This is a genomic window from Vibrio sp. CDRSL-10 TSBA, assembly GCA_039696685.1.
GTDB lineage: Bacteria > Pseudomonadota > Gammaproteobacteria > Enterobacterales > Vibrionaceae > Vibrio.
Window position 1 is genome coordinate 3,171,933 of record CP155566.1, and the last position, 115,343, is coordinate 3,287,275.

Sequence of the window (115,343 nt, forward strand, 5' to 3'; positions counted from 1 at the left end):
GGCGTGTAAAGAGTTCGAGAAGTACACCTTCCACCAGCCAGATGTCGAGCACAAGTTGAGTAGCTTCGTGCTACTGCAAGCGGATGTGACCCGCAACCAGCCACAGGATATCGAACTGCTGCGTCAGTTGCAGGTACTCGGCCTGCCAACCATCGCGTTTCTGGGATACGCAGGGGCAGGCACTGGACTCGGCGCGTATCACCGGCTTCCTGCCCGCAGACGAGTTCCTCACCCATCTGCAGCAGCATAAGCTGTAACCAAGATCTAAGCTGTCGTCTCTGCAACCAGATATTTTAGCCGGCAAACTAAGCGGCTGAAATATCTGGTGTCCGTTGCCGCTTGCGCCGCTAATACCACCAGACTGCCCGCTCTTACGATACTCAACCCGCGCATAGTGTGCGCTGGATAGCTCACTCTCCGGTACTCATCCCTGCCTCTCAACCTTCAATATGTGCCAGAACTCACTACAACTCATCCCACACTTCGTGATTTTTGCTCCAGGTTAAGATTTTTTCTGGCACCAAATTATCTTTGCCAAACTGACTCACACTTTGTAGACCCCGACAGCTTCTAGCATGACGACTGAATAAATCCCGGGATGCACCGGATAAATCATAATAATCAGGAGTCAACCACGTGAACAAACCTACTCTGCCTCATTCGTTAATCTGGCAGGCGATGCTGCCGGTTATCGCCGCCGGGGTTCTGGCCGGCTGTAATTCTTCATCTGACCCACAAGCGGAGAGCAGTCCCCAAACGGTCACCGTGTATTACAAAGCCAGCGATGCAGTGACGACTTTCAGCTCTGACAGCAATGCCTACCAGAACGCCAGTCTGTATGTCTGGAACGATGACAACTGTAATGCCTTTGCCGGCGATACCAGCAGCGCATCTGACTGGAATCAGGGTTTAGCCCCTGATGGTATCGACGGTGAATTCGGTGCGTACTGGCAGCTCACTGTCAATCAGGATGCAACCCAGTGTGTCAACTTCATTCCTCGCGTGGACGGCAATAAAGTCCTTGGCGAATATGATGCCAAAATCGATCTGACCCAACTCGGCGCAGACAACCAGGTTTATACCCAGCAAGGTGTCGCAGCTGTCTATCCGGAGTTAATCCCGCTGGCTGACCTGCCCGCCGATACCACCCGCATTTATCTGCACAGTGAAGACGGCGACAGCTCCAACTTTACCCTGCATGTCTGGAATGAAGGCGAATGTACCAGCTATGCTGACAGTAATACGACCTGGCCGGGTTTAACCCCCACCGGCTTCAGCCCGACCTATGGAGCCTATTGGGATTTGCCGACTAACAGCGACAACAACTGCATCAATATCATCCCCAACAGTCATAGCAACGGCGATTACCAGACGGCCAACCTGAGTTTCGATTTCGCTCAGCAGGGTGCGATAGGTCCGATCGGATTTGTGTTTAAGGGCACCGACAAAGTTTATTATCAGCCTCTCGCCCGGTTACCGCAGACCCAGGTCGAATTAAGCGGCGCCAGTGCCATTTTTGCCGACGCAAATACCTTGCTGATAGCGTCAGCTGAGGCAACCTCTGTGGCCTTGTATTACTCAGCAGACGCCAGTATGAGCTTTGACGGCAACAGTAAAACGGTGAGTGGTTTTGATGCCGTGGTCAGCTCTGCTCAGGCAGCCAGTGACGGCTGGCAGAGCCGCAAACCCCACCTGGCCGGAGAGTTTCACGCCTTTCGCTTTGACTTTGCTGATGCCTCGCTCGATCTGAAAACCCTGCTTAAGGGGCAGCTATGGCTGGTGGCCAGCGACAGCAGCGGTGTGATAGCCGCAACCGAAGTGCAGCCGGCCAGTGCCCTGGATGCACTCTATGCCGATGCAGCCAGTCAGCTTGAGTACGGTGCTGTCGTCAACGGCAATACCACCAGCTTCCGCCTCTGGGCCCCAACCGCCCAATCGGTAGAGCTGATGGCCTATGATGACGATAAACAGCTGCAGGCGACGCTGGCGATGAACTGGGATCAGGGCTCAGGCAGCTGGTTTATTAACGATACCAGTCTGAGCCATGGTGATTTCTATCGGTACCGGGTCAAGGTCTACCATCCGGTGACCGATCAAGTCGAAGAGTACGAGGTGACCGATCCGTACTCACACAGCCTGGCGCTCAACTCGCAATACAGCCAGGTGGTTAACTTAGACAGTGCCGATGTCACTCCCAGCGGCTGGACAACGCTCACTGCACCTCACGCACAAAGTAATCCGGCCCAATTTGTGTTGTATGAAGCGCACGTACGTGACTTTTCCGCTTCAGATACCAGCATGCCCGCCCAATATCGCGGCAAGTTCAGCGCGTTCAGTCAGAGTGATTCTGCATCCGTGAGCCACCTAAAAGCACTGGCGGACTCAGGCGTCACCCATCTGCATCTGCTGCCGGTCTTTGATATTGCGACCATCAATGAAAACCCGGATCAAGTGGCCGATATCGACCAGCCATTCAGTAAGCTGTGCCAACTGCAGTCAAGTGTCAGCGCCGACAGCGAGTTTGGCGCTTACTGCGCCGGGAATGACACTCTGGCCGAGGTGTTCAGCGCTTTGCAAAGCGATGATCAACAGACTCAGGCCGTGCAGCGCCTGAATGCCCTGGTGCGTGATGTTGACAGTTTTAACTGGGGCTACGACCCATACCACTACACCGTACCGGAAGGCTCATATTCCAGCGATCCTGACGGACTGACCCGCATCCGCGAATTCCGCTCGATGATCATGGCGATCAAACAGGACATCGGCCTGAATGTGGTGATGGATGTGGTTTATAACCATACCAATGAAGCGGGCGTGTCCTCCAAATCGGTGCTCGACCGGATCGTACCCTGGTATTATCAGCGTCTGAATGAGTTCTCAGGCCAGGTGGAAAACTCGACCTGCTGCTCCAACACCGCGCCGGAAAACCGCATGTTTGCCAAACTGATTGATGACTCGATCAGTACCTGGGTGCGCGACTACAAAATTGACGCTTTCCGCTGGGATTTGATGGGCCACCATCCTCTGGCGCAAATCCAGCATACGCTGCAAGCCGCCCAGACGATTAATCCGGATGTCTACTTCTATGGTGAAGGCTGGAACTTTGGTGAAGTGGCCGATGACCGCATGTTTGTCCAGGCCAGTCAGGCTCATCTGGGCGGCACAGGTATCGGCTCATTTTCGGATCGCCTGCGTGACGCCGTGCGTGGTGGTGGTCCGTTCGACAGCCAGCAAGCGCTGCGCGCCAATCAGGGCTTTGGTAACGGTATCTACGTACAGCCAAATGAACTGGCCGCGAGCGATAATTTAGCCACCGCCTTACATCTTGCCGATTTGGTCCGGCTTGGCATGGCAGGTAACCTGAAAGCATTCACCTTTACCGACAGCCAGGATCACACGATCACGGGTGCCGAGCTGGACTATAACGGTCAGGCCGCCGGTTATGCCGAAGATGCATGGGAGATTCAGAACTATGTCTCCAAACACGACAACCAGACCTTATGGGATAACAACCAATACAAAATCGACTATGCCGCGTCTGCTGACATCCGGGTAAGAATGCAGGCTGTCAGCCTCTCTTCAGCCATGCTTGGCCAGGGAGTACCGTTTATCCACATGGGCAGTGAGCTGCTGCGTTCCAAGTCGATGCAACGCGACTCGTACGATTCCGGTGACTGGTTCAACCGGGTTGATTTCAGTATGCAAGACAATAACTGGGATGTCGGTCTGCCGCGCGCCGATAAAGACGGTGACAACTGGACTGTCATCCAGCAAGTGATCAACGGTGCCGGAGCAGCGGCCAAACCGGGCAACGCACAAATCAGTACCATGAACCAGTACTTCACCGAGCTGGCGCAATTACGCGCTTCTTCGGGATTACTGACGCTGGGTAAAGGCAGTGAAATCCTGCGCCGGGTGACATTCCATAATACCGGCAGTACACAGATCCCCGGCCTTATCGTGATGAAGATCGATAACAGTGCCTCGCTGTACGATGCCAATATCGATGCCGGACGTCAGGGCCTGATCGTCGTACTGAATGCGTCGCCGGATGCAGTGACTGATTTTGCCGGCGTGGAGGCCAGTGGCTACCAGCTGCACAGTATCCAGCAACAAGCGGGCAGCGCCTCGCTGGGTTTTGGCGCCAGCATCAACGCAGGCAAGTTGTCAGTACCGGCCTGGTCAGTCGCGGTTTTTGAAGCGCCGCTCAGCAACTGATGGTATCTGACGGACTAGCGTAAATCAGCGCCGGACGTAATACTCGACGTCCGGCGCTTTTTTGTTGCATTCGTCTGACCCAAAATAGGGATATAGTTCAGACTTTTAGTGTGTGAAGATTGTCCATATTTTCAAAGCAGACAATAATTTATTCAACTTGTTTGTTAAAAGTGCGCACACTCATGGACTCAACCTACACCATCATCATCGCCGATGATCATCCGTTATTTCGTAATGCCCTGTTCCAGTCGGTTCATATGGCGGTCAGCGGGGCCAACCTGCTGGAAGCGGATTCTCATGATGCGCTGCTGACGCTGCTGGAAAAAGAGCCGGAACCGGATTTGCTGCTGCTGGATCTGAAAATGCCCGGAGCCAATGGTATGTCCGGCCTTATCCATCTGCGTGCGGAATACCCGGAGCTGCCGATTGTCGTGGTGTCCGCCAGTGAAGACGCATCTGTGGTTTCGCAGGCTAAATCACACGGTGCGTTTGGTTTTATTCCTAAATCGAGTGATATGCGCACGCTGATCAGTGCCATTAACCAGGTACTGGGCGGTGAACCCTATTTTCCGGAAGGTCTGGTGACCGACGGCAGCAGCTACAATGATTTAGCAGAAAAGATTGCCACTCTGACACCGCAGCAGTACAAGGTACTGGGCATGCTGTCCGATGGCCTGCTCAATAAGCAGATCGCCTATGAACTCAATGTCTCGGAAGCGACCATCAAAGCGCATATGACGGCCATCTTCCGTAAACTCGGGGTGAAAAACCGCACTCAGGCGGTGATTTTGCTCAACGAATTGAACGAGTAATCTTACTCACCCGGCTCAGTTTGCTCATCATCCGGCGGCAGACGTAAGCCGACTTTGGTCACTTTCCAGTCCACCACATCGGCCACGACCCAGTACAACCCCTGCCATTCAAAATGGTCACCAAGTACCGGGGTGGCACCAAGGTGCTCACCAACCAGATCGCGTAGTGTTTTGCCTTCAATCCCCTCACCCAGATCCAGACCGTACAGCATGGCGACATCCGACAGTCTTGCCTCGATGTCGAGGAAGAAATCACCGAAGAAACGCGCCAGAGATTCTTTGTGCGGCGCTTCACTGAACAGACGGCTGAGCGCTTCCAGATCTTTATCCTGCGCCAGAACACACAAGGTGTCACCTTCCTGCAGCTTGGTACTCCCGGACGGGTGGAACAGCTGTTTATCGCGAAATACAGCGGCAATCCGCGTCCCTTCCGGCATAAACAAATTACGCAGCGGTTCGCCGATACACCATTTGTCCTCTTTCAGGGTATAAACCAGCAGCTCCCATTCGCTGGTCGGAAACACCTCAACTCCGGTACGTGAAATCGGCTCAGGTTTGGGTGGCAGCTCCACTTTGGCCAGTGCCATCGCTTTGGTCAGCGTGCCGCCCTGCACTATCAGCGAGACCATCACCACGAAGAATGCCAGATTAAAATAGAGCTGGGCTCCGGGCAGGCCCGCCATCATAGGGAAGACCGCCAGAATGATAGGCACCGCGCCACGCAGGCCGACCCAGGAGATAAACCATTTTTCCCGGGCAGTAAAACTGCGAAACGGCAGTAAACCAATCCAGACCGAAATCGGCCGCGCAAACAGAATCATGCCAAACGCCAGTGCCAGACCCGGCAAGGCAATCGTGACCAGATTGGATGGCGTGACCAGCAGGCCAAGGACCAGGAAACATACCGATTTGCGCCAGCCAGGTCATGCCGTCGAGCACGTTAAGAATCGAATGACGACTGCGGGTCGGACGGTTACCGATCAGCAGGCCGACCAGATAAATCGACAAAATACCGCTGCCGCCGAGCGCATTGGACAACGCAAAAATGATCAGACCGCCGCTGACGGTTAAAATCGAGTACAGGCCTTCCGGCAGTTGATTACGGTTAATCAGCTTCCACAGTAACCAGCCGCCAATCAACCCCAGCGCCGCACCGATACCAAATTGCTGAATAAAGCTCAGCGCGAGGAAACCGATACTGAGCTCACTGCCGCTGCTGGACAGCACCGCAATCATGGTGACGGTCAGAAAAACCGCCATCGGGTCGTTGGTACCGGACTCAATTTCCAGTGTCGAGCCGACCCGTTCATTGAGGCTGCGCCCTTTGAGCAGAGAAAATACCGCCGCCGCATCAGTCGAACCAACAATCGCGCCGACCAGAATGCCCTGCAGTAAATCAAGGTCAAACAACCAGGTCGCCATCAGCCCGGTCAGTGCGGTCGTAATAGCCACCCCGATGGTCGCCAGGGAGACCGACGGCCAGAAAGCGACCCGGAAACTGGCCACCCGGGTGCGCATCCCGCCATCGAGCAGGATCACCGCCAGGGCCAGGTTACTGACCAGATACGCGATCGGATAATTATCAAACAGAATACCACCGACACCGTCTTCACCGGCCAGCATGCCCACGGCGAGAAACACCAGCAGAATGGGAATGCCCAGTTTGGATGAAACCGGACTCAGCAGCACACTAAGAGCGATCAGCAGTGCACCGACCAAAAAAAAACTGTTGATGGTAATTGCGTCCACTCTCACTCCTTCTGCTTACTGAAACATAACAACGCACCGCGGTCACGGCTTATCTATTGTGCACGAAAACCGCCGCTTGTGACGAAAAGTTTGTGTAAACAAATACCTCGCGGCCATATCGGCTGCGAGCAAGATGCGACACCCGGCATTTTAAACAGACTGGTCTAACCACAAACCGTATTCTCTGCCGGGTTAGACCTTTGGCTAATTTAACACAACGTTAACAATGCACCATCCCAGTGCTACTGAGCTAAACCACTCATTTAACACCACAAGCTCTGCTTTTAGTCACGACTAAAGTTGCACAGATCCCTTGCCTTTTCGCTGCTACATTACAAAGAGTAACATTACGTTAACACTACATCTACTCAGACAGCTACGGAAGGAGAAGGCTATGTCGTTCGAGTCCACAGAAACACGCTCAAGCCTACTGGAAGGAAAACTTGAGAATAATGGGATCGCTGCTGGCGATCTGGTTCATTGTTTCTTACGGTGCCGGCGTTTTATTCGTCGATGCACTCAACACAATCCATCTTGGCGGCTTCAAACTGGGATTCTGGTTTGCTCAACAAGGTTCGATCTACACCTTTGTCGCACTGATTTTCATCTATGTCGCACGCATGAACGCGTTAGACAAGAAGTATAACGTACAGGAAGACTAAGAGGTTTCGCACATGGATATTCAAACTTGGACGTTTTTATTGGTTGGCCTGTCATTCGCCCTGTATATCGGTATCGCGATTTGGGCCCGTGCCGGATCAACCAGTGAGTTTTATGTGGCGGGCGGCGGTGTCCACCCGGTAGCGAACGGCATGGCGACCGCGGCGGACTGGATGTCGGCAGCATCGTTTATTTCTATGGCGGGTATCATCTCTTTCATTGGTTACGATGGTGCCGTTTATCTGATGGGCTGGACCGGTGGTTACGTGCTGCTGGCACTATGTCTGGCACCTTACCTGCGTAAATTCGGTCAGTTCACGGTTCCGGATTTCATCGGCGAACGTTACTACTCCAAAACAGCGCGTATGGTTGCGGTGTTCTGTGCCATCTTCGTCTCATTCACTTACGTGGCGGGTCAGATGCGTGGTGTAGGCGTAGTGTTCTCGCGCTTTTTGGAAGTCGACATCAACATCGGTATCGTGATTGGTATGGCCATCGTGTTCTTTTACGCTGTACTTGGCGGCATGAAAGGCATCACTTACACCCAGGTGGCACAGTTCTGTGTACTCATTTTCGCCTTCCTGGTTCCGGCTATCTTTACCTCTATCATGATGACAGGTAACCCGCTGCCACAAATCGGTATGGGTTCAACCTCCGTCGGCTCTGACGTTTATCTGCTTGATAAACTGGACGGTCTGACGCAGGAACTCGGCTTTACCGCGTATACCGAAGGCAATAAGAGCATGGTCGACGTGTTCTTTATCTGTGCTGCACTGATGGTCGGTACTGCGGGTCTGCCACACGTTATCATCCGCTTCTTTACCGTACCAAAAGTACGTGACGCACGTATCTCTGCCGGTTGGGCACTGCTGTTTATCTCACTGCTGTACACCACAGCACCTGCGGTCGCTGCGTTTGCCCGCGTCAACATGATCGACACCATTAACGGTCCGGATATGCAGGGTGTCCCTGCGGCGCAAGCTCCAAGCTGGTATAAGAACTGGGAAAGCACTGGCCTGGTCAGCTGGGAAGATAAGAACGGCGATGGCAAAATGTTCTACTCTGGCGATGAACGCAACGAGATGAACATCAACCGCGACATCATCGTACTGGCCTCACCTGAGCTGGCTAAACTGCCAAACTGGGTTGTGGGTCTGCTGGCCGCCGGCGGCCTGGCAGCAGCACTATCAACCGCAGCGGGCCTGCTGCTGGTGATCTCAACCTCCATTTCGCATGACTTGCTGAAAAAAGGCTTTAAACCGAATATGACCGACAAGCAGGAACTGCTGGCAGCGCGTGGCGCGGCGGTCGTGGCGATTGTTGCCGCCGGTTATCTCGGTATCAACCCTCCGGGCTTCGTGGCTCAGGTGGTGGCCTTCGCCTTCGGTCTGGCAGCGGCTTCCTTCTTCCCGGCCATTATCCTCGGCATCTTCTACAAGCGGATGAACAAAGAGGGGGCAATTGCGGGCATGGTAGCGGGTATTGCCTTTACCGCGGCGTACATCATCTACTTCAAGTTCATCAACCCGGCAGCCAGCACTCCGGACAACTGGTTCTTCGGTATCAGCCCTGAAGGTATCGGTACTCTGGGTATGTGTCTGAACTTTGTGGTCTCTATTGTAGTGAATAAATTCACCGCTGAAGTACCGACCGAAGTACAGGACATGGTGGAATCTATCCGCTTCCCTAAAGGTGCTGGCGAGGCACACTCGCACTAAGCTGGGCTCAGCAAAGCCAAATAATTGCTGTAAACAAAAAGCCCGGGTCTGAACTGACCCGGGCTTTTTCATTTGACTCGTTTTATTGACGCGCCGCTTTATTTGCTACCAGTTTGTCTGGCAACCGCTTCGATTACGGGCACTGCTGCAGAGCCGAGGTTTGCGGCTGCTGCAACGTGGTCAGCTTCGCGACCAGGTAGTTGAGCAGTACACCGTACATCGGCACAAACAGGCCCAGGCTGATGATGAGCTTAAAGCTGTAATCAACCAGGGCAATTTCACTCCAGTGTTCAGCCATAAACGGATCCGGACTGTGATAAAACGCAATCGCGAAAAACGCCAGCGTATCCAGCGCGTTACCAAACAAGGTAGAGGCCGTCGGCGCGACCCACCACTGCTTCATCTGACGCAGGCGGTTAAACACCTGCACATCCAGCATCTGGCCGAGCAGGTAGGCCATAAAGCTGGCAATCGCAATCCGGGCCACAAACAGGTTAAATTCGCCCAGCGGCGCCAGGCCCTGAAACTGACCCTGATAAAAAATCACCGACAACAGGTAGGAAACCACCAGCGACGGCACCATGACCAGAAAGATGATACGCCTTGCCAGCGCCGGACCATAAATCCGCACGGTCAGGTCGGTAGCGAGAAAAATAAACGGAAACGTGAACGCGCCCCAGGTGGTATGAAAACCAAACAGGGTGAACGGGATCTGGACCAGATAATTACTGGACGCAATGATGATTAAATGGAACAGGACCAGAAACGGTCAGGGCTTTGCGCTGTTGCGCAGACGAAAACGGACTCATATTGTACCTTTTTGGTTTGGTTTGGGGGCGAGGGAACCCAAATGGAAACCGCAGTTTCCCGGCAAATTATTCGGTCGCACGGCGAAAATTCAGCCAATCGCGACGGGGCGGCGATTATACCGCAATCTATTTAGCCTGCAACAACCCGTTTGTCCTGTAATAATCCGTTTGACCTGCAAGCGGCTGGCTGGTGATAAAGATACCTGACCGGGGGAACGATCTGTACTCCGGCGATCGGCGCAGTTTGGATCAAGGCGGATGACCTTTTGCTTGAGAAGATCCTGAAGATCGTGCTAATCTTCGCCTCCATTTTTCTGACCTAAATGCCCTCTCTGAATCAGGCGAACACGGTCAGAACTGCTTTCAGGCTGCCCAACCGCCAGGTTGAGCACACGATCCCAACCAAAGTGGAACCGAACTAATGGGCAAAGGTACTCTATATATTGTCTCTGCACCGAGCGGCGCAGGAAAATCGAGCTTGATCTCAGCATTGTTGGAACGTAACCCGACCTATGCGATGAAAGTCTCGGTCTCGCACACCACGCGTGGCATGCGCCCGGGTGAACAAGATGGCGTCCATTACCATTTCGTCCAGAAAGAACACTTTGAAGAGCTGATCGGCAAAGGCGAATTTCTTGAGTACGCCGAAGTATTCGGTAACTATTACGGTACCTCACGGGTATGGATTGAAGAAACCCTGAATAAAGGCATCGATGTGTTCCTTGACATCGACTGGCAGGGTGCTCGTCAGATCCGTACCCAGATGCCCCACAGCAAAAGTATCTTTATTCTGCCGCCGTCCAAAGAAGAGCTGGAGCGTCGTCTCAACGCTCGTGGCCAGGACAGCGAAGCGGTGATTGCCAAGCGCATGAGCGAAGCACAGTCGGAAATCTCCCACTACGGCGAGTACGACTACGTGATCATCAACGATGATTTCGACGTCGCGCTGATCGACTTTAAAGCCATCATCCGTGCAGAAAGATTGAAGCAGGATAAGCAAGCTGCTAAATATAGCACTATGCTGTCTGAGCTTCTGGCGGAGTAAGCCCGCCCCGCCTTACTCTGCGGTGGTTGCACCGCAGATAAGGATTAATGAATTTGCCAGCCTGTCGCTAGTATCTCACCGCGTTAGGCTGTATACTTTCTCGTCATTCAACATTTTAGTTAACTATTTGGAGTTCTCATGGCACGCGTAACTGTTCAAGACGCTGTTGAAAAAGTTGGTAACCGTTTCGACTTGGTTCTGATTGCGGCTCGCCGCGCTCGTCAAATGCAAACTGGCGGTAAAGACTCTCTGGTGCCGGAAGAGAACGATAAGCCAACGGTTATCGCTCTGCGCGAAATCGAAGAAGGTCTTATCACTAAAGATGTGCTAGACGCGCGTGAACGCCAAGAGCAGCAAGAGCAAGAAGCGGCAGAATTGGCAGCGGTAAGCAGCATCGTGCACAACCGTTAATTCTGCCTCAGGAATTAATCAACACTCGGGCCTGAAATTTGTATCTATTCGATAGCCTCAAAGATGTTGCCCAGGAATATCTCACAGAGCCTCAAATTGAGGCTCTGCGCCAATCTTATGTGGTGGCAAGAGATGCCCATGAAGGGCAAACCCGCTCCAGCGGTGAACCTTACATTATCCACCCCGTTGCCGTTGCCCGCATCCTGGCCGAAATGCGCCTGGATCTGGAAACCCTGCAAGCCGCTCTCCTGCATGATGTAATCGAAGACTGTGATGTCACCAAAGAAGATTTGGAACAGCAGTTTGGTCAGGCAGTCGCAGAACTGGTCGATGGCGTATCCAAACTGGATAAACTCAAATTCCGCGATCGCAAAGAGGCCCAGGCCGAAAACTTCCGCAAAATGGTTCTCGCCATGGTGCAGGACATCCGCGTTATTCTGATCAAGCTTTCTGACCGCACCCACAACATGCGCACCTTAGGTGCCCTGCGTCCGGATAAGAAACGCCGTATCGCGCGCGAAACGCTGGAAATTTACGCCCCGCTCGCCCACCGTCTTGGTATCCACAACATCAAGAGTGAGCTTGAAGAGCTCGGCTTTGAAGCCTTATATCCTAACCGCTATCGCGTGTTAAAAGAGGTGGTTAAAGCGGCGCGCGGTAACCGTAAAGAGATGATTCAGCGCATCCACAACGAAATCGAAGATCGTCTGCAGGAAGTCGGTCTGCCGGCACGCGTGCTCGGGCGCGAGAAAAACCTGTTCTCCATCTACAACAAGATGAAAACCAAAGAACAGCGTTTTCACACCATCATGGATATTTACGCCTTCCGCGTGATTGTCGATACCGCCGATACCTGTTATCGCGTCCTCGGTCAGGTACACGGCCTGTACAAGCCACGTCCGGGGCGAATGAAAGATTACATCGCAGTCCCCAAAGCCAACGGCTATCAGTCTATCCACACGTCCATGGTCGGCCCGCACGGCGTGCCGGTCGAGGTACAGATCCGTACTGAAGACATGGACCAGATGGCGGATAAAGGTGTTGCGGCCCACTGGTCTTACAAAGCCAATGGCGAACGTGGCGGGACCACGGCACAAATTAAAGCGCAGCGCTGGATGCAAAGCCTGCTTGAGCTGCAGCAAAGTGCCGGCAACTCCTTTGAATTCATTGAAAACGTTAAATCGGATCTGTTCCCGGACGAGATTTACGTCTTCACACCAAAAGGCCGGATTGTCGAACTGCCGGTCGGCGCGACCGCAGTCGATTTTGCCTACGCAGTGCATACCGATGTGGGTAACACCTGTGTCGGTGCCCGTGTTGATCGCACGCCTTACCCGCTGAGTAAACCACTCAAGAAACGGCCAGACGGTAGAGATCATCAGTGCGCCGGGCGCGCGCCCGAATGCAGCCTGGCTCAACTATGTCGTCACCTCACGCGCACGTACCAAGATTCGTCAGGTACTGAAAACCATGCGCCGTGAAGAATCGATTTCACTCGGTCGTCGTCTGCTCAACCATGCGCTGGGTGGCCCGTCACTGAGCGACATCGGCCAGGAAAGCCTCAATCAGGTCCTGAGCGATCTCAAGATCGCCAGTGAGAACGATCTGCTGGCAGCGATTGGTCTGGGTGAGCTGATGAGCATCGTCATCGCGCGTCGTCTGCTGGGCGATGCAGAAGCTCTGACCGCGACCAGCAGCAATGACGGTAAGCCGAAGAAGAAACTGCCAATCCGCGGTGCGGAAGGCATTCTGCTGACCTTTGCCAACTGTTGTCATCCGATCCCGGATGATTCAATCATTGCCCATGTGTCACCGGGGCGTGGTCTGGTTGTACACCGTGAAACCTGTCCGAACGTACGTGGTTACCAACGTGAGCCGGACAAGTACATGGCGGTGGAATGGACCCGTGACTACGATCAGGAGTTCATTGCCGAACTGAAAGTCGACATGCAGAACCGTCAGGGCGCTCTGGCCGAACTGACCAATGTGATCTCGAAGACCGGCTCAAACATTCATGGTCTGTCGACCGAAGAACGCGATGGCCGTCTCTACACAGTGACTGTGTTGCTGACCACCAAAGACCGTGTTCATCTGGCCGGCATCATGCGTAAGATCCGCACTATGCCGTACACCCTCAAGGTGCGCCGCAGAAAACACTAGATCCCGCTGATTGACAATGCCCGCGCATCTGCTTGCGGAGCTTGCAGCAAGGGAAATCATGCCCTTGATAGGCCAACCTATCAGGGGCATTTTTATTCATATGGCCCGCCCGGAGGAAACGGCCATACTATTAACTTAAGAATCCGAACATGAACTCAGAGCGTTACTCCCGCATTCAGCAAGTGCTGAAAGCACGCCAGACCGATTTGACGGTCTGCCTGGAAGAAGTCCACAAACCGAACAATGTCTCCGCCGTGATCCGCACCGCAGACGCGGTCGGCCTGCATAAAATTCATGCGGTGTGGCCCAATGAGCAGATGCGCACCCTCGGCCACACCTCGGCAGGTGCACGCAACTGGGTCGAAGTGGAACCCCACGACACCACCCTGGAAGCGATTCAACATCTTAAAGCACAAGGTATGCAGGTGCTGGTTACCAATCTGTCGGATGACGCGGTCGATTTTCGCACTATCGATTACACCAAGCCGACCGCTATCATCCTGGGCAGTGAAAAAGTCGGTATTTCCAAACAGGCCCTGGCGTTAGCGGATCAGGATATCGTCATCCCTATGGTCGGCATGGTGCAGTCACTCAATGTCTCAGTGGCCGGAGCCCTGATCCTGTATGAGGCACAGCGCCAGCGTCAGGACGCCGGCATGTATCAGCGCGATGAAAGCCCGCTGCCGGATGAGACGATTCAGCGCATCCTGTTCGAACGTGGTCATCCGGTGCTGGCTAAAGTTGCCAAACGTAAAGGTCTGGCCTACCCGCAACTGGATGATGAGGGGCAAATCGTTGCAGACCAAGACTGGTGGAAGGCGATGCAGAGTGCGTAATTGCGCGCTGTTCACCAATTGCCCCTGTACAAATAGACAGTCCGATGGTTGAATAGTTAACTCGTCAATGGGTATCTGGTTGAATTTATGTCGCAGCTTCTTTCCGCAATTCCGTTAAACTCGCTCTCCGGAGTGGGCGCCAAAGTGGCCGAAAAACTGGAAAAAATCGGGCTGAGCAGTGTGCAGGATCTGCTGTTCCATCTGCCGCTGCGCTATGAAGACCGCACCCGAGTCTATCCGATCGTCAAACTGCACCCCGGCTTGTGGGCTGCGGTGCAGGGTAAAGTGATGGCGGTCGATACGCTGTTCGGACGGCGTAAAATGCTGACGGTCAAAATCAGCGACGGCAACGGCTCACTGACGCTGCGTTTTTTCAACTTCACTGCCGGGATGAAAAACAATTTCGCCGAAGGTAAGTTAGTGCATGCTTACGGGGAAATTAAACGTGGCAATGGCGGATTGGAAATTATCCACCCCGATTACAAATTCTTTGCCCCGGCACAAAGCCCCGACAGCGAGCCCAATCTGACCCCGGTTTACCCGGCGACAGACGGCCTGCGCCAGCTTACGTTACGTAATCTGACCGACCAGGCTCTGGCCCTGCTCGACAAAGCCGCCGTACAGGAATTACTGCCTGCCGGACTGTATGACCATCAAACCACATTAGCCGAAGCGCTGCATACCATTCACCGTCCGCCGGCCGATATTGATCTCAGCCTGTTTGATGAAGGCCGCCATCCGGCTCAGATCCGCCTGGTGATGGAAGAGCTGCTGGCACAGAACCTGTCGATGCTGGCGGTGCGCAGTAAAGGCCAGCAGGATATCGCTCTGCCGCTGCCAGCCGCTGATACACTCAAACAGCAACTGCTCGCCCAGTTACCCTTCTCCCCGACCAACGCCCAGGCCCGGGTGGTGGGCGAAATCGAAGCCGATCTGGCCAAACCCCACCCGATGATGCGCCTGGTACAGGGCGATGTCGGCTCAGGCAAAACCCTGGTTGCGGCTCTGGCTGCGGTGCGGGCGATTGAGCACGGCTATCAGGTCGCCCTGATGGCCCCGACCGAGCTGCTGGCCGAGCAGCACGCGCTCAACTTTGCTAGCTGGTTTGAAAGCATGGGCATCAAGGTCGGCTGGCTGGCGGGCAAACTGAAAGGTAAAGCCAAACAGGCCGAACTGGAGCGCATTGCCAGCGGTGAAGTCAAAATGGTAGTGGGTACTCACGCTCTGTTTCAGGAACATGTGGTGTTCGATAACCTGGCTCTGGTGATCATCGATGAGCAGCACCGTTTCGGGGTCCACCAGCGCCTCGAGCTGCGGGAAAAAGGCGCCCGTCAGGGCAGCTATCCGCATCAGCTGATCATGACTGCGACCCCGATCCCACGCACCCTGGCCATGACCGCCTACGCCGATCTGGAAACCTCGGTTATCGATGAACTGCCGCCGGGTCGCACGCCGATTCAGACCGTCGCCATTCCCGATACCAAGCGTGATGACATCATCGAACGGGTGCGCCATGCCTGCCTGACCGAAGGCAAGCAGGCCTACTGGGTATGTACCCTGATTGACGAGTCGGAAGTGCTGGAAGCCCAGGCTGCAGCGGATACCGCCGAAGATCTGCAGCGCAAGCTGCCGGACGTCAAAATCGGCCTGGTGCACGGGCGGATGAAACCGGCTGAGAAGCAGGCAGTCATGCAGGCATTTAAAGATAACCAGCTGCATCTGCTGGTTGCGACCACAGTGATTGAAGTCGGGGTGGATGTGCCTAACTCCAGCCTGATGATCATCGAAAACCCGGAGCGGCTTGGCCTGGCACAACTGCACCAGTTACGCGGCCGGGTCGGGCGCGGCTCTGTCGCCAGTCACTGTGTCCTGCTCTATCACGCTCCGCTCTCCAAGACCGCACAAAAGCGCCTTGGCGTACTGCGCGAAAGTAATGACGGCTTTGTGATTGCCCAGCGCGATCTAGAAATTCGTGGTCCGGGTGAACTGCTCGGTACCAAGCAGACCGGCATGGCTGATTTCAAAATTGCCGATCTGGTCCGCGATCAACGCCTTATTCCCGAAGTTCAGCGCATTGCGCGCCACATTCACGACCAATACCCCGATCACGCCAGCGCCATCATCGAACGCTGGCTCGGCGAACGGGACGTCTACGCCAAGGCATAAACGGCGCCGAACAGGCGTCGTTTGAGCGTGATCAACAGGCCCTCCTCTCCTTCCGGCAATCGTTTGCTTTCATGGTTAAACGTTCTATAATCGCCGCCCATAACGAGTAAACGCAAACGTTTACCTTTATACCCGGTGCGCCAAGCGGCTCAGCCGCTGTTCGCGTAGCGGGTAGAACTCCAGAACCGGACCTGATTAACAGCAATCACAGAGATGTTCCGTGTTCCGCTTTACATGCCCATTCAGCGCATACACAAAGTGCATTACAATTTAGGAAACTGCCATGACAACCCAACACGCTGCGCGTCAATCCGAGCTGGTTTATCAGCTCAATGATCGCCCACCTTTGCCGCATACGATTTTTGCTGCCCTGCAACACCTGCTGGCCATGTTCGTTGCCGTGATCACCCCATCACTGATCATCTGCCAGTCTCTCGGCGTGCCTGCCGATCAGACCAACACCATCATCAGCATGTCGCTGTTCGCGTCCGGCTTATCCTCTTTTATCCAAATTCGTACGTTTGGTCCGATTGGTTCCGGCCTGCTGTCTATTCAGGGCACCAGTTTTAACTTTTTAGGTCCGATTATCGGTGCCGGACTGGCACTTAAAGCCGGCGGTGCTGATGTACCGACCATGATGGCGGCGATTTTCGGCACCATCTTACTGGCATCGTTTGCTGAAATTCTGCTGTCGCGGGTACTGGATTACGCGCAGCGTATTATTACTCCGCTGGTATCCGGCATTGTAGTAACGCTGATTGGCCTGACCCTGGTTCAGGTTGGCCTGGTTTCGATGGGTGGCGGCTACGCAGCACTGGGTGACGGCACCTTCGGCAGCCTTGACAAACTCGCTCTGGCGGGCACGGTACTGGCGATTATCGTCCTGCTCAACCGCGCTCGTAACCCGTATGTGCGCGTGGCATCGATCGTGATTGCTATGTTGGTCGGCTACATCATGGCTTACCTGATGGGCATGGTGGATACCAGCAAACTGAGCGATACCCAGTTGATTGCCCTGCCAGTCCCGATGCAGTACGGCCTGAGCTTTGACTGGTCCCTGTTTATCCCGCTGGTACTGATTTTCCTCATCACTGCGCTGGAAGCCATTGGTGATATTACCGCCACCTCGGAAGTGTCCGGTGAACCGGTCAAAGGTCCGGTTTACATGAAACGGATCAAAGGCGGCGTGCTGGCAGATGGTATCAACTCAGCGCTGGCGGCAGTCTTCAACAGCTTCCCGAACTCTACCTTCAGCCAGAAACAACGGCGTCATCATGCTGACTGGCGTGGCCAGCCGCTACGTGGGTTACTTTATTTCCGCTATGCTGGTGCTGCTTGGCCTGTTCCCGGGTGTGGCCAGTTTTGTCCAGTTGATCCCTGAGCCGGTGTTGGGCGGTGCGACCATAGTGATGTTCGGTACCATTGCCGCGGCAGGCGTGCGCATCATTTCACGCGTTGATCTCGACCGCCGCGCCATTCTGATCATGGCACTCTCTTTTTCGATGGGCCTTGGCATCGCGCAAAAGCCGGAGATCCTGCAGTTTATGCCGGAATTCATTAAGAGCATTTTCTCATCAGGCGTTGCCGCCGGCGGGATCACGGCCATTGTGCTCAACCTGTTGCTGCCAGACCATAAGCAAGCGGAACAAAGCGCACAACAGGTTATCGACTGATCTGCGCCAGTCTGCCAGCAAAATCTGGCGAACACGCTTCACCGCGCTCGCGGTAGCGGGTTACCCATAAATGAGGCTCGCCATATGGCGAGCCTCTTTGTTATGCGATTAAGCGGGCGCTCAGTGCGTCGGGAAACTAATCTGGGCCTTGAGGCCACCCTCGCTGCGGTTATTGACCGCCACAGATCCGGCGTGCTGGCTGACAATCCGTTTCACGATAGCCAGCCCCAGGCCGGTACCTTCGCTGCCACGTGCCGTGTCGCCGCGGGTAAAGGGTTCAAATAACTTATTCACCTGGGATGAATCGATGCCCGGGCCATTGTCCTCAACACACACCCAGGCCATTTTCTTGTCGGCCGTCAGACCGGTACTGACCTTAACCCAGCCATTACCGTAACGCAGCGCATTCACCACCAAATTACTCACCGCACGCTTGATCGCAATCGGATTACCGACCGCATCTTCCATGCTCTGGTGCAGGTCAGTTTCAATCTGCACCTCATACCCCCCTTCCGAGGTCGCGACATCATTGGCAATCGCATTGAGATCGACCGCTTCAAAGCTGTCGCGATTCACCGGTTTCAGGTAATCCATAAACTGACTGATGATCTCGTTACACTCTTCGGTGTCACTGATAATGCTTTCGGCCAAGTAACTCTCTTCCGGCGACATCATTTCGGTGGCCAGACGAATCCGGGTCAGCGGTGTGCGCAGGTCATGACTGATACCGGCCATCAGCAGTGCCCGGTCCTCTTCCAATGCCTGAATGCCTTTCGACATCTGATTAAAGGCCCGGGTTACCGAACGAATTTCACTGGCCCCTTTTTCCAGCAGCGGCGGCGGAATCGCCCCACGCCCGACCGACTTGGCCGCTTTTTCGAGTGCAATCAGCGGTCGGTTCTGCAAACGGATAAACAGCCAGCCACCCAGCACAATCAGTACTGCCATAATGATGCTGTTACGAAACAGCGGTGCAAAATCTTCTTCCTGCAGTTCTGAGAGCGGGATCCGCAGCACCTGACCAGGCAGCATATCGATCTTCATCCACAGCACATAACTGTCTTCCCCCGCGCCCATACGCACTTCGGTCGGAGAACCGAGCTGCTCACTCATCTCTTCGCTCATCAAATCAATCGAGACTGAATGGTGATACGGCTCAGCCTGTGGACTGTTTTCGGCGTAGATACTGACCCCGAGCTGTTCCAGCACACGGCGGCGCAGCGGTGCATCCATCACTAGGCCGTTTTCGTCCATGTGCATCGAATCATCGAGCATCAGACTGATTTCATGACTGAGGATTTTGTTGAACTGCTGCAGACTGGGCATCAGCGCATAGTTAAACAGGGCGTAATAGGAATAGACCTGGCTTGCGACCAGCAGGGTGAAAAACAGCACAATGGTCTGGGTAAATGAACTGCGAATGCGCATGGGATACCTTTAAATGCAGGACAATCAGTGCCAGACAGGCTGGCACTGAAACGGAGATCGGATTAACTGGCTTCCTTACCGTCCGGCACAAACACATAACCCAGACCCCATACGGTCTGAATGTAACGCGGTTTGCTCGGATCGACTTCCAGCATACGGCGCAGACGGGAAATCTGCACGTCGATTGAGCGTTCCATGGCCGAATACTCGCGACCGCGGGCCATATTCATCAGTTTGTCGCGCGACAGCGGCTCACGGGCATTGGTCACCAGCGCTTTCAGCACAGCAAATTCACCTGAGGTCAGCGGCATCGCTTCCTCACCGCGGAACATTTCACGCGTGCCGAGGTTGAGGCGAAACTCACCGAACTCGACGATCTTGTCATCGGCACTCGGCGCTCCGGGCGCTTCGGTCACCTGGCGACGCAGCACCGCTTTGATGCGGGCCAGCAGCTCACGCGGATTAAACGGTTTAGGCAGATAATCATCGGCCCCGACTTCCAGACCCACGATTCGGTCGATCTCGTCACCTTTGGCGGTCAGCATCAGGATAGGAATCATGTTGTTGGCATTGCGCAGACGGCGGCAAATCGACAAACCATCTTCGCCCGGTAACATCAGATCCAGTACCATTAAATGGAAGGTTTCACGGGTCAGCAGGCGATCCATCTGTTCACTATTGGCCACGCTGCGCACCTGGAATCCTTGCTCCGAGAGGTAGCGTTCAAGCAGGGCTCTCAAGCGGGCATCATCATCCACGACTAATATTTTATGATTTTCTTGCATCTGTCCTGTCCCACGAATAAGTATCTGCTTCTTAAAGCGAAAGAAGCGAGTAAAATGTAACACTGTTGCGCATGATAGGGCTTAAAGAATTGTTAACGTTTATTACTAACGTAAGCCCTGTCGGCCAAGGTGGCTGAGTCATCCTACCAACCGGGCAGCGCGGTGTGTGATGTTGCCTTTATCATAGACCACTCCTCATCTCTAAGCTGCGACCTGACGCAGAGACAAAAAAAGCCAACCGCAGGGTTGGCTTACTCTTGCTCTCAGCTGTTCACAGCGACAGGCTCGGGGCTTACAGTTCGCGCACCAGTTTGGCAATCGCGTCCCAGTCTCCCTTATCCATCAGATCGCTCGGTACCATCCAGGTGCCGCCACACGCGACCACCGCTTTAATCGCCAGGTATTCCTGCACATTACCAGGATTGACGCCGCCGGTTGGCATAAATTGCACCGGATACACAGCGCTCAGTGCTTTTAGCATCGCTGTGCCGCCTGACGGTTCAGCCGGGAAGAACTTAACGGTTTTCAGGCCCAGTTCCATCGCCTGCTCAACCAGACTCGGGTTATTCACGCCAGGAACAATAGCAATGCCGCGTTGCTGACAGTATTTGACTGTCGTCGGGTTGAGGCCCGGGCTGACAATAAAGTCTGCGCCCGCTGCAATGGCCTGATCAACCTGCTCAGTCGTCAGCACAGTACCGGCACCGATCAGCAGATCAGGATAAGCTTCACGCATCAGACGAATCGATTCCTGTGCCGCTTCAGTACGGAACGTGACTTCAGCACACGGCAGGCCATTTTCAACCAGCACTTTAGCCAGCGGCACAGCCTGGTCGGCGTGGTTAATCGCAATTACCGGAACAATTTTGATTTGTTGCAGTTGTTGTTCAAGAGTCATTATCAGTCAGCCTTATAAAATTACGCTCAGACCAGCGGCGATAACAAAAGCGATCGTCCCCAGCAGCGTTTCCATTACAGTCCAGGTTTTCAGGGTCGTTTTCTCATCCATCTCAAGCAGACGAGAAACCAGCCAGAAACCGGAGTCATTAAAGTGAGACAGTACCGTGGCACCACCGGCAATCGCAATCACGATAAAACAGTGATCCAGGGCAGTCAGTCCGGTGGTCTGGGCGACAATCGGTGCCATCAGTGCTGCGGTAGTCGTCAGTGCGACGGTTGCAGAAACCTTGCGCCACGCGCAAACAGGTCGAGATAACAAACGCGGCCACAATCACCGGCATACCTGTATGAGCCAGCACATCCGCCAGCGCCTGGCCGATACCGCTTGAGCGCAGTACGCCACCAAACATACCGCCCGCACCCGTTACCAGGATCACCGCACAGATCGGCGCCAGAGAATCAGTACACAGTTTTTCCAGTTTATGCTTACCGTACTTACCGGTAAATACCGCCAGACACACCAGCAGAGTGATCAGCAGTGCAATCGGGGTTTTACCCAGCATACGCAGAAATTCCACCACTGGCTGCTGACCATCGACCACACCGGCAACAGAAAGAGTATTGAGACCAGTATCAAGGAAAATCAGAATCACTGGCAGCAGCAGAATCAGCAGCACGGTAGAAAACTTCGGCAGATCCTGCTTGTCTTTGAACATCACTTCAGTGTTCATAAACGCTTTAGGCAGTGAAATCACATACTTGTTACCAGCATAGATACTGAACAGGTAAGCACCAAAATACCAGGTCGGAATCGCAATCAGCAGGCCGACCAGCAGCAGCAGGCCTAAATCTGCACCCAGCAGATCGGAAGCAGCCACCGGGCCCGGATGCGGCGGTACAAACGCATGCATTACAGCGAACGCACCCGCGACCGGGAACGCGTATTTGATCGGCGAACCGCCCAGACGCTTAGCCACGCTGAACAGGATCGGCATCATCACGATAAGACCGGCATCGAAAAAGATTGGAAAACCAAACATCAGCGATGCCACACCAAGCGCCATTGGCGCACGATGCTCGCCGAAGCGGCTAATCAGGGTGTCCGCCAGCACTTTCGCGCCACCGGTCACCTCAAGAATTTTACCTATCATGGCACCCAGGCCAACTAACAGGGCCACTGAGGCTAATGTACCGCCCAGTCCGGACAGCATAGTCGGCACGACTTTATCGCTCGGCATACCCGTTGCCAGCGCAGTACCAAAACTGACCAAAGTCAGCGAGGCAAAGGCGTGCACCTTCAATTTCATGATCAAAACCAGCAGTGCAGCAATAGCGGCGGCAGCGATAAGCAACAGCTGGGTAGGGTCTGGGCTATGTGCTAATTGTTCCATTTTGTTCACCTTTATCAAGGATTGGATGTTTGTGTATTAGTTCACAATTTCAAAAGTTACGGGTAACATGTTACCGATAACACCACTAAGATAAAGTCAATTCTTACGGCAGATTTTAAAATTGAGATCTCGCTCAGATCTCGCGATTAAGGAGTCAGTATGACGGGTAGCAGTATTATCGTTATGGGCGTGAGTGGTTGCGGCAAAAGCACCATAGGCGCCAAGATTGCCCAGCGTCTCAACGCCAAATTCATCGATGGCGATGACCTTCATCCCCGCGCCAACATTGAAAAGATGCGCCGCGGTGAACCACTGGATGATAACGATCGCGCGCCTTGGCTTGAGCGTATCCGCGATGCAGCATTCAGTCTGGAAAACAAGAGCGAACGCGGTGTCATCGTCTGCTCAGCGCTGAAAAAAAGTTACCGTGATCAGATTCGTGACGGCAACCAAAGCGTCACGTTTGTTTTTCTTGATGGTGATAAATCTCTGATCATCAAGCGTATGCAGGCTCGTAAAGGTCACTTTATGAAAACTCATATGATTGACAGCCAGTTTGCGGCGCTACAGCGCCCGGATACCAGCGAAACCGACGTACTGAACATCTCGATTGCTGACGATATCGATGTCGTGGTTGAGCACGCAGTGCATGCTCTGTACCAGCAGGAGGCGACGGCATGACCCACCCGCATATTCAGCAGGTTACCGACAACATTCGCACACGCAGTGCCGAGCTGCGTGCACGCTTTGTGGCCAAAACTGCCCAGCAACACGCCAGTGGCAAAGGTAAAGCCAGCCTGTCATGTGGCAACCTGGCCCATGCGATTGCGGCTTCCTGTCAGAGTGAGAAATCAAACATTCTCGATCTGACCCGTGCCAACCTGGCCATCATCACCGCCTACAATGACATGCTCAGTGCACATCAGGTTTACAAACATTATCCGGATCAAATCAAAGCAGCCCTGGCCCCGGTTGGCCATACTGCCCAGATTGCCGGTGGTGTCCCTGCGATGTGCGACGGCGTGACTCAGGGGCAACCGGGTATGGACATGTCACTGTTTTCCCGTGACCTGATCGCCCAGGCGACCGCGATGTCGCTCAGCCATAACATGTTTGACGGCACCCTGCTGCTCGGTATCTGTGACAAGATCGCCCCGGGCCAGCTGATGGGCGCGCTGGCTTATGCCCATCTGCCGACCGCATTTATCCCGGCCGGGCCAATGGCGACCGGGATCAGCAACGAAGAAAAAGTCGATGTGCGCCAGAAATACGCCGCCGGTGAAGTCGGTCGCGATGCGCTGCTGCAAATGGAGTGTAATTCCTACCACTCACCGGGCACCTGCACCTTCTACGGTACCGCCAACACCAACCAACTGGTGTTTGAGGCGATGGGACTGATGCTGCCGGGCTCTGCTTTTGTGCATCCGGACAGCCCGCTGCGCGATGCGCTGACCGAGTATGCGGCCAAGGCCATCGCCGCTATGGCGCCGGGTACTCCGGCCTACCGGCCGCTGAGCGAAGTGGTCACGGCAGAAAGCCTGGTCAATGGCCTGGTTGCCCTGCTCGCCTCCGGTGGCAGCAGTAACCACACCATTCACCTGGTCGCGCTGGCACGAGCTGCCGGTCTGATCCTGACCTGGCAGGATATCAGTGACCTGTCTGAGGTGGTGCCTCTGCTGACCAACGTTTATCCGAACGGCACGGCCGATATCAATGAATTCGAAGCGGCCGGCGGCGTCCCTATGTTGCTGTCCCGTCTGGATGAACGCGCTCTGCTGCACCGCAGTGTGACCCCGGCTATCGGTGATTTTGCCCTGCAGCTCCAACGCCCGCAGCTCGCTGACGGTGAACTGGTATGGCAACCTTGTGGTGACAGCCTCAATCCGGCCGTCATTGCCGCCAAACAGACCTGCTATCAGACCAGCGGTGGTATTAAGGTGCTGAAAGGCAATCTGGGCCAGAGTGTGATTAAAATTTCTGCGGTTAAAGCCGAACATCATCTGATTGAAGCACCAGCGAAAGTCTTCAACTCGCAGCATGCAGTGGAAGCCGCCTATAAACGCGGTGAGCTAAATCAGGATTGTGTGGTCGTGGTACGCTACAGTGGCCCGGCGGCCAATGGGATGCCGGAGCTGCACAAACTGATGCCGATCCTCGGCAACGTGCAAAAAGCCGGTTTCAAAGTCGCCCTGGTGACCGACGGCCGCTTGTCAGGTGCTTCAGGTAAGATCCCGGCTGCGATTCATATGTCGCCGGAGGCTCTGCGGGGTGGCATGATTGGCCTGGTACAAGACGGGGATATTTTGCGTCTGGATGCCCAGAATGGCGAACTGACCTGTCTGGCTGATCTCAGCCAGCGCAGCGCCACAATGCCGGACAGTAAGGCGGATCAGCACGACTGGGGACGCGAACTGTTTGCTCTGGCGCGCCAGCAGGTCACCGCCGCCGATCAGGGCGCCACCTTTCTTTTTCAAGCGCTGTAAATCTGTTTCAAGCGCTGTAAACAGCCTTAAACCAGGCATGTACGGGCTGACCTGGTCAGCCCGTGATATTACAGACTGTCTCCGATCGTCAGGCGGTAGCCAAGGTCGTAGACTTTCTGCTCTGCTTCCTCTCCGGCCAGCGCCGCTAAGAGTAATTCTGCACTTTTCTTGCCAATCGCAAAACGCGGTGTCTCCACACTGGTCAGCTTAGGAATAATCGCCTGGCCGATATCCAGCGCATTGTATCCGACCACAGCAATTTGTTTCGGTACCTCAATGCCTTTGTGGGCACAGTACATCATGGCACCAATCGCCACGTCATCATTGGTACAGAAAATGGCATCGAGCTGCGGACATTGCGCCAGCGCTTTTTCCAGCAAGACTCCGCCTATGGTGAAACTGGAGTGTTCACCGGTCGAAATCTGTTGCGGCTCCAGACCGGCATCACGCATCGCGCGCTCATAGCCCTGCATCCGTAACCGGGTCCGGGTATCAAGCCGGGCGCCGAGATAGACAATGTTTTTCCGCCCGCGTGCCAGCATCTCCTGTACTACTTCATACGATGTCTGCTCATGATCCAGCCCTACCGCCATATCAATCGGGCAGGCCGGAATCTCCATGGTTTCCACCACAGGCACCGCGGCTGATCTCAGCATCTGCAGGGTGCGTTTCCGTATGGTTGGTTTCGGTCAGGATCAAGCCATCAACCCGATACGACAGCAAGGCCGCGATTTTTTCTTCTTCTTCTTTCGAACTGTAACCGGTATGGGCTATAAGGGTGTCGTAGCCGGCCTGCTTGGTCACCGACTCAATCCCCTGCACTAAATGGGCAAACACCTGGTTCGACAACGAAGGCAGAATAATACCGATAGCACGACTGGAAGACTTGGACAAAATCGCCGGCACCCGATTCTGGATATATCCCAGCTCTTCAATTACGGCGGCGATTTTTTGCTGGGTTTTCTGGGCAACTGAGCCCGGATCGCGCAAATAACGCGATACCGTCATCTTGGTAATCCCCACCTGGTCAGCAATGTCTTGTAAGGTGGGTCTGGTTTTTCGCTGCATACTTTTCCTAATCAGTGGCGACAGGTTTCCGCCCGGGTTGACCTCGCGTCAGACTTTTATCATAAAACATACGGATAACTGAAACTATGCCAGCTTTTCACAAAACAGAGCAAAAATGATAATAAACTAGTTTCTATGCATCGATTTCATACTCAATGCTATTGATGAACCAGACTTTATCGCCACTTGGTGTCGTGACGACAAATTCATCATCCACCTCTTTTTTAAGCAGCGCACGCGCCATTGGTGAGTCAATTGATATGTAATTTTTGACCTCATCACCATAAATTTCTTCCGGACCGACGATTCGAAACTTTTTCATCTCTCCGGCTTCGTTTTCAATCTCCACCCAGGCGCCAAAAAACACCTTGCCATCCTGCTGCGGTGAGTAGTCAACTATAGTCAGTTCCGGCAGCAATTTACGCAGGAAACGCACACGGCGATCGATCTGGCGCAGCAGTCGTTTGTTGAAAGTGTAATCAGCATTTTCAGAGCGATCACCCAGGCTTGCGGCCCATGTCACAATTTTTGTGACCTCCGGACGCCGTTCATTCCAGAGAAAATCATGCTCTTTTTTGAGTTTATTAAACCCTTCGCGAGTAATAAGTTTCGTTTTCATTTCAGTCACAAATTAATTAATAATCAAAATATTACAAATTTCTAAAAAGATAAAAACAGAACATTTTAGGTTGTTTTATTAGATTAAAAAACACTGTTTTAATAGCATTACGCGATTCTGAGTTACCTTTTCGGAGTCAAAACCATTATGTCCGCACCTGATACAAAACAGCAAATTTTCAACGCCGGCAAAGAGTTTATCGCCATCATCGCTCTGTTGCTTGTCGCCCCTCTGGCACTCTATCTCGATCTGGCTGTGCTTAAAAACGATGTCGGCGAAATCTCTTTCACCGAACTGACTCAAGAGGGCTTCGTCTTGCTCTCCATGCTGATGTTTGCCCGCGCTGCAAAAACGACTCCGTCATCACGCGGTTTTTACCTGCTGGTCAGCGGCTTTTTTGCCTGCATTCTGATTCGCGAACTCGATCAGTTCCTTGACTACATCTGGCACGGCTTCTGGCAGATCCCGGCCGCGATCACCGCCGCGACCTGTATCGGTATGGCAATGACCCGCTATAAAGATTCCGTACTGGAACCAATGGCAGCCTATACCCGTTCACGTGAATATGTCTTTATGGTCGGTGGCGTTTCTGCTGCTGCTGGTGTTCAGCCGCGTATTTGGCAGTGGTCACCTGCTGTGGGAACACATTATGGGCGATGACTATGACTACGTGCTGAAAAGCGCCCTGCAAGAAGGTCTGGAATTACTGGGCTACTCCTGGATGACCTATGGTGCTTATCGCCACTGTATTTGTGCACAACGTAGCACTTCCGTCGCTGAATCTGCTCTGACAACGCCGGTAAACGTTTAAAATAGACTACCTTGTCCCCACATCAAGAAGTCTGTTGTAACAAGTGATATCAACCATGAGCTTAGCTATCTGTCATTCGATTGCCCAAGAGCTGAACGTTCGCTCAGAGCAAGTCATCGCCGCCGTCAAACTGATTGACGACGGCAACACAGTGCCATTCATTGCCCGTTACCGTAAAGAAGTGACCGGCGGACTGGATGACACTCAACTGCGTACGCTGGACAGTCGCTTGTCCTACCTGCGTGAAATGGACGACCGCCGTCAAACCATCCTTAAATCGATTCAGGACCAGGGTAAACTCACTGCGGAACTGGAACAGGCGATTATTGATGCCGACAGCAAAACCCGTCTCGAAGACTTGTATCTGCCGTACAAACCGAAGCGCCGTACCAAAGGCCAGATCGCCATTGAAGCCGGTCTGGAGCCTCTGGCGGATACCTTGTGGCATCATCCGCACACCGATCCGGAACTGGAAGCGGGCAAATACCTTGCTGCGCAACACGGTATCGAAGACAGTAAAGCAGCTCTGGATGGTGCACGTGCCATCATTATGGAACGCATCGCCGAAGATGCAGATTTGCTGGAAAAAATTCGTCAGCACCTTAATCGCAATGCTCATATCGTAACGCGCGTGGTTGAAGGGAAAGAGCGCGACGGCGAAAAGTTTAAAGACTACTTTGCCCATCAGGAGCCGATCAGTAAGGCGCCTTCCCATCGCGCTCTGGCGATGCTGCGTGGCCGCAACGAAGGCTTTCTGACCCTGACCCTCAATGCGGATCCGGAGCAGGAAGAGGGCATACGCCAGTCGTACTGCGAAACCCTGATCGCTGAGCATTACGGGATTCATCTCAGCCAGGCGGCTGCGGATGCATGGCGTAAACAGGTTATCAGCTGGTCATGGCGCATCAAAGTATCGATGCACATGGAAACCGAGCTGATGAGTGCGATGAAAGAGCGTGCCGAAATCGAAGCGATTGAAGTGTTCGCCACCAACCTCAAAGATCTGCTGATGGCGGCTCCCGCCGGCCCGCGAGCGACTCTGGGTCTGGATCCGGGTCTGCGTACTGGCTGTAAAGTGGCCGTGGTTGATGCAACCGGTAAAGTGCTGGCAACGGATACTATCTATCCGCACCAGCCGCAAAACCAGTACGATCGAGCCATGGCGAGCGTGGCCGCGCTGATCAAACAGCACAATGTCGATCTGATTGCGATTGGTAACGGCACCGCTTCACGCGAAACCGATGCCTTCGCCGCTGACCTGATTAAACGTGGCAACCTCAAAGTGCAGAAGATCATGGTCAGCGAAGCCGGTGCGTCGGTTTACTCGGCGTCTGAACTGGCCGCGAAAGAGTTTCCGAATCTGGATGTCTCGCTGCGCGGCGCCGTGTCTATCGCACGTCGCCTGCAGGATCCGCTCGCCGAGCTGGTTAAGATTGACCCGAAATCGATCGGGGTTGGCCAGTACCAGCACGATGTCAGCCAAACTCTGCTCGCCAAACGCCTGGATGCGGTGGTGGAAGACTGTGTAAACGCCGTCGGGGTCGATGTGAATACCGCCTCACCGGCTCTGCTGACTCGCGTGGCGGGCCTGTCGAGTATACTCTGGCGCAGAACATCGTCGATTATCGCGATGAAAACGGCCGCTTTGAGTCGCGCAGCGCACTGAAAAAAGTCGCCCGTCTGGGGCCAAAAGCGTTTGAACAGTGTGCTGGTTTCCTGCGTATCATGCACGGTAAAAACCCGCTCGATGGATCTGCAGTGCACCCGGAGGCCTATCCGGTCGTCAAAGCGATTGCCGAGAAAAACCAGCAGCAGATTCAGGCGCTGATCGGCAACAGTGAGTTTCTGCGCGGTCTGCGTGCGGTCGATTACACCGACGAGCATTTCGGTGTCCCGACCGTGACCGACATTATCAAAGAGCTGGATAAACCCGGCCGTGACCCGCGCCCGGAATTTAAAACCGCCACATTCGCCGACGGTGTCAATCAGGTGTCCGATCTTGAAGTCGGCATGGTACTGGAAGGTGTGGTCTCTAACGTCGCCAACTTCGGCGCTTTTGTGGATATCGGTGTCCATCAGGACGGTCTGGTACACATTTCCGCTCTGACAGACCGCTTTGTCTCTGACCCGCGCGAAGTGGTCAAAGCCGGCGATATCGTCAAAGTCAAAGTAATGGAAGTGGATGTGCAGCGTAAGCGAATCGCCCTGTCTATGCGGCTTAACGATGAACCGGGTCAGGAGAGCCGTGGCGCGCGCAGCAGCGCACCCGCAGCGGAACGTAAACCGCGCCGTCGTGAGGAGACTCAGTCCGGCGGCGCAATGAGCGGTGCATTTGCTGCCGCCTTTGCCAAAGCAAAGAAATAAGCGGGCAATAGCGCAGAAAAATCCCCGTCCGGGTCACCGGGCGGGGATTTTTATTTCAGTCTCATCACTGACGCGATAACTACAGCACAGCAATCACTTCTGATGGTGTATTGGGTGCCACGGCCTGACCGTAATGGTATTTAATCACGGTGCGCCGCTGCGCCATTTTGCCCTCAGTTATCGCTTCATCAATGACGCGTTTCGGCAGGCGAAACCGCATCGCATAACCCTTGCCCTGCTCTTCACTGTAACTGGCTAGCGCCAGTAATCCGAACAAGCGATCCAATTCACTGGACGGCTGATCATCGTGCTCCAAGCCGACGTCATCATCCGCATCCAGTTCATAACCCGGATGTTCGGCCGGGTCCCAGGATGCATCTCTGCGTCGCTTATCATCTGCTTTAATCTTGCGTTCAGCGTGGGTTCTGGTCAGCTCTACGGTCGGCGTCACAGGTTCACGGGCGCGGTTGTCGCGTGCGACCTGCTCTGTCGGAAACGTTCACTGATGGGGCGATGAGTGGCACGCCGACATTGGTCGGTGACACTATCATAGCCGAAACCTCCTCAGTATCGCCCGGCCCGTTGCAGCGAGCTGCTATCCGGGTCTGATTTTATATCGGCCAGATCAGCACAAAATTTAGTCTTATTTATCAGACAACACTAAAATCAGCCGGATAGCTTACTTTTGTCCGCCAAACGCCACCAATTGCTGACAAAAAGTATCAAATTCGGTCATAAACGGCGCATGGGAGGACTCCGTGAAGATATATTGCTCACTGTGTGGCACCACCTGCTCTAGATCGTGAGCTACTTTGACCGGCACCAGACCATCGAGGCGACCATACAGACGCAGTAAAGGCACGGAAATGTGCGCCATTTGGGCACGCAAATCGACATCCGCCAGCATCTGCAAACCAGCCAGCAGAGAATCCGGATTCGGAGTCGGACGCGACAGCACCGCCTGCTTGAGAGTTTTGACATCCTGCCGCGCGGAAGGACTGCCCATGGCCTGCAACGCCATAAAACGCTCAATGGTGGCATGGAAGTCTTCCACCAGCTGATCGGTAAACGCACTCAGTACCTGAGGCTGAATACCGCGCCATGGCCGCTCTGCCGCAAACTTAGGTGACGATGCGACGGTGACCAGTTTCGCCACGTAATCGCTGTGATGCAGTGCCATATGAGTTGCCACCAACCCGCCCAGCGACCAGCCAACCCAAATCGCCTGTCTGGGCGCCTTAAGAATCAACTGCCGGGCAATCGCTTCCAGGCTGTCAGCATGCAGATGCGCACTGTGACCGTAGCCGGGTAGATCCACCACATGGACAGTGAAGTGCTGCGCCAGACGCTGCTCGGTCTGTTGCCACACGGCCCCGTTCATACCCCAGCCATGCACCAACACCAGATCCGGGCCGCTACCACTTACCTGCCAATACAAGTCTGCCGCCATAGTCACACTTTCTCCTACTCATTCCATGCTCACCAGGCAGACCAACCGGTCACAATCAACCGCATGGCTGCCATTTAAGAAGACCCTATGTTAGCGAATCAGCTCCAAAAAACCATGCTTTCCTGGCTGGCTCCGGCCTGCCCGCTGTGCCGTCTGCCGCTGGCAGAGCAGGATACGTATGGCTTGTGCGCCGCCTGCCTCGAGTGGTATGCACCGCAACCGCGTTGCGAGCGCTGCGGACTGCCAAGCCCGATAGCGGTTACCCAATGCGGTGAATGCCTGCGCTCACCACCGCCCTGGCAACGTCTGGTTTGCCTCGGGGATTACCGTTTTCCGCTCAGTCACGCGGTTCATAAACTCAAGTATCAGCGTCAGTTCTGGCAGGCACCGCCGCTGGCCGGTTTACTGGCAACACGCATCGCGGATCCGGCGCCGCTGCTCACCTCTGTCCCCTTGCACTGGCGCCGTTACTGGCTGCGCGGATTTAATCAGAGTGATCTGCTGGCGCGAGCGCTCAGTCAGGCGCTGCAGTGTGATTACCAGCCGCAGCTGTTGCGGCGGGTACGCGCCACCGCCATGCAGCAGGGGCTAAATAAACGCCAACGCACCCGTAACCTAACTCAGGCATTTAGCCTCAATGAATCTCCAGCCAGTCCCCATATTGCTATCGTCGACGATGTGGTCACCACAGGCAGTACCATGCGGCAATTATGCAATTTACTGCTTGAAGTGGGGGTCAAAAGGCTTGATATTTACTGTATATGCCGTACTCCTGAGCCGGGAAGCTGAATCTGATGCCCAAAGCGTCAGCAAAAAGGGCTGGATCCTCGGCTCGACAGGAGTAGAATGGTGACTAAATAGCCTACAAATTTACTCAGGTATTCGTCGTGTCAAATACTATTACTATTACAGAAACCGCCCAGTCCCACTTTGCCAAGCTACTGGCTCAGCAGCCAGAAGGCACCAACATCCGCGTCTTCGTGGTAAACCCGGGAACGCAGAATGCAGAGTGTGGCGTATCTTACTGTCCACCAGAGGCAGTAGAAGCCACTGATACAGAGATCAAATACAGCGGCTTTTCCGCGTACATCGATGAGTTGAGCCTGCCGTTCCTGGATGAGGCAGAGATCGATTTCGTCACCGATAAAATGGGTTCACAGCTGACCCTGAAAGCACCTAACGCCAAAATGCGTAAAGTGTCTGATGACGCATCGCTGATGGAACGTGTTGAATACGCGATTCAAACCCAGGTTAACCCACAACTTGCCGGTCACGGCGGTCACGTGCGTTTGATCGAAATCTCTGACGACGGCGTTGCACTGGTGCAGTTCGGCGGCGGTTGTAACGGCTGCTCTATGGTGGATGTAACGCTAAAAGAAGGCATTGAAAAAGAACTGCTGGCTCAGTTCGAAGGTGAACTGACTGCGGTGCGTGACCAGACTGAGCATGACCGTGGTGAGCACTCTTACTACTAAGCAACAAATTATCGAAAGCTGATGCCGTGCATCAGCTTTTTTTCTTTTTATTCACACCAATTTGGCCGCCTGTTAAAACAGAACATTTTCAGCTGCAGAATTTTCTCATATAGTAAGAAACGTTTGAAAGCGAAGGAGTTAGCGTATGCCATCCAAATTATTACCGGAGATTCTGGCCAAGAGTACCGTGGCCAGGTCAAAGCTGTTTTCGATTGAAGCCCTGGATCTCCGTTTTTCTAATGGTGAGCAACGCACTTATGAACGGATGAAACCGAGCGGTCGCAACGCCGTGATGATGGTGCCGGTCACCGAGCAAGGTGACCTGCTGTTAATCCGGGAATACGCCGCCGGTACCGAGAACTATGAACTCGGTTTTCCTAAAGGCCTGATCGATCCGGGTGAAACCCCGCAACAGGCGGCGGTACGAGAGCTGAAGGAAGAGATCGGTTTTGGTGCCCGCGAGTTAATTCCGCTCAAAGAGGTTATCCTGGCTCCCTCTTATTTTTCCAGCCGCATGACACTCTTCATTGCGCAGGATCTATACTCAGAACAGTTGGATGGCGACGAAACCGGAACCGCTGGAACTGGTGCGCTGGCCGCTTGAGCAGGCCGAAGAGTTACTGACCCACTTAGATTTCAGCGAAGCCCGCAGCATTACCGCCCTGCTGCTGGCACTGCGTCATCTGAAATCCTGACCCGCAGAGTTATAGGAAAGCGTATGCCAACTGCGAAAGATCTCTCCCATCTGCTGCCCGACGTGATCAGTATTGCACGCTCAGCCGGGCAACTGATCCTCGACATCTACGAAAACAAATCGTACGAAGCTTTCACTAAAAGTGACGAGACCCCGGTCACCAGCGCCGACTTAGCCGCGCATAAGCTGATCACTGAACGTTTGTCTGAACTAACCCCGGACATCCCGGTTTTGTCGGAAGAAGCGGCTAACATCAGCCTGACCACCCGTGAAACCTGGCAACGCTACTGGCTGGTTGATCCGCTTGACGGCACCCAGGAATTCATAGCCCGCAGCGGTGACTTTGCCACAATTATCGCTCTGGTCGAGCACAATCGTCCGGTGATGGGCGTAGTGTACGGCCCGGTGTCCGGCGTGATTTACTACGCTTATGCAGGCAAAGGAGCATGGAAGATCCCGGACATGTCCGACAGCCTGCGTATCCGCTCACACAAACATGAACTGCCGGGGCAACCGATCGCGATGGCCATCAGCCGCCGCCAGGACATCAACCGCATCACCAAACGCCTGAGCAGCCAGTGGAACTATGAACTGGTCCCTCTCGGCTCGGCCGCACTGAAAGCCTGTCTGGTCGCCGAGGGTGCCGTAGACTGTTATCTGCGCCTGGGGCCGACCGGGGAATGGGATACTGCAGCCACTCAGTGCATTGTCGAAGAAGCCGGCGGACGTATTCTCAGCACTCAGCTTGAGCCGTTGTCCTACAACGAGCGTGATACACTGGAAAATCCTAACTTTATCGTGCTCGGCGACGCCGACCTGCCGTGGGATCAGATTCTGCAAGTCAAAGATTAAACCAGACTTTCGCCTGAGCATCGGCCATCAGACCACCGCCAGCAATCAACCGATTCCCGGACGGGGCAAGCAAAACAAAAAAGGGCGAGTCTGAACTCGCCCTTTGTGATCCCGTATCCTTCATCATCGCCAACGATATATCAGGCGCCGGATTACAGCCGTCCCTGGCGGGTAAACTGATAACGGCCCTGACCATCGGGACGTGGCAGCAGATTAAGCTGCTCGCTCAGACGAGGCGGAAATTCCGCCCCGGGCTTAAACCAGCCCTTGGCCTGATAACGACGTGCCGCGTTAAGCTCTGCGGAAAATTCCGCACTGACCTGGGCACTATTCTGGCTGCCATTGACGGTCACGACGTTGTCCTGACACTGTACTTCAGCCATGATACGGTCCAGTTGCAGTTCGCCTAACGGTGAACCTATCTGACTCGGTGTCCAGGCCAGATTACCCGTGGCGGCACTGCACCACGGCAGCCCGTACTGGTAATCGCGGACCGTCAGTTTCGACATGGCCTTCCGCCGTGACAGGCACAGGCAACTGCAGTGTTTTCACCACCTGCTGAGCGGGCATAGATACCACGACATCACGAGCAAACGCGCCACTCAGACCATAGCCGAACACGCCTTTACCACGCATCTCCAGATCACTGCCACGGCCAAAACGCACCGCGGCCTGAGCTTTCGCCCCCAGCAAAGCCGACCATTGCCAGTCCCACTGCACAGCGCCCAGTTTATTGCGCTGCCAGCTGACCTGCTCCGCACTGCCCTGCCACAAAGTGCCGCTGACACCCTGCAATTGCAAAGCGCGTGGCAGCGGCGCGTATTTGACCACCAACGAGGCCGGGATATGGACAACCGCACTAATCAGCACCACCACCACAAATACGCTGACGTATCCAATCACACGTTTCATTATCCGCCTCGTTTTAACTGCAAGCGTTTGACTTCAACCAGACCCGGCGCTGCGCCGCGATCCAGGTCCATAAATTCGACATCAATACCCTGTTTCTCACGCAGGAAGTTTATCCAGGCCACCAGCTGAGAAAATGGCAACGGCTGAACCCAGACCTGCATCATCTCTCCGCGCGGCTGCACCCGGATCAGCTCAATATTGAAATCCCGGGTCGAACTGGCAATCACCTGGTTGAACGGCTGATTGGTACGCACCACTCCGCCCTGGCGGCGCAGAGTGATAATGTCATCGGCGGTCGATTTGACCCACTGCAGCAACTGCTGCTCCGACTGAATGCGGGTCCGGGCGTGTTCACTGCGCTGCTGCAGTGGCTGCACCACGCCCCAATACAGCAGGCCAAGCAACAGCAGTCCGCCACACACCAGCACCAGACGCTGCTCGCGCTGGCTGATCGTGCTCCACCATGCCTGCGCCGGGTTGAGTAAATTCTTCATGCTCTGTCCCTATTTGCGTGTGAGTACATACGAACCCACCACCTGTTCGCCGTTGCGGCTCAGCTGGCCCTGCTCAACTGAGAAGTGCTCTTCGAGCTGTACCCTTGCCTGTTCGAAGGTCTGAAAATCCTTGCTGACCGCCTCCAGGCGCACTTCGCCGCGATTGCCGTCAAAGCGCAGGCTCTGTACCTGCATGGCGCTGACATTGCGCAGCGTTTCCGGCAGTTTATCCAGCCAGGACAACACATGCTCGCCGCCACCGCCACCCGACAGCAGTGCCACTTCATCGCTCATCTGGCGCTTGAGATAACTCACGGTCGGTATGCGCTGCTTGTCAGGAAAAATGGAGCGAAAAATGCGTTCACTTTCAGCGCGATAACTTTGAGCGGTACTTTCATACTGATAGGCCTGCACCAACTGATAAGCGGTGCTGACCACCACCAGCAAACCGGCCGAAATCGCGGCTTTACGCCACACTTGCCAGTACTTGTTCCAGGATGACTTGGTTTTAAATTCACCACTGAGCAGGTTGATTTTGTGGCTGAGTGTCTGTTCGGTCAGCAACTGCATCACCAACGCCGCCGGCTGGTTATGCCACTCCTGCCCCTCAGCCAGCTGCATCTCCGGCAACGGTGTGTAAGCGTTCAGAGCTAACCAGTTTTCGCCGTCACGTACCCACTGCGACTGACTGAACAGAGGCAGCCACTGCACATCGATACTCAGGCCGGAAAACTCACTTTTACGTACCAGCCACTCGTCACCGATTTGCAGCGCGCTCAGCCCTTCAGAGTGAGGAATGGCCAGCACGTCCGGCACAACCCGTCGCACATCAAACTGCAGTGCGCGCAGCGAATCGAGACACGAACGCAACCACTGGCGATCAACACCGGCCACCTGAGCCACGCCGCCACTTTTGGCCAGAATGGTGAAATGCATTTCATCCACATCCTGGGCAATTTCCTCTTCCACCAGATAAGGCAGCATCGACTCAAGCTGACGACTGGCACCCGACGGAATGGCAACCTGAGTCAGCACCACATCACTGGCCGACAGCAGTAACAGGGTCGGACGCTGCGCCGCATAAGGCGCCAGCTCTTCGAGCTGATCCAGACCAGCAATTTCACCACTGGCAATCACGGCCTGCTGGTCAGTTGACCATACCAGCCAGGGAATGGTGGCTTCTTTTTGACTACTCAGCCGAACGGTCAGAAACTCGCTCACTGATTCCTCCAAAGCGACGGCGAATTACCGTTGCAGTTTCTAAATTACTACTAAAAAACAGACTGCGGATACGCACCCGGGATTGTTCAACCTGAATGTTCGCATCCAGCTCAAAATAGTGGCTGTCGATACTCAGGTAGCCGCGTGCCTGCTCTCGCACACTCTCATCAACCGCGGCGATAGGCGCCTCAGCCATAAAATCTTCGATACTGCTCCAGCCGTCATAGGGCCGTCCTTCGAGCACAGTACGCGCATTGGACTCACTCAGGTTCGGGCTGAACATGGCGGCCAGCAGTTTCGCCTGCTCCGGTTGCAGCGTATTAATATTCAAACGCCAGTCCCGCTCTGGTAACGCACAGACGTAGGGCTGCAGACTCTGCATCACTTCGCCACTGACTTCGTGCACCGCACGTAATTCGCTGACGTCGGCCAGCATCCCATTGGGGGCCATATAGGCCGGCGACACCGATTCATAATAACTGTCTTCCACCCCGCTCGCGGTGTTGACCGAATCATTGGCATCCAGAAAATCCCAGGTACCATCGGCAATGTTTTCTGCCTGATAGCTGTCAATATCGAGCTCATCCAGCAGGGCGCGCCACACCCGATACACATACGGTGTCGAGGTCTGCGCGCCGACCGGCGCCAGACCGGCAAACGCATTGACGTTAAAGCAGGCCTGCTTGTCGACGATACTGCCGGTCACCTGACCGTAGTCAAGCGGATAACTGCGATCGCGCTGTGACCAGGGCTGATTGAGACTGACCACATCACTGTCTTTATAACTCTGTTCGATGGCCGCTTTGGCCAGCCCTTCAACCCCGATGCTGTACCAGTAAGCCTGTTGGTAATTGAGCTGATGACTGGCACGCTGAAACTGGGTAAACATCCGCTGCGCCATGGTGGCGGCAATCGACACCATGATCGCCAGCAGCAGCAAAACAATGATCAAAGCCACACCGCGCTGTCGAGATTTAGCCATTATCGCCCTCTCCCAGTGATGCGCCGGTGGTAAGATAAATTCTCTGAATCTGACCGTAATCCTGCAATTTCAGGGTCACTTCCACTGCTTTCGGCAACGCCTGATCCGACTCCCAGGCATCACGCCAGCCGCCTTCGGCGTAAAAACGCATCGACCAGGATTCCACCTGGGTCAGTAAAGGCATCACCACCGCAGGCTCAGAGACCGCGGTATCCGGATAGCGCCAATAAAGACGTTCCAACACGCCTTCTTTTAAACGATAGCCTACCTTGGCCACTTCTCCACGCGGGAATTGCTGCTCCGGGTTATGCCAGCCAAGGCGGATAAACATCACACCCTTAGTGTCAGAGTCATTCAGGTAATCGCTCCAGAGCAACATTCGATCACCGGGCGCTTCCCCGTTATGACGGAAATGACGCAGCGCCATCTGACGAAAATCCGCATCCATCATGACTATTGCACGCTGCACTTCGCTCAGACGCGCTTCTCGTTCCGCGGACAGGGTATTGCTGCGTTGCACCTGATTGAGCACCTGATAAGCCGCCAGACTGAGACTGGCAAAAATCGCCATGGCGACCAGCACTTCAATCAGGGTAAAACCGCTGCGGCGTGCGACTCGTCTCAATGAACCATATTTACTTTGCAACATAACTTCTTACCGTCACCACCGGCGCGCCGTTCTTCTCGGTCGCCGCACTGACATCAAATGCCGCCAGGACATCATTAGCCGTTTTCACCGGCGCAACTTTCCAGTACCAGGTCCGCCCGGCCAGCTCTTCGCTGCCGTTTTGCGCCCGAGGTGCCTGTTCACTCAAAAACACCTTGGCGGTCTGGTTATCCACCACCATAGCGGCGAACGTTTTCTCTTCCAGATAACTGATGGTATTGATGTGCTGAGTCACGGCGCGCATCACACTCAATGCAGCGGTGGCAAAGATGGCCAGAGCAACCAGCACTTCCAGCAGCGTAAAGCCCCGCTCAGCGCGTCTCATCATGTTCTCCCAGTGCCAGCAGAGTGATCTGACCATTATCTTGTACCTGCACCTGCCATCCACTCTCAACACTTTCATTCTGAACATAAATATCCAGCGTAAACGGGGTCAGTTCGCCGCTGGATAAGATAAAGACCTGTGGCGGACGCTGCTTCTGCTCGCCATCCTGCTCACGGAACATCTCTTCATCAAACAGAGAGCCCGGCTTAAACAAGCGGTCTTCATCCTGCCAGACATCGCCACCGGCTTGATACTGCAGCGCCAGTCCATCCTGTAGCTGCAGATCCGCAGCGATACCGTTTTTATCCAATTTTTGCCAGCCTGTCTGATCCAGGCTTAAAAAACGCAGTGTGCGTGCCTGCTCATCAATGCGCAGACCGTAATCACGGCCGCTGAGGATGGCTTCCTCATTGAGCAGTTGCAGACGCTGAAAAATACTCTGCGCCACTTCTTTAATGTCATCATCGTGTCTGACCGGCAGAGTGGCGATCACCGCCACCGCGCTGACGGAAAGCAGCACTAACACCAGCATTATTTCCAGCAGAGTAAAACCATGTTTGCGCTTCATCACAACAGCCAGACCTGAATTCAATAAAAGGTGGCGCCAAGCGCCACCGTTAACCTGTTACTGAAAATCCTGCAGATTCCAGTTACCGATATCGACGGCCGTACCTTCACCGCCTTCCTGACCATCTGCACCTAAGGTAAACACATCAATCGTGCCTTTATCACCCGGGCTAAGGTATTGGTAATCGTTACCCCAAGGGTCTTTTGGCAGACGCTTGATGTAACCGCCGGCGCGGTAATTACGTGGCTCAGGGCTGCCTGGCATAGTCACCAGCGCATCCAGACCCTGGTCTGTGGTCGGATACACATTGTTATCCAGCTTGTACATATCGAGGGCATTTTCCAGCGCGACAATATCTGTGATCGCTTTCTGCTGGTCGGCTTTTTCTTTGTTACCGAGCAGGTTAGGCACCACAAAGCTGGCCAGAATACCCAGAATGACGACCACAACCATCACTTCCAGCAGGGTAAAACCGGACTGTTTGTTTACTTTTTTGTTCATAGAGACTCCATGTTACTCAAGACGAAGTGAGCCAAATCAGCGGCTCATTAAGTTATTCATTTCCAGGATAGGCATCAGGGTGGCCATTACGATAAACAGCACCAGACCCGCCATCAACGCAATCAGCGCCGGCGTAAAAATGCCCAGCGCAATATTGACCGTCGCTTCAAAACTGTTGTCCTGGTTATCTGCGGCGCGGGTCAGCATACTTTCCAGTTTCGCCGCTCTGTTCACCACTGGCGATCATATGCAGCATCATCGGCGGGAAGAGTTTGGTTTGATCAAGAGCTTTGCGCAGGCTGGCACCTTCGCGCACATTTTCTGCGGCCAGGCGCACCTGTTGCTTGACGTATTGATTGGACATAACGTCGACCGCGACCCGCATTCCGTCCAGAATCGGAATTGCGCTCGAGGTACAGATAGACAAAGTGCGGGCAAAACGCGAAGTATTAAGGCCACGGGAGATTTTACCCACCAGCGGCATATGTATCACCCGCCGATCCCAGCGCAGGCGCAGATCCGGTTTACTCAGCAACCAGCGCACCAGGTAGATCAGCAACACGATCAGCACCAGAAGCTGTAGCCCCCAGTGCTGAATAAAGTCACTGGACGAGAGCAGAAACTGGGTCGATTTGGGCAGCTCCTGCCCCATCTGGACAAACTGACCGACAATTTTCGGTACCACAGCGGCAAGCAGGAAGGCCACAATGCCAACCGCAAACACCACCAGCACAATCGGATACAGCATCGCCTGCAGTAGTTTAGAGCGCATTTTCTGGCGATTTTCCGCATAATCGGCCAGACGTTCCAGCACCGCATCCAGGTGGCCGGACTTTTCTCCGGCGGCGACCATAGAGCGGAACAGATCGTCAAAAATATGCGGGTAATCGGCCATACTGTCTGCCAGAGTGTAACCTTCGGTTACTTTAGAGCGCACCGCGGCGAGCATATTACGAATGCGCGGCTTTTCCGACTGCTCAGATACCGCGCGCAGACACTCTTCGAGCGGCATACCGGATTGCACCAGAGTCGATAACTGACGGGTCAATAGCGCCAGATCGGGCGTGCTGATGCCACGCGGGGAGAATCCCAGCCCGCTACTGTGAGATTTCGCGGCCTTGGCGCGGGTTTCCACCACTTCCACCGGCACCAGCCCCTGCTCTTTGAGGCGCTGACGCACCTGGCGGGCATTATCGCCTTCCAGGACACCTTTTTTGTGCCGGCCACGCTCATCCAGCGCTTTATATTCAAACGCCGCCATCAGGACTCCTTGGTGACTCGCATCACTTCTTCCAGCGAGGTAATCCCGCGCCGGACTTTATCCAGACCATCCTGACGAATACTCGGCGTCGTGCTACGGACCCGTTTTTCGATTTCCTGCTCACCGGCTTCGGCATGAATCAGCGCCTGCAGATCATCATCAATCAACACCAGCTCGTGAATCCCGGTCCGGCCACGGTAACCCTTGAAGTTACACTTGTCACAGCCATGCGCTTTATACAGTGTCAGCGGTTCAGCGTCGTCCAGTTCGAACAGCTTACGCTGCTCTTTGTTCGGTTGATACGCTTCTTTACACTCCGGACACAAGGTGCGCACCAGACGCTGCGCCAGTACACCGAGCAGTGAAGAGGAGATCAGGAAAGGTTCAATCCCCATATCACGCAGACGGGTCACGGCGCCAATTGCAGTATTGGTGTGCAGGGTCGACATCACCAGGTGGCCGGTTAAGGAAGCCTGCACGGCGATCTGGGCCGTTTCCAGATCACGGATCTCGCCCACCATCACCACATCCGGATCCTGACGCAAAATTGCGCGCAGGCCGCGGGCGAAGGTCATGTCCACTTTCGGGTTGACCTGAGTCTGACCGATACCTTCAATATCGAATTCAATCGGGTCTTCTACCGTCAGGATGTTGCGCTCATTGCTGTTGAGCTCCTGCAAACCGGCATACAAGGTGGTGGATTTACCTGAACCGGTCGGTCCGGTCACCAGCAAGATGCCGTGCGGGCGCTGAATCAGATGACGGAAATGGTCATGGTTACATTCGGTCATCCCCAGACTATGCAGATCAAGCCGGGTCGCATTTTTATCCAGCAGACGCATCACCACCCGTTCGCCGTGCGAAGACGGCATGGTCGACACGCGCACATCCACCGAACGGCCACCGATACGCAGCGAAATCCGCCCGTCCTGCGGCACACGCTTTTCGGCGATGTCCAGTTTGGCCATCACCTTCACCCGTGACACCAGCAGCGGCGCCAGTTTACGGCTCGGTGACAACACCTCACGCAGCACACCATCAACCCGGAAACGAATCGACAACTCTTTCTCAAAGGTCTCGATATGAATATCCGACGCGCCCTCTTTGATGGCTTCGCCGAGCATGGCATTGATCAGCTTGATGATTGGCGCATCATCTTCAGATTCCAGCAGGTCTTCGTTCTGCGGTAACTCCTCGGCAATCGAGAAAAAGTCATCGCTGTCCGCACCGATATCTTCCATCAGCTGCCGAGCCTCGGAAGAATCACGCTGATAGACCTGAGTCAGTTTGCTTTCAAACTCATTCGGCTGCAGTTCAATCAGGTTGAGACGACCTTTAATCACCCGGCGCACTTCCGCCAGCGAATTCATTGCCAGCGGCGCAACGTAATACACAGTGGGAGTGTCCTGGCTGTCATGCCATTCCAGCACCAGTTTGAAGCGGTTAGAGAAACTGAACGGTAAGCGACGCACCAGATTACGCGCCGCTTGCGCTACCACAACGTCCGTCATGATTACTCTTCCATCTGTTCTAAAAAGGCCTGAATTTCCGGCGGATGCATACGATCCTGACCATATTTCGGCAACACCGGAATATTGTTGTCATCCATCAGTTTCAGCCCTTTATCGGCTTTAAATAACTGCTCAGCGCGAATGTAGTTATATTTACGCTGGGTCACGCCGTCAGCCGTCATACCGGTACGGATGATGGTCGGCTTGATGAACACCATCAGGTTACGTTTTTCAACCTGAGTACTGGTGGAGGTAAACAGCTGGCCCAGAATCGGGATATCGCCCAGCAGCGGTACTTTCGATTCACTTTCTGCGGTCCGCTCATCAATCAGACCACCCAGCACCAGCATCTGGCCATCCTGCACCATCACTGAGGTATTGAGCTGACGTTTGGCGAAACGCACATCGACCGCGCCGTTAGCCCCCAGCACGTTGGAGACTTCCTGCTCAATCGACAGCTGCACCGAGTCGCCTTCGTTGATTTGCGGCACCACTTTAAGCTTGATACCAACTTCTTTGCGGTCCACGGTTTGGAACGGGTTATCATTATTCGAGCCGGCAGTAGAACCGGTGATGACCGGCACTTCTTCACCAACGATAAATGACGCTTCACCGTTATCCATCACGGTAATGCTTGGTGAAGACAGAATATTGGTGGTGGAGTTACTCGACACCGCATTGATCAGCGCGGTCCAGTCACCCATCAGCACACTCACTGCTGCACCATTCACGCCGGATAAAGCCGATGCCAAAGTTGAATAGTCGCCGGATTCCGTAACCGAGTAAGGCACACGGTTACCGTTGCCATCGTAGTAGTATTCCGTTGTTGTTTGATCCTTAGCCTCTTCCAGACCTACCATCACATTACCGATTGAGGCACCACTGTTGCTGAACTGAATCGCAGAGCCGCTCTCCAGCGAGCCCCACTGAACGCCCAGACTCATCCCATCGGCTTCCGACATTTCCACAATCAGCGCTTCAATCAGCACCTGGGCTCGACGAATATCAAGCTGGGAAATCACATCCAGCAATTCACTCATAATATCCTGTGGTGCGGTCAACACGATCGCATTGGTGTCGGCGTGCGCGGCAATCATCACATCATCTCGCTTGGCCGAAGAACCCGGCTGGCCACTTTTTTTCTCCGCCACCAAGTTTTCTGATACCCCTTTTAGTACATCAACCATATCTTCGGCTTTGGCGTACTTGAGGTACACCACCCGGTTGTTGCCCTTGGTTGCCATTTCGACGTCGAGCTTATTGATCAAACGTTTGAGGCGCTGGCGTACTTTCGGGTCGCCGGAAATAAGGATTGAGTTGGTGCGCTCGTCCGCCACAAACTTCGGCTGCAGGAATTCAGGGGTGTTTTTCGTGTCATTGGCTTTATTCAGCGCCTCGACAATACGCACCATTTCAGCGGCGGACGCATTTTTCAGCTCCACCACTTCAATATCTTTGTCGCCAGCCTGATCGACCCGGCGAATGATGTCAGCCAGACGATTGACCACTGCCGCGCGGCCGGTGATCAGAATGATGTTGGCCGGGTCATAATGCACCACGTTACCGGCACCCGCGTTATCAATCAGCTGACGCAGCAGCGGTGACAACTCGCGCACCGAGACATTCTTTACCGCCACGACCTGAGTGATAACGCTGTCGCCATCCATACGGTCACTGTCACCCAGCACCGGAATGGCAGAGGTTTTGGCGTCTTTCGACTTGACCACTTTCAGCACACCGTTGTCCATCTCAACCACGGCAAACCCGTACACTTCCAGCACATTGAGGAAAAAGCTGTAGTACTGCTCTTCATTCAGGGTGTCATAACTGCGTACATCGACTTTGCCGCGAACAGAAGGGTCAACAATAATGGTTTTTTCGAGATTGCGACCGACGATGTTGATGAATTCCTGAATATCAGTGCCCTTAAAACTGGCACTGAATTCATTTGCCAGTGCCATTGGCGATGCCGCCAGACTCATGGCGAGCAGCCACGCACTTTTGTTAAGCCAATGCTTCACGGGAGACTCCCTCAACCTTTAAACAAAGGTGAAAATTAAAACTGAATATAGATGTCATGTTGCTGTCCATCTCGTTCTACGGTCAGGTTAAGCTCGGTCAAATCAGACACGGACTCAAAAATTTTGCTCATCACATCCGGATCGGTCAGATCCAGACCATTAATTTGGGTGGCAATGTCGCCGTTTTGCAGCCCGACGGCTTCAAACAGTGCCCGATCTTTACCCGGGCTGACACGATAGCCCAAGATTTGATCATCCTGCTTAACCTGCGACATCGTCACATACTGGAAGATCTCACTGGGATTGTTCGCCACTGCAGCGCGAATGGCTGCCAGTTTGTCTTCCTGATCATTGGCGCCTGTCTCAGCACTGTTACGCGCACGTCGCTCTGGCTGGGCCGTATTCAATTTAGAATAGTCCAACCCTTCCAACATCAGGGTCTCGTTACGACCAGAATTATCAATAATGACACGATCCGGCAAAACAGCTTTCAGTTTGACCCGTGTGCCTTCAATCACTTCGTTCAAGCCGTAGGTCGACTGCTGGCCACGGTTAGCTATGACCGCGAGACTCTGGGTTGGTTCAGAACTGGCCACTACACCCACCAGCACAAGGTTAAGACGGGTTTTCGGCGCGTCGACTTTGACCGGAGTGGCTACCGGCGCCACTTTTTCGCTGTAGCGGCCAAAAATAGCACCTTGTTGCAGGTTCGTGAGGTCAAAATTGGTTTGATTGGTCTGGCGCGAAGTCACAGAGGGTGCCCAGGCTGACACGGCGGTTTGCTCGCCGTGAAACATCCACACCATCTTGCCGACAATCCAGGCGGAAAGCGCAATAAACAGCACTGCCAGCCAAACACTCAGCGGCTTTTGCCAGCCGGAAAGGCGCTGCATCCAGTTGACGGATGCCAGCGGTTGAAAACTGATACGCTCCACTTCGGTGTCCTTTGGTTCCGTTTTAAACGCTAACGTCATGTTTTTTATTAGTCGGAGCCTTGTATTTCAGGGCTTTAAATAAAATATAGCAATATATCACAACCGAGGAACACTTCTTTTCAGTTAGATTAAAATTGTCCGCAACCTTGAAAAACTGTGACTCAGACTCCATTGTAAACCGCATTAACGCAGCAAAATAATGAATTTAGAGGTAATTTGCCAGCATGAGTTCCCCATCTGAAGCAGTGCGTCTCGATAAATGGTTATGGGCCGCGCGATTTTATAAAACCCGCTCGGTGGCGCGGAATATGGTCGATGGTGGCAAAGTTCACTATAATGGCCAGCGAACCAAACCCAGCAAGCTGGTTGAACTCGGTGCGATCATCACCTTGCGTCAGGGCAACGAAGAAAAAACCGTTGTTATAGAAAGAGTTTCCGAACAAAGACGAGGTGCCCCCGAGGCGCAGACCCTTTATTCAGAAACTGCCGACAGTGTTGAAAAGCGTGAAAAGCAGGCACTGGCACGCAAGCTGAATGCCCACAATCCAGCACCGGATCGCCGCCCGGATAAGAAACAGCGTCGCGATCTGCTGAAATTTAAACATCAATAACGAGCCGGACTATTCCTTATGACGACAAGCTCAAAGTCTAAAAACACATTACACCGCTACCTGTTTGACGATCTGTCGGTACGTGGCGAGTTGGTACAACTGGACGACACGTATCAGCATATTATCAGCAGCAAGGAATACCCAGCTCCGCTGCAACAGTTATTGGGCGAAACTGCTGGTCGCAACCACGCTGTTGACTGCGACCCTGAAATTTGAAGGTTCGATCACCATGCAACTGCAGGGTAACGGCCCGGTTTCTCTGGCAGTCATCAATGGTGACAATAACCAGAAAGTTCGCGGTGTAGCGCGCTGGGACGGTGAGATTGCCGACAATGCCAGCCTGCATGATATGATGGGCAAAGGCCACATGGTGATCACTATCGAGCCAAAGAAAGGCGAACGCTATCAGGGTGTGGTTGGTCTGGAAGGAGACAATCTGGCTGAAGTGCTGGAAGCTTATTTCATGCGTTCAGAGCAGCTGAAGACCCGTCTTTGGATCCGCACCGGTCAGCTGGACGGCAAACTGCACGCCGCCGGCATGCTGCTGCAAATCATGCCTGACGGCACCGGCTCCGCCGACGACTTCGATCACCTGGCGCAACTGACTGCGACCGTGAAAAATGAAGAGCTGTTCAGCCTTGAAGCGAACGAAGTACTCTACCGTCTCTACAACCAGGAAACAGTCCAGCTGTTTGAACCTCAGGCCGTCGAATTCCTGTGTGGTTGCTCACGTGAGCGCAGTGCGGCAGCCATTATTACCGTAGCTCGTGATGAGCTGAACCAGATTCTGGCCGAAGACGGCGCGGTGAACCTGCATTGTGATTACTGCGGTACCACCTACTCGTTTGATTCCACTCAAGTGTTTGAATTGTTCGCCCAGCAGGATTCAGATTCTCAGATCAAGCATTAATTCTTACGGATTAACAAGCACGTCAAAACAGTCTTACAGCCAGCTTAATGCTGGCTTTTTTTGTGATCGAAACCCATAAAAACCCAACAAAATCAACACGCCACCCTGCAGAATACCCTACTTAATTTCCGGGAATTAATAATCGTTTTGCTCTGGTACTGACGCCAAAGCGCAATATAAAATAGGCCCGCCAGCAATATGTGACGGGTTACCTAAAACCACAAATCAGGCGTGGTTAATTTTTGACCCATCTCCCTGTTTTTTCCCGACCCCGTTGCTAGCATGGTGAGCAGAAAAAATACAAACATTATAAAAATCCCTACAAATTCCCGATAAGGAGCACCTATGACTGTTATCGAACAAACAAAGGCTGCACAACTTGATCTTACCCAATACGGCATCACCGATGTCAGCGAAGTGATTCGTAACCCGAGTTACGAGTTACTGTTTGAAGAAGAAACCCGTCCGGATCTGGAAGGCTACGAGAAAGGCGTGGTCACCGAACTGGGGGCCGTGGCAGTAGACACCGGCATCTTCACTGGCCGCTCACCAAAAGATAAATTCATCGTTAATGACGACACCACCCGTGACACCTTGTGGTGGACGTCTGACCAAGCCAAGAACGACAATAAACCGATTAGCCAGGCAGTATGGAATGACCTGAAATCTCTGGTCAGCCAGCAGTTGTCAGGTAAACGCCTGTTTGTGGTCGACGGTTACTGTGGCGCCAACGCCGATACCCGCCTGTGCGTGCGCTTTATTACCGAGGTCGCCTGGCAGGCCCACTTCGTGACCAACATGTTCATCCGCCCGGCCAAAGATGAGCTGGCGGGCTTTAAACCCGATTTTGTCGTCATGAACGGTGCTAAATGCACCAACCCGAACTGGCAGCAGCAAGGGCTGAACTCTGAGAACTTCACTGTATTCAACCTGAGCGAAAAAATGCAGCTCATCGGCGGCACCTGGTACGGCGGCGAGATGAAAAAAGGTATGTTCGCGATGATGAACTACTTCCTGCCGCTGCAAGGCATCGCCTCGATGCACTGCAGTGCCAACATGAGCCAGGATGGTGACGTGGCGATCTTCTTTGGTCTGTCCGGCACCGGTAAAACCACCCTGTCCACCGATCCGAAGCGCGCGCTGATTGGCGATGACGAACACGGCTGGGATGACGATGGTGTCTTCAACTTCGAAGGCGGTTGCTACGCCAAAACCATCAAGCTGTCCAAAGAAGCGGAACCGGATATTTACAATGCTATCCGCCGTGACGCTCTGCTGGAAAACGTCACCGTGCGTGGTGACGGCTCCATCGACTTCGATGACGGTTCGAAAACGGAGAATACCCGTGTTTCCTACCCGATCTACCATATCGATAACATCGTTAAACCGGTTTCCAAAGGCGGCCACGCGAACAAAGTGATCTTCCTGTCAGCCGATGCGTTTGGGGTACTGCCTCCGGTGTCCAAACTGACTCCGGAGCAGACCAAGTACCACTTCCTGTCCGGTTTTACCGCCAAGCTGGCCGGTACTGAACGTGGTATCACCGAACCGACACCAACCTTCTCGGCTTGTTTCGGTGCCGCTTTCCTGACCCTGCATCCGACTCAATACGCAGAAGTGCTGGTCAAACGCATGGAAGCCGCAGGCGCAGAAGCTTATCTGGTGAACACCGGCTGGAAACGGTACTGGTAAGCGTATTTCGATCAAAGATACCCGTGGCATTATTGACGCCATTCTGGATGGCTCAATTGAGCAGGCAGAGACCAAACAGGTGCCTATCTTTAACCTTGAGGTGCCGACCGCGCTGCCAGGCGTCGATGCGTCTATCCTTGATCCACGCGATACCTACACCGATCCGCTGCAATGGGAAAGCAAAGCCCAGGATCTGGCGACCCGCTTTATCAATAACTTTGCCAAGTACACGGATAATGCCGAAGGCAAAGCGCTGGTTTCCGCCGGCCCTCAGCTGGACTGAAAACGAAAACTTGCCAACAAGCCCCTCTTTTGAGGGGCTTTTTTGTTGAAGCCTGAGTAAAATTGTTCCAAGCTGTGATTCTTAAGCAACGTCACTCAGTCAGGAAACTATGAAAAAGCTGCTCGCGTTAGGGATGGGATTAATCGCACTGTTGCTGGTGCTGATACTGGCCACATTTGGCCTGATGCATACCCGTTACCTGACGCCTTCAGCTCAATGGTTAACCGACCATTTATGGCCCGGCGAGCTGACATTCACCCGGTTAGAATACGACTATCCGCGTCATTTCCGCCTGCAGGATGTCACCCTGGAGCAAGATGAAAAGCCACTCCACTTCCAGCAGGTGGATGTCTGGCTCAGCGCCCGGCCCTGGCAGGATGACCAATGGGTCATCGACAGCCTGCTGCTCGATGGAGCCAATTTCTCTGCTGGGCTGCCCAGCCACCCTTTTCTGTCCGAACTGAAACTCAACCAACTGGCACTGCACAATATTGATTTTGCAATGGATGGTTTGATTGCTCGCGGCGTTAACCTGCAGGTTAAAAAACCTTCCTGGCACAGCGCGGTACAACGCCTGCCCTATGGTGAGTTGCAGCTGTCTGCCGAGCAGTTTTACTGGCACAGTGAAGCCATCGACAACGTGTTAGTCGATGCTGACTACCAGCCTGCCGACAGCACGGTTTACGGCGCCTCTTTTATCTGGCGCGGCGGCCAATTCTCCGGTCAGGCTGAGCAGTATCCGCAAGGCTGGTCACTGGTTAATGTCACCATCAACCAGCTCAACCTGGATCAGGACCTCACTCAACTCACGGCTCCTTGGTGGTCATTACTAAGCAGCCATATCACGCGCATCAACAGCCTGGATATTCTCAACAGCAATCTACGCGTGGCCGGCAGCGAGATGACCAACGTGGCCCTGTCGGCGGAAAATCTGCAGTTAGGCCATACCTGGTGGCAACAGCAGCAAGGTTATCTGTCGCTCAATGCGGACAGCATTACCAGCCATGGCCTGCAATGGGTAGAACCCAGCTTTAAACTGGACTTCGAACCAGACAAGATCCAAATCAGCGACTTTTCCAGTGAGGTGTTGCAAGGCAGCCTGCAACTGAGTGGTGAAGTGACGCCCAATCAGCTGCACCTGCACCACCTAACGGCACGTGGTCTGAAGTGGTTTGGCGAACAAGACAGCGACTGGCACTGGCTCAGTCTGGATCTGAGCAACTGGCAATCGCTGCAAATTGATCAATTTGATCTGCACAACCTGCAGCTGATCCAACTGCAACATACTCCGGCCTGGCAGCTGACCGGACTCAATGCCGAAGGCCGCGATACCGAGCTGATTCGGGATGGCAAATGGGGGCTGTGGCAAGGCTCCGCCAGCATCAGCGCCAATAACGCCAGTATCGGTTCAGTGCTCAGCAGCCAGGGCATTATTGAAATGCACAGTGATAATGGTCGCTGGTCGTTGGATCGCGCGTTTCTGCCACTGGAAAAAGGCTATATCGATGCCAATGCGGAATGGAATTTCGCAGCCGACAGCGCGCCGTGGAAAGTGGCGCTGCATACTGACGGACTGCCGCTGACCGAGCTGCACCACTGGCTGACGCTGCCTTTCAGTGTGGATGCTCTGGCGGATCTGGATCTCAATGCCGAAGGACTGGCCGGCGATTATTCCATGCTGGCTCATTCACTCAGTGGCGAGCTGCAACTGGGTTTACGTCGCGGCATACTAACCACACAACAGACCAATCAACTAGTGGTTCAGCCGTTTACGCTGGATAGGCTGAACGTCAGCGCTGACCGCGGACGGATACAGCTTAACGCGGCGCCGCTAGCGGGGCCAGGGCTCGATGCGCGTCTGCAAGGAACTATCGACTTAGTTTCCCCGCAGCAAGGGACACTTGAACTGCAGTTGCGCCAAGGCTGTCAGCAAACCCGCTTCGACCTGCTGCGTAACCAGCAGGCAGAAGAAACACTGCCAGCCAAAGCGTGTGCAGACACACTCAGTCGCGAGCGTGCTCGAGAATAGACTGATAATCGGGGATAAGCATATAGGTTCCGGTAAACTCGACCGCGTCCTTGTCGCCGCTGGCGATGATCACGCGCATGACAATCCGCGCTTTACGCCCGGATTCCAGACGGTCAAGGTCACCACTGATGCCATCTAAAGAAGTGGATGCCACCGGATTATATACCACCGGATGGCGGTAACGGATACGGCTATCCACCAGCACAATATCCCCTTCCAGATTGCGTTCACGCATCAGCAGCCAGGCCATGCCCCAGCCAGTCAGAGTGGCCAGAGTAAACGCAGAGCCGGCAAACATGGTGTTGTGCGGGTTAAGGTTGGGATTCAGCTGGGCACCGCACTGGAACTGGTAGCCGGTGTACTGCAGTACCTTAATGCCCATTTTTTCACTGATCGGAATATGCTCGCCCCAGCGTTTCCTGCAGCTCAGTGCACCATTCTGGTTTGCGCAGCACATCCGCCATCGGATCAAGGTGTTTGACCATTTGCTGATGACGGACCGGCCCGCGTTCATCCGTCAGTTCACCACGGCGCTCGAAGCCGTTCTTCTCATAGAACTTGATCGCATCTTCGCGCGCATTACACACCAGCCGCTTGGCCCCTTCCTGACGCGCCAGCGACTCCAGCGCGACCAGAATGAGTGATCCCATCCCTTTGCTGCGCCGGTTCGCTTTCACCGCCATGTAACGAATCTGGCCGTCACTGTCCGGGGTAATGTACAGACGCCCAATCGCCATCGGCCGGCCACGTCCGTCAACAATCATGCGGTGATGACTCATGGCATCGTATTCGTCCCGCTCAGACCCGAGCGGCATCCGCCACGGCTCACGCAGCATCTGCCAGCGAAAATGAAAATACTTATTGAGCTGATTATCCGTATTCGGCGTAATAAGTTTAAACATAGAGTCGGTTCCCGCAGGCTCTCACGAGCCGTAGTTAAGCCTGTAACCAGAAGGTTACCGGTCCATCGTTAATCAATGACACTTTCATATCCGCGGCAAAACGGCCACGCTGTGTCGGTAGTACCTGGGTACACAAATCGGAGAAATAGTCGTACAGGCGTTCCGCTTCCTCCGGATGAGCGCCACGGGAAAATCCGGCCCGGGTGCCCTTTTTAGTGTCTGCCGGCAAGGTAAATTGCGAGACCACCAGCACACTGCCGCCGACATCTTTGACACTCAGGTTCATCTTGCCGGCTTCATCTTCAAATACGCGGTAGCTGGTCACCCGTTCCATCAGGCGTTTCGCTTTCGCTTCATCATCTTCACGCTCGACCCCGAGCAATACCAGTAAACCCTGTTCAATCTCGCCGACAATTTCACCTTCGACGCTTACTGCCGCTTCACTTACTCGTTGAATCAAGGCTATCACTCTGCTCTTTTCCTTGTGGTTGGGTTGGGGAATTGAGCGCTGAGTTTAGCATGTCTGGCTCGTCACTCCACTCATCACGCTCACCGAGCGCCGCGGTCACTTCAGCCCCAATCAGCACGATCAGCCAACACAGGTACACCCAGACAAACAGAATCGGAATCGCCGCCAGCGCGCCGTAAATCAGCTGGTAAGACGGAAACTGAGTGATGTAAGCAGCAAAACCTTTCTTACTCAGTTCAAACAGCAAGGCCGCGACCAAAGCACCGGAGACCGCATGCCAGATAACGACTTTTTTATTCGGCACCAGCAGGTACAGCCCCGAAAAGGCAAAAAAGGACAGCAGCAACGGCAGACGAGCGAGGAAAAAATTAAACGCGCCGGTCAGCGCTTCATTATCCAACAGCTTGAGTGACGTAATGTACGATGTCACCGCGATACTGGCACCGACCAGAATAGGCCCCAGAGTCAGGATCATCCAGTACATCGAAAATGAAAAGACCAGACGGCGCTTTTTGCGCACCCGCCAGATATAGTTCAGATTTTTATCGATGTTCGAGATCAGTGTCAGCGCCGCGATAAAGAGGAACATACCGCCCACCGCGGTCATTTTTCCGGTATTGGTGACAAATTCGGCTAACGCGGTGCGCACCGCATCACCGGCCGCCGGGACGAAATGGGTAATCACATAGTCCTGCACTTCATCGCCGACGTTATCAAAAATGGCAAACGAAGAGAGGATCGACAGCAGCACAGTCAACATCGGCACGATAGACAGCAAGGTGATGTAAGCCAGATAGCCGGCGTTCACATTGACTCTGTCGTGCCCCATACGGGCAAATAAATAACGGCCGAATAACAGGCTATGCTTGACCAGTAACTGGATGTTCAAGGTGTTTCTCCCATTTAACGATATCCGTCCCTGAATGACCAACCTGGCTGGGTGATCATATGAACATTTGAATTATCTGACAGATAAGGTTCTGAAATTGTAGCGGATCATAGCTCTTAGTGTGACACGCAACGCAGCCAGATTACACACAATGCAGTGCGATACACAAACTGAACCGGTTTATTGAACACCACTATCAGTTATCACTAAATCATCAGTTATCACTAAATCATCAGTTATCACTAAATCATCAGTTATCACTAAATCGACCAGTAAAGCGGCGTTGAATACGGTATGCTGACCATATCAGGTTACAATGCAATTATTTTAATAGAAAGGAGTTCATGATGCCTTACTTGTTGGCCATCTTGTTATCTGTCTTCACCCTGACCGGTTGCCAGAGCGCGTATTATTCGGCAATGGAAAAAGTCGGCTACCATAAACGTGACATCATGGTTGACCGGGTTGAAGCCGCACAAGACTCACAGAAAGACGCTCAGCAGGAAACTGACCAGCGCGCTCGAAGCCCTGTCAGCCTTTACCCAGTTTGACGGTGGTGAGCTGGAAAGCGCCTATGAGCGTATCAACGATCAGTATCAGCAAAGCGAAGACGCTGCTGCGGATGTGCGCGATCGTATCGCCGCAATCGAAGATGTTTCCGAGGCATTATTTGCCGAATGGCAGCAAGAGTTGTCGCTGTATACCAGCAGCAAGTTGCGCCGCGCCAGCGAGCAGAAGCTGAAACAAACCCAGGCATCGTACCAGACTATGCTTAAAGCGATGAAACAGGCTGAACAGACAATGAAACCTGTGCTCAATACACTGCGTGACAATACTCTGTATCTCAAGCACAACCTCAACGCCAGCGCGGTCGGCTCGCTGCAGGGTGAATTCGCCTCACTGGAGAAAGATATCCGCAGTGCGATCAGCCAGATGAATGCTGCAATTGCCGAGTCAGATCAGTTCCTCAGCCAGTTAAAACAGTAATGACTACAAATACCGGACGGGCCGCTGTGTTCCGATAGACCGCCCCGGTTACTCCGCTCATGGTGCCAGACAATAAAAAAGCCCTCAGATGAGGGCTTTTTTTAATCCGGTGAACGATTACTTACGCGCAGCGCGTTTACGGTCGTTCTCAGTCAGGTGACGTTTACGGATACGGATGCTCTTCGGTGTTACTTCCACCAGCTCGTCATCATCGATGAACTCCAGAGCCTGTTCCAGCGTGTATTTGATCGCAGGAGTCAGAACCTGAGCGTCATCAGTACCAGAAGCACGTACGTTGGTCAGCTGCTTACCTTTCAGACAGTTTACTGTCAGGTCGTTAGAGCGGTTGTGGATACCCACTACCTGACCTTCATAAACCTCATCCGCGTGTTCTGCGAACAGACGGCCACGCTCTTGCAGGTTAAACAGTGCGTAAGTCAGTGCTTTACCGGTTGCGTTAGAGATCAGTACGCCGTTTATACGTTGACCGATTTCGCCACCTTTGTGCGGTGCGTAGTGGTCAAATGTATGGTACAGCAGACCAGTACCAGAAGTCAGAGTCAGGAACTCAGTCTGGAAGCCGATCAGGCCACGTGATGGCATCACGAAGTCAAGACGTACACGACCTTTACCGTCTGGAGACATGTCTTTCAGTTCGCCTTTACGCAGACCGATTTTCTCCATGATACCGCCCTGGTTCTCTTCCAGTACGTCGATAGTCACAGTTTCAAACGGTTCCATCAGTTGGCCGTCTTCTTCGCGCAGAATTACTTCCGGACGAGATACTGCCAGCTCAAAACCTTCACGGCGCATGTTTTCAATCAGGATAGACAGGTGCAGTTCACCACGGCCAGATACACGGAATTTATCTGGATCGTCAGTTTGCTCAACACGCAGTGCTACGTTGTGTACCAGTTCTTTTTCCAGACGCTCAAGGATGTTACGTGAAGTCACGAACTTACCTTCTTTACCCGCGAACGGAGAAGTGTTTACCTGGAAAGTCATAGTAACGGTTGGTTCATCAACTGTCAGTGCAGGCAGAGCTTCTACTGTGTTCACATCACAGATGGTGTCAGAGATTTTCAGCTCACCCAGACCGGTGATCGCAACAATGTCACCAGCAGTTGCCAGGTCAGTTTCAGAACGTTGCAGACCCAGGTAACCCAGAAACAGTACCCACTTTGCCGTTACGTTTCTTGCCATCAGCACTGATTACAGTCACTTGCTGGTTTGGCTTCACGCTACCACGGGTTACACGGCCAACACCGATAACACCAACGTAAGAGCTGTAATCCAGCTGTGAAATCTGCATCTGCAGTGGCCCATCAAGGTCAACGTTTGGTGATTCAACGTTATCAACGATTGCCTGGAACAGCGGTTCCATGTTTTCGCCGGTTTCGCCTTCTTCCAGAGATGCCCAGCCGTTCAGTGCTGATGCGTAGACCACTTGGAAGTCCAGCTGTTCGTCAGTCGCGCCCAGGTTATCAAACAGGTCAAATACCTGGTCCATAACCCAGTCTGGACGCGCGCCAGGGCGGTCGATTTTGTTAATAACAACGATAGGCTTCAGACCGTGAGCAAACGCTTTCTGCGTTACAAAGCGGGTTTGTGGCATTGGGCCGTCAACCGCGTCAACGATCAGCAGTACAGAGTCTACCATCGACATAATACGCTCTACTTCACCACCGAAGTCCGCGTGTCCCGGAGTGTCAACGATGTTGATACGGAAATCATTCCAGTTGATCGCTGTGTTCTTCGCCAGGATGGTAATACCACGCTCTTTTTCGATGTCGTTCGAGTCCATGACTCGCTCTTCAACGTCACCGCGCGACTCTAGCGTGCCCGATTGCTGGAGCAGTTTATCTACCAGGGTCGTTTTGCCGTGGTCAACGTGCGCGATGATCGCGATGTTTCTTAGTTTTTCAATCTGAGTAGCCATGGAATTTTGCTTCACTTAATTACACAAATGGCCCGGTTTACGGAAGTGCAAACCAGTACCTGAGTTTGGTTAAAAAAACGGCCAATAATGTACCAGATTTTGGCGAAAAGCCTAGAAATATGTGATCTGACCCTGTGGATTTCGCACATTTAGAGCCTAGTCGCGAATTGAAATGAACACAAACCGTCCTGGAGCAGAAAAGACAATTGACAATCACAGAAATAATCGGCTGAATAGTGTTCGCTTTGTTATAAATTGGTGCAGCAAAAACTAACATGCACCACTAAAGTGCAGTATGGGATCATTATGGTGCAATGAAAAGCACCAAAAAGAACCAAACACTTGCAAAGCCTTGAAATTACGGGACTTAAGAAATTGGCACGATATTAGCTTAGTAAAATCAGCATTGCTTAAGAAATAGTGCAGCCTTAAGCAATGCTGGTTTCACTTTGATTCGAGCCCAAACCGCTTTATTAACACTGGAGGTTATCCAAGATGTCAGTAGAAAACGTTCTATCGCTGATCCAAGAAAACGAAGTTAAGTTTGTTGACCTACGCTTCACAGATACAAAAGGTAAAGAGCAACATATCTCTATTCCTGCTCACCAAATCGACGCAGACTTCTTCGAAGAAGGTAAAATGTTCGATGGTTCATCAGTTGCTGGCTGGAAAGGTATCAACGAATCTGACATGGTAATGATGCCGGATGCATCATCTGCTGTACTAGACCCATTCACAGAAGACGCAACACTGAACATCCGTTGTGACATTCTTGAGCCTGCAACTATGCAAGGCTACGACCGTGACCCACGCTCTATCGCAAAACGCGCTGAAGAGTACATGCGTTCAACTGGTATCGCAGACACTGTTCTGGTTGGTCCAGAGCCAGAGTTTCTTCCTGTTTGACGACGTGAAATTCTCTACTGACATGTCAGGTTCTTTCTTCAAGATTGATGACGTGGAAGCTGCATGGAACACAGGCACTGAATACGAAAACGGTAACAAAGGTCACCGTCCAGGTGTGAAAGGCGGTTACTTCCCAGTAGCGCCAGTTGACTCATCTCAAGACATCCGTTCAGCTATGTGTCTGATCATGGAAGAAATGGGTCTGGTTGTTGAAGCACACCACCACGAAGTAGCAACAGCGGGTCAGAACGAAATCGCAACGCGTTTCAACACTCTGACTGCTAAAGCAGACGAAATCCAAATCTACAAGTACGTTGTTCATAACGTTGCTCACGCATTCGGTAAAACAGCGACTTTCATGCCTAAACCACTAGTTGGCGACAACGGTTCAGGTATGCACGTGCACCAATCTCTGGCAAAAGACGGCGTTAACCTGTTCGCAGGTGACAAGTACGGCGGTCTGTCTGAAATGGCGATCTACTACATCGGTGGTATCATCAAACACGCTCGTGCAATCAACGCATTCGCTAACCCAGCGACTAACTCATACAAGCGTCTGGTTCCTCACTTCGAAGCACCAGTTATGCTGGCATACTCTGCACGTAACCGTTCAGCGTCTATCCGTATCCCAGTGGTACCAAGCCCTAAAGCACGTCGTATCGAAATTCGTTTCGGCGATCCAGCAGCGAACCCATACCTGGCGTTTGCAGCAATGCTGATGGCTGGTCTTGACGGTATCAAGAACAAGATCCACCCAGGCGAAGCAATGGATAAAGACCTGTACGATCTACCGGCAGAAGAAGCGGCAGAAATTCCAAAAGTTGCAGAATCTCTGCAACAAGCTCTGCAATGCCTGAGCGAAGACCGTGAGTTCCTGACTGCAGGTGGCGTATTCTCTGATGACTTCATCAACTCTTACATCGATCTGAAATCTAAAGATGTAGAGCGCGTGAACGTAGCAGTACACCCACTAGAGTTCGAACTGTACTACTCTGTATAATTCGCGCTAAGTGCAGTTGTAACCTCGGTTACAATCAATAATAAGGCTCGCCTCGCAGGCGGGCCTTTTTTCTATTGGTCGACCTTCAGAGCCTGATTATCCTTGTCTGCTCACTGCCACATGACAGCTCAGCCAGGGAGTAGCATGAAACTGACCATTCCCCTTACAAACCTTGTATTACTGCTGTGCCTGCTGCCCGCAGCAGACACTCATCCCCGGACCATCTATACCTGGACCGATTATCAGGGCACCGTCCATTTTAGCGATAATCCAACTCATGCCCATGCCCATGCCCGGGCACTATCCGTTAATGATGCCCTATCCGTTAATGAGACACTGCCCGTTAATGACGCATCGCCCGCGTTGACCCCATCGATAAATGCGGCAACAACACAGGTTGCACCGAAACAGCACACAATCGCTCAGACAGAGCTGCACATAGAGTGGTTAAAACCGACTCATGAACAGACAATTCACGACAATCAGGGCAACATCACCCTGCATATCGCACTAAACCGCGCACTGTCTGAGCAAGAAACTCTGCAATTACTGCTCGATGATCAGCCTTTTGGTGCACCCGGCACCAAAACAGTGTGGCAGCTGAGTAATATTGAACGCGGGTCACATACCTTTTTAATTCAGGCTCTTGTAAGCGGCAAGGTTATTGCATCGTCTAGTAAAGTAACGGTGTATCTGCATCGGGCATCAATTAAATAGGTGTGAACAGCACTCAATCGCCCGATTTAACAGGGTATTTCACTTTTTATTTCTATACCGTTGCGCCATACTTGACAAAACAGTGCACCATAATTGTGCATTGCATCATTTTGGAACACGGCAAGGACGATACTGTGAGTGCAGAGCTAAGCGAAACCATTCTGAACAATGTTGTAACCGCCACCTTGATGTTGGATGAAACATTGTGCGTACGTTACGCCAACCCGGCGGCCGAACAACTGTTTTCCCAAAGTGCCAAGCGCATTATCAATCAACCGCTGTCAAAACTGATTCAACACGCCTCGATGGACCTGGCTTTGCTTTCTCAGCCATTGCAAAGCGGACAGAGTATTACCGACAGTGATGTCACCTTCGTGGTTGACGGCAAACCCTTAATGCTGGAAGTGACCGTCAGTCCGATTTCGTGGCAGAAGAGCCTGATGCTGTTGGTTGAAATGCGAAAGATCGGCCAGCAACGCCGCCTGACACAGGAGCTCAATCAGCATGCGCAGCAACAAGCAGCAAAACTGCTGGTGCGGGGGTTAGCTCATGAGATTAAAAACCCGTTGGGAGGTTTACGCGGCGCAGCCCAGCTGCTGGAACGCATGCTACCGGACCAGAGCCTGACCGAATACACCCAGATCATTATCGAACAGGCGGATCGACTGCGAGCCCTGGTCGACCGTTTGCTCGGCCCGCAGAAGCCCGGCAAGAAAACGTCGGAAAACCTGCACCTGATCCTGGAAAAGGTTCGTCAGCTGGTTGAACTCGAAGGTGGCAAAGAGTTGCAGATTGAACGGGATTACGATCCCAGCCTGCCCAATATCATGATGGATACCGATCAAATCGAGCAGGCTCTGCTCAATATCGTCAGTAACGCTGCGCAAATTTTGTCACAGCAGTCGCATGGCGTGATAACCCTGCGCACCCGCACCGTTCACCAAGCCAATATTCACGGCCAGCGACACAAGTTGGTGGCCCGCATTGAGATCATTGATAACGGCCCGGGTATCCCGCTCGAGCTGCAGGATACGCTGTTCTACCCTATGGTCAGTGGCCGGGAAGGTGGAACCGGACTTGGCCTGTCGATATCTCAAAACCTGATCGACCAGCACAATGGAAAAATCGATGTAGAAAGCTGGCCAGGACGAACCATATTTACGATTTATTTACCCATCTAATGGTGTGATTATGCGACCGCTTAGAATGGGGGTTGCTGTTGAGGAAGAATACTATGAGTAAAGGATACGTTTGGGTTGTCGATGACGACAGTTCTATTCGTTGGGTGATGGAAAAAACCCTATCGTCAGCAAACATTAAATGTGAAACCTTCTCCGATGCGGAAAGCGTTCTGATGGCATTAGAACGAGAAACTCCGGATGTCCTGGTTTCTGATATTCGTATGCCCGGGATCGACGGAATCGAGTTACTGCATCAGGTACACTCGCGCTCACCAGAGCTCCCGGTGATCATCATGACGGCCCACTCCGACCTGGATGCAGCCGTGAATGCCTATCAGAAGGGGGCATTCGAATATCTGCCGAAGCCGTTTGATGTGGATGAGACACTCACTCTGGTTGAACGTGCGATAGCCCATGGCCAGGAACAGCGTAAAGAGCAGTCACAGAATCAGGTACCAACTTACGATACACCGGAAATCATCGGTGAAGCGCCGGCAATGCAGGAAGTGTTTCGCGCCATCGGCCGCCTGTCCCGCTCTTCGATTTCAGTATTGATTAACGGTGAATCAGGTACAGGTAAAGAACTGGTCGCGCATGCTCTGCACCGCCACAGCCCGCGGGCGCAGAACCCGTTTATCGCACTCAATATGGCCGCAATCCCGAAAGACCTGATCGAATCGGAACTGTTCGGCCATGAAAAAGGAGCCTTTACCGGCGCCAACAATGTACGTCAGGGCCGTTTTGAACAGGCCAATGGCGGGACACTGTTTCTGGATGAGATCGGTGACATGCCACTCGACATTCAGACCCGTTTGCTAAGGGTACTGGCCGATGGACAGTTTTCTATCGTGTCGGTGGCCATTCCGCAATCAAAGTGGATGTGCGTATTGTCGCCGCGACGCACCAGAATCTGGAAAAACTGGTTCATCAGGGTAAGTTCCGTGAAGACTTGTTCCACCGCCTTAACGTCATCCGCATTCAGATCCCCGCTTTGCGTGAGCGTCGTCAGGACATCGATAAACTGACTAAACATTTTCTTGCTCTGGCTGCCAAAGAGTTGGGTGTGGAGATGAAAACGCTGCATAGCAAAACCATCGAAATTCTCAATCGCCTCGATTGGCCGGGTAACGTACGTCAGTTAGAGAACATGTGTCGCTGGCTGACTGTCATGGCAAGTGGTACCGAAGTGTTGCCAAGCGACCTGCCCTCAGAGTTACTGGCAGAGAAGAAAACGGTCGACTTTGACAGTGATATCAGCTGGCAGAAGCAACTGGAAGCCTGGGCAAAATCCGCCCTGGCATCCGGTGAAACTGAAATCCTCTCTTATGCTCTGCCGGAATTTGAACGCATCCTGCTGGAAGCCGCGTTGAATCATACTAACGGCCATAAACAAGATGCCGCCAAAGTGCTTGGCTGGGGACGTAATACTCTGACGCGCAAGCTGAAAGAATTGTATTAACCTGAAGCATTCTCTTCTATAGAGCCAAGCAAGGTGGCCTTTAATCAGGCCACCTTTTTTATTTTCCGCCGCTACGTGCTGCCCGCTACAGTATCCTTTCACTGAATAGCGAGAGATCAACACATACAGTAAACAAGAACAAAGTCGCAGCAAAATAAGCCAGATTCGGCCACTACCACTACTGACACTGACCCGTTTGGTTTTTATACTTAGCGCAGAATTTGACTTGGTACATGACAATGATTACAAAAAATATTCCCCTGACTGATCTACACCGCCACCTTGACGGCAACATCCGCACTCAAACCATCCTTGAGCTTGGCCAGAAGTTTGGTATGGCGTTACCAGCCGATACTGTGGAAGCACTGACACCGCATGTACAAATTGTCGAAGCCGAACCCTCTCTGGTTGCCTTTCTGTCCAAACTTGACTGGGGTGTGGCTGTACTGGGTGATCTGGACGCTTGTCGCCGCGTGGCCTACGAAAACGTTGAGGATGCACTCAACGCGCAGATCGATTATGCCGAACTGCGTTTCTCCCCTTATTACATGGCAATGAAACATAATCTGCCAATTGCCGGTGTCGTGGAAGCAGTAGTCGATGGCGTACAAGCCGGTGTACGCGATTTTGGCGTGCAAGCTAACCTGATTGGCATACTGAGCCGTACTTTCGGTACAAAAGCGTGTCAGCAAGAGCTGGAGGGCATTCTGAGCCAGAAACAGCACATCGTCGCACTCGATTTGGCCGGAGATGAGCTGGGACAACCTGGCGACCGATTTGTCAGCCACTTTAAACAAGCACGCGATGCCGGACTGAATATTACCGTCCACGCAGGCGAAGCCGCTGGCCCACAGAGCATGTGGCAGGCTATTCGCGAATTAGGTGCAACCCGTATTGGCCACGGTGTCAAAGCCATTGAAGATCCGCAGCTGATGGATTATCTGGCTAAACACCGGATTGGTATTGAGTCATGCCTGACATCGAACATTCAAACCAGCACCGTTACCAGCCTGGCACAACACCCGCTCAAGCGTTTCCTTGAGCACGGTGTGCCGGCGTGTCTGAATACCGATGATCCGGCAGTAGAAGGCATCGAACTACCATACGAGTATGAAGTGGCAGCACCGCAAGCAGGCCTGAGCCAGGAGCAAATCCGTCAGGCTCAAATCAACGGCCTGGAGCTCGCTTTCTTGTCTGAAGCAGAAAAACAAGCACTGAAGGCTAAAGTCGCTCAACGCACTTAAACCTTCATTAGGAAAAATATACCAAAGCCCCGCCGTTACAAGCCTGTCTTTCCTACACAAATCCCTCGATGAAAGTTGAGGGATTTTTTTTTGAATTTTTGTCGATTTTTATGATCTCAACAAAAAACAAAGTGTTGAGGTAAAGTATGGTGTTTTTAACAGATGCAGAGCAATGGGCGACTGAGACTTTTTCACAAGCTAATCTCGGAGATCTTAGACGAACCAAACGTTTAGTTAAACTCACCGCATCTCTTGCTAATCACGTAGGGCAGTCTATTGTGCAATCTTTAAAATCTCCTTCTGACATTGAAGCCGCTTACCGTTTTACCCGCAATCATGCTATTGACTCTCAATCGATTGCAGAAGCAGGCTTTGCCGCAACGGCCGAACTGGCTCAATCTTATGACTGTCTACTGGCTTTGGAAGATACAACCTCACTGGACTTTACCCATCGAAACCGTCAGGGATGAAATGGGATATACCACCTCTAGGAAAAGCGCCAAAGGCATGCATGCTCACTCCGTGTTGCTGTTTGCTCCCGAGGAGAAGCAGGTTGTGGGGTTGATTGAGCAGGAGCGCTGGATAAGGGACATGAGCTTATATGGAAAGAAAGCTCAGCGAGGTAACCGAGCCTATGAAGAGAAGGAAAGCTTTAAATGGGAACGTGCGTCGAGAGCCATGGAAAAACGTCTCGGCTCAGTGATAGACAAGGTTATCTCCGTCTGTGACAGAGAAGCCGACATCATTGAATACCTGACCTATAAAATGACCAACCGACAACGCTTTGTCGTCCGATCGATGCAAAGCCGGTGCATCGAAGAGAGTACAGACAAGCTGTACTCATTTAGTGATGCCTTACAGCCCGCAGATGAAAGAAAAGTTCAGGTTAAGCAACGAGGAGGACGTAAAGCTCGAGAGGCTATCTGCGAAGTTCGATATGCCCCAATCACCATCAAAATGCCAGCAAACAAACGAGGTGAACCCGTCTCATTGTACTATGTGGGCTGTCAGGAAACGAATCACGAGCAGGCCCTTTGCTGGCATATTCTCACGTCAGAGCCAGTGTTGAGTAAAGAGGATGCTAAGCGTATCTTGGATTACTATGAAAAACGCTGGTTGATTGAGGAGTTCCACAAAGCCTGGAAAAGCGGAGGAACACAGGTTGAGGAGCTCCGTATGCAAAATAAAGAGAATTTAGAAAAGATGGTCGTCATCCTAGCGTTCATAGCCGTTCGTGTTCATCAACTGCGTTATCTTGGTCTGAACAAAAAAGAAGCGGAAAAACAGAGTTGTGAAACGCTCTTGAGTCCGGTTGCTTGGAAGCTACTTTGGTCAAAACAGGAAAAGACGCGCCCCCCTAAAAGAGCACCAAGTGTGTACTGGGCATACATCAATCTCGGCAAGCTCGCGGGATGGTATGACTCGAAACGTAATGGTCGTGTGGGTTGGGAGCGGTTATGGGAAGGATGGTTCTTATTACAAACCATCCTTGAAGGTTATCTGTTAGCCAAGTCTCTTGACCTATGAGATGTGATCAAGAGACAGGCCGTTACAAGCGGGGCTTTTTTGTTAGGGGCTAGGGGCTAGGGGCTAGGGGCTAGGGGCTAGGGGCTAGGGGCTAGGGGCTAGGGGCTCAAATTATAGCGACCGGCTTGGATAATACCAATCGCACTAATTTTATGATCTAATATCAGCTTCAATAGGAGCTGATATGACGACCCCTGACTTCCCAAAACTTATTCGTGAAACATCCGATGCTAGGATGCGTACGAGACTTCTTGCGATATCTCATTTCGTGGATGGAAAAAGCCGCACTCAGATCGCCAAATATTTAAAAGCCAGCCGTACCAGTATCAATAACTGGGTCGCGGCTTATTTAAAGAATGGTGTTGAAGGCTTGGTAGAAAAGCAGCATACAGGCCGTCCTCCACGACTGACTGAAGACCAGCTATCCCAGTTAAAGCTGTACATCACTTCCAATGCGATTAAGCCTGAAGGTGGCAGACTACAGGGGACAGATATTATTGAATTCATCCATGAAGAATTTGGCCTATCGTACAGCTTATCAGGCATCTATAAGATATTGATAAAGCTTGATTTAGTTTGGATAACAACGCGTTCAAAGCACCCAAAGCAATCTGTAGAAGCACAAGAAGCTTTTAAAAAAATTCCCAATAGAAACGATCCTTAAGATCCCAGGACATGTTGCTTTAAAAGATGTTCAAATCTGGTTTCAAGATGAAGCCAGATTTGGCCAGCGCAACACAACAACCCGAATATGGGCAGAAAAAGGGACTCGTCCCAGAGCGGTACAACAACAGCAATTTGAGTATGCGTACCTATTTGGAGCGGTGTGCGTTAATACCGGAGAAACTGAAGCTATTGTTGTTCCGATGAGCAACATGGAAGCAATGAAAGAGCAACTCAGGCTCATTTCTCAATCCACACCCGCAGACAAACATGCTGTCGTCATCATGGTTCAAGCCAGTTGGCATCAAAGTTATCTTGCTGATTCATTCAAGAAACCTGACTGTCATTCATATACCGCCCTATTCACCGGAACTCAACCCAATAGAGCAGGTATGGAGTTGGTTGCGTCAGAACGAAATAGCCAATAGGTGTTTTGAATGTTACGACGATATTGTCGACAAGCTGTGTAGTGCTTGGAATCGCTTTTGTGCAGACAAAAGCAGAGTCATTTCGCTCTGCTTTAGAGATTGGACTATATTGACCAGTTAATTAGTGTGATTGGTATTATCTTGCTGATTCATTCAAGAACCTGACTGTCATTCATATACCGCCCTATTCACCGGAACTCAACCCAATAGAGCAGGTATGGAGTTGGTTGCGTCAGAACGAAATAGCCAATAGGTGTTTTGAATGTTACGACGATATTGTCGACAAGCTGTGTAGTGCTTGGAATCGCTTTTGTGCAGACAAAAGTCGAGTCATTTCGCTCTGCTTTAGAGATTGGACTATATTGACCAGTTAATTAGTGTGATTGGTATTATCTTGCTGATTCATTCAAGAACCTGACTGTCATTCATATACCGCCCTATTCACCGGAACTCAACCCAATAGAGCAGGTATGGAGTTGGTTGCGTCAGAACGAAATAGCCAATAGGTGTTTTGAATGTTACGACGATATTGTCGACAAGCTGTGTAGTGCTTGGAATCGCTTTTGTGCAGACAAAAGTCGAGTCATTTCGCTCTGCTTTAGAGATTGGACTATATTGACCAGTTAATTAGTGTGATTGGTATTAGTGTGATTGGTATAACGCCAGGGTTTGGAATAGCAGAAAACAAAAAACCCAGTCACAAGACTGGGTTTCTGTAAATAAGTGGCGGAGCGGACGGGACTCGAACCCGCGACCCCCGGCGTGACAGGCCGGTATTCTAACCAACTGAACTACCGCTCCGCATTGGTCAGACTATAAAGTCTTTTCTCGTTTTTGCTTTCAGGTTATTCCTTAAAAAGGAGTAATCTGAAGCAAGAAATTAAAGCCTGGCGATGTTCTACTCTCACATGGGGAAACCCCACACTACCATCGACGCTGTTTCGTTTCACTTCTGAGTTCGGAATGGGATCAGGTGGGTCCAAAACGCTATGGTCGCCAAGCAAATTCTGTTTTTATTTTCACTTTTTCTAAAAAAGTGAAGACAAAAAATCTGGAAAGCTGTTTAAGTTCTCACACACATTCAATGTACTTGCATTGAGTCCAATCAAAACCCCTTGGGTGTTGTATGGTTAAGCCTCACGGGCAATTAGTACAGGTTAGCTCAACGCCTCACAACGCTTACACACCCTGCCTATCAACGTTCTAGTCTCGAACAACCCTTTAGGACACTTAAAGTGTCAGGGAAGACTCATCTCAGGGCTCGCTTCCCGCTTAGATGCTTTCAGCGGTTATCGATTCCGAACTTAGCTACCGGGCAATGCGTCTGGCGACACAACCCGAACACCAGAGGTTCGTCCACTCCGGTCCTCTCGTACTAGGAGCAGCCCCCTTCAATCTTCCAACGCCCACGGCAGATAGGGACCGAACTGTCTCACGACGTTCTAAACCCAGCTCGCGTACCACTTTAAATGGCGAACAGCCATACCCTTGGGACCGACTTCAGCCCCAGGATGTGATGAGCCGACATCGAGGTGCCAAACACCGCCGTCGATATGAACTCTTGGGCGGTATCAGCCTGTTATCCCCGGAGTACCTTTTATCCGTTGAGCGATGGCCCTTCCATTCAGAACCACCGGATCACTATGACCTGCTTTCGCACCTGCTCGAATTGTCATTCTCGCAGTCAAGCGGGCTTATGCCATTGCACTAACCTCACGATGTCCAACCGTGATTAGCCCACCTTCGTGCTCCTCCGTTACTCTTTGGGAGGAGACCGCCCCAGTCAAACTACCCACCAGGCACTGTCCTCGAACCGGATAACGGTCCAGAGTTAGAACATCAAACATACAAGGGTGGTATTTCAAGGACGGCTCCAACGCAACTGGCGTCACGTCTTCAAAGCCTCCCACCTATCCTACACATGTAGGTTCAATGTTCAGTGCCAAGCTGTAGTAAAGGTTCACGGGGTCTTTCCGTCTAGCCGCGGGTACACTGCATCTTCACAGCGATTTCAATTTCACTGAGTCTCGGGTGGAGACAGCGTGGCCATCATTACGCCATTCGTGCAGGTCGGAACTTACCCGACAAGGAATTTCGCTACCTTAGGACCGTTATAGTTACGGCCGCCGTTTACCGGGGCTTCGATCAAGAGCTTCGACCGAAGTCTAACCCCATCAATTAACCTTCCGGCACCGGGCAGGCGTCACACCGTATACGTCATCTTACGATTTTGCACAGTGCTGTGTTTTTAATAAACAGTTGCAGCCACCTGGTATCTGCGACTCTCAATAGCTCCATCCGCGAGGGACTTCACCGTCAAGAGCGTACCTTCTCCCGAAGTTACGGTACCATTTTGCCTAGTTCCTTCACCCGAGTTCTCTCAAGCGCCTTGGTATTCTCTACCCGACCACCTGTGTCGGTTTGGGGTACGATTCCTTACAATCTGAAGCTTAGAGGCTTTTCCTGGAAGCATGGCATCAATGACTTCATCATCGTAGTGACTCGACATCGTGTCTCAGCCTTAGAGAGAGCCGGATTTACCTAACTCTCAAGCCTACGCACTTGAACCTGGACAACCGTCGCCAGGCCCACCTAGCCTTCTCCGTCCCCCCATCGCAATTGTAAGAAGTACGGGAATATTAACCCGTTTCCCATCGACTACGCCTTTCGGCCTCGCCTTAGGGGTCGACTTACCCTGCCCCGATTAACGTTGGACAGGAACCCTTGGTCTTCCGGCGAGGAGGTTTTTCACCCCCTTTATCGTTACTCATGTCAGCATTCGCACTTCTGATACCTCCAGCATGCCTTACAGCACACCTTCAACGGCTTACAGAACGCTCCCCTACCCAATACGATAAATCGCATTGCCGCAGCTTCGGTTTACAGCTTAGCCCCGTTACATCTTCCGCGCAGGCCGACTCGACTAGTGAGCTATTACGCTTTCTTTAAATGATGGCTGCTTCTAAGCCAACATCCTAGCTGTCTGAGCCTTCCCACATCGTTTCCCACTTAGCTGTAATTTGGGACCTTAGCTGGCGGTCTGGGTTGTTTCCCTCTCCACGACGGACGTTAGCACCCGCCGTGTGTCTCCCGGATAGTACTTACTGGTATTCGGAGTTTGCAAAGGGTTGGTAAGTCGGGATGACCCCCTAGCCTTAACAGTGCTCTACCCCCAGTAGTATTCGTCCGAGGCGCTACCTAAATAGCTTTCGGGGAGAACCAGCTATCTCCGAGTTTGATTGGCCTTTCACCCCTAGCCACAAGTCATCCGCTAATTTTTCAACATTAGTCGGTTCGGTCCTCCAATTGATGTTACTCAATCTTCAACCTGCCCATGGCTAGATCACCCGGTTTCGGGTCTATATCCAGAGACTGAACGCCCAGTTAAGACTCGGTTTCCCTACGGCTCCCCTAAATGGTTAACCTTGCCACTGAATATAAGTCGCTGACCCATTATACAAAAGGTACGCAGTCACACCACGAAGGTGCTCCTACTGCTTGTACGTACACGGTTTCAGGTTCTATTTCACTCCCCTCACAGGGGTTCTTTTCGCCTTTCCCTCACGGTACTGGTTCACTATCGGTCAGTCAGGAGTATTTAGCCTTGGAGGATGGTCCCCCCATATTCAGACAGGATAACACGTGTCCCGCCCTACTCGATTTCACTGAACATACGCTGCCGGTTACGGGGCTATCACCCTGTTTCGCGGTCCTTTCCAGAACCTTCACCTGACGCATATAAAGCTTAAGGGCTAATCCAATTTCGCTCGCCGCTACTTTCGGAATCTCAATTGATTTCTTTTCCTCGGGGTACTTAGATGTTTCAGTTCCCCCGGTTCGCTTCATTAACCTATGTATTCAGTTAATGATACGTGCTTATGCACGTGGGTTTCCCCATTCGGAAATCCCAGACTCAAATGACTCTTACTGTCTCATCTGGGCTTATCGCAAGTTAGTACGTCCTTCATCGCCTCTGACTGCCAAGGCATCCACCGTGTACGCTTAGTCACTTAACCATACAACCCGAAGGAGTTTCGAGTTGATGAACAAGTCACCAAGTTTGTCTGCAATTATTTAAACATGATGCAGACTTGATTTTGCCGGACTCAATTTTGAAACTTGAAAACAAGTTTCTACCAAGCACACTTGAATGTGTTGTTGGTGTATTCTATTAAGGAATACATTGAGAACTTTACAAATAATCTAAAAGATTATTTTGTCAGCTTTCCAAATTGTTAAAGAGCAAGATTCGTATCTCTGATGAGATGAACCATTTTTAAACACACTCGTAAGAGCGCTTAAAGATGGTGGAGCTATGCGGGATCGAACCGCAGACCTCCTGCGTGCAAGGCAGGCGCTCTCCCAGCTGAGCTATAGCCCCATCAGGTGTTGATACTGTGTGCCAATCTCCCGGGAGGAAGATTGGTGGGTCTGAGTGGACTCGAACCACCGACCTCTCGCTTATCAGGCGAACGCTCTAACCACCTGAGCTACAGACCCAGTATCGTCTCTTAAACGTTATAAACCATCAATCTGTGTGAACACTCATCGCAATAATCATTCGTATAAGGAGGTGATCCAGCGCCAGGTTCCCCTAGCGCTACCTTGTTACGACTTCACCCCAGTCATGAACCACAAAGTGGCAAGCGTCCTCCCGAAGGTTAAACTACCTGCTTCTTTTGCAGCCCACTCCCATGGTGTGACGGGCGGTGTGTACAAGGCCCGGGAACGTATTCACCGTGGCATTCTGATCCACGATTACTAGCGATTCCGACTTCATGGAGTCGAGTTGCAGACTCCAATCCGGACTACGACGCACTTTTTGGGATTCGCTCACTTTCGCAAGTTGGCCGCCCTCTGTATGCGCCATTGTAGCACGTGTGTAGCCCTACTCGTAAGGGCCATGATGACTTGACGTCGTCCCCACCTTCCTCCGGTTTATCACCGGCAGTCTCCCTGGAGTTCCCGACTTTACTCGCTGGCAAACAAGGATAAGGGTTGCGCTCGTTGCGGGACTTAACCCAACATTTCACAACACGAGCTGACGACAGCCATGCAGCACCTGTCTCAGAGTTCCCGAAGGCACTAAAGCATCTCTGCTAAATTCTCTGGATGTCAAGAGTAGGTAAGGTTCTTCGCGTTGCATCGAATTAAACCACATGCTCCACCGCTTGTGCGGGCCCCCGTCAATTCATTTGAGTTTTAATCTTGCGACCGTACTCCCCAGGCGGTCTACTTAACGCGTTAGCTCCGAAAGCCACGGCTCAAGGCCACAACCTCCAAGTAGACATCGTTGACGGCGTGGACTACCAGGGTATCTAATCCTGTTTGCTCCCCACGCTTTCGCATCTGAGTGTCAGTATCTGTCCAGGGGGCCGCCTTCGCCACCGGTATTCCTTCAGATCTCTACGCATTTCACCGCTACACCTGAAATTCTACCCCCCTCTACAGTACTCTAGCCTGCCAGTTTCAAATGCAATTCCGAGGTTGAGCCCCGGGCTTTCACATCTGACTTAACAAACCACCTGCATGCGCTTTACGCCCAGTAATTCCGATTAACGCTCGCACCCTCCGTATTACCGCGGCTGCTGGCACGGAGTTAGCCGGTGCTTCTTCTGCAGCTAACGTCAAACGAATGCGCTATTAACACACCCGCCTTCCTCACTGCTGAAAGTACTTTACAACCCGAAGGCCTTCTTCATACACGCGGCATGGCTGCATCAGGCTTGCGCCCATTGTGCAATATTCCCCACTGCTGCCTCCCGTAGGAGTCTGGACCGTGTCTCAGTTCCAGTGTGGCTGATCATCCTCTCAGACCAGCTAGGGATCGTCGCCTTGGTGAGCCCTTACCTCACCAACTAGCTAATCCCACCTGGGCATATCCTGACGCGAGAGGCCCGAAGGTCCCCCTCTTTGAGCCGAAGCTATTATGCGGTATTAGCCATCGTTTCCAATGGTTATCCCCCACATCAGGGCAATTTCCCAGGCATTACTCACCCGTCCGCCGCTCGCCGCCCTTAACGTTCCCCGAAGGTTCAGTTAAGTCGCTGCCGCTCGACTTGCATGTGTTAGGCCTGCCGCCAGCGTTCAATCTGAGCCATGATCAAACTCTTCAATTTAAGATTTTGTCGGCTCAATGAATACTGACTTCAAATTACCTTAGTAATTCAAAGCTATTATCATTCCAACAGAATGATAATGAATTGACTGTGCCGATACCGAAGTATCGATTGGTCACTCAGTTCATTGATACCTAAGTTGATTCTTTAGAATCATCTTCGATTATCATCAACGAGTGCCCACACAGATTGATAGGTTTATATTGTTAAAGAGCTTTGCTTTCAGTGCCTTAGCACTTGGGCAGGACGCGTATATTACGCTGTGCACCGTGAAAGTCAACATAAAACTTTAAGTTTTTTAAAAGCTTTATGGTGACTCGTCTACTTAGTAGACAAGCACGCAGTTTTGCTTTCAGATTTTCTAAAATCTGAAGACAAGAATAAGAGCCTGGCGATGTTCTACTCTCACATGGGGAAGCCCCACACTACCATCGACGCTGTTTCGTTTCACTTCTGAGTTCGGAATGGAATCAGGTGGGTCCAAAACGCTATGGTCGCCAAGCAAAATTTTAAAATCTGGAAAGCTGTTTATGTTCTCACACACATTCAATGCACTTGCATTGAGTCCATCAAAACCCCTTGGGTGTTGTATGGTTAAGCCTCACGGGCAATTAGTACAGGTTAGCTCAACGCCTCACAACGCTTACACACCCTGCCTATCAACGTTCTAGTCTCGAACAACCCTTTAGGACACTTAAAGTGTCAGGGAAGACTCATCTCAGGGCTCGCTTCCCGCTTAGATGCTTTCAGCGGTTATCGATTCCGAACTTAGCTACCGGGCAATGCGTCTGGCGACACAACCCGAACACCAGAGGTTCGTCCACTCCGGTCCTCTCGTACTAGGAGCAGCCCCCTTCAATCTTCCAACGCCCACGGCAGATAGGGACCGAACTGTCTCACGACGTTCTAAACCCAGCTCGCGTACCACTTTAAATGGCGAACAGCCATACCCTTGGGACCGACTTCAGCCCCAGGATGTGATGAGCCGACATCGAGGTGCCAAACACCGCCGTCGATATGAACTCTTGGGCGGTATCAGCCTGTTATCCCCGGAGTACCTTTTATCCGTTGAGCGATGGCCCTTCCATTCAGAACCACCGGATCACTATGACCTGCTTTCGCACCTGCTCGAATTGTCATTCTCGCAGTCAAGCGGGCTTATGCCATTGCACTAACCTCACGATGTCCAACCGTGATTAGCCCACCTTCGTGCTCCTCCGTTACTCTTTGGGAGGAGACCGCCCCAGTCAAACTACCCACCAGGCACTGTCCTCGAACCGGATAACGGTCCAGAGTTAGAACATCAAACATACAAGGGTGGTATTTCAAGGACGGCTCCAACGCAACTGGCGTCACGTCTTCAAAGCCTCCCACCTATCCTACACATGTAGGTTCAATGTTCAGTGCCAAGCTGTAGTAAAGGTTCACGGGGTCTTTCCGTCTAGCCGCGGGTACACTGCATCTTCACAGCGATTTCAATTTCACTGAGTCTCGGGTGGAGACAGCGTGGCCATCATTACGCCATTCGTGCAGGTCGGAACTTACCCGACAAGGAATTTCGCTACCTTAGGACCGTTATAGTTACGGCCGCCGTTTACCGGGGCTTCGATCAAGAGCTTCGACCGAAGTCTAACCCCATCAATTAACCTTCCGGCACCGGGCAGGCGTCACACCGTATACGTCATCTTACGATTTTGCACAGTGCTGTGTTTTTAATAAACAGTTGCAGCCACCTGGTATCTGCGACTCTCAATAGCTCCATCCGCGAGGGACTTCACCGTCAAGAGCGTACCTTCTCCCGAAGTTACGGTACCATTTTGCCTAGTTCCTTCACCCGAGTTTCTCTCAAGCGCCTTGGTATTCTCTACCCGACCACCTGTGTCGGTTTGGGGTACGATTCCTTACAATCTGAAGCTTAGAGGCTTTTCCTGGAAGCATGGCATCAATGACTTCATCATCGTAGTGACTCGACATCGTGTCTCAGCCTTAGAGAGAGCCGGATTTACCTAACTCTCAAGCCTACGCACTTGAACCTGGACAACCGTCGCCAGGCCCACCTAGCCTTCTCCGTCCCCCCATCGCAATTGTAAGAAGTACGGGAATATTAACCCGTTTCCCATCGACTACGCCTTTCGGCCTCGCCTTAGGGGTCGACTTACCCTGCCCCGATTAACGTTGGACAGGAACCCTTGGTCTTCCGGCGAGGAGGTTTTTCACCCCCTTTATCGTTACTCATGTCAGCATTCGCACTTCTGATACCTCCAGCATGCCTTACAGCACACCTTCAACGGCTTACAGAACGCTCCCCTACCCAATACGATAAATCGCATTGCCGCAGCTTCGGTTTACAGCTTAGCCCCGTTACATCTTCCGCGCAGGCCGACTCGACTAGTGAGCTATTACGCTTTCTTTAAATGATGGCTGCTTCTAAGCCAACATCCTAGCTGTCTGAGCCTTCCCACATCGTTTCCCACTTAGCTGTAATTTGGGACCTTAGCTGGCGGTCTGGGTTGTTTCCCTCTCCACGACGGACGTTAGCACCCGCCGTGTGTCTCCCGGATAGTACTTACTGGTATTCGGAGTTTGCAAAGGGTTGGTAAGTCGGGATGACCCCCTAGCCTTAACAGTGCTCTACCCCCAGTAGTATTCGTCCGAGGCGCTACCTAAATAGCTTTCGGGGAGAACCAGCTATCTCCGAGTTTGATTGGCCTTTCACCCCTAGCCACAAGTCATCCGCTAATTTTTCAACATTAGTCGGTTCGGTCCTCCAATTGATGTTACTCAATCTTCAACCTGCCCATGGCTAGATCACCCGGTTTCGGGTCTATATCCAGAGACTGAACGCCCAGTTAAGACTCGGTTTCCCTACGGCTCCCCTAAATGGTTAACCTTGCCACTGAATATAAGTCGCTGACCCATTATACAAAAGGTACGCAGTCACACCACGAAGGTGCTCCTACTGCTTGTACGTACACGGTTTCAGGTTCTATTTCACTCCCCTCACAGGGGTTCTTTTCGCCTTTCCCTCACGGTACTGGTTCACTATCGGTCAGTCAGGAGTATTTAGCCTTGGAGGATGGTCCCCCCATATTCAGACAGGATAACACGTGTCCCGCCCTACTCGATTTCACTGAACATACGCTGCCGGTTACGGGGCTATCACCCTGTTTCGCGGTCCTTTCCAGAACCTTCACCTGACGCATATAAAGCTTAAGGGCTAATCCAATTTCGCTCGCCGCTACTTTCGGAATCTCAATTGATTTCTTTTCCTCGGGGTACTTAGATGTTTCAGTTCCCCCGGTTCGCTTCATTAACCTATGTATTCAGTTAATGATACGTGCTTATGCACGTGGGTTTCCCCATTCGGAAATCCCAGACTCAAATGACTCTTACTGTCTCATCTGGGCTTATCGCAAGTTAGTACGTCCTTCATCGCCTCTGACTGCCAAGGCATCCACCGTGTACGCTTAGTCACTTAACCATACAACCCGAAGGAGTTTCGAGTTGATGAACAAGTCACCAAGTTTGTCTGCAATTATTTAAACATGATGCAGACTTGATTTTGCCGGACTCAATTTTGAAACTTGTTAAACAAGTTTTTACCAAGCACACTTGAATGTGTTGTTGGTGTATTCCACTAAGGAATACATTGAGAACTTTACAAATAATCGCCTATCTGTTTAAAGATAAGGATTATTTTGTCAGCTTTCCAAATTGTTAAAGAGCGTTGTTTCTTTCGAAACAGAGTACCTGTTTGGCACTTTCTAAAGATTCTCAGCGTCAGAAATCCGAACCACGTACGTTTTACTGAAGTGGTTTGGAAATTGAAATCCAAAAATACTTAGAGAGTGGTGGGCGATACCGGGTTCGAACCAGTGACCCCCTGCTTGTAAGGCAGGTGCTCTCCCAACTGAGCTAATCGCCCATCTTATTTTAATTCCCATGGAAGGAATGGTGGGTCGTGCAGGATTCGAACCTGCGACCAATTGATTAAAAGTCAACTGCTCTACCAACTGAGCTAACGACCCGTGGTATCCCGTAGGGGAGTCGAACCCCTGTTACCGCCGTGAAAGGGCGGTGTCCTAGGCCTCTAGACGAACGGGACACTAAGATACTCTTCTTTATCTAAACCGTATCAATCTGTGTGAACACTCATCGCAATAATCATTCGTATAAGGAGGTGATCCAGCGCCAGGTTCCCCTAGCGCTACCTTGTTACGACTTCACCCCAGTCATGAACCACAAAGTGGCAAGCGTCCTCCCGAAGGTTAAACTACCTGCTTCTTTTGCAGCCCACTCCCATGGTGTGACGGGCGGTGTGTACAAGGCCCGGGAACGTATTCACCGTGGCATTCTGATCCACGATTACTAGCGATTCCGACTTCATGGAGTCGAGTTGCAGACTCCAATCCGGACTACGACGCACTTTTTGGGATTCGCTCACTTTCGCAAGTTGGCCGCCCTCTGTATGCGCCATTGTAGCACGTGTGTAGCCCTACTCGTAAGGGCCATGATGACTTGACGTCGTCCCCACCTTCCTCCGGTTTATCACCGGCAGTCTCCCTGGAGTTCCCGACTTTACTCGCTGGCAAACAAGGATAAGGGTTGCGCTCGTTGCGGGACTTAACCCAACATTTCACAACACGAGCTGACGACAGCCATGCAGCACCTGTCTCAGAGTTCCCGAAGGCACTAAAGCATCTCTGCTAAATTCTCTGGATGTCAAGAGTAGGTAAGGTTCTTCGCGTTGCATCGAATTAAACCACATGCTCCACCGCTTGTGCGGGCCCCCGTCAATTCATTTGAGTTTTAATCTTGCGACCGTACTCCCCAGGCGGTCTACTTAACGCGTTAGCTCCGAAAGCCACGGCTCAAGGCCACAACCTCCAAGTAGACATCGTTGACGGCGTGGACTACCAGGGTATCTAATCCTGTTTGCTCCCCACGCTTTCGCATCTGAGTGTCAGTATCTGTCCAGGGGGCCGCCTTCGCCACCGGTATTCCTTCAGATCTCTACGCATTTCACCGCTACACCTGAAATTCTACCCCCCTCTACAGTACTCTAGCCTGCCAGTTTCAAATGCAATTCCGAGGTTGAGCCCCGGGCTTTCACATCTGACTTAACAAACCACCTGCATGCGCTTTACGCCCAGTAATTCCGATTAACGCTCGCACCCTCCGTATTACCGCGGCTGCTGGCACGGAGTTAGCCGGTGCTTCTTCTGCAGCTAACGTCAAACGAATGCGCTATTAACACACCCGCCTTCCTCACTGCTGAAAGTACTTTACAACCCGAAGGCCTTCTTCATACACGCGGCATGGCTGCATCAGGCTTGCGCCCATTGTGCAATATTCCCCACTGCTGCCTCCCGTAGGAGTCTGGACCGTGTCTCAGTTCCAGTGTGGCTGATCATCCTCTCAGACCAGCTAGGGATCGTCGCCTTGGTGAGCCCTTACCTCACCAACTAGCTAATCCCACCTGGGCATATCCTGACGCGAGAGGCCCGAAGGTCCCCCTCTTTGAGCCGAAGCTATTATGCGGTATTAGCCATCGTTTCCAATGGTTATCCCCCACATCAGGGCAATTTCCCAGGCATTACTCACCCGTCCGCCGCTCGCCGCCCTTAACGTTCCCCGAAGGTTCAGTTAAGTCGCTGCCGCTCGACTTGCATGTGTTAGGCCTGCCGCCAGCGTTCAATCTGAGCCATGATCAAACTCTTCAATTTAAGATTTTGTCGGCTCAATGAATACTGACTTCAAATTACCTTAGTAATTCAAAGCTATTATCGTTCCAACAGAACGACAATGAATTGACTGTGCCGATACCAAAGTATCGATTGGTCACTCAGTTCATTGATACCTAAGTTGATTCTTTAGAATCATCTTCGATTATCATCAACGAGTGCCCACACAGATTGATAGGTTTATATTGTTAAAGAGCTTTGCTTTCAGTGCCTTAGCACTTGGGCAGGACGCGTATATTACGCTGTGCGCCGTGAAAGTCAACATAAAACTTTAAGTTTTTTAAAAGCTTTATGGTGACTTGTCTACTTAGTAGACAAGTACGCAGTTTTGCTTTCAGATTTTCTAAAATCTGAAGACAAGAATAAGAGCCTGGCGATGTTCTACTCTCACATGGGGAAACCCCACACTACCATCGACGCTGTTTCGTTTCACTTCTGAGTTCGGAATGGAGTCAGGTGGGTCCAAAACGCTATGGTCGCCAAGCAAATTCTTTTTAACTACCGCTTAAGGCGATAATTAATAATCTGGAAAGCTGTTTATGTTCTCACACACATTCAATGTACTTGCATTGAGTCCATCAAAACCCCTTGGGTGTTGTATGGTTAAGCCTCACGGGCAATTAGTACAGGTTAGCTCAACGCCTCACAACGCTTACACACCCTGCCTATCAACGTTCTAGTCTCGAACAACCCTTTAGGATACTTAAAGTATCAGGGAAGACTCATCTCAGGGCTCGCTTCCCGCTTAGATGCTTTCAGCGGTTATCGATTCCGAACTTAGCTACCGGGCAATGCGTCTGGCGACACAACCCGAACACCAGAGGTTCGTCCACTCCGGTCCTCTCGTACTAGGAGCAGCCCCCTTCAATCTTCCAACGCCCACGGCAGATAGGGACCGAACTGTCTCACGACGTTCTAAACCCAGCTCGCGTACCACTTTAAATGGCGAACAGCCATACCCTTGGGACCGACTTCAGCCCCAGGATGTGATGAGCCGACATCGAGGTGCCAAACACCGCCGTCGATATGAACTCTTGGGCGGTATCAGCCTGTTATCCCCGGAGTACCTTTTATCCGTTGAGCGATGGCCCTTCCATTCAGAACCACCGGATCACTATGACCTGCTTTCGCACCTGCTCGAATTGTCATTCTCGCAGTCAAGCGGGCTTATGCCATTGCACTAACCTCACGATGTCCAACCGTGATTAGCCCACCTTCGTGCTCCTCCGTTACTCTTTGGGAGGAGACCGCCCCAGTCAAACTACCCACCAGGCACTGTCCTCGAACCGGATAACGGTCCAGAGTTAGAACATCAAACATACAAGGGTGGTATTTCAAGGACGGCTCCAACGCAACTGGCGTCACGTCTTCAAAGCCTCCCACCTATCCTACACATGTAGGTTCAATGTTCAGTGCCAAGCTGTAGTAAAGGTTCACGGGGTCTTTCCGTCTAGCCGCGGGTACACTGCATCTTCACAGCGATTTCAATTTCACTGAGTCTCGGGTGGAGACAGCGTGGCCATCATTACGCCATTCGTGCAGGTCGGAACTTACCCGACAAGGAATTTCGCTACCTTAGGACCGTTATAGTTACGGCCGCCGTTTACCGGGGCTTCGATCAAGAGCTTCGACCGAAGTCTAACCCCATCAATTAACCTTCCGGCACCGGGCAGGCGTCACACCGTATACGTCATCTTACGATTTTGCACAGTGCTGTGTTTTTAATAAACAGTTGCAGCCACCTGGTATCTGCGACTCTCAATAGCTCCATCCGCAAGGGACTTCACCGTCAAGAGCGTACCTTCTCCCGAAGTTACGGTACCATTTTGCCTAGTTCCTTCACCCGAGTTCTCTCAAGCGCCTTGGTATTCTCTACCCGACCACCTGTGTCGGTTTGGGGTACGATTCCTTACAATCTGAAGCTTAGAGGCTTTTCCTGGAAGCATGGCATCAATGACTTCACCGCCGTAGCGGCTCGACGTCGTGTCTCAGCCTTAAAGAGAGCCGGATTTACCTAACTCTCAAGCCTACGCACTTGAACCTGGACAACCGTCGCCAGGCCCACCTAGCCTTCTCCGTCCCCCCATCGCAATTGTAAGAAGTACGGGAATATTAACCCGTTTCCCATCGACTACGCCTTTCGGCCTCGCCTTAGGGGTCGACTTACCCTGCCCCGATTAACGTTGGACAGGAACCCTTGGTCTTCCGGCGAGGAGGTTTTTCACCCCCTTTATCGTTACTCATGTCAGCATTCGCACTTCTGATACCTCCAGCAAACCTTACAGTTCACCTTCAACGGCTTACAGAACGCTCCCCTACCCAATACGATAAATCGCATTGCCGCAGCTTCGGTTTACAGCTTAGCCCCGTTACATCTTCCGCGCAGGCCGACTCGACTAGTGAGCTATTACGCTTTCTTTAAATGATGGCTGCTTCTAAGCCAACATCCTAGCTGTCTGAGCCTTCCCACATCGTTTCCCACTTAGCTGTAATTTGGGACCTTAGCTGGCGGTCTGGGTTGTTTCCCTCTCCACGACGGACGTTAGCACCCGCCGTGTGTCTCCCGGATAGTACTTACTGGTATTCGGAGTTTGCAAAGGGTTGGTAAGTCGGGATGACCCCCTAGCCTTAACAGTGCTCTACCCCCAGTAGTATTCGTCCGAGGCGCTACCTAAATAGCTTTCGGGGAGAACCAGCTATCTCCGAGTTTGATTGGCCTTTCACCCCTAGCCACAAGTCATCCGCTAATTTTTCAACATTAGTCGGTTCGGTCCTCCAATTGATGTTACTCAATCTTCAACCTGCCCATGGCTAGATCACCCGGTTTCGGGTCTATATCCAGAGACTGAACGCCCAGTTAAGACTCGGTTTCCCTACGGCTCCCCTAATTGGTTAACCTTGCCACTGAATATAAGTCGCTGACCCATTATACAAAAGGTACGCAGTCACACCACGAAGGTGCTCCTACTGCTTGTACGTACACGGTTTCAGGTTCTATTTCACTCCCCTCACAGGGGTTCTTTTCGCCTTTCCCTCACGGTACTGGTTCACTATCGGTCAGTCAGGAGTATTTAGCCTTGGAGGATGGTCCCCCCATGTTCAGACAGGATAACACGTGTCCCGCCCTACTCGATTTCACTGAACATACGCTGCCGGTTACGGGGCTATCACCCTGTTTCGCGGTCCTTTCCAGAACCTTCACCTGACGCATATAAAGCTTAAGGGCTAATCCAATTTCGCTCGCCGCTACTTTCGGAATCTCAATTGATTTCTTTTCCTCGGGGTACTTAGATGTTTCAGTTCCCCCGGTTCGCTTCATTAACCTATGTATTCAGTTAATGATACGTGCTTATGCACGTGGGTTTCCCCATTCGGAAATCCCAGACTCAAATGACTCTTACTGTCTCATCTGGGCTTATCGCAAGTTAGTACGTCCTTCATCGCCTCTGACTGCCAAGGCATCCACCGTGTACGCTTAGTCACTTAACCATACAACCCGAAGGAGTTTCGAGTTGATGAACAAGTCACCAAGTTTGTCTGCAATTATTTAAACATGATGCAGACTTGATTTTGCCGGACTCAATTTTGAAACTTGTTAAACAAGTTTCTACCAAGCACACTTGAATGTGTTGTTGGTGTATTCCATTAAGGAATACATTGAGAACTTTACAAATAATCTAAAAGATTATTTTGTCAGCTTTCCAAATTGTTAAAGAGCAAGATTCGTATCTCTGATGAGATGAACCATTTTTAAACACACTCGTAAGAGCGCTTAAAGATGGTGGAGCTATGCGGGATCGAACCGCAGACCTCCTGCGTGCAAGGCAGGCGCTCTCCCAGCTGAGCTATAGCCCCATCAGGTGTTGATACTGTGTGCCAATCTCCCGGGAGGAAGATTGGTGGGTCTGAGTGGACTCGAACCACCGACCTCTCGCTTATCAGGCGAACGCTCTAACCACCTGAGCTACAGACCCAGTATCGTCTCTTAAACGTTATAAACCATCAATCTGTGTGAACACTCATCGCAATAATCATTCGTATAAGGAGGTGATCCAGCGCCAGGTTCCCCTAGCGCTACCTTGTTACGACTTCACCCCAGTCATGAACCACAAAGTGGCAAGCGTCCTCCCGAAGGTTAAACTACCTGCTTCTTTTGCAGCCCACTCCCATGGTGTGACGGGCGGTGTGTACAAGGCCCGGGAACGTATTCACCGTGGCATTCTGATCCACGATTACTAGCGATTCCGACTTCATGGAGTCGAGTTGCAGACTCCAATCCGGACTACGACGCACTTTTTGGGATTCGCTCACTTTCGCAAGTTGGCCGCCCTCTGTATGCGCCATTGTAGCACGTGTGTAGCCCTACTCGTAAGGGCCATGATGACTTGACGTCGTCCCCACCTTCCTCCGGTTTATCACCGGCAGTCTCCCTGGAGTTCCCGACTTTACTCGCTGGCAAACAAGGATAAGGGTTGCGCTCGTTGCGGGACTTAACCCAACATTTCACAACACGAGCTGACGACAGCCATGCAGCACCTGTCTCTCAGTTCCCGAAGGCACTAAAGCATCTCTGCTAAATTCTGAGGATGTCAAGAGTAGGTAAGGTTCTTCGCGTTGCATCGAATTAAACCACATGCTCCACCGCTTGTGCGGGCCCCCGTCAATTCATTTGAGTTTTAATCTTGCGACCGTACTCCCCAGGCGGTCTACTTAACGCGTTAGCTCCGAAAGCCACGGCTCAAGGCCACAACCTCCAAGTAGACATCGTTGACGGCGTGGACTACCAGGGTATCTAATCCTGTTTGCTCCCCACGCTTTCGCATCTGAGTGTCAGTATCTGTCCAGGGGGCCGCCTTCGCCACCGGTATTCCTTCAGATCTCTACGCATTTCACCGCTACACCTGAAATTCTACCCCCCTCTACAGTACTCTAGCCTGCCAGTTTCAAATGCAATTCCGAGGTTGAGCCCCGGGCTTTCACATCTGACTTAACAAACCACCTGCATGCGCTTTACGCCCAGTAATTCCGATTAACGCTCGCACCCTCCGTATTACCGCGGCTGCTGGCACGGAGTTAGCCGGTGCTTCTTCTGCAGCTAACGTCAAACGAATGTGCTATTAACACACCCGCCTTCCTCACTGCTGAAAGTACTTTACAACCCGAAGGCCTTCTTCATACACGCGGCATGGCTGCATCAGGCTTGCGCCCATTGTGCAATATTCCCCACTGCTGCCTCCCGTAGGAGTCTGGACCGTGTCTCAGTTCCAGTGTGGCTGATCATCCTCTCAGACCAGCTAGGGATCGTCGCCTTGGTGAGCCCTTACCTCACCAACTAGCTAATCCCACCTGGGCATATCCTGACGCGAGAGGCCTAAAAGGTCCCCCTCTTTGAGACCAATTCCGAAGAACCGGGCTATCATGCGGTATTAGCCATCGTTTCCAATGGTTATCCCCCACATCAGGGCAATTTCCCAGGCATTACTCACCCGTCCGCCGCTCGCCGCCCTTAACGTTCCCCGAAGGTTCAGTTAAGTCGCTGCCGCTCGACTTGCATGTGTTAGGCCTGCCGCCAGCGTTCAATCTGAGCCATGATCAAACTCTTCAATTTAAGATTTTGTTCGGCTCAATGAATACTGACTTCAAATTACCTTAGTAATTCAAAGCTATTATCGTTCCAACAGAACGATAATGAATTGACTGTGCCGATACCGAAGTATCGATTGGTCACTCAGTTCATTGATACCTAAGTTGATTCTTTAGAATCATCTTCGATTATCATCAACGAGTGCCCACACAGATTGATAGGTTTATATTGTTAAAGAGCATTTCCACCAGCAAACTTTCCGCTCAAAGCGTCGTTACTAGGGGTGCGTATAATACGCTAAACTTTTTCAGAGTCAATCGTTATTTTCAAACTTTCTCAACTCTTTACCGCTAACCACTTTGTGATGTTTGTCTCACTCCGTGTCGGTGAGGCGGCATTATAGGGAGGTCTGGAATTATGACAAGCACTTTTTGCAAATAATTTTTCGTTCGCTCAAAAAGACACCAAATGGCTGTTTATCGAATAAAATTCCAACATTTGAGGGGGGTCACAGCAATTGGTTGGAAAAAAACGAAGCATATACGTAAGATTCATGTGTCTATTTTGTTAATCTAGGCACGCATCTTATTTTTATGCTGAAAAGTAGTATTCCAATATGAACTCAAAAAAATCGATGTTATGGATAGTCGTCCTTATTGTTTTAGGCGCTATCATTTTCTCTCAGGTATCAACTCACCCTTCCGTGAGCTTTGTGCTTGGTGTTGTGGCAGCAGCAATTATCTTTAAACTTTTTACTTCCACATCGTCGCCATTCAAATCTCAGGATGAGTCTTCAACGGCAACCAAAACTTTGTATGTAGGTAATCTGCCATATAAAGCAAACGAATCTCACGTACGTGATCTGTTTGCTCAACATGGTGAAGTGTTCGCAGTTTCGTCTGATGAAAGACAAACGAACAGGTAAGCGTCGCGGATTTGGTTTTGTGGTAATGGCAGCCGGCCATGCGCAAACCGCCATTGATGCTTTAAACGAAAAGGATTATATGCAGCGTACTCTGAAAGTACGAATTGCTAATGATCCAAAACACCCTGAAGAGGGTATGGGCGAACAGGACTAAAGCCGAGTTGCGCCAGCGTTCGATTCAACGCATCTTCCTTCCAGGGAGGTGCGCTGGAGAAGATGTTGTGCGCACTCTCCTGCTGCTCACCAGCACTAATCTCCAATAACTCTTCTACCCGACGAGCGATCGCTTGACCGGAATCCACCAAGATGACCCCCTCTCCCAACACAGTCTGGATCTCTGCCTTGATAAGTGGGAAATGTGTGCATCCTAATACCGCCACATCAATCTGATTGTGCAGCGGACGCAAAATTGCAGCCAACTCCTCCAAATCGACCGGTTGACCTCGCAATTTTTCTTCAGCCATATCCACCAGCCGGGTTGACCCCAGAAGCTCGACGCTTTTATTCAATGCAAAATCACGGATCAGATCGTGGGTATACTGACGGGTAATTGTCGCAGGTGTAGCAATTAAGCCCACAGCCTTATGCGCCAGCACAGATGCCGGCTTTATCGCAGGTACCACACCGACCACAGGAATACTCAGTCTGGACCGAAGAACAGGTAATACAATTGTACTCGCGGTATTACAGGCGATAATGACAATATCGAACCCCTGCTGCTCAACCAATCCGGTCACCAAGGCTTCAACCCGATGCAGGAGCGTATCCTGAGCCAGTTCACCATATGGGTATGCCGCATTATCAAACAGGTAGGTATAACTGAGTTGCGGCAGACGCGCCTGTATTTCACGGTAGACCGACAAACCGCCGACACCGGAATCAAATATAAGTGCTTTGTATTGGGGATGTTCAGACACGTGGTACCCTGATGGTCACATCATTAGGAAGATAATAAACGCCCTGATCATACTCCCTCTTTCGGATTAGGCAACTCCTGCCCATCCAGGCAAATGCTCGCCAGATAACGCTGATGACAAAAACGCTCACCACACAGCACAGACGTCAGCGTGAGCTCAATCCGGCCGCGAAAGCCCGGAGCCCAGATCACGAGGGTATGAAATTCACCGTTTCTCACCACAAGGGTCAATACCTGCAGGTAAAGAAGTAACGAACGCCTCATTGTACCAACGGCCACAATACTGTGACGTGAGTGTATGCCCGTCTGTGGTCACCACCAAAGTCCGGATGCCGCGGGTGATAATTTCCTGTGCCAGCTTGTTTGGCTTTTCGTCCAGCAGCGGCAACACGCACTCCCACCCGGCTGGCTCGATATAGCTTCTGCGATATTCAGCGATGCCATTGCAGAACATATCACCGAAGGCCACGGCATCAATATCCAGCCCAGAAGCATTTAACCCATCCACTATCAATGCCTGATAGACAGGATTACTGGGAAACACTTCAGGCAACGCTATCTTAATCAGAGGTAAGCCGAGCAACTGCGCCTGCATCTCAACCACTTCTAACGGCGTTGCCTGGAATGGCACTTCCTTATCGACATAGGTGGTAAATAAACCCACGACATGATAATCGGCGCTCTCTTGCAACCTGAGCAGAGTTAGAGTGGAATCTTTACCCGATGACCAACTCACCACCACATTTTTCATGATACCTCCAGCATTTTGCTCAGACCCGAGAAAGTAAAAAGCCGCCCGAAGGCGGCTTCACTTGGTCAGAATTGGTACTCAGCGTTGGCAAACACATTACGACCATCAGCCAGATAGTAATAGCCACTAGAACCTACGCCCGTTACATATGACTCGTTAAAGGCATTGCTGACTTTGACACCCAGGCTAAAGTGGTCAGTGAAGTGATAACGTGTGGCCAGATCAACGGTGGTATATGATTCCATCTTATCGTTATTGTTATCTCTGCGATCGCCTACATAATTAGCAACCATCGACAGATCAAACTTGGCGATATAGTAGTTCATGCGCCAGCTAAAGTTTTGCTTACCACGACGAGCTAACTGCTCATGGGTTTCTTTATTGATCGGATCTTTCCATTCCGCCGACACTTTATGTTCTACTGACCAAGTGTCAAAACTGGCTGCAACTTCCAAGCCTTTGATTTGAGCCTTAGCGACGTTGGATGGGATCCAAGCGCCACCAGCGCCGACTGGCGCCCATTCAATCAGGTTGTCGATGTCTGTTTTATAAACGGACACTTCCCAGTCAAGCCAGTCTGAATAGCCACGCAGACCCAGTTCATGGGAAACCGACTCTTCAGGTTCCAGATCCGGGTTACCCTGACCAGGCCAGTACAAATCATTAAATGTTGGTGCCTTAAACCCAGTACCTGAATTTGCAACGACCTGAAGATCATCCAACAGCTGATATCCAAGCCCCAGGCTCCAGGTAGAGTGTCCGCCAAATGAGCTGTCATCATCATGACGCACACTTGCCTCAGCGGTAAATTCATCAACACCAATCAGGGAAGTCAGAAATGCCGCTTTGTTATCCTTACTGGTATCATCGTAGTCCGTGGTGCTGGTACCACCACGATGAGCTTTCTCTTTGGTGTAATCCAAACCAATATTCACCGCGACTTCATCAATCGGAGTCAGCGTATTCAGCCAGGTAACATTGTTACGACGAGTAAACAGAGCACTTTTACCTGAGGCGCCATCTGCATCGCCATCCCAAGCTTCGTTACGTGCGGTCGAAACTGTCAGTTTAGAATGGTAGTTGTCGCCTTGAAAATTCACGCCACCCATCAGGCTGTAGAAGTCGTTATTGCTCTCTTGCTTTGGACCACCGTACTGGCCTGCGTATTCGTTGTCTGACTCCTGCTTATAAGCACTGCCATCCAAACTCCACTGCTCATTGATCTGATGGTTTACGCTACCAAAAAAGCTGGTTGAATCATAACCGTGTTCATCTTCGCTCGGCGCACGTTGGTACACACGGTAACCATCACTCTTTTCCTTAGCAGCAATAAACGAACCATGGGTTTGTTCGTTAAGTTGGCCAGACGAGTGCCATCCTAACAACTTATGGTTGTTCTCACCGTAGCCAACGGTCGCTTTATGCAGCGATTTTCCTTTTCCGGCGGTAGTAATGCTAATCACACCACCAAGAGCATCAGAGCCATAAATAGCAGCCCTAGGCCCACGAATCACTTCAATCTTTTCAATCGCAAAAGCGGGAATTAGCCCAATAGATGCACCACCGGAAGTCGCAGAGTTAACCTTAACACCATCAACAAGCACTAAAGTATGCTGCGTTGCAGTACCACGTAAATAAATAGACGTTTCCTGACCTTTGCCGCCCAGAGAATTAATCTCTACACCAGGTAAGGTGCGCAACACTTCTAGAGCGCTATCCGCTTGCATGGCTTCTATATCTTTGCGGGTGATAATACTCACTGATGCGAGAAACTGAAGACTGGGTCTGTTCCACCCGGTTCGCCGTAACGACTACGGTTTCATCTGCAGTAGTGTCCTGCGCCAGAGACACAGGGGCGTAAGGAAGCAGCGATGCAACTGTCATCGCCAGAAGGGATTTATTCATTATATTGTCCTAAATCGCGTTAAACCGACTGAGCATCACTGGATTCCACTACTTCGCTCAGTTGCTGGCAGGTCTTCGGACTTGAGAGCACTGTCACCTACTCACTCGACTTCCCACTTATGCAGTGTCCTTTGAGTTTTCGTTCTCTCTTACCGCTGCGCGTCAGTTCTGGATTCACACCAGATTCCCTTTTCAGTTTTTAGACGTCTAGGTTGCTAAAAACACCAGCTTGGGCGTGATAGTATGCACCCATCAATGAATTGTCTAGCTGAGATTGTCTTCAACTATATTTTTAACAATTCCGATGTTGTGATGAGAGCAAAACACAACGAATCGGGGACAAGACTGGACAAGCGCGCGGGATTGAATAAAATCTGCGCTCTTTTATTGAAAGTACTTTCTATTTCACTGCACCACAAAAAGGTAAAACCATGGCGACTCTTGATGTAAACCCGAACCAATACCAAGCACAGCTGGAAGAAAAGGTCTCGCGCCTGACCGATATGTTCCAGGCTTACCAGGTGCCGGAATTGGAAGTGTTCGAGTCTCCTCAGCAGCATTACCGTATGCGTGCAGAATTCCGCGTCTGGCACGAAGGCGACGACATGTACTACATCATGTTCAACCAGGAAACGCGCGAAAAATACCGTGTTGACCAGTTCCCGGCCGCCAGCCGTCTGATTAACGATCTGATGCCGTTACTGATTGATGCGATGAAAGACAATGACACCCTGCGCCGTAAACTGTTCCAGGTGGATTTCCTCTCAACCCTGAGCGGCGAAGTACTGGTCTCACTGCTGTACCACCGCCAGCTGGATGAAGAGTGGAAAGCGGCGGCTGACAAACTGAAACAGCGCCTGAATGATGAAGGCTTTAACCTTAACCTGATTGGCCGCGCACGTAAGATGAAAATCGTTATGGACCGTGACTATGTGGTGGAGAAACTGCACGTCAACGGCCAGCCATACATTTATCAGCAGGTAGAGAACAGCTTTACCCAGCCTAACGGTAAAGTGGCTGAAAAAATGCTGGAATGGGCGGTCGATTGTACTCAGGACAGTCAGGGTGATCTGCTGGAGCTGTACTGTGGTAACGGTAACTTCTCTCTGGCTCTGGCGCAGAACTTCGAGCGTGTCCTGGCAACCGAGCTGGCCAAGCCGTCTGTTGAATCCGCACAATACAATATTGCCGCCAACCACATCGACAACGTGCAGATCATTCGCATGTCAGCAGAAGACTTTACCCAGGCGATGGAAGGCAAACGTGAGTTCAACCGCCTGAAAGATGCCGGTGTGGACCTGAAAAGCTACAACTGCAACACCATTTTTGTCGATCCGCCGCGCTCTGGTATGGATGTCGATACCTGTAAGATGGTGCAAGGCTACCAACGTATCTTGTACATCTCCTGCAACCCGGAAACACTGAAAGAGAATCTGGATATCCTTGGTCAAACCCACAACGTGACCCGTTTTGCCCTGTTTGACCAGTTCCCGTACACCCACCACATGGAAGCGGGCGTACTGCTGGAGCGTAAAGCGTAAGCCTTACTGCCAACAAAAAAACGAGCCGCATGGCTCGTTTTTTACTTTCGGTCTTGTGCTACCGGATGCCCGCTTAAGAAGCACGGCCCAGGTAACCCAGTTTTCTGCCAATCCAGACCAGCAGTAACAACGCCACAATAATGGCAAAGAAGTTAGAGCCTGAATCCGGGTACTGCGCTTTGACAAACGCATTATGACCAAATGCACCGACAAAGAAACACGCCAGGCCGACCAGAGGAATATCCTCTGACACCGGGTGGCTGAGGTACTCCTGGTACAACGCCTGCACCGACAACACCAGTGCAATCACCGGAAAAATAGAAAAAGAAATTTCACTCATGGTCAACCAGGACAAAAGTGCGTCTCCGCACATACCGGCCACGACCGCCAATACCAGAGTTTTTCGTTCTGAACCTTGTTTGGTTTTGCTGCTATCCTTCGACATTAATCTATCCCGCCTTTGAGTCGATTACGTTCACGTTTCTTTGCGATACCAGAATGCACCCTTGGCAATCATTCGCAACTGCATGATAAGGCGCTCCGCCAATTCATCGCGTGAGCGCCGGTCTAAATCCAGTGCCTGGGCACCGGAGCTGAATACCAGAGTCACAGAAGCTTCAGCCTGAGTTGTGGCCTCTTCCCTGTTCATACCAGTATTCACCAGATATTCAGTTAATTCCGCAGAAAAGTGCTCAATTTCTCGGGCAACTGCGGCACGAAATTCAAATGACGTGCCGGAACGTTCGCGGAGTAATAAACGAAACACGTTCGGGCTGCTTTCAATGAATTCCATAAAGGTCTCTACCGAGGTACGGATTACGCTGCCTTCTTTGACTATCCGCTGACGCGCCTGACGCATCAGCTGACGCAGCAATAAACCACCTTCGTCAACCATGGTGAGTCCGAGCTCATCCATATCTTTAAAATGGCGATAAAAGGACGTCGGAGCAATCCCGGCTTCGCGGGCAACTTCCCGCAAACTCAGATTGGAAAAACTCCGATCCGCACTCAATTGGCTGAATGCAGCATCTATCAGTGAACGACGCGTTTTCTCTTTTTGCTGTGCACGAATACCCGTGGATTTCATACTGCGTTAGTTCTCTGCCTGGCCCGAAATGTTGGCTCATACTATAACGCGAATGTGAAACTTGTCTAAGGGGCAAAATGCGTCTGTTTGAAGCAACAGACAATTTCGCGACTGCGTCATCACCCTGAGCGCTGGCCGTTATGCATCACTCTAGAGTTAATCACCTAAATTTAGAGTTAATCACCTAAATTTTTACCGTTTATGGCGTGATCCTCTGCACTCTGTGATGGGAACGCGATTTACCACACGACAGAATCAGTTAAAATATCGCTACAGCAATGTTAAGTGAATATAACAAGGAAATCCTATGGCACAACCTAACCACTTTGACGTCATTGTAATCGGTAGCGGCCCGGGCGGTGAAGGTGCCGCTATGGGGCTCACCAAAGCGGGTATGAATGTCGCCATCATAGAGAAAGAAAGCGGTGTCGGCGGCGGATGTACCCACTGGGGGACGATACCATCCAAGGCGTTACGTCATGCGGTTAGCCGGATCATTGAATTCAACAGTAACCCGCTCTTTTGCAAAAACAACACCAGCCTGCATGCGACCTTCTCCAATATTCTTGGCCATGCAAAATCCGTCATTGATAAACAGACCCGTCTGCGTCAGGGCTTTTATGACCGCAATGAGTGCTCACTGATTTTTGGTAGCGCCCATTTTGTCGATGCGCATACCGTCGCCGTGACCAAAAGTGACAACACCGTTGACCTCTACACTGCCGATAAATTTATTATCGCCACCGGTTCACGTCCTTATCGCCCGGCTGATGTTGATTTCGACCACTCGCGTATTTACGACAGCGATTCGATTCTGAGCCTTAAACACGACCCAAGACACATCATCATATACGGTGCCGGTGTGATTGGTTGTGAGTATGCCTCAATTTTTCGCGGATTGGGGGTGAAAACCGACTTAATTAATACCCGAGACCGACTTCTGGCTTTCCTCGACAATGAAATCTCCGATGCCCTGTCCTATCACTTCTGGAACAGCGGTGTGATCATACGCAATGATGAAACCTACGAGAAAATTGAAGGCACGGAAGATGGCGTGATTGTCCATCTCAAGTCTGGCAAGAAGATGAAAGCAGACTGTATTCTGTATGCCAATGGTCGCACCGGTAATACCGACAAACTGAACCTGGAAGTGGTCGGCCTGAACCCGGACTCGCGCGGCCAGTTGAAAGTCAACGGCAACTACCAGACTGACGTTGACCATATCTATGCGGTCGGTGATGTTATCGGCTACCCTAGCCTGGCCAGTGCAGCCTACGATCAGGGCCGCTTTACCGCCCAGGCGATTACTCAGGGCAGCGCAACCAACAAACTGATTGAAGATATTCCGACCGGCATTTACACCATCCCTGAAATCAGCTCTGTTGGTCGTACCGAGCAGGAAACTGACTGCCGCCAAAGTCCCGTACGAAGTCGGCCGCTCCTCGTTTAAACATCTGGCGCGCGCACAAATTGCCGGCATGGATGTGGGTAGTCTGAAAATCCTGTTCCATCGTGAAACCAGAGAAATTCTCGGTATTCACTGCTTTGGTGAACGCGCCGCGGAAATTATCCATATCGGTCAGGCGATCATGGAACAGAAAGGTGAAGCCAATACCATTGAGTATTTCGTTAACACCACCTTCAACTACCCGACCATGGCGGAAGCTTACCGGGTCGCCGCGCTGAACGGTTTGAATCGCCTGTTCTGAATTCGCTGATCTGAATTGTCTTCAGTTAACCCGACATAAAAAACGCAGCTCAGTGCTGCGTTTTTTATTCAGGTCATCAATCCGGATTCAGGCCGCCAGGAACGTCCCGCTGCGCCATTGCTTCACCAACAACACGCCCAGAGACACGCCGCGCATCGCCATAAAACTCAGCATCGCCAGCCATAAGGCATGGTTACCCCAGTCTGAGAACGCAAAAAACAGGACAAAATAGGTCACAGCCGCGACAAACATACTGTTGCGCATCTCGCGCCCTTTGGTCGCGCCGATAAACACACCATCCAGCAGAAAGCACCACATTGATGTCAGCGGCATGGCCACTAACCAGGGTAAATACTCATACGCTGTCGCCTGTACTGCCGGTATATCGGTGATTAAACCGATCAGGGCTGAACCGCTGTAAGCAAAAACCAGCGTCAGAACGACACAGATGATCACACTCCAGAATGCACTGCCGACCATGGCCGCTTTGAGCTGCTGCTCACTTCTGGCCCCAATCGCTTTACCGACCATAGCTTCCATCGCATAAGCGAAGCCGTCCATACCGTAAGAGATGATCATGACAAAACTCATCAGCACCGCATTAGCGGCCACGGTCTGATCGCCAAACGCGGCTCCCTGAAAGGTCATGAAACTAAAAGCCGCTTGCAGGCAGAGTGAACGCAGGAAAATATCACGGTTAAGACGCACAAAGCGGCCCAAATCCTGAGTAGAGGCGCGCAATACCTCCACTAAAGCCGGCAGTTGTTGACGCAGCCAGTAGCGCCACACACACCACAGACCAAACAACATACCACTGTAATCTGCGATCACGGACGCCAGCGCCGCACCCTGCACCTGCCAGCCAAATCCGATCACAAACAGCAGGTCGAGCGCAATATTGACCGTATTGGTGATGATCACCATCCACATCGGTGCGCGTGCATTCTGGGTGCCGAGCAACCAGCCAAGCAGCACATAGTTAGCCAGTGAAGCCGGCGCACTCCAGGCTCGCACAACAAAATAGTCCTCAGCGGCCTGCTTAACCTGCTCACTGGCACTGCTGAGTCCAAAGACCAGCTCAGCCAGATACCTGTGTGCGAGTAAAAACAGCAGTGCAAACCCCAGCGCCATCAGCATGCCCTGTAGCCACACCCGGGCAAGGTTAAAGCCATTATCGGCCCCCAGCGCCTGAGCCGTCAGACCTGTGGTCGACATACGCAAAAAACCGAGTAACCAGAAACAGACACTGATAACCGTACTGCCCAGGGCAACACCGCCCAGATACCAGGCATGCTGCAGATGGCCGATCACGGCCGCATCCACCAGACCAAGCAACGGAATGGTAATATTGGAAAGCACCATAGGAATCGCCAGCCACAGAAACCTTACGGTGCATGGCCGGATTGGCTAAGATATGAAAAAAAGATTGCACCACTTTACCCTCTGACAATAGAACGCAAAGTGTATCTGAGTTAACCGGCAGCGGCTACGGCAACGACCCGATTGCGGGCTCAGCCAGGCCTGTTACCCGGCGAGCTTAACGAAAAGAGAGACTGAATTACCAGCGGATCGAAGTGACAATCGGAGTAAATCTGTGCTTATAGCCGCCCAGCTTACTCACCACCCGCTGCCAGAATTTCCAGCGCCCGCAGTGCTGATCCAGAGGCGAATACAACCGCACGCTGCGTGTCCAGGGTAAACAATTGAGCACCGCATGGGCGGCATCGCTGAAACCATGCTGATATTGACCGGAGCCCATGCTCTGCCCCAGGCGACTTGCGGCTTTATCGCCGGCCAACACCAGGCAAGCGCTGGCATTGACGAAGTTAAGTCCCAGAGCGCGAATAAAACGTGCGACCTGTTCGGCCTGACAATCAAGCAGGGCATGTTCACACAAAATCAGAATCGGGGCATATTCAGGGACTGGCAGAGAATCCAGCCAGGAGAGATCGCTGACACTGCCACAGTAATGCTGGTAACGTTCACTGCGGTGAAACAGTTTTTGCCGCCAGAGCAGATTTTCACTCACGTCCAGCTCGAGCCAGTGACAACGCCCGTTGTCGACCCGGTAAAAGCGGGTATCCAGGCCAGCGCCGACATTCACTATCCAGCCATCAGGATGGGTTTGCAGGAAAGCTCGTACCTGTTGATCGCACAATTGGGTCAGCGTGGCATGCAGTAACTGTTTTTGATCGATATCGCCAGATAAACATTCCGGCGCCAGTTGACAGCGCTGGCAGGCGGACGCGGCAATCGGGTCATAGACCAGACCATTATCGACCAGGCTCTCACGGCTGCGTAACCAGAGCGGTTGCATCAGGTTAGCCGGTATCGGGTAGCGTCGTGTTGCAGGGGATTGATTCGGGCGCATTATCATCTTCCTTGTTTGACACAAGAAAGATGATAATGAATATCACTTAGATTAGCAAGTTATTGAGAATAAATCTCAACTATGCTCACATCCAGTCAGTATTGCGGATAATACCAACTGCGATGCCTTCGATAGTCATTTCCTGACAGGTGAGGTCGACTTCGATTGGGGCAAAGGCTTCATTTTCTGCGTGCAGGAGCACTTTCGCACCGTTACGCTCGAGACGTTTTACCGTCACATCCTCTTCGACCCGCGCCACCACGACCTGACCATTACGCACGTCCTGAGTTTTATGCACTGCCAGCAGATCACCGTCCATAATACCGATGTTCTTCATACTTTCACCTTGCACCCGCAGCAGGAAGTCAGCCTGCGGACGGAACATGCCAGGATCGACCTGATAATGAGTCTCTACATGCTCCTGAGCCAGAATCGGTTCACCCGCAGCAACACGGCCAATCAGCGGTAATCCGGTTTCACCGGCTTCATCGTTGGCCGCACCAAGCAGAATACGAATGCCGCGTGAGGCACCCGGAACGATCTCAATCACTTGCTTGCGTGCCAGTGCTTTGAGGTGTTCTTCGGCCGCATTGGCTGAGCGAAAACCCAGTTCACGAGCGATTTCCGCCCGGGTAGGTGGCATTCCGGTTTCTTCGATCTTACTTTTAATCAGATCAAACACTTCTTGTTGGCGTGGCGTTAACGGCTTCATAAGTCACCTGTCTTTTTATACAGTTGACTGTGAGTATATCCAGTAATTGGTGAAATGGAAAGCCAATTGCTTGTTTTTTAGATAAAGTGCTGTTCAGATAAACAGGGCCTCGACCCAGACATAACCACAGAGCAGCATGGTGATAAACACCGCGGCCGATCCCATGTCTTTGGCGCGTCCCGCCAGTTCATGATGTTCGGGGCCGATGCGGTCCACCACCGCCTCAATGGCACTGTTGAGCAGCTCAACCACCATGACCAGTAATACAGTGGCGATCATCAGTACCCGTTCCAGCTGGCTGACATCGAGCCACACCGCGAGCGGAATCAAGACACACGCCAGAATAATCTCTTCACGAAAAGCCGCTTCATTTTTAAACGCAGCCCCAATTCCCTGGTAGGAATAGCGACTGGCCTTGAGGATACGTTTTAATCCCTGCGGATTCTTTTTTTGCACTTTATGTTCCTGTTCCCAACATTTCACTCAGAAATGACGTAAATAAGCCCAATTATATTAAAAGGTTTGACCAGTTTCTGGTATTCTTGCAGCTCAAAAAAGACACCGACTACAGCGTATTTTACTGTCTGCGCATCTTGTTTCATTTCAATGAATCAAAGAGCAAAGTACAGCTTTATGCTCTGGTCCTGTATCCATATTTGAGGCTCTGAACCTTATGTCTTCTGGACACTCGTTATCGCGTTCCCTGTTAAAACTGCCGCTCTCGGTGCTGGTTAAAGGAACCGCCATTCCATCCAATCCGATTGAGGATCTGGATATAGATATTAACAAGCCGATTGTCTACGCACTACCATTTCGCTCCAATGTCGATTTGCTGACTCTGCAGACCCTCGCGCTGAAAGCCGGTTTACCCGACCCGCTGCAGCCACTGGAGCTCAACGGCCAGACCCTGAACCGCTACGTGTTCATCTCATCACGTCCAGCGCTGCTGCAGGATGATAACCACGTGCCGAGCGATTCGATTGATACCTTCTCCGAATTGCTTAAGTTGCACCACAACGATCAACAACTGGATGTTCAGGTCATTCCGGCCAGTGTTCTGTGGGGAAGAAAACCCGGTCAGGAAGGTCGTGAACGCCCTTATCTGCTGGCTCTCAATGGTGCCCAGAAAGCCAAGGCTGTCCTCAGCTCCGGCCGCGACTGTCTGCTGCGCTTCAGCCCGGTCGTCTCGCTGCGCTATATGGCCGACGAACACGGTACCGATACGTCGATCGCTCACAAGCTGGCCCGGGTTGCCCGTATTCACTTCTCACGCCAAAAACTGGCGGCCTCAGGCCCCAATCTGCCACAACGTCAGCGTCTGTTTGAGCGCCTGATGGATTCGCCGGCGATCGAAAAAGCGATCAATGATGAAGCGACGGCGAAAAATATTCCGGTGGAAAAAGCACGCAAAGAAGCTCACGCGATTCTGGATGAAATTGCCGCGGACTTCTCTTACTCACTGGTGAAAAAAGGCGATCGCATCCTCGGCTGGCTGTGGAATCGCATCTATCAGGGACTGAATATCAACAACGCCGCGACAGTGCGCCGCCTGGCACAGGACGGACACGAAATCGTCTATGTCCCTTGTCATCGCAGCCATATGGACTATCTGCTGCTGTCGTACGTGCTCTATCATGAAGGTCTGGTTTCCGCCGCATATTGCTGCCGGTATCAACCTCAATTTCTTCCCGGCCGGCCCGATTTTCCGCCGTGGCGGCGCTTTCTTTATCCGCCGCAGCTTTAAAGGCAATAAACTCTACTCGACTATTTTTCGTGAGTATCTGGCCGAGCTGTTCAGCAAAGGCTATTCGGTCGAATACTTCAGCGAAGGCGGACGTTCACGTACCGGTCGCCTGCTGCAGGCTAAAACCGGCATGCTGGCGATGACCATCCAGGCCATGCTGCGCGGTCTCAACCGCCCGGTCACTCTGGTTCCGGTCTACATCGGCTACGAACATGTGATGGAAGTGGGCACTTACGCCAAAGAGCTGCGCGGCAAACGCAAAGAGAAGGAGAATGCCAGCCTGGTGCTGCGTACCATCCGCAAGCTGCGCAATTTCGGCCAGGGTTACGTTAACTTTGGTGAACCGATTCCGCTTAATGCCTTTCTGAATGAACAGGTGCCGCAGTGGAACCAGGACATCGATCCTATGGGCAGCAGCAAGCCGCAATGGATGAATCCGGTGGTCAATACGCTGGCCACCAAGATGATGACCCATATCAACGACGCCGCGGCGGCCAATGCCATGACCCTGTGTGCGACGGCACTGCTGGCCTCACGCCAGCGTGCTCTGGCGCGTGACAAGCTGATCAAGCAGATTGACTGCTACCTGTCCCTGCTGCGCAATGTGCCCTACTCGGCCACGTTCACTCTGCCTGATGAAAGTGCCCAGAGTCTGGTCGAGCATGCTGAGTCACTGGATAAGTTTGTGGTCGAAAGCGATACCATGGGTGACATTGTTTCCCTGGATCGTAACCAGTCGATTTTAATGACCTATTACCGCAATAACATCATTCACCTGCTGGCATTGCCGTCGCTGATTGCACAGATGCTGATTCGCCAGCAGCAGATGCCGGTCAGTCAGATCAAGACCTGTGTCGCCAAGGTGTATCCGTTTTTGCAACAGGAGCTGTTCCTGAGCATGGCAGCTGAGCAGCTGGATGAGGTTGTGGATCAGTATCTGGCCGAGCTGGAAAACCAGCAGTTACTGACGGTAGAAGATGGGATTGCAACCATTAATCAGGCCAACACTCAGGTACTGATGCTGCTGGGACGCACCATCTCGGAAACCCTGCAGCGCTATGCGATTGCGCTCAACCTGCTGGTCGCATGCCCGCATCTGGCCAAAGCCGATCTGGAAGTCAAGAGCCAGGAGATCGCACAGCGTCTGGGCCGTCTGCACGGGATTAATGCTCCGGAGTTTTTCGACAAAGGGGTGTTTGCTGCGCTGTTTGTCACCCTCAAGCAACAAGGCTATCTCGATGCCGAGGGTAACAACAATCAGGAGCAGATTCATCATCTGTCACGTATGGTCAATGCGATGCTTCACTCTGAAGTACGCTTAACCATTTCGGAAAGTATCTGTCAGGCAGAGTAACGACGCCACAGCCGTCCGATTACACCTCTTCCCGGCCCTTATTACCATACCGGATAAAGGGTACGGGAACGGGTACAAAAAAGGCATCCGCATGGATGCCTTTTTAATCTGGTTAAATCAGTGAAATAAAGATTGCGACCGCTATCGCCATGCCGACATAGTTGTTGTTGAGGAAACGCCTGAAAGCACGGCATCCGCTCACGGTGGCGAATCAAACGCTGCTGGTAGGCAAACAGCCCACTGGCAATCAGAACACCCCAGTAGTAGCTGCCACCCAGTTGCTCACTCACCCCCAACGCAATCAGCATGGCGACGGTCAGCAGTTGCAATACCCCGATGATCAGCTTGTCAAAACGACCAAACAGAATAGCGGTCGACTTAATTCCGATCAGCAGGTCATCATCGCGATCCACCATGGCGTATTGAGTATCATAAGCCACCGTCCACAGCAGATTAATAACAAACACAAACCACACCACAGGTGGCAGTTCATTCGCCTGCGCGGCCCAGGCCATCGGAATCGACCAACTGAAAGCCAGACCCAGAAAGAACTGCGGTAAATGGGTATAACGCTTCATAAACGGATAGATGAACGCCAGCACCAGCCCGGCAAACGAGAGTTTAATCGTCAGCGGATTCATGGTCAGAACCAGCAGAAACGAGAGCACAGACAGGGAAATGAACAGGATCATCGCCTCCCGGGCGGTCACCTTGCCGGATGGCAACGGACGCGAGGCGGTACGTTTAACGTGTCCGTCTACCTTACGGTCAGCAAAATCATTGATCACGCAGCCAGCCGAGCGCATCGCAAATACCCCGATAACAAACACCAGCAATACATTCCAATCCGGCATACCGCGCGCGGCGAGAATCAGTGCCCAAATCGTCGGCCACATCAGCAGCAATGAGCCAATCGGACGATCCATACGCATTAACTGCCACAATGCGCGGGCTTTTTCTGCATTCATTTACACTCTCTCCTTGGAGTAAATCGGTGAATCGGGCAAAAACAGTTCTGCCACTAACATGGGTTTATGCTGCATCCATAAACGGGATCGGCGCGCGAGTAATTTACCATGCGATGTCTCGGCCCATCCGACCTGCAAAGCATCGCGTTTCACAGTTTCACAACTGAATATCGTCTCACCAAGCGGGGTATCACCCTGCTGCTGCCAGTCACGTTGCTGCATGGAGGAAAATGGAATTAACGTGCTGCCCAGCGCCCAAGGCACCGCATCGCCTTGTAACACGACCTGACGCAACAGACACTGCTCTTCACTCAAGAGCTGCACCTCATCGGCATGCAGTTCAGCGGCAGCAGTAAACTGGTTGTGGAGTAATTTGACGCTGAAATGCTCACAGTGGGCCGCCATCAGATGTGACAACGAGCCCAGCTCAAGTAACCAGGCTTTGGCATTCTCGTCAGGATAAGTAAATTGTTCCGGCTGTTGCCAGCTGACCTGGCGCAAAGCGGCCAGATAAAACGCAGTTGTTTGATTCATACTAGTATTCAATATGACGCTTATTCGTCATACAATAGAAATCGAATGCAAGCTCATTCCCAAACCAGTCCGACCCTATGCAGCATTTGTTGTCTAATGATGCGCTATTGTAACAAGAGTCTGGCGCTTCGAGTATCAGGAACAGAAGAAAGAACAGGCACAAATATGCTTAAACGTTACCTAGTCCACGCCATACTGGCCGCCAGCCTTGTCTTACCTGGTGCAGTTTATGCCAGTGATGAAGAGGCGCCCAAACTGGCTTACTTCACGCTAGAGCCGGATCTGACCACCAACTTTTTTACTCAGGGTAAAAAGCTGGGCTATATTCAGGTTCGCATCGATATTATGGTGGCCAACAGTGCCGACCTGCCGCTGGTTGAACGCCATCAGCCGCTGATCCGCGATGCGGTCGTCGAACTGCTGGGTAAACAGAGCGAAGACACGATTAAATCTCTGGCGGGACGTGAAGATCTGCGTAAAACCCTGGTCGACGATCTCAACAGTGTTCTGCTACCGGAAACCGGTCGCAAACTCATCGCTGATCTGCTGTTTACTAAGTATATTTATCAGTAATCCGGTCGGCCGCCGCTCAGGCATCCGCACCTTTAGACTGAAAACGTCCGGCATCATGTAACCCAAGAATGACGCCGGTGACCAGGCCGGCCAGATGGGCAGAATTCGCGATGGCCATAAAGGGCTGTACGAAGCCCAGCACCAACCAGACCAGCATAAAACCGATCAGCGGTTTAGGCATCGTCAGTCCGAGATGCGGCGCCCGTACGCTCAGCATCCACAGATAGCCGACCAAAGCGTACACCACTCCGGACAAACCACCAAAGTTCGCCCCCTCTACCCAGTATTGTCCGGCTCCGGACAGGGCTGCCGACAGCAGGAATATCTGTACTAACTTGCCACTGCCGAGCCGCTTTTCAATGTCACCACCCAGTTGCCACCACCACAGCAGATTAAAGGCAATGTGCAGCACCGAAAAATGCAGCAGTGCATGACTGAACCAGCGCCACAGCTGCCACTGCTGTCCGCCGTGAGCAGGAAAGTGCAGTGCCGCAAAGACCTGATTCCCCATACCCAGCAGTGACAGCGCGAAGATCGCAGCACACAGCAGCATAGTGCCTAAGGTTACCGGACCGGCTTTGGAGCGCAGCATGGTGAGCATGCTTGGCGAACGATAAACAAAGCGGGACTGGCGTGATTCAGCCAGTGCCCAGGAGGCCGCCTGATATTTACTGTGATTGGGGTTATGCAGGAAATGTTGCAGCTCTGCTTCCGCCTCTATCAGGTGCTGATCATCTGTCAGCCACAGCGCAAACTGGCCTCCCTCTTCCGGCATCATCTGAATATCAATGTGGCGCGATGCCATGTAATCAATAAAAGCCTGCGCCATGCGCGGATTGTTCAGGGAGATCAGTTTAATCATAAATCAGCTCGCTTCGATAGGAAGGTTAGCCCGGTGCCAGGCCTCAAAACCGCCGTCTACACTATACACCTGTTCAAATCCCTGGTTAACCAGGTATTGAGCCGCGCCCTGACTGCTGATGCCGTGGTAGCACATCACTAAGACAGGTTCATCAAACTCGGTCTGATCCATAAAGGCAACAATAGTGTCGTTGGTCAGGTGGTAGGCATCTTTGGCATGCGCGACGGCAAATGACTGCGGATCACGAATGTCCAGAAGCTTGGCATTGTGTTGTTCGATCAGCGCCTGGGCGCCAGCAACGTCGATGTGCTGAAATTGGTCCATGTTAAGTTCTCTGTTGAGCATTATTTACCGGCACACATTGTAACCTATCCAGTGCTCAACAAGTACACGACACCAGTAAGGTTATCCACCAGTGATCAAATATTCGTCATTTGTGGATAATTCTGTGGATTGCGTTGATAAAGTGGTTTGAGAAAGTTCGATCCACAACATCTTGTGATGATCCTTATTTTTCTGTGTGTAAAGATAAACATATCCCCAAATATAAAACAGCGTTCAGGCCTTGATTTACCCTGCTTGATGACAGTCAGTAAATAATTTTGTCACAGACTTATCCACAGGGCAGGTAAGCAAATGAGATCTTACTTTTCGATCAGGCATAAAAAAACCGAGATCCGGAGATCTCGGTTTTGACTGTCAGGCCGTCGTCAGGTTTAAAACTCACCCACCGCGTCTTTAAGCTTTTTCATCGCATTCTTTTCCAGCTGACGGATACGCTCAGCAGAAACGTTATACATTTCTGCCAGCTCCTGCAGCGTGGCTTTCTGGTCGTCCAGCCAACGCGAGCGCACGATGTGCTGGCTGCGCTCATCAAGGGTCGACATCGCCTGAGTCAGGCGCTGCGTGGTGTGCGCTTCCCAGTTCTGGGCTTCGACATTATCTGCCAGATCCGACTGCTTGTCCTCGAGATACAACACCGGCGCTGTGTAAGCATTCGGGTTATCATCATCGTCAGCGGACATTTCAAACGTGGCATCTTGTGCCGCCAGACGGGATTCCATCTCACGCACTTCTGCCGGATCCACACCCAGTTTCTCTGGCTACGGTTTCCACTTCACCGTTGTTAAACCAGCCCAGACGTTTTTTCGACTTCCGCAAGTTGAAGAACAATTTGCGCTGCGCTTTGGTGGTGGCAATTTTTACGATACGCCAGTTACGCAAAACGTATTCGTGAATTTCCGCTTTAATCCAGTGCACAGCAAAGGAGACCAGTCTGACGCCCATTTCCGGGTTAAAGCGTTTAACCGCTTTCATCAGGCCAATGTTACCTTCCTGTACCAGGTCTGCCATTGGCAGCCCGTAACCGGAGTAGCCGCGAGCAACATGAACAACAAAGCGAAGATGCGACAGGATCAGGCCTTTCGCCGCTTCAATCTCACCGGAGTAGTGTAAACGCTCAGCCATTTCACGCTCTTCGTCAGCAGTCAGCATCGGGTAGCTGTTCACTGAGCGAATGTAGCTGTCTAAGCTGTCCTGTGAAACGAGAGCCATTGGATACGCTTGGTTAGTCATTCAAATCCTCATCAATCTCTGATCTGGAATACAGTTTAACCCGTCAATATTGAACTCAAAATGAACAAGGATCAAGGGTCGATTGGTCATTATGCACAAACTGCCGAGAGTGACAAGTGACTCCCCCAGGGTGACAAAACAACTTTGCAGTAATATGACCGCCGGCAATTAAACTGGTTCAATTTCGCGTAAATGACGACGCGCTGACACCCGTGCAGCCACACAACCAAGTAGTGTCCCCAGCATCAGCAGCAGCAAAGATTCATCCCAGCTCAGGCCGATCAGACGAAAACGACTGTCATACAGACGGGCTAACTCTTCCACCGCACCATTGAGTAAAATGGTGATCAGTGCCGTCATCAGCCAGGCGGTCATCGCTCCGAGAAAACCAAACCACATCCCGGAATACAAATAAGGGCGCAGAATATAGCTGTCGGTCGCGCCGATCAGCTTCATGGTCTGGATTTCGTCTTTATTGGCCTGGACATTGAAGCGCAGCGTGTTGCCGACGATGAGAAATACCGAAGCCAGCATCAGCAGCGACAAGAAAACCACAACGATAGTGGTCAGGTTACGAATCGCATCCAGACGGGTCAGCCAGTCTTCATCCAGACGAACATCGGTCACGTCTTCTTCACCATGCAGTGAACGGGCGATCGCCGTAATGCGCGCTTTGTCTTCTACCGCCGGGGTAATCACCAGCACACCGGGTAACGCATATTCATCCAGCAGACTGATCGCCTGATCAAATCCGGCATACTGGCTGAGCTCATCCAGCCCTTGCTGCGAAGAGATATAATCCACCTTGGCCACATCAGTACGACTTTCCACCTGGTCTTTAAGCACCATGATGCGCGCTTCCGGCGTGCCCTCACGCAAATAGATACTGATTTGTGACGGGCTGGCAACGTTATCTGCCACCGAGGCGATGTTCTTGCTGAGTAAATAGAGGCTGGCCGGCAGGGCCAATGCCATTGAAATCACTGCCAGGGTGAGCAGATTACCAAGCGGACGCTGCCATAACGCCGAAAACGAGGCTTTGGCCTGCTTGCGATGCACAGTAAAAAAGCTATCGGTTTTGGCGCGTTTCTTATCCCGTCCCGCCGCAGGCTTGCGCGCATTGGCAGTGTTACCCTTTGGCTTAATGGCCATAATCTTCTACCTCGCTCAAAAAGCCCTGATTAAGCTCCAGATGACGATACTGAGGCCGGGAATTGACCAGATTGATATCGTGCGTCGCCAGCAGAATCGTCACTCCGGCGCGGTTGAACTCTTCAAACAAACGCAGGATACGGTTGGATAACTCAGGATCCAGGTTACCGGTCGGCTCATCAGCCAGCAGTAAGGTCGGACGGTTAACTACCGCACGGGCAATCCCCACCCGCTGCTGTTCACCACCGGAGAGCTGAGTCGGCAGGCTGCGAGCTTTATCAAGCAGGCCGGTTTTATCCAGCGCCGCATTAACCCGGCGTTTAATCTCACTTTCCGCGATCGATTCTATCCGCATCGGCAGCGCCACGTTTTCATACACGCTGCGATCCATCAGCAAACGATGCTCCTGGAACACAATACCGATATTGCGGCGCAGGAAAGGAATGTCTTTGCTGGGGATACGGGTAATATCGTGCCCGTTGAAACTGATTTTGCCGTCATTCGGCCGCTCTATCGCACAAATCAGCTTGAGCAGCGTGCTTTTCCCCGCCCCGGAATGTCCACCGAGAAAGGCCATTTCGCCCCGACGCAAATGAAAATCGACTTTCTGCAGGGCCTGACGTCCGCCACGGTAGGCTTTACTTACTTGTTGAAACTTAATCACGCATCCTTCCCCTGTGAATACAAGAGCGCAGCGCCAGTAACACGGGCGCTGCGCTCTATTCGGTTTACTCTTCGCGGCTGAACAGCGCGTCAATAAATTCCTGGCTGGCAAACGGACGTAAATCGTCGATACCTTCGCCCACACCAATGTAGCGGATCGGGATCTGGAACTGATCCGCAAGCGCAAAGATCACGCCGCCTTTCGCTGTGCCATCCAGTTTGGTCAGAGTAATACCGGTCAATGGTGCCACGTCACTGAACAGTTTGGCCTGACTGATCGCGTTTCTGGCCGGTACCGGCATCCAGCGTCAGCATGATTTCATGCGGTGCCGAATCATCAATCTTCTTCATTACGCGAACAATCTTACGCAGCTCTTCCATCAGATTGGCTTTGTTCTGCAGACGACCGGCCGTATCAGCAATCACCACATCGACACCACGCGCTTTCGCCGCTTCAATCGCATCGTAGATAACCGAAGCACTGTCGGCACCGGTATGCTGGGCAATCACCGGTACATTGTTACGCTGGCCCCAGACCTGCAGCTGCTCAACCGCAGCAGCGCGGAAAGTATCACCGGCAGCCAGCATGACTTTCTTCCCTTCGGACTGAAACTGTTTGGCCAGCTTACCAATAGTGGTGGTTTTACCAACGCCATTCACGCCGACCATCAGGATCACGTACGGCGTTTTTGAACTGTCGACTTGCAGCGGCTGCTCAACCTGAGACAGGATTTCACCCATCTCTTCTTTCAGCAGTCCGTATAGGGCTTCACCATCACGCAGTTGCTGACGGGTCGATTTCTCGGTCAGGCTCTGAATGATCTTTAAGGTGGTGTCCATGCCAACATCGGCCACCAGCAGCTGCTCTTCCAGCTCTTCAAACAGATCGTCGTCAATCTTCTTGCCTTTAAACAGACCGAAGAAACCTGCACCGATGTTGGCTTTAGTACGGCTCAGGCTGCGTTTAAGACGGGCAAAAAAGCTTTCGGTCGGCTTTTCCTGTTCAACCACAGCCGGTTGTACAATCTCAGGTTCAGATTCAATATCTTGCTCAGCCGGCAGCTCAGGCGTCTCTTCTGCTTCTGCTTCTGCTTCTGCTTCTGCTTCTGCTTCTGCTTCTGCTTCTGCTAGCGTAGCCTGTGGCTCTTGCTGCGGTTCTTCAACATCCGGCTGGGATGGCTCAACATCGGATTGCTGCTCAAGTTCGTTTTCGGTTGCTGGTTTCTGCTCTGGTTCTTCATCACCAAAGCCAAGCCATGACAGTAAGCCACGCTTCTTCTTTTCCGTCATCTGGGGTTATCCTGGATTTATTTAACACATCATACCTAAGTCATCTCACGCACCGCCTGTGCGCCAGGCCAGGCAAGGTCACTTGGGTATATTGAGCTGAGACTATTAATTTGCTCTTTTCGGCAAAGAAAAGTGACAAAGCAGTGAAAACTTTTGCGCTTGCTTGCTACACTTTGCCCTGATTCTGAGAGCCAATGCTCTGTGATGCCAGTAAAAAACGCATACAGACTGGCTATAGTAACACTTAATTCGCGGTCAAAAAATCTATGCCAAGACGTCGTCAGCAAAACCCATCACAAAAACAGGCCCCAAGTGGTCAAGTGCGAATCATCAGCGGCCTGTGGCGCGGGAGAAAACTCCCGGTCCATGACGCCGAAGGCCTGCGTCCGACCACAGACAGGGTCAAAGAAACCCTGTTTAACTGGCTGGCTCAGGACATCCCTCATGCCAAATGTCTCGACCTGTTTGCCGGTTCCGGCGGACTGGGATTTGAATCTGCCTCACGTCAGGCCGACAAAGTCACCATGCTGGAGATGAACAGCCAGGCATTTGCCCAGCTCAAAACCAATATAGCCAGCCTGAAAGCGTCCAACATTGAAGCGATTCACACCGACTCACTGGCTTTTCTGCGCCAAAGCGGCCAGGCCTATGATGTGGTGTTTATCGATCCGCCTTTCCGTCAAGGTTTGTTACAAGAAAGCGTAGCGTTACTAGAGCAAAATGGATGGCTTGCCGACAACGCGATGATTTATATTGAGTGTGAAAAAGAGTTAGCGATTGCGGATCTGCCACCCAATTGGGAACTGTACCGGGAAAAAACCGCCGGCCAGGTCTGTTACCGCCTGTTTGAAAGGACGAGTGTATGAAAATCTTACTGACGCTGGCCAAAATGGCCATCGGCTTTGTCTGGCTGATTCTGCTGATCAACATCGTGATGCCGTTTCCCGGCAAAGCAGCGATTGCGCTGTACATCATGGCGGCTTTCCTGCTGATGATGCACGGCCTGCAGGCTCTGATCTTTATCGGAGCCTTCGGCGACAAGATCAATATGAGCCGCGGAGAAAAATGGTCAATCCTGGTGTTTGGCATCTTCGCCCTGCTCGATATTCGCCGCAAACACATGATGTAAAAAAACCGCCGTCAGGCGGTTTTTTTATGCTTACATTTCCATGTAGCTTTTGATGCCGTTGAGGAACATCTGAGTCGACACCATCACCAGCAGTAACCCCATCAGGCGCTCCACCGCTTTGAGACCGCGCTCGCCCAGCACCCGGTGGAAGAATCCGTAGAACATCAGAACCAGAAACGTACCCGACCAGGCAATCAGCACCGCGGCAGACAACTCCATCAGCTGATGCGGATACTGGGTCGACAGCAGCAGCAGCGCCGCAATCACCGACGGACCCGCAATCATAGGGATTGCCATAGGAACAATGAACGGTTTCTTCCCCGGCGGCCAGGCCGGTAATACTGCCTGCGCTGGGAAAAATCATTTTTATCGCAATGATAAACAGAATCACCCCGCCGGAAATACTCAGCGTTTCCGGTTCGACATGCAGAAAAGTGAGGATGGATTTGCCGGCAAACAGGAACAGCATCAGAATTACCAACGCAAACAGCAATTCACGAATCAATACAATGCGGCGGCGTTTGGGTTCGAGGTGTTTAAGAATAGACAAAACAACGGGTAAATTGCCCAGCGGATCCATGATCAAAAACAGCATGGTTGCAGCCGATAGAATCTCCATAACACCTCAATCAATCGAAAATTTTGCGCAGTATATCAGCGCCGCTTATCGATTTCGATGCATATCGGGGTCAATATAACCCCGAACCAGGATTAATGCTGACAAATACGCGCCGGATTGAAATGCCACACTCCATCGGTCACCAACACTTTTTGCTGCTGCTGAAAAAAGAACAGTAAGCTGTCGAGATCAAAACCACTGCGTTTACAGGTTCGAAACTGAGCCTGGGCGCCGAATTCGCGTAACGCCGCGGCACGCAATTCCTGTTCGGTCATTGGCTGCTGTTTGATTAACTCCAGAACTTTATGGGCGTGAATATCTGTACTCATGGTGTCTCTCATTGTCATCAGTAAAGCCTTAACTTAACTCGCCCGGCGAGAGATTACTTTGATTTGGCTCAGGGCAACAGCAGCACAGAGACGACAATCAGCGCCTGGGACAGCAGGCAGGTCAACGAAACCAGAGGCTGGCCGCCTGGCAACATCCTGCGATAGGTATTCATGGCCAGTAGCACGGCAGAAGCGGCCATTGTCAGACTGGCTAACACGCCGACCAGGGAGGCTAAAGTATGGGTAATCAGCCAGATTTGTCCGCCCGCCCAGATCAACTGCAGTAACGTCAGCCCCATCAGACTGACCGGTACAATTCGTCGCTCCAGTTGCGGCAGAAGCAGAAAGAACCCGACAATCGCTGCCGCGATCAGCAACGCAGGCAGCCACCACACAATTGCTGCGCTATTCTGCACCCAGAATGCTGCGCTGTAGCACAGCTGAGCGAGCAGAAAAGCAATAAAGCTGGCTCGTGGTTTGGCTGCTATCAGACGCAAACCATCGGCCGCCACAGCCGCAGCCAAACCGGTCACGACCCAGGCCAGAGGCGTATTCAACCCTGAATACTGCTCGAGAGTAATCAATAACAGCAAGGTCAGACTTAGCATTCTCAGCTGTAAAGCATGCTTTAATTTGTTGTTTTCCAATGCAGAAATACGAATAACCCCCGTTAACACCCAGCCTCCTGACGCTGCATGCCAGACCTGATTTTCATTCTGCCGCCAAGTGTAGGCATGTCAGAGTTGATGTCCAGAAGCGAACCACAAAAGTTCGATCTTGATAGCGATTCACATCACGCGGCCAGCAGGGTAACTCAACCACTAACGGGGAGCTGCCTAGTTATCGTTCAACAACAGCGAGAAAACCGAGCCAGCCACCTCCAGATGATAAAAACATTGTTTTAAACCTCGAAATAAAACCTATATCAGTAAAACACTCTCAGAAATAAAGAAAAATTCAATAAACATTTAAATAAAAAACAACAAGTTATATTAAAAATTAAGATTAAAAGCCATTACATCAAATCAGACTGATTTTTTTATCAGTTCAACAACTCGATGACGATGAATTACTGGACAAACCAGAGGTAAATGAGATTAACTCTCATCAGATAAAAAATTATTCTTATAAAATGATAATTAGCTAAAAATTGACAAGCACCATACCCCTAACCAGCAAAAACATGACAAAGACATATTAACACCCACACCAACCAAAGATTAATAAAAATAAAAACAAACACTTACAACAACAATTGCACAACTAACACCCACATCGATTAATTGATGAGCGCACCAAAACAACACATAAAACTCACCATTTATGGGCAGTATTTGCGAACAATATTGGTAATTTTAAGATGTTTATACAAATGGTATTGATCAAGCCGATAAACTAGTGTTATTCTGATTACACAAGATGAAACAACGGCGAAAGGAGCAGTGTTATGATTTCTTCATCTCAAAAACAGGGATTAGTAATGATCGCAGTAATCATTGGTTTGATGACACTGCCGATGATGTACTGATCATCTGAACAGAAACAAAAAAGGACGCGAAAGCGTCCTTTTTTCATTGTAAAAACAAGCAGTTTGATTGCAAAAAGCGATATAGCGGATAAGCATTCAGCGCAGATGCTGTGCAAGCTCCTCCCAGTGGATGTAATACACCACCAACGCGGCCAGAGTCATCAGCATCATTAGCATGAATGCCACTCGCCAGATAAAACGCCCGCTGCGCGGAGTCAGTTCTTTTTCACACTCACGACATACCGCAAGAAATGCTTTGCGATCTTGCAACTGAAACCCAGCCTCCGCACCAGCTTTGTCCTCCACAGTGGCGACATAACGTAATTTGACAATCACGTCGTGCGGTAAACGTTCTTCACAACTACTGATCAACTGATGTAACCCGTCACCATCAGCATGGTATTGCTGACGCAACAGCTCCTCAAGTTTACGAGTACGTACTACAACCTGTTCAACATCGGACATCAGTAACTCCCTTACTCCATCGATACCGGCAGGACGTGCTGCGGCTGACAATCCCGTTAAGTTATAGATAAGGCGGCCTTACCCGCACTTCCAGCTTCATCTGCATTCCTGATAATAAAATGTGACGCCAGGCGTAAAATACCGTCACATTCCACCATTCAGGGCAGTAACCAACGGGTCTTAGCACTGCGTGATAACAGCCAGCTCAGAGCTAAAGATGCGGCTCCGGCAACCACAACCCACAGCGGGATCACCCAACCCGGATGTCCCTGATGCCAGCCAAATGCCTTCATTGGCCACAAGAAACAGCGGATGGAGCAGATAGATCCCCAGGCTGTGCTGGCTGATAAAGCCCACCACGCGCTGTGCTGCGTCGGAAATCCGGTCAGCATAAGCCCGGCACAGAATAAAGATCATGCTGGCAGCGAGTATGGTATTGAGGGTTTTATACGAGAACCAGCGCCAAATCGTATAAGTCTGATAATGCAGGCTTTCAGAAATCACCGTCGACACCGTCATATACAAGGCCGCAACACCGAGCACTACAGCCCCAAGCACGACATAACGATTGATCGGCAGCTTTTTATACAGCAGGTAACCGAGTGGCAGATAGCCACTGTATAACCAGTACTGGTTACTCCATGCGCCATCGAAACCATACAGGAACAGCACTGAGGTAAACATCCAAACAGCGACCAACGCATAAATGGCCACATCATCGACTCGCTTCACCAGCCACTGCAACAGCGGAATCAGCAGATAAAGCGGGATGAAATAATAGAAGAAACCCAGATGGTAGTAGGTTTCATGCTGCGGGCTGTGCTTTAACACCTCCCAGGCCGTACTGCCATCAAAACCAGTCGCACTCCAGCCCGACAACCAGGCATAGAACAGAGACCAGATCAGAAAAGGAATCAACACTTTACCTAAACGACGCCGTACATAATAACTAAGGTCAAAAGGTCGGGCATCACTCAGCAACAAAGCGCCGGAGATCAAAATAAACACCGGAACAGCCCAGCGAGTCATACCGTTGACACTGATCGCCGTCGCCCACTGTGAAAACGGAATCTCACCCAGTTCAAAGCGATAAGGCGCCAGAACATGAATCGCGATTACCGCCGCTGCGGCCACGCAGCGTAATAAATCGAAAAAAATCACTCGTTTGGTCATACGCAATGCTCTTCATAAATTAAGCCACCACTATAAAACGAATGACCCGCCAATTGTAAGCCTGGTGTTGTTTCTCGGTTAAGTGATGAAAAAAGCGCCCGGTCAATAGCCTGTACCTATTGCAACGATGCACACAACCGGTTGTCCTTTTCGCCCCCAGCCCGGTAATCTTTTTTCATCGGTGTCACAGACATCCCATGCATTTAACCAGATGAGGTAAGCGTTATGACGACAACTCTTATTGGCCTGAATAATACCCAAAGTCAGCAACTGGCGCAGGCACTCAATCACCTGCTGGCCAACTACCAGGTGTTCTACATGAATACCCGCGGTTACCACTGGAATATCAAGGGTAAAGAGTTCTTTGAACTGCACGCTAAATTTGAAGAGATTTACAGCGATCTGCAGGTCAAGATCGATGAACTGGCAGAACGGGTACTGACACTCAGCTCACAGCCGATGCACAGCTTCAGCGACTACCTGGCCGCGAGTGATATTCGCGAACACACCAATGCGACAGATAGTGTCAGCACCATGACTGGTCTGGTCGCAGGCTTTACCAGCCTTATCAGCCAGCAACGCCATGTGTTAGCACTGGCTGCGGAAAACGAAGACGAAGGTACAGCGGCACTGATGAGTGACTATATCCGCGAACAGGAAAAACTACTCTGGATGCTTAACGCCTGGCTGCAGTGATCGCTTTCGATAACGCACCGGCACCACTCACCGCCTCAGGCGGGCGGTGATGTGACGATTAAGGCTGGCCACCCTGCTCAAGCCCAAGACACCCAAAGACGGGTAGCCAGCCGCCTGACCTAAGTTTGCGGCCCGTAAATCAGGCTTCACCTTTACATTTACCTGCACACTGGTACAGCCTGAATAGCTTTAGGATCATGGTAACCCCAAAGCCCGGTTAACGGCTTGTCGCCACCTGCTCAATGTAGGCGCGCTGCTGCGCACTTGAAAAGGCAGCGGGGCGCAGCGCCTGAATGTCACTGATACACTGTGCCAGAGGCCAACCGCAATCGAGCAAGACATGCGCCGCCAGCAGTCCGGTGCGGCCGGAGCCTCCCATACAGTGCAACGCCACTTTATGACCTCGTTTGAGTGCAGCCCGCAGCTGCGCGCTCACCGTCGGCCAATGCTCAGTAAACAGCACGCCGGGTACACTGTTATCTTCAATCGGTAAATGAATCCAGCCCAGCCCTAAACCTTGCGCAGTCTGACCCAGCGATTCGACCTGTTTCGCGGTCATTTCTTCACGGGTTATTGCACTGACGATGACGGTCACCCCATTTTGTTTAAGCTGTTTCAGACTATCTAACAAGGTGACCTGACGGGTGCCCGGACACGGCATCAGCACCAACGCCGCCTTTTCCACCGCCAGTTTCCCAGAACGGATGGGTCATACTCGCCCCTCCGCAAACGGCGCCAATACGCCATATCCCGGCTGTGCGGCCGGGGTCTTCTTCCCTGTTTGCTTCATTGTTGTTCTCCCTAACCTGACCAACGACTTATTATTCCAAACTGATTAACAGCAAGGACGCTCCGCCATATCCTGCAGCCGTTCACTGTCGCGCACATATTGCTGCTGCAGATTGTCGGCCTGCTGCAGACCGTCAATCACTGTCTGTAACCAGGCCGGAACAGCCGGTGACAAACGGTAAAACACCCATTGTCCCTGACGTTCATCGAGCAGAACCCCACTTTGCCGTAACTGAGCCAGATGGCGGGAAATTTTAGGCTGACTTTCCTGCAGCGCATAAGTCAGTTCACAGACACACAAGCGCTGCTCACGCGCGATCAGCAACAGGCAGCGCAGGCGGGTCTCATCGGCCAGCAGTTTAAAAAATTGGTGCGGTAGCATCACTCACCTCAAATACATGCGAATATCCGCATATCCTAAGTATAAAAAAACACGCGTCAATGCGCGTCACCTGCTCATCACAAAAAATTCATTTAATCGAGACGATTGAGAGCATGACTCCATTGCTGTGCTTCACTGTGAGCGGCATTCACTTCATCGAGACTGCACCCAAGCTGACGGCAGCAAGCCTCCACCCCCGGCCAGTCCGCCTGTTCAAAGCACTCCTCCAGATTGAGTAATCCGCCCAGCGGACCACTGCGTTCGGCCAACGCCAGCTTCATGCTGTCGGCCAGCGGTAAAGCGTCGAGCAGCTCAGGTAACCCGGTATCAAACAAAGCATCAAGCAGAGAAAACAGACCAATTAAAAACGCCTGCTCTTTATGCTCACACAATTACCGGCGTGCCGCCATCAACTGGCAAAACTGAGCGCGCTGCAACGCCAGATTGAACAAGGCCTGTGGCTTACTGGCTGAGATGTAAGAAGCCACCGTCAGGGAGACAAATAATTTAAGCCGCTCCTGACCCAGATAAATCAACGCCTGACGAAAAGAGTGGATCGGTGCCGCCAGGCGCAGCGATAAACCATTAACAAAGCGCAGCAATTTATAGGACAAGGCCACATCCTGGGCGATGATGCGCTCCACGCGGGCAAAATCAACGTCGCTGCGGCACACCTCATGGAACAGCTGCATCGCCAGAACCTGCTCCGGGCTGACATAGCGCTGCCTGCTCAACTGCGGCTTGCTGAAAAAGTAGCCCTGAAAAAAGCTGAAACCGGCGCGCCGGGTCTGTTCAAACTGCTCCTGGGTTTCGACCCGTTCAGCGAGAAAGCGGCGCCGCGAGCCTCCCTGCAGCCGCTGCTCGACCATCTGACAGGCTCCCGCCACCCCGAGCGCCATAATATCGAGTTTGACGATATGGATATAAGGCAGAAAACGCTCCCACTCCGGCGCATAGATAAAATCGTCCAGGGCAATGATATACCCGCGGCCGTTGAGTTCACGAATCGCGGCCAGCAACTCATCATCCGGCACACACGTCTCCAGTACCTCAACCACTATCTGCTCCTTGGGCAGAGTTAGCGGCAGCCGTCGCAGCAGACTCTTATGGGGAAAGTTAATAAAGCAGCGGCAGCGGGCACTGGACGGGCTGCTCGCGGTGGAGAGAAAATTTTCCGCGATAAGACGGTAGGTCGCCCGATCCGGGTCAATATGGGTCGGAAACGCGTTATTTTCTCCGTCACGAAACAGCAGTTCAAAGCTCAGAGTCTGGCGTTTACCATTTAAGATCGGCTGCCTGGCAACAAAAGTACTGTTCATCACGGCCTCACCACCCGGCATACGCTTTCTGCTCCGCCCCGGATTGTATAGCCATTGCATTTCCTCCCAACTCGCTTATTCTAACCGCAGTAAAACCCTGTTTCCGCCCACCAACCAGAAGATGTAACTGAGCAAGTGTTATGGCCTCAACCTATACGCAAGAGTCAAACTTTGAGCATGCAATGCACCACCCTGTCGCTGACTTATGGCAAACACGCAATGAAGGTTATTACCGCTCGTTTGATAAAAACCGGCTTTTCTGGTGTTCACTGACTGATCCCGCGCACGATAAAGTTATTGTAGTCGTAAATGGACGCATTGAGTCAGCCTGGAAGTATCAGGAGCTGTTTTATGATCTGTTTCAGCAGGGTTACGACATTTATGCCTATGATCATCGCGGTCAGGGGCTGTCGGACCGCCTGATTGAAGAACGGGAAATGGGCTTTGTCGGCGAGTTTAATGACTATGTGCAGGATTTGTCCGGATTAGTGGAAATGTGGGACCTGAGCCGTTACCGGCAGCGTTTTCTGTTGGGGCACTCCATGGGCGGCGCCGTGGTGACCCGCTATGTCCAGACGCATCCCCATCATGATTTCAGTGCCATGGCACTAAGTGCGCCGATGTTCGGGGTTAGCATGCCGTGGCAACTGCGCCCGGTCGCCATGCCGCTGACCCAGTTCATGACCGCCTTTTACCGTAAGCCGACTTATGCGCCGGGCTACAGCGCCTACTATGCAAAACCTTTTGAAATCAACCCGCTGACCCAAAGTGAAGTGCGCTATCGCTGGTTTCGCGAGCTGTACGAACAAAAACCCGAGCTCAAGCTGGGGGGGCCGAGCACGCGCTGGGTGTGGCAGGGCCTGATGGCCGCCAAACAGTGCATTCAGCTGACACGGCAGATCCGCATCCCGACCTTAGTATTGCAAGCCGAAGCAGACACCATTGTCAGCAATGCAGCGCAGGTGCGTTTTATCACCAAACTGGCGCGCACCAATCCGGCCAGCACCATTGAAGTCATCGCCGG

At 51.9% G+C, this 115,343-nt stretch carries 59 protein-coding genes, 8 tRNA genes, 9 rRNA genes, 36 pseudogenes and 1 riboswitch (2 of these 113 cut by a window edge); of the genes and pseudogenes, 43 read left to right on the plus strand and 69 right to left on the minus strand.

The window, feature by feature from the left end; all coding sequences use genetic code 11:
• From ABDK09_22470 to ABDK09_22480, 3 genes and pseudogenes are all read left to right on the plus strand, one after another.
• Positions 1 to 257: pseudogene (locus ABDK09_22470) on the plus strand (protein-disulfide reductase DsbD); it begins 1,532 nt to the left of the window's first position.
• A 379-nt stretch (positions 258 to 636) separates the two neighbouring features.
• Entirely contained in the window at positions 637 to 4,218 is a 3,582-nt protein-coding gene (pulA, locus tag ABDK09_22475) for a pullulanase-type alpha-1,6-glucosidase (GenBank protein XAW89416.1), read from the plus strand.
• A gap of 182 nt (positions 4,219 to 4,400) precedes the next feature.
• Complete coding sequence (locus ABDK09_22480; protein ID XAW89417.1) at positions 4,401 to 5,030, plus strand: response regulator transcription factor; 630 nt, start codon at positions 4,401 to 4,403, stop codon at positions 5,028 to 5,030.
• A 2-nt stretch (positions 5,031 to 5,032) separates the two neighbouring features.
• Here the strand turns inward: ABDK09_22480 and ABDK09_22485 are convergent.
• Positions 5,033 to 6,779 (minus strand): annotated as a pseudogene (locus ABDK09_22485) (potassium/proton antiporter).
• 452 nt (positions 6,780 to 7,231) lie between these two features.
• Here ABDK09_22485 and ABDK09_22490 point away from each other — a divergent pair.
• Both ABDK09_22490 and ABDK09_22495 read left to right on the plus strand, forming a co-directional pair.
• Positions 7,232 to 7,441, plus strand: a complete 210-nt coding sequence (locus ABDK09_22490; GenBank protein ID XAW89418.1) for a DUF4212 domain-containing protein — start codon at positions 7,232 to 7,234, stop codon at positions 7,439 to 7,441.
• Positions 7,442 to 7,453: 12 nt separating this feature from the next.
• A complete protein-coding gene (locus ABDK09_22495) occupies positions 7,454 to 9,157 on the plus strand; it encodes a sodium:solute symporter family protein (GenBank protein ID XAW89419.1) in 1,704 nt (567 codons plus the stop codon).
• 133 nt (positions 9,158 to 9,290) lie between these two features.
• On the opposite strand, the pseudogene ABDK09_22500 reads toward ABDK09_22495, so the two are convergent.
• A pseudogene (locus ABDK09_22500) lies at positions 9,291 to 9,966 on the minus strand (7-cyano-7-deazaguanine/7-aminomethyl-7-deazaguanine transporter).
• A 421-nt stretch (positions 9,967 to 10,387) separates the two neighbouring features.
• Between ABDK09_22500 and gmk the strand changes: the two are divergent.
• The 6 genes and pseudogenes from gmk to ABDK09_22530 all read left to right on the plus strand — a co-directional run bounded on the left by gmk (position 10,388) and on the right by ABDK09_22530 (position 18,257).
• Positions 10,388 to 11,011, plus strand: coding sequence for a guanylate kinase (gmk, locus tag ABDK09_22505; protein ID XAW89420.1), 624 nt, complete (start codon positions 10,388 to 10,390; stop codon positions 11,009 to 11,011).
• A 138-nt stretch (positions 11,012 to 11,149) separates the two neighbouring features.
• Positions 11,150 to 11,422, plus strand: coding sequence for a DNA-directed RNA polymerase subunit omega (gene rpoZ / locus ABDK09_22510; protein ID XAW89421.1), 273 nt, complete (start codon positions 11,150 to 11,152; stop codon positions 11,420 to 11,422).
• A 38-nt stretch (positions 11,423 to 11,460) separates the two neighbouring features.
• Positions 11,461 to 13,582, plus strand: a pseudogene (gene spoT / locus ABDK09_22515) (bifunctional GTP diphosphokinase/guanosine-3',5'-bis pyrophosphate 3'-pyrophosphohydrolase).
• A gap of 149 nt (positions 13,583 to 13,731) precedes the next feature.
• The gene (gene trmH, locus ABDK09_22520) at positions 13,732 to 14,418 is read left to right on the plus strand and encodes a tRNA (guanosine(18)-2'-O)-methyltransferase TrmH (GenBank protein XAW89422.1); all 687 of its coding nucleotides are present in this window, start codon (positions 13,732 to 13,734) and stop codon (positions 14,416 to 14,418) included.
• An 87-nt stretch (positions 14,419 to 14,505) separates the two neighbouring features.
• Entirely contained in the window at positions 14,506 to 16,584 is a 2,079-nt protein-coding gene (gene recG / locus ABDK09_22525; protein XAW89423.1) for an ATP-dependent DNA helicase RecG, read from the plus strand.
• A gap of 283 nt (positions 16,585 to 16,867) precedes the next feature.
• Positions 16,868 to 18,257, plus strand: a pseudogene (locus ABDK09_22530) (uracil-xanthine permease family protein).
• Positions 18,258 to 18,377: 120 nt separating this feature from the next.
• Here ABDK09_22530 and envZ read toward each other — a convergent pair.
• From envZ to ABDK09_22550, 4 genes and pseudogenes are all read right to left on the minus strand, one after another.
• Positions 18,378 to 19,685, minus strand: coding sequence for a two-component system sensor histidine kinase EnvZ (gene envZ, locus ABDK09_22535; GenBank protein XAW89424.1), 1,308 nt, complete (start codon positions 19,683 to 19,685; stop codon positions 18,378 to 18,380).
• 62 nt (positions 19,686 to 19,747) lie between these two features.
• A complete protein-coding gene (gene ompR / locus ABDK09_22540; GenBank protein ID XAW89425.1) occupies positions 19,748 to 20,470 on the minus strand; it encodes a two-component system response regulator OmpR in 723 nt (240 codons plus the stop codon).
• Positions 20,471 to 20,762: 292 nt separating this feature from the next.
• On the minus strand, positions 20,763 to 21,368 hold the full coding sequence (locus ABDK09_22545; protein ID XAW89426.1) for a bifunctional 4-hydroxy-2-oxoglutarate aldolase/2-dehydro-3-deoxy-phosphogluconate aldolase: 606 nt from the start codon (positions 21,366 to 21,368) through the stop codon (positions 20,763 to 20,765).
• Between the two features lie 12 nt (positions 21,369 to 21,380).
• A pseudogene (locus ABDK09_22550) lies at positions 21,381 to 22,761 on the minus strand (GntP family permease).
• Between the two features lie 159 nt (positions 22,762 to 22,920).
• On the opposite strand from ABDK09_22550, the gene ABDK09_22555 reads away from it, so the two are divergent.
• Positions 22,921 to 23,442 carry a gluconokinase gene (locus ABDK09_22555; protein XAW89427.1) on the plus strand — a complete coding sequence of 174 codons (522 nt, stop codon included), beginning with the start codon at positions 22,921 to 22,923 and terminating at the stop codon, positions 23,440 to 23,442.
• Positions 23,439 to 25,244 carry a phosphogluconate dehydratase gene (gene edd / locus ABDK09_22560; protein ID XAW89428.1) on the plus strand — a complete coding sequence of 602 codons (1,806 nt, stop codon included), beginning with the start codon at positions 23,439 to 23,441 and terminating at the stop codon, positions 25,242 to 25,244. The genes ABDK09_22555 and edd overlap by 4 nt, the downstream gene beginning before the upstream one ends.
• Before the next feature lie 68 nt (positions 25,245 to 25,312).
• Here the strand turns inward: edd and ABDK09_22565 are convergent.
• A pseudogene (locus tag ABDK09_22565) lies at positions 25,313 to 26,312 on the minus strand (LacI family DNA-binding transcriptional regulator).
• Between the two features lie 133 nt (positions 26,313 to 26,445).
• A complete protein-coding gene (greB, locus tag ABDK09_22570) occupies positions 26,446 to 26,931 on the minus strand; it encodes a transcription elongation factor GreB (protein ID XAW90804.1) in 486 nt (161 codons plus the stop codon).
• Positions 26,932 to 27,078: 147 nt separating this feature from the next.
• On the opposite strand from greB, the gene ABDK09_22575 reads away from it, so the two are divergent.
• The 3 genes and pseudogenes from ABDK09_22575 (at position 27,079) to ABDK09_22585 (ending at position 30,106) form a co-directional block, all read left to right on the plus strand.
• Positions 27,079 to 27,591 (plus strand): hypothetical protein, encoded by a 513-nt coding sequence (locus ABDK09_22575; GenBank protein XAW89429.1) that lies wholly within the window; start codon positions 27,079 to 27,081, stop codon positions 27,589 to 27,591.
• Positions 27,581 to 27,742, plus strand: coding sequence for a hypothetical protein (locus ABDK09_22580; GenBank protein ID XAW89430.1), 162 nt, complete (start codon positions 27,581 to 27,583; stop codon positions 27,740 to 27,742). Before ABDK09_22575 ends, ABDK09_22580 begins: the two co-directional genes overlap by 11 nt.
• 55 nt (positions 27,743 to 27,797) lie before the next feature.
• Positions 27,798 to 30,106, plus strand: a pseudogene (locus ABDK09_22585) (Tex family protein).
• Positions 30,107 to 30,185: 79 nt separating this feature from the next.
• Here ABDK09_22585 and ABDK09_22590 read toward each other — a convergent pair.
• Both ABDK09_22590 and bioH read right to left on the minus strand, forming a co-directional pair.
• Positions 30,186 to 30,657 (minus strand): annotated as a pseudogene (locus ABDK09_22590) (ATP-dependent Lon protease).
• A gap of 128 nt (positions 30,658 to 30,785) precedes the next feature.
• Positions 30,786 to 31,556: a pimeloyl-ACP methyl ester esterase BioH gene (bioH, locus tag ABDK09_22595; GenBank protein ID XAW90805.1), complete on the minus strand. Its 771-nt coding sequence runs from the start codon at positions 31,554 to 31,556 to the stop codon at positions 30,786 to 30,788.
• 87 nt (positions 31,557 to 31,643) lie between these two features.
• Here bioH and ABDK09_22600 point away from each other — a divergent pair, with 87 nt between their 5' ends.
• The 4 genes and pseudogenes from ABDK09_22600 to cysQ all read left to right on the plus strand — a co-directional run bounded on the left by ABDK09_22600 (position 31,644) and on the right by cysQ (position 34,577).
• Positions 31,644 to 32,345: a phosphoribosyltransferase family protein gene (locus ABDK09_22600; protein XAW89431.1), complete on the plus strand. Its 702-nt coding sequence runs from the start codon at positions 31,644 to 31,646 to the stop codon at positions 32,343 to 32,345.
• A 98-nt stretch (positions 32,346 to 32,443) separates the two neighbouring features.
• Positions 32,444 to 33,031: a Fe-S biogenesis protein NfuA gene (gene nfuA / locus ABDK09_22605; GenBank protein ID XAW89432.1), complete on the plus strand. Its 588-nt coding sequence runs from the start codon at positions 32,444 to 32,446 to the stop codon at positions 33,029 to 33,031.
• A gap of 145 nt (positions 33,032 to 33,176) precedes the next feature.
• Positions 33,177 to 33,726, plus strand: a pseudogene (gene nudE, locus ABDK09_22610) (ADP compounds hydrolase NudE).
• 23 nt (positions 33,727 to 33,749) lie between these two features.
• The gene (gene cysQ / locus ABDK09_22615) at positions 33,750 to 34,577 is read left to right on the plus strand and encodes a 3'(2'),5'-bisphosphate nucleotidase CysQ (GenBank protein XAW89433.1); all 828 of its coding nucleotides are present in this window, start codon (positions 33,750 to 33,752) and stop codon (positions 34,575 to 34,577) included.
• A 152-nt stretch (positions 34,578 to 34,729) separates the two neighbouring features.
• Here cysQ and ABDK09_22620 read toward each other — a convergent pair.
• The 12 genes and pseudogenes from ABDK09_22620 to gspC all read right to left on the minus strand — a co-directional run bounded on the left by ABDK09_22620 (position 34,730) and on the right by gspC (position 45,933).
• A pseudogene (locus ABDK09_22620) lies at positions 34,730 to 35,489 on the minus strand (type II secretion system protein N).
• Positions 35,489 to 35,983, minus strand: a complete 495-nt coding sequence (locus ABDK09_22625) for a type II secretion system protein M (GenBank protein ID XAW89434.1) — start codon at positions 35,981 to 35,983, stop codon at positions 35,489 to 35,491. Before ABDK09_22625 ends, ABDK09_22620 begins: the two are co-directional and overlap by 1 nt.
• A 9-nt stretch (positions 35,984 to 35,992) precedes the next feature.
• A complete protein-coding gene (gspL, locus tag ABDK09_22630) occupies positions 35,993 to 37,204 on the minus strand; it encodes a type II secretion system protein GspL (GenBank protein XAW89435.1) in 1,212 nt (403 codons plus the stop codon).
• Complete coding sequence (gspK, locus tag ABDK09_22635; protein ID XAW89436.1) at positions 37,173 to 38,186, minus strand: type II secretion system minor pseudopilin GspK; 1,014 nt, start codon at positions 38,184 to 38,186, stop codon at positions 37,173 to 37,175. Before gspK ends, gspL begins: the two co-directional genes overlap by 32 nt.
• Entirely contained in the window at positions 38,179 to 38,835 is a 657-nt protein-coding gene (gene gspJ / locus ABDK09_22640; protein ID XAW89437.1) for a type II secretion system minor pseudopilin GspJ, read from the minus strand. Before gspJ ends, gspK begins: the two co-directional genes overlap by 8 nt.
• Positions 38,822 to 39,178 (minus strand): type II secretion system minor pseudopilin GspI, encoded by a 357-nt coding sequence (gene gspI / locus ABDK09_22645; GenBank protein ID XAW90806.1) that lies wholly within the window; start codon positions 39,176 to 39,178, stop codon positions 38,822 to 38,824. The genes gspJ and gspI overlap by 14 nt, the downstream gene beginning before the upstream one ends.
• Positions 39,165 to 39,746 carry a type II secretion system minor pseudopilin GspH gene (gene gspH / locus ABDK09_22650; GenBank protein ID XAW89438.1) on the minus strand — a complete coding sequence of 194 codons (582 nt, stop codon included), beginning with the start codon at positions 39,744 to 39,746 and terminating at the stop codon, positions 39,165 to 39,167. The genes gspI and gspH overlap by 14 nt, the downstream gene beginning before the upstream one ends.
• 57 nt (positions 39,747 to 39,803) lie before the next feature.
• Positions 39,804 to 40,247 carry a type II secretion system major pseudopilin GspG gene (gene gspG, locus ABDK09_22655; GenBank protein ID XAW89439.1) on the minus strand — a complete coding sequence of 148 codons (444 nt, stop codon included), beginning with the start codon at positions 40,245 to 40,247 and terminating at the stop codon, positions 39,804 to 39,806.
• 36 nt (positions 40,248 to 40,283) lie between these two features.
• Positions 40,284 to 41,508 (minus strand): annotated as a pseudogene (gene gspF, locus ABDK09_22660) (type II secretion system inner membrane protein GspF).
• Positions 41,508 to 43,019 carry a type II secretion system ATPase GspE gene (gspE, locus tag ABDK09_22665; protein XAW89440.1) on the minus strand — a complete coding sequence of 504 codons (1,512 nt, stop codon included), beginning with the start codon at positions 43,017 to 43,019 and terminating at the stop codon, positions 41,508 to 41,510. The pseudogene gspF and the gene gspE overlap by 1 nt, the downstream one beginning before the upstream one ends.
• Before the next feature lie 2 nt (positions 43,020 to 43,021).
• Complete coding sequence (gspD, locus tag ABDK09_22670) at positions 43,022 to 45,040, minus strand: type II secretion system secretin GspD (GenBank protein ID XAW89441.1); 2,019 nt, start codon at positions 45,038 to 45,040, stop codon at positions 43,022 to 43,024.
• Positions 45,041 to 45,075: 35 nt separating this feature from the next.
• Entirely contained in the window at positions 45,076 to 45,933 is an 858-nt protein-coding gene (gene gspC, locus ABDK09_22675; GenBank protein ID XAW90807.1) for a type II secretion system protein GspC, read from the minus strand.
• A gap of 266 nt (positions 45,934 to 46,199) precedes the next feature.
• Here gspC and hslR point away from each other — a divergent pair, with 266 nt between their 5' ends.
• The 4 genes and pseudogenes from hslR to ABDK09_22695 all read left to right on the plus strand — a co-directional run bounded on the left by hslR (position 46,200) and on the right by ABDK09_22695 (position 51,500).
• Positions 46,200 to 46,586, plus strand: a complete 387-nt coding sequence (gene hslR, locus ABDK09_22680; protein ID XAW89442.1) for a ribosome-associated heat shock protein Hsp15 — start codon at positions 46,200 to 46,202, stop codon at positions 46,584 to 46,586.
• Positions 46,587 to 46,604: 18 nt separating this feature from the next.
• Positions 46,605 to 47,496, plus strand: a pseudogene (gene hslO / locus ABDK09_22685) (Hsp33 family molecular chaperone HslO).
• Between the two features lie 345 nt (positions 47,497 to 47,841).
• Positions 47,842 to 49,471, plus strand: a pseudogene (gene pckA / locus ABDK09_22690) (phosphoenolpyruvate carboxykinase (ATP)).
• A gap of 109 nt (positions 49,472 to 49,580) precedes the next feature.
• The gene (locus ABDK09_22695; protein XAW89443.1) at positions 49,581 to 51,500 is read left to right on the plus strand and encodes an AsmA family protein; all 1,920 of its coding nucleotides are present in this window, start codon (positions 49,581 to 49,583) and stop codon (positions 51,498 to 51,500) included.
• On the opposite strand, the pseudogene ABDK09_22700 reads toward ABDK09_22695, so the two are convergent.
• The 3 genes and pseudogenes from ABDK09_22700 to ABDK09_22710 form a co-directional block, all read right to left on the minus strand.
• Positions 51,475 to 52,402: pseudogene (locus ABDK09_22700) on the minus strand (bifunctional GNAT family N-acetyltransferase/hotdog fold thioesterase). The gene ABDK09_22695 and the pseudogene ABDK09_22700 overlap by 26 nt on opposite strands.
• Before the next feature lie 34 nt (positions 52,403 to 52,436).
• Positions 52,437 to 52,871 (minus strand): D-aminoacyl-tRNA deacylase, encoded by a 435-nt coding sequence (dtd, locus tag ABDK09_22705; protein ID XAW89444.1) that lies wholly within the window; start codon positions 52,869 to 52,871, stop codon positions 52,437 to 52,439.
• A complete protein-coding gene (locus tag ABDK09_22710) occupies positions 52,843 to 53,760 on the minus strand; it encodes a virulence factor BrkB family protein (protein XAW89445.1) in 918 nt (305 codons plus the stop codon). The genes dtd and ABDK09_22710 overlap by 29 nt, the downstream gene beginning before the upstream one ends.
• 347 nt (positions 53,761 to 54,107) lie before the next feature.
• Between ABDK09_22710 and ABDK09_22715 the strand changes: the two are divergent.
• Positions 54,108 to 54,747: pseudogene (locus ABDK09_22715) on the plus strand (DUF2959 domain-containing protein).
• Positions 54,748 to 54,864: 117 nt separating this feature from the next.
• Here ABDK09_22715 and typA read toward each other — a convergent pair.
• Positions 54,865 to 56,686 (minus strand): annotated as a pseudogene (typA, locus tag ABDK09_22720) (translational GTPase TypA).
• Between the two features lie 495 nt (positions 56,687 to 57,181).
• On the opposite strand from typA, the pseudogene glnA reads away from it, so the two are divergent.
• The 9 genes and pseudogenes from glnA to ABDK09_22765 all read left to right on the plus strand — a co-directional run bounded on the left by glnA (position 57,182) and on the right by ABDK09_22765 (position 66,438).
• Positions 57,182 to 58,592: pseudogene (gene glnA / locus ABDK09_22725) on the plus strand (glutamate--ammonia ligase).
• Between the two features lie 144 nt (positions 58,593 to 58,736).
• Positions 58,737 to 59,309, plus strand: coding sequence for a DUF4124 domain-containing protein (locus ABDK09_22730; protein XAW89446.1), 573 nt, complete (start codon positions 58,737 to 58,739; stop codon positions 59,307 to 59,309).
• A 134-nt stretch (positions 59,310 to 59,443) separates the two neighbouring features.
• Positions 59,444 to 60,490, plus strand: coding sequence for a nitrogen regulation protein NR(II) (gene glnL / locus ABDK09_22735; protein ID XAW89447.1), 1,047 nt, complete (start codon positions 59,444 to 59,446; stop codon positions 60,488 to 60,490).
• Positions 60,491 to 60,543: 53 nt separating this feature from the next.
• A pseudogene (gene glnG, locus ABDK09_22740) lies at positions 60,544 to 61,949 on the plus strand (nitrogen regulation protein NR(I)).
• 239 nt (positions 61,950 to 62,188) lie between these two features.
• On the plus strand, positions 62,189 to 63,193 hold the full coding sequence (add, locus tag ABDK09_22745; GenBank protein ID XAW89448.1) for an adenosine deaminase: 1,005 nt from the start codon (positions 62,189 to 62,191) through the stop codon (positions 63,191 to 63,193).
• A gap of 146 nt (positions 63,194 to 63,339) precedes the next feature.
• Positions 63,340 to 64,720, plus strand: a pseudogene (locus ABDK09_22750) (IS4 family transposase).
• A 184-nt stretch (positions 64,721 to 64,904) separates the two neighbouring features.
• Positions 64,905 to 65,932, plus strand: a pseudogene (locus ABDK09_22755) (IS630 family transposase).
• Positions 65,933 to 65,951: 19 nt separating this feature from the next.
• Positions 65,952 to 66,185, plus strand: a pseudogene (locus tag ABDK09_22760) (transposase).
• Between the two features lie 19 nt (positions 66,186 to 66,204).
• Positions 66,205 to 66,438: pseudogene (locus ABDK09_22765) on the plus strand (transposase).
• Between the two features lie 97 nt (positions 66,439 to 66,535).
• Here ABDK09_22765 and ABDK09_22770 read toward each other — a convergent pair.
• From ABDK09_22770 to ABDK09_22850, 17 genes are all read right to left on the minus strand, one after another.
• Positions 66,536 to 66,612, minus strand: a tRNA-Asp gene (locus ABDK09_22770).
• Between the two features lie 84 nt (positions 66,613 to 66,696).
• Positions 66,697 to 66,812 (minus strand): 5S ribosomal RNA (rrf, locus tag ABDK09_22775).
• Between the two features lie 125 nt (positions 66,813 to 66,937).
• Positions 66,938 to 69,827, minus strand: a 23S ribosomal RNA gene (locus ABDK09_22780).
• A 289-nt stretch (positions 69,828 to 70,116) separates the two neighbouring features.
• Positions 70,117 to 70,192: transfer RNA gene (locus ABDK09_22785), tRNA-Ala, on the minus strand.
• A gap of 42 nt (positions 70,193 to 70,234) precedes the next feature.
• Positions 70,235 to 70,311, minus strand: a tRNA-Ile gene (locus ABDK09_22790).
• A 66-nt stretch (positions 70,312 to 70,377) separates the two neighbouring features.
• A 16S ribosomal RNA gene (locus tag ABDK09_22795) occupies positions 70,378 to 71,930 on the minus strand.
• Between the two features lie 386 nt (positions 71,931 to 72,316).
• A 5S ribosomal RNA gene (gene rrf, locus ABDK09_22800) occupies positions 72,317 to 72,432 on the minus strand.
• Between the two features lie 88 nt (positions 72,433 to 72,520).
• Positions 72,521 to 75,411 (minus strand): 23S ribosomal RNA (locus ABDK09_22805).
• Between the two features lie 368 nt (positions 75,412 to 75,779).
• Positions 75,780 to 75,855: transfer RNA gene (locus ABDK09_22810), tRNA-Val, on the minus strand.
• A 27-nt stretch (positions 75,856 to 75,882) separates the two neighbouring features.
• Positions 75,883 to 75,958: transfer RNA gene (locus tag ABDK09_22815), tRNA-Lys, on the minus strand.
• A gap of 1 nt (position 75,959) precedes the next feature.
• Positions 75,960 to 76,035: transfer RNA gene (locus ABDK09_22820), tRNA-Glu, on the minus strand.
• A gap of 68 nt (positions 76,036 to 76,103) precedes the next feature.
• A 16S ribosomal RNA gene (locus ABDK09_22825) occupies positions 76,104 to 77,656 on the minus strand.
• Between the two features lie 386 nt (positions 77,657 to 78,042).
• Positions 78,043 to 78,158, minus strand: a 5S ribosomal RNA gene (gene rrf / locus ABDK09_22830).
• A gap of 115 nt (positions 78,159 to 78,273) precedes the next feature.
• A 23S ribosomal RNA gene (locus ABDK09_22835) occupies positions 78,274 to 81,163 on the minus strand.
• A 290-nt stretch (positions 81,164 to 81,453) separates the two neighbouring features.
• A tRNA-Ala gene (locus ABDK09_22840) sits at positions 81,454 to 81,529 on the minus strand.
• A 42-nt stretch (positions 81,530 to 81,571) separates the two neighbouring features.
• A tRNA-Ile gene (locus ABDK09_22845) sits at positions 81,572 to 81,648 on the minus strand.
• Between the two features lie 66 nt (positions 81,649 to 81,714).
• Positions 81,715 to 83,282: ribosomal RNA gene (locus tag ABDK09_22850) — 16S ribosomal RNA — on the minus strand.
• The 16S, 23S and 5S rRNA genes sit together here with 8 tRNA genes alongside, the layout of an rRNA operon.
• Before the next feature lie 592 nt (positions 83,283 to 83,874).
• On the opposite strand from ABDK09_22850, the pseudogene ABDK09_22855 reads away from it, so the two are divergent.
• Positions 83,875 to 84,337: pseudogene (locus ABDK09_22855) on the plus strand (RNA-binding protein).
• Here the strand turns inward: ABDK09_22855 and murI are convergent.
• The 4 genes and pseudogenes from murI to ABDK09_22875 all read right to left on the minus strand — a co-directional run bounded on the left by murI (position 84,291) and on the right by ABDK09_22875 (position 87,755).
• Entirely contained in the window at positions 84,291 to 85,100 is an 810-nt protein-coding gene (gene murI, locus ABDK09_22860) for a glutamate racemase (protein XAW89449.1), read from the minus strand. The pseudogene ABDK09_22855 and the gene murI overlap by 47 nt on opposite strands.
• A gap of 47 nt (positions 85,101 to 85,147) precedes the next feature.
• Positions 85,148 to 85,850 (minus strand): annotated as a pseudogene (locus tag ABDK09_22865) (ATPase).
• A 65-nt stretch (positions 85,851 to 85,915) separates the two neighbouring features.
• Positions 85,916 to 87,577 carry a TonB-dependent receptor gene (locus ABDK09_22870; GenBank protein XAW89450.1) on the minus strand — a complete coding sequence of 554 codons (1,662 nt, stop codon included), beginning with the start codon at positions 87,575 to 87,577 and terminating at the stop codon, positions 85,916 to 85,918.
• Positions 87,564 to 87,755, minus strand: coding sequence for a hypothetical protein (locus tag ABDK09_22875; GenBank protein ID XAW89451.1), 192 nt, complete (start codon positions 87,753 to 87,755; stop codon positions 87,564 to 87,566). The genes ABDK09_22870 and ABDK09_22875 overlap by 14 nt, the downstream gene beginning before the upstream one ends.
• Before the next feature lie 48 nt (positions 87,756 to 87,803).
• Positions 87,804 to 87,999, minus strand: a riboswitch (cobalamin riboswitch).
• A gap of 187 nt (positions 88,000 to 88,186) precedes the next feature.
• Between ABDK09_22875 and trmA the strand changes: the two genes are divergently transcribed.
• Positions 88,187 to 89,296, plus strand: a complete 1,110-nt coding sequence (gene trmA, locus ABDK09_22880) for a tRNA (uridine(54)-C5)-methyltransferase TrmA (protein ID XAW89452.1) — start codon at positions 88,187 to 88,189, stop codon at positions 89,294 to 89,296.
• A gap of 73 nt (positions 89,297 to 89,369) precedes the next feature.
• On the opposite strand, the gene ABDK09_22885 is transcribed toward trmA, so the two are convergent.
• The gene (locus tag ABDK09_22885) at positions 89,370 to 89,741 is read right to left on the minus strand and encodes a YijD family membrane protein (GenBank protein XAW89453.1); all 372 of its coding nucleotides are present in this window, start codon (positions 89,739 to 89,741) and stop codon (positions 89,370 to 89,372) included.
• Positions 89,741 to 90,383, minus strand: a pseudogene (gene fabR / locus ABDK09_22890) (HTH-type transcriptional repressor FabR). The gene ABDK09_22885 and the pseudogene fabR overlap by 1 nt, the downstream one beginning before the upstream one ends.
• A 307-nt stretch (positions 90,384 to 90,690) precedes the next feature.
• Here fabR and sthA point away from each other — a divergent pair.
• Positions 90,691 to 92,092 (plus strand): annotated as a pseudogene (sthA, locus tag ABDK09_22895) (Si-specific NAD(P)(+) transhydrogenase).
• 87 nt (positions 92,093 to 92,179) lie between these two features.
• Here sthA and dinF read toward each other — a convergent pair.
• The 4 genes and pseudogenes from dinF to ABDK09_22915 all read right to left on the minus strand — a co-directional run bounded on the left by dinF (position 92,180) and on the right by ABDK09_22915 (position 95,631).
• A pseudogene (dinF, locus tag ABDK09_22900) lies at positions 92,180 to 93,527 on the minus strand (MATE family efflux transporter DinF).
• A 123-nt stretch (positions 93,528 to 93,650) separates the two neighbouring features.
• Positions 93,651 to 94,469 (minus strand): class I SAM-dependent methyltransferase, encoded by an 819-nt coding sequence (locus tag ABDK09_22905; GenBank protein ID XAW89454.1) that lies wholly within the window; start codon positions 94,467 to 94,469, stop codon positions 93,651 to 93,653.
• Positions 94,470 to 94,548: 79 nt separating this feature from the next.
• Complete coding sequence (lexA, locus tag ABDK09_22910; GenBank protein XAW89455.1) at positions 94,549 to 95,175, minus strand: transcriptional repressor LexA; 627 nt, start codon at positions 95,173 to 95,175, stop codon at positions 94,549 to 94,551.
• Between the two features lie 93 nt (positions 95,176 to 95,268).
• Positions 95,269 to 95,631: a diacylglycerol kinase gene (locus ABDK09_22915; GenBank protein XAW89456.1), complete on the minus strand. Its 363-nt coding sequence runs from the start codon at positions 95,629 to 95,631 to the stop codon at positions 95,269 to 95,271.
• A 217-nt stretch (positions 95,632 to 95,848) separates the two neighbouring features.
• Between ABDK09_22915 and plsB the strand changes: the two are divergent.
• Positions 95,849 to 98,273: pseudogene (plsB, locus tag ABDK09_22920) on the plus strand (glycerol-3-phosphate 1-O-acyltransferase PlsB).
• Between the two features lie 112 nt (positions 98,274 to 98,385).
• Here the strand turns inward: plsB and ubiA are convergent.
• Both ubiA and ABDK09_22930 read right to left on the minus strand, forming a co-directional pair.
• Positions 98,386 to 99,241 (minus strand): annotated as a pseudogene (ubiA, locus tag ABDK09_22925) (4-hydroxybenzoate octaprenyltransferase).
• On the minus strand, positions 99,242 to 99,775 hold the full coding sequence (locus ABDK09_22930; protein ID XAW89457.1) for a chorismate lyase: 534 nt from the start codon (positions 99,773 to 99,775) through the stop codon (positions 99,242 to 99,244).
• Positions 99,776 to 99,940: 165 nt separating this feature from the next.
• On the opposite strand from ABDK09_22930, the gene ABDK09_22935 reads away from it, so the two are divergent.
• On the plus strand, positions 99,941 to 100,348 hold the full coding sequence (locus tag ABDK09_22935) for a flagellar basal body-associated protein FliL (GenBank protein ID XAW89458.1): 408 nt from the start codon (positions 99,941 to 99,943) through the stop codon (positions 100,346 to 100,348).
• Positions 100,349 to 100,364: 16 nt separating this feature from the next.
• Here the strand turns inward: ABDK09_22935 and glpG are convergent, their stop codons facing one another.
• From glpG to ftsY, 6 genes and pseudogenes are all read right to left on the minus strand, one after another.
• Entirely contained in the window at positions 100,365 to 101,210 is an 846-nt protein-coding gene (gene glpG, locus ABDK09_22940; protein XAW89459.1) for a rhomboid family intramembrane serine protease GlpG, read from the minus strand.
• 3 nt (positions 101,211 to 101,213) lie between these two features.
• Complete coding sequence (gene glpE / locus ABDK09_22945; GenBank protein XAW89460.1) at positions 101,214 to 101,534, minus strand: thiosulfate sulfurtransferase GlpE; 321 nt, start codon at positions 101,532 to 101,534, stop codon at positions 101,214 to 101,216.
• A gap of 392 nt (positions 101,535 to 101,926) precedes the next feature.
• A pseudogene (gene rpoH, locus ABDK09_22950) lies at positions 101,927 to 102,785 on the minus strand (RNA polymerase sigma factor RpoH).
• Between the two features lie 168 nt (positions 102,786 to 102,953).
• Positions 102,954 to 103,937, minus strand: coding sequence for a permease-like cell division protein FtsX (gene ftsX / locus ABDK09_22955; protein ID XAW89461.1), 984 nt, complete (start codon positions 103,935 to 103,937; stop codon positions 102,954 to 102,956).
• On the minus strand, positions 103,927 to 104,601 hold the full coding sequence (gene ftsE, locus ABDK09_22960) for a cell division ATP-binding protein FtsE (GenBank protein XAW89462.1): 675 nt from the start codon (positions 104,599 to 104,601) through the stop codon (positions 103,927 to 103,929). The genes ftsX and ftsE overlap by 11 nt, the downstream gene beginning before the upstream one ends.
• A gap of 64 nt (positions 104,602 to 104,665) precedes the next feature.
• A pseudogene (ftsY, locus tag ABDK09_22965) lies at positions 104,666 to 105,890 on the minus strand (signal recognition particle-docking protein FtsY).
• Positions 105,891 to 106,156: 266 nt separating this feature from the next.
• Between ftsY and rsmD the strand changes: the two are divergent.
• Together rsmD and ABDK09_22975 are read left to right on the plus strand one after the other, a co-directional pair.
• Entirely contained in the window at positions 106,157 to 106,756 is a 600-nt protein-coding gene (rsmD, locus tag ABDK09_22970) for a 16S rRNA (guanine(966)-N(2))-methyltransferase RsmD (GenBank protein XAW89463.1), read from the plus strand.
• Positions 106,753 to 107,019, plus strand: a complete 267-nt coding sequence (locus tag ABDK09_22975; GenBank protein ID XAW89464.1) for a DUF1145 domain-containing protein — start codon at positions 106,753 to 106,755, stop codon at positions 107,017 to 107,019. The genes rsmD and ABDK09_22975 overlap by 4 nt, the downstream gene beginning before the upstream one ends.
• A 30-nt stretch (positions 107,020 to 107,049) precedes the next feature.
• Here ABDK09_22975 and ABDK09_22980 read toward each other — a convergent pair.
• The 5 genes and pseudogenes from ABDK09_22980 to ABDK09_23000 all read right to left on the minus strand — a co-directional run bounded on the left by ABDK09_22980 (position 107,050) and on the right by ABDK09_23000 (position 111,133).
• A pseudogene (locus ABDK09_22980) lies at positions 107,050 to 107,638 on the minus strand (YhgN family NAAT transporter).
• Between the two features lie 92 nt (positions 107,639 to 107,730).
• A complete protein-coding gene (locus ABDK09_22985) occupies positions 107,731 to 107,967 on the minus strand; it encodes a YecH family metal-binding protein (protein XAW89465.1) in 237 nt (78 codons plus the stop codon).
• Between the two features lie 68 nt (positions 107,968 to 108,035).
• The gene (locus ABDK09_22990; protein ID XAW89466.1) at positions 108,036 to 108,644 is read right to left on the minus strand and encodes a lysoplasmalogenase; all 609 of its coding nucleotides are present in this window, start codon (positions 108,642 to 108,644) and stop codon (positions 108,036 to 108,038) included.
• 947 nt (positions 108,645 to 109,591) lie between these two features.
• Positions 109,592 to 109,960: a DUF4145 domain-containing protein gene (locus ABDK09_22995; protein ID XAW89467.1), complete on the minus strand. Its 369-nt coding sequence runs from the start codon at positions 109,958 to 109,960 to the stop codon at positions 109,592 to 109,594.
• Positions 109,961 to 110,118: 158 nt separating this feature from the next.
• Positions 110,119 to 111,133: pseudogene (locus tag ABDK09_23000) on the minus strand (acyltransferase family protein).
• Between the two features lie 225 nt (positions 111,134 to 111,358).
• Here ABDK09_23000 and ABDK09_23005 point away from each other — a divergent pair.
• Positions 111,359 to 111,829 carry a Dps family protein gene (locus ABDK09_23005; protein XAW89468.1) on the plus strand — a complete coding sequence of 157 codons (471 nt, stop codon included), beginning with the start codon at positions 111,359 to 111,361 and terminating at the stop codon, positions 111,827 to 111,829.
• Positions 111,830 to 112,046: 217 nt separating this feature from the next.
• Here the strand turns inward: ABDK09_23005 and ABDK09_23010 are convergent.
• From ABDK09_23010 to ABDK09_23020, 3 genes and pseudogenes are all read right to left on the minus strand, one after another.
• Positions 112,047 to 112,542: pseudogene (locus tag ABDK09_23010) on the minus strand (phosphatase).
• Positions 112,543 to 112,664: 122 nt separating this feature from the next.
• Positions 112,665 to 113,000, minus strand: a complete 336-nt coding sequence (locus ABDK09_23015; protein ID XAW89469.1) for a metalloregulator ArsR/SmtB family transcription factor — start codon at positions 112,998 to 113,000, stop codon at positions 112,665 to 112,667.
• A 92-nt stretch (positions 113,001 to 113,092) separates the two neighbouring features.
• Positions 113,093 to 114,319: pseudogene (locus tag ABDK09_23020) on the minus strand (HDOD domain-containing protein).
• A 140-nt stretch (positions 114,320 to 114,459) separates the two neighbouring features.
• Here ABDK09_23020 and ABDK09_23025 point away from each other — a divergent pair.
• Positions 114,460 to 115,343: the 5' portion of an alpha/beta fold hydrolase gene (locus ABDK09_23025; GenBank protein XAW89470.1), read on the plus strand. It continues 103 nt past the right edge of the window; only the first 884 of its 987 coding nucleotides appear in the window; it begins with the start codon at positions 114,460 to 114,462; its stop codon lies off the right edge, out of view.

Bases quoted from the DNA above. Each gene is read 5' to 3' on its own strand.
- ABDK09_22480 (XAW89417.1), top strand. From the start codon at position 4,401: ATGGACTCAACCTACACCATCATCATCGCCGATGATCATCCGTTATTT.
- ABDK09_22490 (XAW89418.1), top strand. From the start codon at position 7,232: ATGGGATCGCTGCTGGCGATCTGGTTCATTGTTTCTTACGGTGCCGGC.
- ABDK09_22495 (XAW89419.1), top strand. From the start codon at position 7,454: ATGGATATTCAAACTTGGACGTTTTTATTGGTTGGCCTGTCATTCGCC.
- gmk (XAW89420.1), top strand. From the start codon at position 10,388: ATGGGCAAAGGTACTCTATATATTGTCTCTGCACCGAGCGGCGCAGGA.
- rpoZ (XAW89421.1), top strand. From the start codon at position 11,150: ATGGCACGCGTAACTGTTCAAGACGCTGTTGAAAAAGTTGGTAACCGT.
- trmH (XAW89422.1), top strand. From the start codon at position 13,732: ATGAACTCAGAGCGTTACTCCCGCATTCAGCAAGTGCTGAAAGCACGC.
- recG (XAW89423.1), top strand. From the start codon at position 14,506: ATGTCGCAGCTTCTTTCCGCAATTCCGTTAAACTCGCTCTCCGGAGTG.
- envZ (XAW89424.1), bottom strand. From the start codon at position 19,685: ATGCGCATTCGCAGTTCATTTACCCAGACCATTGTGCTGTTTTTCACC.
- ompR (XAW89425.1), bottom strand. From the start codon at position 20,470: ATGCAAGAAAATCATAAAATATTAGTCGTGGATGATGATGCCCGCTTG.
- ABDK09_22545 (XAW89426.1), bottom strand. From the start codon at position 21,368: ATGACTCTTGAACAACAACTGCAACAAATCAAAATTGTTCCGGTAATT.
- ABDK09_22555 (XAW89427.1), top strand. From the start codon at position 22,921: ATGACGGGTAGCAGTATTATCGTTATGGGCGTGAGTGGTTGCGGCAAA.
- edd (XAW89428.1), top strand. From the start codon at position 23,439: ATGACCCACCCGCATATTCAGCAGGTTACCGACAACATTCGCACACGC.
- greB (XAW90804.1), bottom strand. From the start codon at position 26,931: ATGAAAACGAAACTTATTACTCGCGAAGGGTTTAATAAACTCAAAAAA.
- ABDK09_22575 (XAW89429.1), top strand. From the start codon at position 27,079: ATGTCCGCACCTGATACAAAACAGCAAATTTTCAACGCCGGCAAAGAG.
- ABDK09_22580 (XAW89430.1), top strand. From the start codon at position 27,581: ATGGGCGATGACTATGACTACGTGCTGAAAAGCGCCCTGCAAGAAGGT.
- bioH (XAW90805.1), bottom strand. From the start codon at position 31,556: ATGGCGGCAGACTTGTATTGGCAGGTAAGTGGTAGCGGCCCGGATCTG.
- ABDK09_22600 (XAW89431.1), top strand. From the start codon at position 31,644: ATGTTAGCGAATCAGCTCCAAAAAACCATGCTTTCCTGGCTGGCTCCG.
- cysQ (XAW89433.1), top strand. From the start codon at position 33,750: ATGCCAACTGCGAAAGATCTCTCCCATCTGCTGCCCGACGTGATCAGT.
- ABDK09_22625 (XAW89434.1), bottom strand. From the start codon at position 35,983: ATGAAGAATTTACTCAACCCGGCGCAGGCATGGTGGAGCACGATCAGC.
- gspK (XAW89436.1), bottom strand. From the start codon at position 38,186: ATGGCTAAATCTCGACAGCGCGGTGTGGCTTTGATCATTGTTTTGCTG.
- gspJ (XAW89437.1), bottom strand. From the start codon at position 38,835: ATGTTGCAAAGTAAATATGGTTCATTGAGACGAGTCGCACGCCGCAGC.
- gspI (XAW90806.1), bottom strand. From the start codon at position 39,178: ATGAGACGCGCTGAGCGGGGCTTTACGCTGCTGGAAGTGCTGGTTGCT.
- gspH (XAW89438.1), bottom strand. From the start codon at position 39,746: ATGAAGCGCAAACATGGTTTTACTCTGCTGGAAATAATGCTGGTGTTA.
- gspG (XAW89439.1), bottom strand. From the start codon at position 40,247: ATGAACAAAAAAGTAAACAAACAGTCCGGTTTTACCCTGCTGGAAGTG.
- gspE (XAW89440.1), bottom strand. From the start codon at position 43,019: ATGACGGACGTTGTGGTAGCGCAAGCGGCGCGTAATCTGGTGCGTCGC.
- gspC (XAW90807.1), bottom strand. From the start codon at position 45,933: ATGCAGCGCCTTTCCGGCTGGCAAAAGCCGCTGAGTGTTTGGCTGGCA.
- hslR (XAW89442.1), top strand. From the start codon at position 46,200: ATGAGTTCCCCATCTGAAGCAGTGCGTCTCGATAAATGGTTATGGGCC.
- ABDK09_22695 (XAW89443.1), top strand. From the start codon at position 49,581: ATGAAAAAGCTGCTCGCGTTAGGGATGGGATTAATCGCACTGTTGCTG.
- ABDK09_22730 (XAW89446.1), top strand. From the start codon at position 58,737: ATGAAACTGACCATTCCCCTTACAAACCTTGTATTACTGCTGTGCCTG.
- add (XAW89448.1), top strand. From the start codon at position 62,189: ATGATTACAAAAAATATTCCCCTGACTGATCTACACCGCCACCTTGAC.
- ABDK09_22870 (XAW89450.1), bottom strand. From the start codon at position 87,577: ATGCAAGCGGATAGCGCTCTAGAAGTGTTGCGCACCTTACCTGGTGTA.
- ABDK09_22875 (XAW89451.1), bottom strand. From the start codon at position 87,755: ATGAATAAATCCCTTCTGGCGATGACAGTTGCATCGCTGCTTCCTTAC.
- trmA (XAW89452.1), top strand. From the start codon at position 88,187: ATGGCGACTCTTGATGTAAACCCGAACCAATACCAAGCACAGCTGGAA.
- ABDK09_22885 (XAW89453.1), bottom strand. From the start codon at position 89,741: ATGTCGAAGGATAGCAGCAAAACCAAACAAGGTTCAGAACGAAAAACT.
- ABDK09_22905 (XAW89454.1), bottom strand. From the start codon at position 94,469: ATGATAATGCGCCCGAATCAATCCCCTGCAACACGACGCTACCCGATA.
- lexA (XAW89455.1), bottom strand. From the start codon at position 95,175: ATGAAGCCGTTAACGCCACGCCAACAAGAAGTGTTTGATCTGATTAAA.
- ABDK09_22930 (XAW89457.1), bottom strand. From the start codon at position 99,775: ATGAATCAAACAACTGCGTTTTATCTGGCCGCTTTGCGCCAGGTCAGC.
- ABDK09_22935 (XAW89458.1), top strand. From the start codon at position 99,941: ATGCTTAAACGTTACCTAGTCCACGCCATACTGGCCGCCAGCCTTGTC.
- glpG (XAW89459.1), bottom strand. From the start codon at position 101,210: ATGATTAAACTGATCTCCCTGAACAATCCGCGCATGGCGCAGGCTTTT.
- glpE (XAW89460.1), bottom strand. From the start codon at position 101,534: ATGGACCAATTTCAGCACATCGACGTTGCTGGCGCCCAGGCGCTGATC.
- ftsX (XAW89461.1), bottom strand. From the start codon at position 103,937: ATGGCCATTAAGCCAAAGGGTAACACTGCCAATGCGCGCAAGCCTGCG.
- rsmD (XAW89463.1), top strand. From the start codon at position 106,157: ATGCCAAGACGTCGTCAGCAAAACCCATCACAAAAACAGGCCCCAAGT.
- ABDK09_22975 (XAW89464.1), top strand. From the start codon at position 106,753: ATGAAAATCTTACTGACGCTGGCCAAAATGGCCATCGGCTTTGTCTGG.
- ABDK09_22985 (XAW89465.1), bottom strand. From the start codon at position 107,967: ATGAGTACAGATATTCACGCCCATAAAGTTCTGGAGTTAATCAAACAG.
- ABDK09_22995 (XAW89467.1), bottom strand. From the start codon at position 109,960: ATGTCCGATGTTGAACAGGTTGTAGTACGTACTCGTAAACTTGAGGAG.
- ABDK09_23005 (XAW89468.1), top strand. From the start codon at position 111,359: ATGACGACAACTCTTATTGGCCTGAATAATACCCAAAGTCAGCAACTG.
- ABDK09_23015 (XAW89469.1), bottom strand. From the start codon at position 113,000: ATGCTACCGCACCAATTTTTTAAACTGCTGGCCGATGAGACCCGCCTG.